At 62.1% G+C, this 99,891-nt stretch carries 95 protein-coding genes, 1 other RNA gene and 1 pseudogene; 37 read left to right on the top strand and 60 right to left on the bottom strand.

Annotation, left to right across the window (positions count from 1 at the left end; translation table 11 throughout):
- Positions 1-103: 103 nt before the first annotated feature.
- Positions 104-1,015, top strand: a complete 912-nt coding sequence (gene ppk2, locus AC07Y9_RS24435; RefSeq protein WP_173679745.1) for a polyphosphate kinase 2 — start codon at positions 104-106, stop codon at positions 1,013-1,015.
- A gap of 65 nt (positions 1,016-1,080) precedes the next feature.
- Here the strand turns inward: ppk2 and AC07Y9_RS24430 are convergent, their stop codons facing one another.
- Positions 1,081-2,424: a sensor histidine kinase gene (locus AC07Y9_RS24430; RefSeq protein WP_102678566.1), complete on the bottom strand. Its 1,344-nt coding sequence runs from the start codon at positions 2,422-2,424 to the stop codon at positions 1,081-1,083.
- Positions 2,421-3,131, bottom strand: coding sequence for a response regulator (locus AC07Y9_RS24425; RefSeq protein WP_009045463.1), 711 nt, complete (start codon positions 3,129-3,131; stop codon positions 2,421-2,423). The genes AC07Y9_RS24430 and AC07Y9_RS24425 overlap by 4 nt, the downstream gene beginning before the upstream one ends.
- 168 nt (positions 3,132-3,299) lie before the next feature.
- On the opposite strand from AC07Y9_RS24425, the gene AC07Y9_RS24420 reads away from it, so the two are divergent.
- The 10 genes and pseudogenes from AC07Y9_RS24420 to AC07Y9_RS24375 all read left to right on the top strand — a co-directional run bounded on the left by AC07Y9_RS24420 (position 3,300) and on the right by AC07Y9_RS24375 (position 11,241).
- Positions 3,300-4,088 carry an MlaA family lipoprotein gene (locus tag AC07Y9_RS24420; protein WP_102678567.1) on the top strand — a complete coding sequence of 263 codons (789 nt, stop codon included), beginning with the start codon at positions 3,300-3,302 and terminating at the stop codon, positions 4,086-4,088.
- Positions 4,075-4,350 (top strand): hypothetical protein, encoded by a 276-nt coding sequence (locus tag AC07Y9_RS24415; protein ID WP_085532271.1) that lies wholly within the window; start codon positions 4,075-4,077, stop codon positions 4,348-4,350. Before AC07Y9_RS24420 ends, AC07Y9_RS24415 begins: the two co-directional genes overlap by 14 nt.
- 206 nt (positions 4,351-4,556) lie before the next feature.
- Positions 4,557-4,733 (top strand): hypothetical protein, encoded by a 177-nt coding sequence (locus AC07Y9_RS24410; protein ID WP_164486677.1) that lies wholly within the window; start codon positions 4,557-4,559, stop codon positions 4,731-4,733.
- 204 nt (positions 4,734-4,937) lie between these two features.
- A pseudogene (locus tag AC07Y9_RS24405) lies at positions 4,938-5,436 on the top strand (PAAR domain-containing protein).
- Positions 5,437-5,439: 3 nt separating this feature from the next.
- Entirely contained in the window at positions 5,440-6,174 is a 735-nt protein-coding gene (locus AC07Y9_RS24400) for an alpha/beta hydrolase (protein ID WP_007929476.1), read from the top strand.
- On the top strand, positions 6,171-6,701 hold the full coding sequence (locus AC07Y9_RS24395) for a hypothetical protein (protein WP_256580849.1): 531 nt from the start codon (positions 6,171-6,173) through the stop codon (positions 6,699-6,701). The genes AC07Y9_RS24400 and AC07Y9_RS24395 overlap by 4 nt, the downstream gene beginning before the upstream one ends.
- Positions 6,702-6,838: 137 nt before the next feature.
- Positions 6,839-8,788 carry an alkaline phosphatase D family protein gene (locus AC07Y9_RS24390; RefSeq protein ID WP_102678569.1) on the top strand — a complete coding sequence of 650 codons (1,950 nt, stop codon included), beginning with the start codon at positions 6,839-6,841 and terminating at the stop codon, positions 8,786-8,788.
- A 102-nt stretch (positions 8,789-8,890) separates the two neighbouring features.
- A complete protein-coding gene (locus AC07Y9_RS24385) occupies positions 8,891-9,481 on the top strand; it encodes a DedA family protein (protein ID WP_102678570.1) in 591 nt (196 codons plus the stop codon).
- Between the two features lie 122 nt (positions 9,482-9,603).
- Entirely contained in the window at positions 9,604-10,854 is a 1,251-nt protein-coding gene (locus AC07Y9_RS24380) for a 2-aminoadipate transaminase (protein ID WP_102678571.1), read from the top strand.
- 147 nt (positions 10,855-11,001) lie between these two features.
- Positions 11,002-11,241, top strand: coding sequence for a hypothetical protein (locus AC07Y9_RS24375; RefSeq protein WP_053262524.1), 240 nt, complete (start codon positions 11,002-11,004; stop codon positions 11,239-11,241).
- 9 nt (positions 11,242-11,250) lie between these two features.
- Here AC07Y9_RS24375 and AC07Y9_RS24370 read toward each other — a convergent pair whose 3' ends face one another.
- On the bottom strand, positions 11,251-12,072 hold the full coding sequence (locus tag AC07Y9_RS24370) for an amidohydrolase family protein (RefSeq protein ID WP_102678572.1): 822 nt from the start codon (positions 12,070-12,072) through the stop codon (positions 11,251-11,253).
- Positions 12,073-12,145: 73 nt separating this feature from the next.
- On the opposite strand from AC07Y9_RS24370, the gene AC07Y9_RS24365 reads away from it, so the two are divergent.
- Together AC07Y9_RS24365 and AC07Y9_RS24360 are read left to right on the top strand one after the other, a co-directional pair.
- Positions 12,146-12,502: a hypothetical protein gene (locus AC07Y9_RS24365; RefSeq protein WP_146021745.1), complete on the top strand. Its 357-nt coding sequence runs from the start codon at positions 12,146-12,148 to the stop codon at positions 12,500-12,502.
- A complete protein-coding gene (locus AC07Y9_RS24360) occupies positions 12,486-13,760 on the top strand; it encodes a glycoside hydrolase family 68 protein (protein ID WP_102678573.1) in 1,275 nt (424 codons plus the stop codon). Before AC07Y9_RS24365 ends, AC07Y9_RS24360 begins: the two co-directional genes overlap by 17 nt.
- A gap of 227 nt (positions 13,761-13,987) precedes the next feature.
- Here the strand turns inward: AC07Y9_RS24360 and AC07Y9_RS24355 are convergent, their stop codons facing one another.
- The 13 genes from AC07Y9_RS24355 to AC07Y9_RS24295 form a co-directional block, all read right to left on the bottom strand.
- On the bottom strand, positions 13,988-15,082 hold the full coding sequence (locus AC07Y9_RS24355) for a polyamine ABC transporter substrate-binding protein (RefSeq protein ID WP_101338997.1): 1,095 nt from the start codon (positions 15,080-15,082) through the stop codon (positions 13,988-13,990).
- A 105-nt stretch (positions 15,083-15,187) separates the two neighbouring features.
- Entirely contained in the window at positions 15,188-16,003 is an 816-nt protein-coding gene (locus AC07Y9_RS24350; RefSeq protein WP_102678574.1) for a carbon-nitrogen hydrolase family protein, read from the bottom strand.
- A gap of 162 nt (positions 16,004-16,165) precedes the next feature.
- Positions 16,166-16,549, bottom strand: a complete 384-nt coding sequence (locus tag AC07Y9_RS24345; RefSeq protein ID WP_102678575.1) for a hypothetical protein — start codon at positions 16,547-16,549, stop codon at positions 16,166-16,168.
- On the bottom strand, positions 16,546-18,060 hold the full coding sequence (locus tag AC07Y9_RS24340) for a flavin-containing monooxygenase (RefSeq protein ID WP_102678576.1): 1,515 nt from the start codon (positions 18,058-18,060) through the stop codon (positions 16,546-16,548). Before AC07Y9_RS24340 ends, AC07Y9_RS24345 begins: the two co-directional genes overlap by 4 nt.
- Positions 18,061-18,172: 112 nt before the next feature.
- Positions 18,173-18,670, bottom strand: coding sequence for an HIT family protein (locus AC07Y9_RS24335; protein WP_007929455.1), 498 nt, complete (start codon positions 18,668-18,670; stop codon positions 18,173-18,175).
- A gap of 48 nt (positions 18,671-18,718) precedes the next feature.
- Positions 18,719-19,675 carry a fatty acid desaturase family protein gene (locus AC07Y9_RS24330; RefSeq protein WP_053262531.1) on the bottom strand — a complete coding sequence of 319 codons (957 nt, stop codon included), beginning with the start codon at positions 19,673-19,675 and terminating at the stop codon, positions 18,719-18,721.
- 26 nt (positions 19,676-19,701) lie between these two features.
- On the bottom strand, positions 19,702-20,733 hold the full coding sequence (locus AC07Y9_RS24325) for a ferredoxin--NADP reductase (protein ID WP_053262532.1): 1,032 nt from the start codon (positions 20,731-20,733) through the stop codon (positions 19,702-19,704).
- Entirely contained in the window at positions 20,730-22,034 is a 1,305-nt protein-coding gene (locus AC07Y9_RS24320; protein ID WP_102678577.1) for a fatty acid desaturase, read from the bottom strand. The genes AC07Y9_RS24325 and AC07Y9_RS24320 overlap by 4 nt, the downstream gene beginning before the upstream one ends.
- A gap of 79 nt (positions 22,035-22,113) precedes the next feature.
- A complete protein-coding gene (locus AC07Y9_RS24315) occupies positions 22,114-23,250 on the bottom strand; it encodes an acyl-CoA dehydrogenase family protein (RefSeq protein ID WP_102678578.1) in 1,137 nt (378 codons plus the stop codon).
- 28 nt (positions 23,251-23,278) lie between these two features.
- Positions 23,279-25,891 carry an aminotransferase class III-fold pyridoxal phosphate-dependent enzyme gene (locus AC07Y9_RS24310; RefSeq protein ID WP_102678579.1) on the bottom strand — a complete coding sequence of 871 codons (2,613 nt, stop codon included), beginning with the start codon at positions 25,889-25,891 and terminating at the stop codon, positions 23,279-23,281.
- Complete coding sequence (locus tag AC07Y9_RS24305) at positions 25,884-26,162, bottom strand: acyl carrier protein (protein ID WP_102678580.1); 279 nt, start codon at positions 26,160-26,162, stop codon at positions 25,884-25,886. Before AC07Y9_RS24305 ends, AC07Y9_RS24310 begins: the two co-directional genes overlap by 8 nt.
- 806 nt (positions 26,163-26,968) lie before the next feature.
- Positions 26,969-27,838, bottom strand: coding sequence for a LuxR C-terminal-related transcriptional regulator (locus tag AC07Y9_RS24300; protein WP_038576055.1), 870 nt, complete (start codon positions 27,836-27,838; stop codon positions 26,969-26,971).
- The gene (locus AC07Y9_RS24295; RefSeq protein WP_102678581.1) at positions 27,835-29,676 is read right to left on the bottom strand and encodes a fatty acyl-AMP ligase; all 1,842 of its coding nucleotides are present in this window, start codon (positions 29,674-29,676) and stop codon (positions 27,835-27,837) included. Before AC07Y9_RS24295 ends, AC07Y9_RS24300 begins: the two co-directional genes overlap by 4 nt.
- Positions 29,677-30,024: 348 nt before the next feature.
- Here AC07Y9_RS24295 and AC07Y9_RS24290 point away from each other — a divergent pair, with 348 nt between their 5' ends.
- The 3 genes from AC07Y9_RS24290 to AC07Y9_RS24280 all read left to right on the top strand — a co-directional run bounded on the left by AC07Y9_RS24290 (position 30,025) and on the right by AC07Y9_RS24280 (position 33,590).
- A complete protein-coding gene (locus tag AC07Y9_RS24290; RefSeq protein WP_102678582.1) occupies positions 30,025-31,494 on the top strand; it encodes an amidase in 1,470 nt (489 codons plus the stop codon).
- A gap of 14 nt (positions 31,495-31,508) precedes the next feature.
- Positions 31,509-32,651 carry a fatty acid desaturase family protein gene (locus tag AC07Y9_RS24285; protein ID WP_102678583.1) on the top strand — a complete coding sequence of 381 codons (1,143 nt, stop codon included), beginning with the start codon at positions 31,509-31,511 and terminating at the stop codon, positions 32,649-32,651.
- A gap of 234 nt (positions 32,652-32,885) precedes the next feature.
- Positions 32,886-33,590: a hypothetical protein gene (locus AC07Y9_RS24280; RefSeq protein ID WP_102678584.1), complete on the top strand. Its 705-nt coding sequence runs from the start codon at positions 32,886-32,888 to the stop codon at positions 33,588-33,590.
- Positions 33,591-33,688: 98 nt separating this feature from the next.
- Here AC07Y9_RS24280 and glyA read toward each other — a convergent pair whose 3' ends face one another.
- Entirely contained in the window at positions 33,689-35,044 is a 1,356-nt protein-coding gene (gene glyA, locus AC07Y9_RS24275; protein ID WP_102678585.1) for a serine hydroxymethyltransferase, read from the bottom strand.
- Between the two features lie 494 nt (positions 35,045-35,538).
- On the opposite strand from glyA, the gene AC07Y9_RS24270 reads away from it, so the two are divergent.
- Both AC07Y9_RS24270 and AC07Y9_RS24265 read left to right on the top strand, forming a co-directional pair.
- Positions 35,539-36,141, top strand: a complete 603-nt coding sequence (locus AC07Y9_RS24270) for a helix-turn-helix transcriptional regulator (RefSeq protein ID WP_053262542.1) — start codon at positions 35,539-35,541, stop codon at positions 36,139-36,141.
- Positions 36,128-37,009 carry a queuosine precursor transporter gene (locus AC07Y9_RS24265; protein WP_102678586.1) on the top strand — a complete coding sequence of 294 codons (882 nt, stop codon included), beginning with the start codon at positions 36,128-36,130 and terminating at the stop codon, positions 37,007-37,009. Before AC07Y9_RS24270 ends, AC07Y9_RS24265 begins: the two co-directional genes overlap by 14 nt.
- 92 nt (positions 37,010-37,101) lie before the next feature.
- Here the strand turns inward: AC07Y9_RS24265 and queC are convergent, their stop codons facing one another.
- The 9 genes from queC to hmpA all read right to left on the bottom strand — a co-directional run bounded on the left by queC (position 37,102) and on the right by hmpA (position 46,073).
- Positions 37,102-37,800 (bottom strand): 7-cyano-7-deazaguanine synthase QueC, encoded by a 699-nt coding sequence (gene queC / locus AC07Y9_RS24260; protein ID WP_007929707.1) that lies wholly within the window; start codon positions 37,798-37,800, stop codon positions 37,102-37,104.
- Between the two features lie 118 nt (positions 37,801-37,918).
- Positions 37,919-38,806: a heme o synthase gene (gene cyoE / locus AC07Y9_RS24255; RefSeq protein WP_025806166.1), complete on the bottom strand. Its 888-nt coding sequence runs from the start codon at positions 38,804-38,806 to the stop codon at positions 37,919-37,921.
- An 11-nt stretch (positions 38,807-38,817) separates the two neighbouring features.
- Positions 38,818-39,153: a cytochrome o ubiquinol oxidase subunit IV gene (gene cyoD, locus AC07Y9_RS24250; protein WP_007929704.1), complete on the bottom strand. Its 336-nt coding sequence runs from the start codon at positions 39,151-39,153 to the stop codon at positions 38,818-38,820.
- Positions 39,153-39,779 carry a cytochrome o ubiquinol oxidase subunit III gene (locus tag AC07Y9_RS24245; RefSeq protein ID WP_007929702.1) on the bottom strand — a complete coding sequence of 209 codons (627 nt, stop codon included), beginning with the start codon at positions 39,777-39,779 and terminating at the stop codon, positions 39,153-39,155. The genes cyoD and AC07Y9_RS24245 overlap by 1 nt, the downstream gene beginning before the upstream one ends.
- 3 nt (positions 39,780-39,782) lie before the next feature.
- Positions 39,783-41,801, bottom strand: a complete 2,019-nt coding sequence (cyoB, locus tag AC07Y9_RS24240) for a cytochrome o ubiquinol oxidase subunit I (protein WP_007929700.1) — start codon at positions 41,799-41,801, stop codon at positions 39,783-39,785.
- 3 nt (positions 41,802-41,804) lie between these two features.
- Positions 41,805-42,746, bottom strand: a complete 942-nt coding sequence (gene cyoA / locus AC07Y9_RS24235; protein WP_007929698.1) for a ubiquinol oxidase subunit II — start codon at positions 42,744-42,746, stop codon at positions 41,805-41,807.
- A gap of 794 nt (positions 42,747-43,540) precedes the next feature.
- Entirely contained in the window at positions 43,541-44,050 is a 510-nt protein-coding gene (locus tag AC07Y9_RS24230; protein ID WP_007929696.1) for a disulfide bond formation protein B, read from the bottom strand.
- 24 nt (positions 44,051-44,074) lie between these two features.
- The gene (locus tag AC07Y9_RS24225; protein ID WP_102678587.1) at positions 44,075-44,614 is read right to left on the bottom strand and encodes an ester cyclase; all 540 of its coding nucleotides are present in this window, start codon (positions 44,612-44,614) and stop codon (positions 44,075-44,077) included.
- 277 nt (positions 44,615-44,891) lie between these two features.
- Positions 44,892-46,073: an NO-inducible flavohemoprotein gene (gene hmpA / locus AC07Y9_RS24220; protein WP_102678588.1), complete on the bottom strand. Its 1,182-nt coding sequence runs from the start codon at positions 46,071-46,073 to the stop codon at positions 44,892-44,894.
- A 156-nt stretch (positions 46,074-46,229) separates the two neighbouring features.
- On the opposite strand from hmpA, the gene norR reads away from it, so the two are divergent.
- The 5 genes from norR to AC07Y9_RS24195 all read left to right on the top strand — a co-directional run bounded on the left by norR (position 46,230) and on the right by AC07Y9_RS24195 (position 50,833).
- A complete protein-coding gene (norR, locus tag AC07Y9_RS24215) occupies positions 46,230-47,783 on the top strand; it encodes a nitric oxide reductase transcriptional regulator NorR (RefSeq protein WP_102678589.1) in 1,554 nt (517 codons plus the stop codon).
- 273 nt (positions 47,784-48,056) lie between these two features.
- Positions 48,057-48,959, top strand: a complete 903-nt coding sequence (locus tag AC07Y9_RS24210) for a chemotaxis protein CheV (RefSeq protein ID WP_009045497.1) — start codon at positions 48,057-48,059, stop codon at positions 48,957-48,959.
- A gap of 3 nt (positions 48,960-48,962) precedes the next feature.
- Complete coding sequence (locus AC07Y9_RS24205) at positions 48,963-49,454, top strand: GNAT family N-acetyltransferase (protein WP_102678590.1); 492 nt, start codon at positions 48,963-48,965, stop codon at positions 49,452-49,454.
- Positions 49,455-49,658: 204 nt separating this feature from the next.
- Complete coding sequence (locus AC07Y9_RS24200) at positions 49,659-49,991, top strand: hypothetical protein (RefSeq protein ID WP_102678591.1); 333 nt, start codon at positions 49,659-49,661, stop codon at positions 49,989-49,991.
- Positions 49,992-50,083: 92 nt separating this feature from the next.
- The gene (locus AC07Y9_RS24195; protein WP_102678592.1) at positions 50,084-50,833 is read left to right on the top strand and encodes a YkgJ family cysteine cluster protein; all 750 of its coding nucleotides are present in this window, start codon (positions 50,084-50,086) and stop codon (positions 50,831-50,833) included.
- 246 nt (positions 50,834-51,079) lie between these two features.
- Here the strand turns inward: AC07Y9_RS24195 and AC07Y9_RS24190 are convergent, their stop codons facing one another.
- Positions 51,080-51,322 (bottom strand): hypothetical protein, encoded by a 243-nt coding sequence (locus AC07Y9_RS24190; protein ID WP_007922116.1) that lies wholly within the window; start codon positions 51,320-51,322, stop codon positions 51,080-51,082.
- A gap of 239 nt (positions 51,323-51,561) precedes the next feature.
- Between AC07Y9_RS24190 and AC07Y9_RS24185 the strand changes: the two genes are divergently transcribed.
- The 7 genes from AC07Y9_RS24185 (at position 51,562) to AC07Y9_RS24155 (ending at position 61,573) form a co-directional block, all read left to right on the top strand.
- Positions 51,562-52,731, top strand: a complete 1,170-nt coding sequence (locus AC07Y9_RS24185) for an efflux RND transporter periplasmic adaptor subunit (RefSeq protein ID WP_102678593.1) — start codon at positions 51,562-51,564, stop codon at positions 52,729-52,731.
- Positions 52,728-55,823, top strand: a complete 3,096-nt coding sequence (locus AC07Y9_RS24180; protein ID WP_102678594.1) for a multidrug efflux RND transporter permease subunit — start codon at positions 52,728-52,730, stop codon at positions 55,821-55,823. Before AC07Y9_RS24185 ends, AC07Y9_RS24180 begins: the two co-directional genes overlap by 4 nt.
- Before the next feature lie 9 nt (positions 55,824-55,832).
- Positions 55,833-56,510: a heavy metal response regulator transcription factor gene (locus AC07Y9_RS24175; RefSeq protein WP_007922121.1), complete on the top strand. Its 678-nt coding sequence runs from the start codon at positions 55,833-55,835 to the stop codon at positions 56,508-56,510.
- Positions 56,500-57,864 carry a heavy metal sensor histidine kinase gene (locus tag AC07Y9_RS24170; RefSeq protein WP_102678595.1) on the top strand — a complete coding sequence of 455 codons (1,365 nt, stop codon included), beginning with the start codon at positions 56,500-56,502 and terminating at the stop codon, positions 57,862-57,864. Before AC07Y9_RS24175 ends, AC07Y9_RS24170 begins: the two co-directional genes overlap by 11 nt.
- Positions 57,865-58,199: 335 nt before the next feature.
- On the top strand, positions 58,200-58,424 hold the full coding sequence (locus AC07Y9_RS24165) for a hypothetical protein (RefSeq protein WP_102678596.1): 225 nt from the start codon (positions 58,200-58,202) through the stop codon (positions 58,422-58,424).
- Between the two features lie 230 nt (positions 58,425-58,654).
- On the top strand, positions 58,655-59,935 hold the full coding sequence (locus AC07Y9_RS24160) for an OprD family porin (RefSeq protein WP_102678602.1): 1,281 nt from the start codon (positions 58,655-58,657) through the stop codon (positions 59,933-59,935).
- A gap of 150 nt (positions 59,936-60,085) precedes the next feature.
- Complete coding sequence (locus tag AC07Y9_RS24155; RefSeq protein ID WP_102678597.1) at positions 60,086-61,573, top strand: sensor domain-containing diguanylate cyclase; 1,488 nt, start codon at positions 60,086-60,088, stop codon at positions 61,571-61,573.
- 126 nt (positions 61,574-61,699) lie between these two features.
- Here the strand turns inward: AC07Y9_RS24155 and lpxC are convergent, their stop codons facing one another.
- The 18 genes from lpxC to rsmI all read right to left on the bottom strand — a co-directional run bounded on the left by lpxC (position 61,700) and on the right by rsmI (position 81,074).
- Entirely contained in the window at positions 61,700-62,611 is a 912-nt protein-coding gene (gene lpxC, locus AC07Y9_RS24150; protein ID WP_009045509.1) for a UDP-3-O-acyl-N-acetylglucosamine deacetylase, read from the bottom strand.
- Between the two features lie 112 nt (positions 62,612-62,723).
- Entirely contained in the window at positions 62,724-63,914 is a 1,191-nt protein-coding gene (gene ftsZ / locus AC07Y9_RS24145) for a cell division protein FtsZ (RefSeq protein WP_007922129.1), read from the bottom strand.
- A gap of 65 nt (positions 63,915-63,979) precedes the next feature.
- The gene (ftsA, locus tag AC07Y9_RS24140; RefSeq protein WP_007922131.1) at positions 63,980-65,239 is read right to left on the bottom strand and encodes a cell division protein FtsA; all 1,260 of its coding nucleotides are present in this window, start codon (positions 65,237-65,239) and stop codon (positions 63,980-63,982) included.
- Positions 65,240-65,253: 14 nt separating this feature from the next.
- Positions 65,254-66,120 (bottom strand): cell division protein FtsQ/DivIB, encoded by an 867-nt coding sequence (locus AC07Y9_RS24135; protein ID WP_007922133.1) that lies wholly within the window; start codon positions 66,118-66,120, stop codon positions 65,254-65,256.
- Positions 66,121-66,124: 4 nt separating this feature from the next.
- Positions 66,125-67,093 (bottom strand): D-alanine--D-alanine ligase, encoded by a 969-nt coding sequence (locus AC07Y9_RS24130; protein WP_102678598.1) that lies wholly within the window; start codon positions 67,091-67,093, stop codon positions 66,125-66,127.
- A complete protein-coding gene (gene murC, locus AC07Y9_RS24125; protein ID WP_007922136.1) occupies positions 67,090-68,547 on the bottom strand; it encodes a UDP-N-acetylmuramate--L-alanine ligase in 1,458 nt (485 codons plus the stop codon). Before murC ends, AC07Y9_RS24130 begins: the two co-directional genes overlap by 4 nt.
- Entirely contained in the window at positions 68,540-69,610 is a 1,071-nt protein-coding gene (gene murG, locus AC07Y9_RS24120; RefSeq protein WP_009050717.1) for an undecaprenyldiphospho-muramoylpentapeptide beta-N-acetylglucosaminyltransferase, read from the bottom strand. The genes murC and murG overlap by 8 nt, the downstream gene beginning before the upstream one ends.
- A complete protein-coding gene (gene ftsW, locus AC07Y9_RS24115) occupies positions 69,600-70,817 on the bottom strand; it encodes a putative lipid II flippase FtsW (RefSeq protein ID WP_007928477.1) in 1,218 nt (405 codons plus the stop codon). The genes murG and ftsW overlap by 11 nt, the downstream gene beginning before the upstream one ends.
- Entirely contained in the window at positions 70,814-72,160 is a 1,347-nt protein-coding gene (gene murD, locus AC07Y9_RS24110) for a UDP-N-acetylmuramoyl-L-alanine--D-glutamate ligase (RefSeq protein ID WP_007928476.1), read from the bottom strand. Before murD ends, ftsW begins: the two co-directional genes overlap by 4 nt.
- 5 nt (positions 72,161-72,165) lie before the next feature.
- Positions 72,166-73,248, bottom strand: coding sequence for a phospho-N-acetylmuramoyl-pentapeptide-transferase (gene mraY, locus AC07Y9_RS24105; RefSeq protein ID WP_007928475.1), 1,083 nt, complete (start codon positions 73,246-73,248; stop codon positions 72,166-72,168).
- On the bottom strand, positions 73,248-74,615 hold the full coding sequence (locus AC07Y9_RS24100) for a UDP-N-acetylmuramoyl-tripeptide--D-alanyl-D-alanine ligase (RefSeq protein ID WP_062824697.1): 1,368 nt from the start codon (positions 74,613-74,615) through the stop codon (positions 73,248-73,250). Before AC07Y9_RS24100 ends, mraY begins: the two co-directional genes overlap by 1 nt.
- Positions 74,608-76,071 carry a UDP-N-acetylmuramoyl-L-alanyl-D-glutamate--2,6-diaminopimelate ligase gene (locus tag AC07Y9_RS24095; protein WP_102678599.1) on the bottom strand — a complete coding sequence of 488 codons (1,464 nt, stop codon included), beginning with the start codon at positions 76,069-76,071 and terminating at the stop codon, positions 74,608-74,610. Before AC07Y9_RS24095 ends, AC07Y9_RS24100 begins: the two co-directional genes overlap by 8 nt.
- Positions 76,071-77,795 (bottom strand): peptidoglycan D,D-transpeptidase FtsI family protein, encoded by a 1,725-nt coding sequence (locus tag AC07Y9_RS24090; RefSeq protein ID WP_164523783.1) that lies wholly within the window; start codon positions 77,793-77,795, stop codon positions 76,071-76,073. The genes AC07Y9_RS24095 and AC07Y9_RS24090 overlap by 1 nt, the downstream gene beginning before the upstream one ends.
- A complete protein-coding gene (ftsL, locus tag AC07Y9_RS24085) occupies positions 77,795-78,088 on the bottom strand; it encodes a cell division protein FtsL (RefSeq protein ID WP_009050721.1) in 294 nt (97 codons plus the stop codon). Before ftsL ends, AC07Y9_RS24090 begins: the two co-directional genes overlap by 1 nt.
- Positions 78,085-79,032 carry a 16S rRNA (cytosine(1402)-N(4))-methyltransferase RsmH gene (rsmH, locus tag AC07Y9_RS24080; protein WP_053262562.1) on the bottom strand — a complete coding sequence of 316 codons (948 nt, stop codon included), beginning with the start codon at positions 79,030-79,032 and terminating at the stop codon, positions 78,085-78,087. Before rsmH ends, ftsL begins: the two co-directional genes overlap by 4 nt.
- Positions 79,029-79,484 carry a division/cell wall cluster transcriptional repressor MraZ gene (gene mraZ, locus AC07Y9_RS24075; RefSeq protein ID WP_003205355.1) on the bottom strand — a complete coding sequence of 152 codons (456 nt, stop codon included), beginning with the start codon at positions 79,482-79,484 and terminating at the stop codon, positions 79,029-79,031. Before mraZ ends, rsmH begins: the two co-directional genes overlap by 4 nt.
- 308 nt (positions 79,485-79,792) lie before the next feature.
- Positions 79,793-80,146, bottom strand: an RNA gene (gene rnpB / locus AC07Y9_RS24070) — RNase P RNA component class A.
- Between the two features lie 73 nt (positions 80,147-80,219).
- Positions 80,220-81,074 (bottom strand): 16S rRNA (cytidine(1402)-2'-O)-methyltransferase, encoded by an 855-nt coding sequence (rsmI, locus tag AC07Y9_RS24065; protein ID WP_172963003.1) that lies wholly within the window; start codon positions 81,072-81,074, stop codon positions 80,220-80,222.
- Between the two features lie 237 nt (positions 81,075-81,311).
- On the opposite strand from rsmI, the gene AC07Y9_RS24060 reads away from it, so the two are divergent.
- From AC07Y9_RS24060 to AC07Y9_RS24045, 4 genes are all read left to right on the top strand, one after another.
- Positions 81,312-83,123 (top strand): penicillin-binding protein activator, encoded by a 1,812-nt coding sequence (locus AC07Y9_RS24060; protein ID WP_102678600.1) that lies wholly within the window; start codon positions 81,312-81,314, stop codon positions 83,121-83,123.
- Complete coding sequence (locus AC07Y9_RS24055; RefSeq protein WP_007928464.1) at positions 83,123-83,494, top strand: YraN family protein; 372 nt, start codon at positions 83,123-83,125, stop codon at positions 83,492-83,494. Before AC07Y9_RS24060 ends, AC07Y9_RS24055 begins: the two co-directional genes overlap by 1 nt.
- A gap of 107 nt (positions 83,495-83,601) precedes the next feature.
- Positions 83,602-84,195, top strand: coding sequence for a phosphoheptose isomerase (locus AC07Y9_RS24050; RefSeq protein WP_007928463.1), 594 nt, complete (start codon positions 83,602-83,604; stop codon positions 84,193-84,195).
- Positions 84,192-84,770 carry a BON domain-containing protein gene (locus AC07Y9_RS24045; protein WP_007928462.1) on the top strand — a complete coding sequence of 193 codons (579 nt, stop codon included), beginning with the start codon at positions 84,192-84,194 and terminating at the stop codon, positions 84,768-84,770. Before AC07Y9_RS24050 ends, AC07Y9_RS24045 begins: the two co-directional genes overlap by 4 nt.
- Positions 84,771-84,826: 56 nt before the next feature.
- Here AC07Y9_RS24045 and AC07Y9_RS24040 read toward each other — a convergent pair whose 3' ends face one another.
- The 7 genes from AC07Y9_RS24040 to rplM all read right to left on the bottom strand — a co-directional run bounded on the left by AC07Y9_RS24040 (position 84,827) and on the right by rplM (position 89,707).
- A complete protein-coding gene (locus AC07Y9_RS24040) occupies positions 84,827-85,243 on the bottom strand; it encodes a ClpXP protease specificity-enhancing factor (protein ID WP_007928461.1) in 417 nt (138 codons plus the stop codon).
- A gap of 16 nt (positions 85,244-85,259) precedes the next feature.
- Positions 85,260-85,877: a glutathione S-transferase N-terminal domain-containing protein gene (locus AC07Y9_RS24035; protein WP_007928460.1), complete on the bottom strand. Its 618-nt coding sequence runs from the start codon at positions 85,875-85,877 to the stop codon at positions 85,260-85,262.
- 151 nt (positions 85,878-86,028) lie between these two features.
- Positions 86,029-86,811, bottom strand: a complete 783-nt coding sequence (locus AC07Y9_RS24030) for a cytochrome c1 (protein WP_007928459.1) — start codon at positions 86,809-86,811, stop codon at positions 86,029-86,031.
- Positions 86,811-88,022 (bottom strand): cytochrome b, encoded by a 1,212-nt coding sequence (locus tag AC07Y9_RS24025; RefSeq protein ID WP_007928456.1) that lies wholly within the window; start codon positions 88,020-88,022, stop codon positions 86,811-86,813. Before AC07Y9_RS24025 ends, AC07Y9_RS24030 begins: the two co-directional genes overlap by 1 nt.
- Entirely contained in the window at positions 88,022-88,615 is a 594-nt protein-coding gene (petA, locus tag AC07Y9_RS24020; protein ID WP_007928454.1) for a ubiquinol-cytochrome c reductase iron-sulfur subunit, read from the bottom strand. Before petA ends, AC07Y9_RS24025 begins: the two co-directional genes overlap by 1 nt.
- Before the next feature lie 256 nt (positions 88,616-88,871).
- Entirely contained in the window at positions 88,872-89,264 is a 393-nt protein-coding gene (gene rpsI, locus AC07Y9_RS24015) for a 30S ribosomal protein S9 (protein WP_003228056.1), read from the bottom strand.
- 14 nt (positions 89,265-89,278) lie between these two features.
- Positions 89,279-89,707 (bottom strand): 50S ribosomal protein L13, encoded by a 429-nt coding sequence (rplM, locus tag AC07Y9_RS24010; protein WP_007928449.1) that lies wholly within the window; start codon positions 89,705-89,707, stop codon positions 89,279-89,281.
- Positions 89,708-89,953: 246 nt separating this feature from the next.
- On the opposite strand from rplM, the gene AC07Y9_RS24005 reads away from it, so the two are divergent.
- Positions 89,954-90,991 (top strand): NADP(H)-dependent aldo-keto reductase, encoded by a 1,038-nt coding sequence (locus tag AC07Y9_RS24005; protein ID WP_062824692.1) that lies wholly within the window; start codon positions 89,954-89,956, stop codon positions 90,989-90,991.
- A 54-nt stretch (positions 90,992-91,045) separates the two neighbouring features.
- Here the strand turns inward: AC07Y9_RS24005 and AC07Y9_RS24000 are convergent, their stop codons facing one another.
- Positions 91,046-92,182 carry an acyl-CoA dehydrogenase family protein gene (locus tag AC07Y9_RS24000; RefSeq protein ID WP_016703546.1) on the bottom strand — a complete coding sequence of 379 codons (1,137 nt, stop codon included), beginning with the start codon at positions 92,180-92,182 and terminating at the stop codon, positions 91,046-91,048.
- 244 nt (positions 92,183-92,426) lie between these two features.
- On the opposite strand from AC07Y9_RS24000, the gene AC07Y9_RS23995 reads away from it, so the two are divergent.
- Positions 92,427-93,326: a GlxA family transcriptional regulator gene (locus AC07Y9_RS23995; protein ID WP_172963002.1), complete on the top strand. Its 900-nt coding sequence runs from the start codon at positions 92,427-92,429 to the stop codon at positions 93,324-93,326.
- Positions 93,327-93,373: 47 nt separating this feature from the next.
- On the opposite strand, the gene zapE is transcribed toward AC07Y9_RS23995, so the two are convergent.
- The 3 genes from zapE to AC07Y9_RS23980 form a co-directional block, all read right to left on the bottom strand.
- Positions 93,374-94,468 (bottom strand): cell division protein ZapE, encoded by a 1,095-nt coding sequence (zapE, locus tag AC07Y9_RS23990; protein WP_007928431.1) that lies wholly within the window; start codon positions 94,466-94,468, stop codon positions 93,374-93,376.
- A gap of 87 nt (positions 94,469-94,555) precedes the next feature.
- The gene (locus AC07Y9_RS23985) at positions 94,556-95,911 is read right to left on the bottom strand and encodes a tryptophan--tRNA ligase (protein ID WP_102678601.1); all 1,356 of its coding nucleotides are present in this window, start codon (positions 95,909-95,911) and stop codon (positions 94,556-94,558) included.
- A gap of 24 nt (positions 95,912-95,935) precedes the next feature.
- Positions 95,936-96,565 carry an alpha/beta hydrolase gene (locus AC07Y9_RS23980; RefSeq protein WP_037035259.1) on the bottom strand — a complete coding sequence of 210 codons (630 nt, stop codon included), beginning with the start codon at positions 96,563-96,565 and terminating at the stop codon, positions 95,936-95,938.
- Between the two features lie 144 nt (positions 96,566-96,709).
- Here AC07Y9_RS23980 and AC07Y9_RS23975 point away from each other — a divergent pair, with 144 nt between their 5' ends.
- The gene (locus AC07Y9_RS23975) at positions 96,710-97,144 is read left to right on the top strand and encodes a Z-ring associated ZapG family protein (RefSeq protein ID WP_007928428.1); all 435 of its coding nucleotides are present in this window, start codon (positions 96,710-96,712) and stop codon (positions 97,142-97,144) included.
- A gap of 183 nt (positions 97,145-97,327) precedes the next feature.
- Here AC07Y9_RS23975 and AC07Y9_RS23970 read toward each other — a convergent pair whose 3' ends face one another.
- The 4 genes from AC07Y9_RS23970 to AC07Y9_RS23955 all read right to left on the bottom strand — a co-directional run bounded on the left by AC07Y9_RS23970 (position 97,328) and on the right by AC07Y9_RS23955 (position 99,830).
- The gene (locus AC07Y9_RS23970) at positions 97,328-98,059 is read right to left on the bottom strand and encodes a YiaD family glycine zipper/OmpA-like lipoprotein (protein ID WP_009045527.1); all 732 of its coding nucleotides are present in this window, start codon (positions 98,057-98,059) and stop codon (positions 97,328-97,330) included.
- A 114-nt stretch (positions 98,060-98,173) separates the two neighbouring features.
- On the bottom strand, positions 98,174-98,818 hold the full coding sequence (locus tag AC07Y9_RS23965; protein ID WP_009045528.1) for an MBL fold metallo-hydrolase: 645 nt from the start codon (positions 98,816-98,818) through the stop codon (positions 98,174-98,176).
- Between the two features lie 117 nt (positions 98,819-98,935).
- Entirely contained in the window at positions 98,936-99,436 is a 501-nt protein-coding gene (locus AC07Y9_RS23960) for a methylated-DNA--[protein]-cysteine S-methyltransferase (protein WP_009045529.1), read from the bottom strand.
- Between the two features lie 148 nt (positions 99,437-99,584).
- Positions 99,585-99,830 carry a hypothetical protein gene (locus tag AC07Y9_RS23955; RefSeq protein WP_172963001.1) on the bottom strand — a complete coding sequence of 82 codons (246 nt, stop codon included), beginning with the start codon at positions 99,828-99,830 and terminating at the stop codon, positions 99,585-99,587.
- Positions 99,831-99,891 lie beyond the last annotated feature (61 nt).

Raw genomic sequence — 99,891 nt, 5'->3', positions numbered from 1 at the left:
CAGCAAAAGCGCCCCACGCAAGCCCGCCACCCCACGCCCGCGCCGGCCACGCGCTACCACCAAACCTGCCGCGGCCAAAACCGCCGAGGCGGAAATCAGCGCCATCAGCCAGCAGCCGGTCGCCCTGCAGGTGGCCAGCGCGCCCCATGGCAGTAATGAAGACAGTTCCACCGCCAAGCTGCCGGCCAGTTACCCGTACCGCAGCCGCATGCGCCGCGCCGAATATGAAAAGGCCAAGCAGGAATTGCAGATCGAACTGCTCAAGGTACAAAGCTGGGTCAAGGAAACCGGGCAGCGCGTCGTGGTGCTGTTCGAAGGGCGTGATGCCGCGGGCAAGGGCGGTACCATCAAGCGCTTCATGGAGCACCTGAACCCGCGGGGCGCGCGGATCGTCGCCCTGGAAAAGCCCAGCGAGCAGGAACAGGGCCAGTGGTATTTCCAACGCTATATCCAGCACCTGCCCACCGCCGGGGAAATGGTGTTCTTCGACCGCTCCTGGTACAACCGCGCCGGGGTCGAGCGGGTCATGGACTTCTGCTCGCCCCTGCAATACCTGGAGTTCATGCGTCAGACGCCCGAGCTGGAGCGCATGCTGTGCAACAGCGGCATCCTGCTGTTCAAGTACTGGTTCTCGGTCAATCGCGACGAGCAACTGCGCCGCTTCATTTCGCGCCGCGACGACCCGCTCAAGCACTGGAAACTCTCGCCCATCGACATCAAGTCGCTGGACAAGTGGGACGAATACACCGCCGCCAAGCAGGCGATGTTCTTCCACACCGACACCGCCGATGCGCCCTGGACGGTGATCAAGTCGGACGACAAGAAGCGCGCGCGGATCAACTGCATCCGCCACTTCCTGCATTCCCTCGACTATCCGGGCAAGAACCTGCGCGTGGCCCATCAACCCGACCCGGTGCTGGTGGGCCGGGCGTCGCGGGTGATGGAGGAAGACGAGCGGGTGTACAACCAAGCGGCCGCGGAGCCGGTGCGCAATCCGCAGGCGACACTCGCCTAAGCAGCCAGCCTTGAAGCAGCCCCCGCTCCAGGATCGCTGAAAGATCCTGAAGCGGGGCCAGCCAGCTAGATACCCTGCACCGGCAACAACACACAGGCCTGCAGCCCGCCACCGTCACGGTTGCGCAAGCGCAGCTCGCCGCCGTGCTCCAGCACGATCGCCCGCGCCGCGGAAAGCCCCAGGCCGACGCCGCCGGTGTTGCGGTTGCGTGAGCTTTCCATGCGGAAGAACGGTTCGAACACCTGTTCCTGCCACTCGACGGGAATCCCCGGCCCGCGATCCAGCACACAGACCTTCACCTGCTCGGCATCCGCCAGCACTTCAATCGCCGGTTCGCTGCCGTATTTGATGGCGTTTTCCAACAGGTTGCTCATGACCCGCTTGAGTCCCAGCGGGCGGCCGAAATACACCAGGCGCGGCGGGCCGCTGAACGCGATGTCGATGGACTGGTCGCGGTAATCGTCGACCAGGGTTTGCAGCAGTTCCGCCAGATCGAAGGACGTCGCCTCCTCCAGCCGCGCATCGTCACGGAAGAAGTCCAGGGCCGAGTTGATCATCGCCTGCATCTCGTCGACGTCATGGAACAGCCGGCGCTGCTGCTCGGGGTCCTCGATGAACTCGCCGCGCAGGCGCATGCGCGTCAGGGGGGTACGCAGATCATGGGAGATCGCCGCGAGCATCTGCGTGCGGTCCTTGATGAAGTGCTGCAACTGGGCCTGCATGGCGTTGAACGCGAGGATCGCCTGGCGAATCTCGTGGGGCCCGACCGGCTCGATGGGCGGCGCGCGAAAGTCCACGCCAAAGCGCCGCGCGCCCAGGGCGAACTGCTGCAAGGGCTTGGCCAGGCGGCGGGTGGCGATCAAGGCGACCAGGACAGTGGACAACAACACCAGCCCGATCACGATCAGGTTACGCGGCCCCTCATCCAGCCCCCAGTTGCGCGAGACCGAGGAGAACATCAGCCAGGAGCCGTCGCTCATCTGGATCAACAACGCATAAGGTCCGCCCGGCTCCGGCCAGTCGCTGGGCTGGTAGGCTTCAATGTGCCCTGCCCCCGGCCTGAGCAGTTGCTTGAGTTTCGTCGAACCCTCGCGGTACTCCGGCTCATCGACTACCGGTACCTCGATATCCCGTCGCGTAGGGTGCCAGGTCACGCTCAGGCCGTGGTCGCTGACCGACTCGGCCAGGCGCGCGCGTTGCGTCGGCTGCGAGGCATCGATCAGATTGCTGATGGACGCGATCTTTTCCACCAGGCCGGATTCGCTCAACGGCGGCTTGGCCCAGACCCCGGCCAACTGCACGAACAGCGCATTGAACGCCAGCGCGGTGAGCATCGCCATCAGGGTGGTCAGGGCGATCCAGCGGGCGATGGTGTCGCGCGGGCCGCCCGGTCTGTGTCTTGCTCTCATTGGCGGGTCACGCTGGGGGTGAACAGATAGCCGCCATTGCGCACCGTGCGAATCATCGCCGGGCGCTTGGTGTCGAACTCCAGCTTGCGCCGCAGGCGACTGACCTGCACATCGATGCTGCGGTCGAAGGCGTCATGGGCCTGCCCGCGCGCCAGGTCGAGCAACTGCTCGCGGGTGAGGATGCGTTGCGGATGCTCGACGAACACCAGCAGCAGGTCGAACTCCCCCGCCGACAGCGGGATCATCACCTGGTCCGGCGAGCGCAGTTCGCGGCGGGTCAGGTCCAGTTGCCAGTCGGCGAACCGGATCAACGGGCGCGGCACCTCCCCGGTCACCGGCCGACTCTCCCCGGCCCGGCGCAGCACCGCGCGCACCCGGGCCAGCAACTCGCGGGCATCGAAGGGTTTGCTCAGGTAATCGTCGGCGCCCATTTCCAAGCCCACCACGCGGTCGCTCAATTCGCCCATGGCGGTCAGCATGATCACCGGCACGGCGTGCTGCTGGCGCAGGCGCTGGCACAGGGTCAGGCCATTTTCCCCCGGCAGCATCAGGTCGAGAATGATCAGGTCCGGCACCTGCCGCTCCAGCGCCGCCCACAGCGAAGCGCCCTCGGTGGCGACTTCCACCGAGTAACCGTGTTGCACAAAAAATTTCTTCAGCAGCGCGAGGACCTCAAGGTCGTCGTCCACGATCAACAGACTGCTCACCAGTGTGTATCACTCAAGCTCGGAATGAGCTGTCATTCAAAACCATTGGACGCGGCCCGTCATATATTTCAACGCGGTAACAAACCGACAACCACGCAATAAAGCAGACATCTTTAAGCAAAACGCCCATGCCAGCATCGGCCTCCCTGTTCCCAAGGTCCGCCGCCCATGCGCTCATTCCTGTGTTCCGCCCGCCTGCCTCGTCATACCGCCCTGCTGCTGTCCCTGTCCTACCTGGCGGGCTGTACCAGCCCGGGCCCCACCACCCAAACCGACTGCGCGAAGGTCGACTATCCGATCTATGACCCCGCCGAGCCAGTTAACCGTGGCGTGTTCGCCTTCAACAAAGCCGTCGACGACTACGCACTGGCACCGGTCGCCCGCGGTTACCGCCACCTGCCCGACTTCATGCAACAGGGTGTGCACAACTTCGCGAGCAACTTCGGCGAGCCCAAGGTATTCATCAACGACCTGTTGCAGGGCAACCCGCAGCGCTCGGTCAACAGCCTGGGGCGCTTTGCGGTCAACACCACGGTCGGCGTGCTCGGCCTGTTCAACGTCTCGGACCCGCTCGGCATCCCACGCCACACCGCCGACTTCGGCCAGACCTTCGGCGTGTGGGGCATCGGCAACGGTCCCATCGTCGAACTGCCGCTGTTGGGCACCAACAACAGCCGCGACTCCGTGGGCAAGATCCTCAACTTCGTGGTCTCCCCCTTCGGCGACAACAGCGACACCGTACAGACCCTGGGCACCGTCGCCATGGTCGGCGGCGTAATGGACGGTCGCGCCGCCCTGCTGCCGCTGACCGATAGCCTGAAAACCATGCCCGACTACTACAGCGCCCTGCGCGACGTGAACGCCGAACACCGCGCCGCTTTCGTGCAGGAAGGCAAGCAAGGCGCTACCAGCCCCACGAAAAACCGTTGTGAAGGAGCGACTCATGATGACTTCTGAAACCGACGCCCTGGTCCTGCTGCAACGCGTGGCCAAACACGGCGACGCCTCCCTGCAATGCCGCGAAGTCAGCCTGCGCCTGTCAGACGACCAGCAGCACCTGACCCTCAGCCGCTACAGCGAGCACTACAGCCCCGAAGGCCTGGAATGGGTCGAACGCCAGCACCGCATCAGCGTCACCGAGTTGATCCGTTGGGTGATCAAGCAGGGGGAGCCGCAGGTGTTGGTACAGAGTAGAGAGTCGCAAAGAGCTTCGGCTTAAAACCGAGGCAAGCGCCTGCCCTGGACGCTAAGGCCAAAGAGCCTGATTGGAGAGCCGCGTCTGAGTGTTCGATCAAGAATTGTCGGCCACTCAAACCAGATAATTCCTATAAAAATAATGATAACTCTGACTTGGTTTGTTTTTTTAAAGCGCAGTGTCATGGTTCGGCAGTCACTAATCCTGGTGACTTACAAAGAGAAATAAACATGGCACTAAAAGCAGGCGCAACCGCTGAGATCAGCGAAAAATGCCCACAAGGTGGTATTTGGTATCCCGCCGGTAGTCCGGATAAAACCCGGTCAATCGGCATTGGCAACACGATGCCACCAACTCCTAATGGTGAATCCCACTGGGTACTTAAGACTCCGACCGGCGATAATTAAAAACAGGTAGTTTCACCATGTCTTGTGTGCAGCCCTCCCTCGGTTTCCGGCGGAGGGCTTTTTGCACCTCGGTAGAAAAATACGTATGCCTGTACATCAACAAAAACCGAGTCATCTGCTGGAAGTTCAGATTTGAAGAACCTGCTCGGCTACTGCATCATGCGCGCCCCAAATGGATGACTCGCAACACTTCAAGGACCGATCATGAGTGGCAAACCCGCTGCCCGCGTCAGCGACCCAACCGCCTGCCCGCTTCCCGGCCACGGCACCAACCCTATCGTCACGGGTTCGCCCAATGTCATTTTCGACGGCTTGGCCGCCGCTCGAAAGAGTGACCAATCAGCTTGCGGCAGCCCGATAACCGGGGCGGTTTCCAGCACTGTATTCATCAATGGCTTGAATGCCGCCACGCTGGACAGCACCGGCGGGCACGGCAACATCATCATCGGGGGGCTCCGGCACCGTCATCATTGGCGACACCGTGGTCAACGCCCCCTTCACCGGGCTCTTGCCCATGCCGGTGAACTTCACTGACCGTTTGAAGCTGGTGAACGATGTAACGGGCGAACCGATGCCCAATCATGCTTACGTGATCCAACGGGCCGATGGGCGCCTTGAGCATGGGGTTTCGGATGCCGCTGGTTTCACCCATGAAATCAGCTCGCATGTTGCAGAAAGCATCAAGTTGTTTTTGGAAGAGTGACGCATGGAAGCCAACACCATTACCTCGGCGAACGGTAAACCCGTTAAGTTGAAAGCTGAGCACACGCTTACAGATAAAAAAGACAAGAGTGACAAAGTCATTCCTATCGAAAGCACCAAGGCCATTGTGTTTTTTGTCGGGGGTGCAGGGGACAAGGAAAGTTATTATTTTTCTGGCCCTTATGAAAATATAAAATACGCACAAGAGCCCTTAGATAAGCGAGCCAATACCTTACAAAAACAAGGAAAATACAGATCCGCATGGCTTGGGTACAACCAGATTAGAGGAAAGAAAGATATCCAGAAAAATGTCCTGAATATTATCCCTTATAAATCGTGCCCTATTTACATTATTGGCCATAGCTTGGGAGGCTGGAACAGCGGGCATTTGACTAAAACCATGGCTGACTGGGGGTACACCATAACAACACTGGTGACTCTCGACCCCGTCGGAGAAGGTACGCTGGTGTGGCTTGGCTCTGACATTGCCGGATCTGCGCCTACACCGGTTGCGGAGAAGTGGATCAACATCAGAGCCACACCATCCAAACCTGACGATTCAGACAAAGTCGCGGACTTTGGTGAAAGATGGATAATGAATAGCGGGCCTGATTTGAATCTAAACATGGATATTAATCATGCAAATGCATTTGGTATGTTCATGCGGCCAATTGTGGGCTCACAATCCGCCTGCGATATCATCTTTGAATCCATTACCAACAAGCTGGCAAAAACATGAAAAGACTATGGCTGCTTCTACTGGCTATCGCCTGTTCCTCCTGCGCAAAAGATCATGAGAAACCGCCAGCAGACTTGAGTTTCATTTCTGTCGAACGCAAAGCGGATCTTTCGCTGTACATCATCCGCTACGAATCAAACATCAACCTTCTGGATCTCTACGGAAGAGGTATGGGAGAAGGTATTGCCTCAGCTCAATTTATTTGTGCATTAGACGGTGACTATGACTTTTCTGTTGAGCATGAAATTGCGCGTTCTGCCTATGGCAGGATTCAGGCTGATGCGACACAAACGAATCAACCAACCTCAATCTTTTTCACTGAAGCCTTTTTGAGTGAAACCCTCGACAAAGGACAATCCCGTCGCAACCTCTCTGTCGAAGAATTGAACGCTCTGTTAGCCAACAAACAGACGATTCCGTGCAAAACACTCATCACCGCCTACGGCTACAAGGCCTACTACTCCAACACCCTGCAATTACCTGTTGCCGATCTGCTTCGAGAAATCAATAAACCCGAGACCCCGTAGCGCTCTACGAGCACCGCGCAGTTCTTACCCCCTCCCTGCGTGACTCTCCCAAGCAACCTGAGCACTGGCTGACAAATCTTCGACATCAGCTGCGGTACTATCGGCGCTTCCGTCTGCCGTATGAGCTTTGAATTCGCGTGTCTCGAACGTCCCCCTCGACCGCTGCTAGCAACAACTTGCCCTGCGTCCTCGCCGGCCCTCTGCTGCGCCGCCTGGAACCCACGCGGCTGGTGCTATGGCTGGTGGGCTCGCGTGCGCTGGAGCTGACGTTGCGTTTGCAGGCCGGCAGCGAGGCGCAAATCCGCGACTACCCGCTCACCGCCGAGCAGTGCCAGGTGATCCCGGTAGGCCAACACGCTTTTATCCACCTGATCGATCTGCCGCTGGACAATCCCCTGCCTTGCGATGTGCCCATCGACTACGACCTGCTGATCGCCAACGCCGACGGCTCCAGTTCGGGGATCGCCGAGTGGGCGCCGCATTTGCTGTATGGGCAAAAGCAGCAGCCGGATTTTGTGCTGCACAGCCGCATCCAGCAATTGGTCCACGGCTCCTGCCGCAAACCCCATCACTCGGCGGACGAGGGTTTGCTTTGCGTCGATCGCCTGCTGGCGGAAACAGCCGATCCGCAGCAACGCCCTGCCCTGCTGCTGATGACCGGCGACCAGGTGTACGCCGACGACGTGGCCGGACCGATGCTGCGGGCGATTCATGCGCTGATCGAGCGCCTGGGCTTGTTCGGCGAACATCTGGAGGGCGCGGTGGTCAGCGACAGCGCCGCGCTTTACCGGCATCGCGCCAGCTATTACAAACGCGCCGAATTGCTGCCGGCGCTGAAAAGCAACGAGACCCTGCGAGAGCGTTTCTTCGGCGGGGTGAAGAAGCCGATCTTCACCAGCAGCAGCGCCGACAATCACCTGGTGACCTTCGCCGAAGTCATGGCCATGTACCTGCTGGTCTGGTCGCCGCTGCCCTGGCGCCTGATCGATCCACGACCGCCGCAGCTGGATGCCAAGGAGCAGCAGCGCTACCAGCGCGAACAACTGCGGATCGAGGCTTTCGCCAAGGGCCTGGGCGGCGTGGCGCGGGTGTTCGCCCACCTGCCGAGCCTGATGATCTTCGACGACCACGACATCACCGATGACTGGAACCTCAGCGCCCAGTGGGAAGAAACCGCCTACGGCCACCCGTTTTCCAAACGCATCATCGGCAATGCGCTGATCGCCTACATGCTGTGCCAGGGCTGGGGCAACAACCCGGATGCCTTCGCCACACCGCTGCAACACACCCGCGCCCTGAGCGCCGAGGCCCAGGGCGATGCGCGCTACCTGGACAGCGCCACCCAGGACACCCTGATCGACGAGCTGCTGCGTTTCCAGCAATGGCAATACACGCTGCCCACCACCCCGGCGCTGGTGGTGCTGGACACCCGCACCCGGCGCTGGCGCAGCGAGTTCAACCTGGCGCAGCCCTCGGGCCTGCTCGACTGGGAAGCCCTGAGCGAGCTGCAACATGAACTGCTGGATCACCCCTCGGCAATCATCGTTTCACCGGCGCCGGTGTTCGGCGTCAAGCTGATCGAGACGGTGCAGAAGGTCTTCAGCTGGTGCGGCCACCCGCTGCTGGTGGACGCGGAAAACTGGATGGCCCACCGCGGCGCGGCCCAGGTGATCCTGAATATTTTCCGCCACTCGCGCACCCCGGGTAACTACGTGATCCTCTCCGGCGACGTGCATTACTCCTTCGTCTACGAAGTGCTGATCCGCCACCGCAAGGGCGGCCCGAAGATCTGGCAGATCACCAGCAGCGGCATCAAGAACGAGTTTCCACCGACCCTGCTGGAATGGTTCGACCGCCTCAACCGCTGGCTGTATTCGCCACGCTCGCCGTTGAACTGGTTCACCCGCCGCCGGCTGATGCGAGTGGTGCCCTACAGCCCCGAACATCGCGAGGCCGGCGAACGGCTGTGGAACTCGGCGGGCATTGGCCAGGTGTTCTTCAACGACAAAGGCCAACCCCGGGAGATCTACCAGCACAACGCCAATGGCGCACCGAAAACCCGGATGCTGGCGCCAGAGGAAGACTAAACCCCGCCGAGCGATTCGCAACAATGGATTCGCTCGGACACGCTATGGTTCAGCCGGTTGATCGCACCACCCCATTAGCTCTTCAAAGGCTCCCGGATTCCCATGCTCGAACACCTCGACCTGCATGCCCTGCTCGCGACCTACGGTTACTGGGTGATCGTCCTCGGCTGCCTGCTCGAAGGCGAAACCGTGCTGATCCTGGGCGGCATGGCGGCGCATCAGCAAGTGCTGGACCTGTGGGTGGTGATTGCCGTGGCGACGGTCAGCGGGATGTTCGGCGACCAGTTGCTGTTCTGGAGCGGGCGGCATTTCGGCGGGCGTTTGTTGCCGCGCCTGAAGGGCCAGCAGGCCACCATCGAGCGGGTGACCGGGCTGATCCGGCGTTACCCCTCGACCTCGGTGCTGGCGGTGCGTTTCATGTATGGCATGCGCTGGGTCGGCCCGGTGGTGATCGGCGCCAGCGGGCTGTCGCCGCTGCGTTTCACCCTGCTGAATATGCTCGGCGCGCTGCTCTGGGCCACGCTGTTCGTCTGCGGCGGCTACTGGGCCGGCGATGCGCTGGAGCATCTGTTCGGTGATTTGAAGCCTTATCGCCTGCCGATTGTCCTCGGTGTCGTGGTGCTGGTGGTGCTGGTCGCCCTGCTGCGTCAGCGCCGGGCCAGGGCCAGGAACGCCGCGCCGCTTAACGACTGATCCCGCCCCAATCCAACATCCGGAATTTTCATACTGACCCCCGCACTTTATTTCGTTTGCGGCCCCACCCCGCTCTTGGCTTAGATAGCCCGCATGTTCCAGGCAGACAGAGCCCTTAGCCCATGAGCAGCGAAAGCATCAGCCAGTCGATTTCCATCGTTCACCCCATCCGCCTGAGCCACGGCAAGAATGCCGAGGTGTGGGACGAGAATGGCAAGCGCTACATCGATTTCGTCGGTGGGATCGGCGTACTCAATCTGGGGCATTGTCATCCGCGGGTGGTGGCGGCGATCCAGCAGCAGGCCACCCGGCTGACCCACTACGCATTCAACGCGGCGCCCCACGGGCCCTATGTGGAGTTCATGGAGCGGCTGGCGCGCTTCGTGCCCTTGAGTTACCCGGTCAGCGGCATGCTCACCAACAGCGGCGCGGAGGCGGCGGAGAATGCCTTGAAGATCGTCCGTGGTGCCACCGGGCGTACGGCGGTGGTCGCCTTCGACGGCGGTTTCCATGGCCGCACCCTGGCCACCCTCAACCTCAATGGCAAGGTCGCGCCCTACAAGCAGAAGATCGGCGTGCTGCCCGGCCCGGTGTATCACCTGCCCTACCCGAGCGCGGACAACGGCGTGACCTGCGAGGAGGCGCTGAAGGCCATGGACCGGCTGTTCAGCGTGGAGATCGATGTCGCCGAAGTGGCCTGTTTCATCGTCGAACCGGTGCAGGGCGAGGCCGGTTTCCTGGCCCTGGACGTCGAGTTCGCCCGTGCCTTGCGACGCTTCTGCGATGAACAGGGCATCCTGCTGATCGCCGATGAAATCCAGTCCGGTTTCGGCCGTACCGGCCAGCGCTTCGCCTTCACCCGGCTTGGGATCGAACCGGACCTGGTCCTGCTGGGCAAAAGCATCGGCGGCGGTGTGCCCCTGGGCGCGGTGCTTGGGCGCAAGGCGCTGCTGGACAACCTGCCCAAGGGCGGCCTGGGCGGCACCTATTCCGGCAACCCCATCGCCTGCGCGGCGGCCCTGGCGACCCTGGACGAGATGAGCGATCACAATCTGCAAACCTGGGGCGAACGCCAGGAGCAGGCCGTCGTCAGCCGCTACCAGCGCTGGCAGGCCGAACACCTGACGCCTTATCTAGGGCGCCTGACCGGGGTCGGCGCCATGCGCGGCATCGAGCTGGTCAAGGCCGACGGCTCGCCGGCCCCGGAGCAACTGAGCGCACTGCTCAGCGCGGCGCGGGACGCCGGCCTGCTGTTGATGCCCAGCGGCAAGTCGCGGCACATCATCCGCCTGCTGGCGCCGCTGACCATTGAGCCGCAGGTGCTGGAAGAAGGGCTGGATATTCTCGAGGGCTGCCTGGCGCGGTTGGCATGACACCACGCGTTTGCACAAAAGCCGCTCGCCATGGACACTGGCGCGCCTCATGCCATCGACAAGGAAGTGCAACATGACATGCCCCAGCTACAGAGAGCGGCCCACGGCCGCCAGCCCAGGAATCTTCGGCCGCGGCGAGCAAGACTCATGAAGCAGTACATCCCCTTTCTACTGCTATACCTGCTGCTGATGCCGCTGTACTACTGGATGAAGCCTTACCCGCTGAGGAAATGGACAGGCTTGGCCATGGGTCTGGCCGGGCTGCTGTGGATACTGTTCTTGCCCCCCATATTGGGCGATATCGATACCGGGCTGGCCGCCGTGGCGCTGGTGACCATGGGCAGCTCGCTGTTTTTCAGCCGACGCCGCTACCAGGACCACGCCTGAGGCGCTGCGTTACAAGCCGAACACCCGCCGCGCATTGCCCTGCAGGAACTTGTCCCGCACCGGCTCCGGCAGCTCCAGGGCCTGGACCTGCTGCATGCATTTGGCGAACGGCAACTGCGGGAAATTACTGCCGAACAACACCTTGTCCTGCCCGTAGGTGCGCATGAAATGCAGCAGCTGCGGCGGGTAATAGGCCGGCAAGTAGGCCGAGGTGTCGATGTAGATATTGTCGTGCTTCCAGGCCAGGCCGATCATCTCGTCGGTCCAGGGGTGGCCGATGTGCCCGGCGACGATTCGCAGTTCCGGGAAGTCCAGCGCCACCTCATCCAGATAAGGCACCGGCCGCCCGGTTTCCGAAGGCATCAGCGGGCCGGTGTGGCCGACCTGGGTGCAGAAGGGAATGCCCAGCTCCACGCACTTGGCGTACAGCGGGTAGTACAGGCGGTGGTTGGGCGGCAGTTTCCACAGCCAGGGCACGATGCGCAGGGCCTTGCAGCCCAGCTCGCCCACCGCCCGCTGCAGCTCGGCCAGCGCCGCCATCGGCCGGCTCAGGTCCACCGTGGCCACGCCGACGAAACGCTCGGGATAGGCGCGGGTGAATGCAGCAATTTCATCGTTGCTGAACACCCAGCGCTCCGGCCGGCACCAGGCCGCCAGCATCAGCTTCTCGACCCCGGCCTGGTCCATCAGCTCGACGGTCTGCTCGATGCTCAGCGGCTGGTCCAGCCAATGCGCCGAACCGGATTTCTCGAACAGCCGCGCCACTTCCGGCAACAACTGCCGCGCCCGGCCGTTGGCCGGTTGCGCCCATGCGTCGATTGCACCCTTCATAGATCTATCCCCTCCGCTGACGGTGATCCAGGCGACGAAGGGCTCAGGCTACGTCCGCGCCACGGCAGCGACAATGTTCGCAGCGCTCGGCGGCGTTGACCGATCCGCCCAGGTTCGGCGCCCACCCTTTACCTGGTTCCGTCTCCCTCCTTTCCCCTTCCCTGCCCCTCGGACCGACCAGCGGTTCCAAGCGCGCATTTTGCTGGCATCGTCGCTGATCAGGCCGAAAAACAAACTTCTGGAAACACAACAAGCTGAAACGTATCAGCTCCAGCAAAAACGGCAATTATGCATAAATGCAAATTTACCCTTGACCCGAAAAATCGCCTCGCTTAAGGTGAAATTGCTGTATGCACATACAGTATTTTTTAATGAGCATTTATGTGAATCCATTCACGGACGAGGTATTACCTATGAAAAGCAACACTGAAAAATTCGACAAAACACCCCATCAACCCAGCCTCTGGACTCGCGCCGATGCGCTGAAAGTCCATGCGGACGATCCCACCACGACCCAGCCACTGGTCAGTGCGGATTTCCCGGTATTGAGCAACGAGGTGTTCATCTGGGACACCATGCCGCTGCGCGACCTGGACGGAAACATAACCTCCGTCGACGGCTGGTCGGTGATCTTCACCCTGACCGCGGATCGTCATCCGAACGACCCGCAGTACATCGACGAAAACGGCAACTACGACATCACCCGCGACTGGAACGACCGCCATGGTCGGGCAAAGATGTACTACTGGTTTTCCCGTACCGGCAAGGACTGGGAACTGGGTGGCCGGGTGATGGCCGAAGGGGTTTCGCCCACAGTTCGCGAATGGGCCGGCACGCCGATCCTGTTGAACGAACAGGGTGAAGTGGACCTGTACTACACCGCCGTCACGCCGGGCGCGACCATCGTCAAGGTGCGTGGCCGGGTGGTGACCACCGAGCATGGCGTCAGCATGGTCGGTTTCGAGAAGGTCAAGCCGCTGTTCGAGGCCGACGGCAAGATGTACCAGACCGAAGCGCAGAACCCCTTCTGGGGCTTCCGCGATCCATGGCCGTTCCGCGACCCCAACGACGGCAAGCTGTACATGCTGTTCGAAGGCAACGTGGCCGGCGAGCGCGGCTCGCACAAAGTGGGCGAAGCAGAAATCGGCGACGTGCCGCCAGGTTATGAAGACGTCGGCAACTCCCGTTTCCAGACCGCCTGTGTCGGTATCGCCGTGGCCCGTGACGAAGACGGCGACGACTGGGAAATGCTGCCGCCGCTGCTGACCGCGGTCGGCGTCAACGACCAGACCGAACGCCCGCACTTCGTGTTCCAGGACGGCAAGTACTACCTGTTCACCATCAGCCACACCTTCACCTATGCCGACGGCGTGACCGGGCCGGACGGGGTGTACGGTTTTGTCGCCGATTCGCTGTTCGGTCCCTACGTGCCGTTGAACGGTTCCGGCCTGGTGTTGGGCAACCCGTCCTCCCAGCCGTTCCAGACCTACTCGCACTGTGTGATGCCCAACGGCCTGGTGACCTCCTTTATCGACAGCGTACCGACCGACGAAAGCGGCACGCAGATTCGTATCGGCGGTACCGAAGCACCGACGGTCGGGATCAGGATCAAAGGGCAACAGACCTTTGTGGTGGCCGAGTACGACTACGGTTACATCCCGCCGATGCTCGATGTAACGCTCAAGTAATAGCGACACCGGGCGTTCAGGCAGCGGGTTCGAGTTCGATGAAGAACCCGTTGTGGATATGAATCGAGATATCCCGCCTGGCTCACTGCGACTTTGCTCAGGAGCTTCATTGAACAATGCGTAGTACCGACCCTTCAGAACTGGCTACACGGATGTAGCCAGTTCTGCTCCTTCCTTGCGTGACGCCCCTTTCCCCTTGGCCAGCATGGCTGTCCACTCCCCCCGGCTCAGCTCCCGGTCTTGACCTTGCTCCAGACCCGAGTACGCACCCGTTCCATTTTCAACGGCAGCGGTTCCAGCGGGAACAGCGTGGCCATCACTTCCCTGGACGGATAGACACCCGGGTTGTCGCGGATTTTCTGCTCCACCAGCGCCGTGGCATCGCGGTTGGCGTTGGGGTAGCCCAGGTAGTCGGAAGACTGGGCAATCACTGATGGACGCAACAGGTAGTCGATGAACTTCAGGCCGTCCTGTGGGTGCGGCGCGTCCTTGAGCAACACCAGGTTCTCCACCCAGACCGGCCCGCCTTCGCGCGGAATGCTGTAGACCAGATGACGGCCGTTGTCAGCCTTCTGCGAGGCGACCTGGGCATCGAACACCCCGCCGCTCCAGCCCACCACCACACAGACGTTGCCGTTGGCCAGGTCGGAGATAAACTTCGACGAATCGAAGTAGCGGATATGCGGCCGGACCTTGAGCAGCAAGGCCTCGGCCTTCTTGTAATCCTCGGGGTTCTGGCTGTTGTAGGGCAGGCCCAGGTAATGCAGGGCGATGGGGATGATTTCGTTCGGTGCATCGAGCATGGCCACCCCGCACTGGCTGAGCCTGGCCAGGTTCTCTTCCTTGAAGATCAGGTCCCAGGAGTCCACCGGCGCCTGGTCGCCGAGTAGCGCCTTGACCTTGTCGACGTCATAGCCGATGCCCGTGGTGCCCCACAGGTAGGGTGCGGCGAAGCGGTTGCCAGGGTCGTTGCTCTGCACCTTGGCCAGCATCTCGGGGTCCAGGTGCGACCAGTTGCCGAGCTGGCTGCGGTCCAGTTCCTGGAGCACCCCGGCCTTGATCAGGTTCGGCAGCAGATCGCTGCTGGCCACCACCACGTCATAGCCACTGCGCCCGGCCATCAGCTTGCTTTGCATCACGTCGCTGTTGTCGAAGGTGTCCTGCAGCACGCTGATGCCGGTTTCCTTGTGGAACTGTCCGGGCGTGTCCGGGGCGATGTAGTCGTACCAATTGTAGAAATGCACGCTCGGTTCGGCGGCCTGGGCCGTAGCGAAACCGAACAGTGCGGCCAGGGCCAGGGGCAAACAGCGGATAGCTTTCATCTGAGGACTCCGAGCGTTGGCACCCGCCCAAGGGACGTGCGCCTCGCCTGCTGATTATGGATTGTTATGGCAGGGCCGAAAGCGGCGGAAAAACAGCGATGGGGTTTAAGGGATCAACAGCTCGCGACGGCCATCGGCGTGCTCGACGTATTCGCCGGATAGTTGCAGGCGCCGGTCGTGCAGGTAGTCGTAATCGCGGCGAGCGGCCTTGAGTTGCCCGAGGTCGAGCTGCACCACCTGCCGGCACTCGTCGCGGCCGGCCTCGAACAGCAGTCGGCCGAAGGGATCGACCAGCGCGCTGCCACCGGCGAACACCAGGCCGCCGGTGCCGCTGCCGACCCGGTTCACCATCACCGCGAAGGCCTGGTTCTCCTGGGCACGGGCCATGATCGCGGTGCGGTGCACCGGGCCGTAGGGGTCCATGTTGCCGTTGCTCACCAGAATCAGCTCGGCGCCCAGTTGGCCGAGGGCGCGCGCGCTTTCCGGCAGTTCGATGTCGTAGCAGATCAGCAGGCCGACCCGCACGCCCCGCCAGAGCACGGTGGCGTAACGATCACCGGGCTGGAACAGACCGCGCTCGTCGGGCCACAGGTGAGTCTTGCGATAACTCGTCGCCACCCCTTCGGGGGTCACCAGCAGCGAGGTGTTGTAGTAATGGCCGGCGGCTTTTTCGGCGATGCCGACCACCACCGCGACCCCCTTGGCGCGCACCGCCCGCAATACGGCCTGGATACTCGGCCCGTCCAATGGCCCGGCGACCTCGGCCAGTTGCTGCTGGTTGGCGAAACCGCTGATCTGGGTTTCCGGGAAGACCAGCAGGTCGATGTCGTCATCACAGTCGGCAATGCCCTGCAGGACCCGCTCGAGGTTGTAGGCCGTGTCGCCGTCACGACCGGCCAGTTGCATCAGTTCAATCTTCATCGTGGATCCTTTGAAGTGTCGGCAGGTCTCCGGACGCCACATGGGTGTCACCCGCCAGGGCTGGTGGCGAGTATGGAGGGGATGCAGCCGCGCGGTAATCACTGCAAAGGAGTACCCCGCCAGGGTTAGCTGGCGGGACAAGGCAACAGAAGACTGGCGGGGTCAGGCGTTACCCAGCGACTGGCGGGAAGCCCGCGCAGCCTTCAGCGCGCGCCAGGTCCAGAGCGCGCCGCACAGGTCCGGCAAGGCCAGCAGCAACAGCACCGGCGACACCAGCCCGGCGGCGACGAAGGCGGCAAAAAACACCGGCACCGACAGGCGGATCGACACGGTCAGGGCCATCAACTCGCGCCGCTCGGTGTAGCCGGCCCAGACGTAATAGACGCCCAGGTACAAGGCCAACTGGCCCATCACCCGGATCCACACCTCATCGGTCAGGGCGAAGCCGAACAACGGCAACAACAGGTTCGGCGCCAGCACCAACGCGGCGCCCAGCAACAACATGTACAGGCCGAACACAAACACGCTCTTGCCCGGATGGCTCATGGTTTCACTCCTTGGGGGGGCGATGTGAGGCGATAGGCCTCGGCATCGAAATAACGGGTCTGCTGGCGGAACTGCCAGCTGAACCCTGGCCACAGGGCGACGTTGCGCCCGCTGTCGGGGTCCATGTACCAGCTCTGGCAACGGCCGACGCTCCATACCGCGCCGCGCAGCCGGTGGCGCAGGCCCTGGTTGAAGCGCGCCTGGGCCTGCGGATCGACATCGACGCTGGTCACGCCCAGGCGTTGCAGGGTGTCCAGGGCACCGAGGATGTAGGCGATCTGCGACTCGATCATGTAGACGATGGAGTTGTGCCCCAGGCCGGTGTTGGGCCCCATCAACAGGAACAGATTGGGAAAGCCGCTGACCGTGGCGCCCTTGTAGGCTTCGCTGCCCTGCTGCCAGGTGTTGACTATGTCCACCCCGCCACGCCCGAGGATCATCCCCGCCGGGAACGGCGTGCGCGCCTTGAAGCCGGTGCCGAAGATCAGCGCATCCAGGGCATGGCGCTGGCCGTCGACGGTGATCAGCGCGTCCTCGGTGACTTCACGGATACCGCTGGTGACCAGCCGGGTGTTGGCCTGGGCCAGGGCCGGAAAATAATCGTTGGACAGCAGGATGCGCTTGCAGCCGATGGCGTAGTCCGGGGTCAGGCGCCGGCGCAGTTCCGGGTCCTTGACCTGGCGCCGCAACAGGTTGAGCGCCAGCCATTTGTGCAAGGCCATCAGCCGCGGGTTGAACACGAAACCCAATACCCGGGTTTCATGGGCGGTGTAGATCAACCCGCGCAACAGCCGCTGCACCGCGGGAAAACGCCGCAGCAGGCGCTGGGCGGTCGTGGAAAAGGCCCGGTCCGGCTTGGGGATGATCCACGGCGGCGTGCGCTGGAACACCGCCAGGCTGGCCACCCGCGGCTGGATCTGCGGCACGAACTGGATCGCCGAGGCGCCGGTGCCGATCACCCCCACCCGCTTGCCGGCCAGGACATAGTCATGGTCCCAATGCTGGGAATGAAAGACCCGGCCCTTGAAGCGCTCAAGCCCCGGCAGTCGGGGATAATCCGGGGTCGACAAGGCCCCGGTGCCGGCCACCACCACCTGGGCAAAACGCACGCCGCCACGGGCATCCGTCACCTGCCACAGGGCGCGCTCTTCCAGCCAGCGCAGGCCGGTGACCGCGGTGTTGAAGCAACAGTGTTGCAGCACCTGATACTTGTCGGCGCAGTGCCGCAGGTAGTCGCGGATCTCCGGCTGCGGCGAAAAGCGTCGCGACCAGTCGGGGTTGGGCTCGAAGGAAAACGAATAGAGGTGGGAAGGAATATCGCAGGCACAGCCGGGGTATTGATTGACCCACCAGGTGCCGCCGACGCCGGCTTCCTGTTCGAGGATCAGGAAGTCCTGTTCGCCGCGCTGGCGCAGGTTGATCGCCATGCCGATGCCGGAGAAGCCGGCGCCGATGATCACGACCCGATAGACCCGCGCGGGGTCGGCCTGCTCCTGAAGTAGCGCACTCATGTTCCTGACTCCTGGCTGCACAAACGCCGGGCGAGACCGCCCGCAGCGCATGCACGGCTGTTCATTCCGAAGTTCCGTGGATCGAGGGTGGGCCGCTCACCGGCCCTGGCGGTTAGGTTGACGCTGCGTGCAGCCTGCTGGTCCGGTGCGCCAGGTTCTCCAGCGCCTGCGGGTCGAGTTCGGCGGCGATCACCAGGGCCTGGCGACGCAGGGTCTGCAGGGGCGTGCGGCGGCCGAATATGCCGGTGAAGTGCATGAACATGCGCAGGCCGAAACCCAGCCCATCGCCCCTTTGCCGCGGCACCAGGTGCAGGTGGGCGTGGGGAATGTGCTGGTTGGTGGCCTTGCCGTCGTTGACGATCAGGTGCGTGCCTTCCACCCCGAAGCCGGCGCGCCGCTGGGCGGCGAGCAGGGTATCGAACACCTGGTACAGGTGCTGGCGGATGACCGTGGGCAGTTGCTCGAGCTTTTCCACATGGGCCAGCGGGATCAGCAGCAAGTGCCCCTGCCCCAGCGGATGCACATCCATGAAGGCCATGCAGTGGGTGTCGCGATAGACCAGGGCACTGGGCAATTCGCCGGCCGCGATCTGGCAGAAAATACAGGTCATCCGTGAATCCTCGGTGAGTGGCGCTCCTTCGGGCGCTGTAAATGTAGCTCACGCCGCTCGCCGAGGTTCGGCGCAAGTTGTTACCGGACGTCGCGCGAACATCCGCGCCAGCAGCCAGCGGTCGCGCAGGTAGGGCTTGTTGTCCAGCAGCGCCGCCAGCCGCGGCAGGTTGACGAAGGGCACGCCGGGGTAGATGTGATGCTCGACGTGGTAGTTGATATTGGCCCACAACAGGCCGATCAGCCGGTCGCTGACGGTCACGGTGTTCTTCGCCAGGTCCAGGCGCTCCGGGTCGCCAACCGCCAGGGTGGCCATGGGGAAGTGCTCGTAGCCCCGGGAAATCGGGTTGATCACCAGCGCCAGCAACAGCAGCGGCACGATGAAAATCAGCACGAATTGCAGCATCAGCCCCTGGCTGTAGCACCAGGCGCCGATCGCCGCCATCGACAGCAGATTGAACGCCAGCTCGCGCAGCACCCGGTTGCGCACCGCCTTGCCGTAGCGCACCAGGGAAAAGTAGATGAAGCGCGGCACGAACACGGCGATGCGCAGGAACATCCACTTCACCCCGCCGGTGTAGTTCCAGTCGTCGGGGTCCTTGTCCGGGTCGCCCAGGTAGCGGTGATGGTATTTGTGGCACTCGGTGAAGGAGGAAAACGGGAACACGATGAACCAGGCCATGAAGCGCCCGACCCACAGGTTCAGCGCCGCCGAACGAAAGCCGCTGGCATGCCCGCAATCGTGCTGCAGCACGGTGAAGGCATGCAGCTGGTTGCCCAGCACCAGCACCGCCAGCGCCAGGCCCCAGGGGTTGTCGCCGAGCAGGATGTACAGCGCCGCCGCGCACCAGACCAGCACATGCAGTACCGACCAGAGCACGAACTTCAGCGGCTGCGGCTGCATCAGTGCCTGCAACTGAGCCTGGCGCTCGCGGTCGACCCGCAGTTCGGCGCGCTTGGCCAGCCGCAGTTCGTCCTCGGCGGCGTGGTGGGTTGAATGATTCATGAATTGACCTTCCTCTGTCTGTATCGCTAATCGACTTGCAGGCGCACGTCGTCCGTCAATGGATAGCCCACGCACAACAGTGCCTGGCCCCGGTTCAGTTCGTCCGCCGACAGCCCATGGTCCTCGCGCATGCGTACCTGCCCCGCCAGCCGGGTGCAGACGCAGGCCGTGCAGAAACCGCTGCGGCAGGAAAACGGTGGCTGCACGCCGCTGGCCAGGGCCGCGTCGAGCAGGGTCTGGCCCGGGGCGACCGTGAAACTGAACGCCTGGCCCTGCATCAGCAGCTCCACGCGTTTTTCCGTGTCGCCGCTGGCCACTGGCGCCTTGGCCGGGGTGAAACGCTCCTGGTGCACGCTTTCCGGGGCGATGCCCAGGGCCTCCAGGGCGGCGGTCACCTCGTCCATCATGCCGCTGGGGCCGCAGCTGTAGTATTCGCGGGCTTGCGGGCCGGGCAGCGCGCCGAGAATGTCGATCACCCGCTGCCGGGTCAGGCGTCCTTCGTGGGCCCCCGGGGTGTCCGGCCGCGACAGCACATGCACCAGTTGCAAGCGCTCGCCGAAGGTCTGGCGCAGCTGGTCGAGCTTGTCGCGAAAGATCACCGACTGCTGATTGCGGTTGCCGTAGATCAGCGACACCTGGGCGTCCGGCTCGAAGTGCAGCGCCGACTTGAGGATCGAGAAGATCGGCGTGATCCCGCTGCCCGCCGCCAGCAGCACCAGGTGCCGCCCCCGGCCCGGCTGCGGGGCGAAGGTGAAGCGGCCGTGGGTGCCGAGGGTCTGCACCGCGTCGCCGGCGCTCAGCTCCTGCACCAGGCGGTTGGAAACCTTGCCGCCGGCCACGCGCTTGACGGTGATTGACAGGGTCTTGTCCAGCCCCGGCGTGCTGCTGATGGAATAGGCGCGGCAGCCCTTGGCGCCGTCGACGTCGACCTCCAGGGTCAGGTACTGCCCGGCGCTGTAGCGGACTTTGCGCAGCAGCGGCTGCTTGAGGTGAATGGTCACCGCATCGTCGGTTTCCCGTTCGATGGCGGCGACTTTCAAAGTCAGGGGACGGTTCATGGCTGGCCCAGGGCGCTGTGCGCGGGGGTGGGTTCGTCGGCGTTGCGCGGTGTGGCGAGGCGCCGTTGATGGGCATGTTCATGGGCCGCGATGGGCGCCGGCAGCACCCGGAATTGCAGCAGGCGGACTTTCTCTGCGTGGTCCAGCGGCTGCCACCAGTCGAGCTTGTCCGCCAACGCATCGAAGCGGCGCAGCATCAGCAGCACGAACAGGCCGAATACGCTGAGGTCGCGAAACACCATGGAACCCGCGGCCGCCAGTTCCGGCTTGAGCCGCTCGAACAGCGCCGGGCTCTCCGACCAGTGGCCGACGGACCAGTGATGGTGGCAGGCGTGGTAACCCTCGTTGAGGATATTCACCGGCGTTTCCAGCAGGGTCACGGTGTTGTACATCCAGTCCTTGGGGTCTTGCTGGCCGCCGTAGAAGGCGTGCTGGCTCCAGTGGATGACGCCCATCAGGAAGTTGCTCGCGCACCAGGGCACCAGCATGTAGAGCACGGCGATCGGCAGGCTGTAGCACGCCAGCGCGACGAACAACCCGACATGCACCAGGTTGCCCATGACCATGGCCCGGGCCTGGCTGCGCTTGTGTTTGCTCTTGAAGTACAGCCAGGGCGAAACCATGAACTGCTGGTACATCACCTCGCGCACCATGTACACGGCGAAATCCCAGGCGCTGGCATGGTCGTAGCGCGCGGTGGCGTAGACATCCAGCGGCCCGGCGTTTTCCCGGTGATGCTGTTGCAGGTGCGCCGCCGCATGGGGGATCAGGCCCATGGGAATGGCGAAGAACATGTACAGGAAGGAATTGCCGACCCAGCGATCGAGCAGGCTCGAACGCTTGAAGATACCGCCGGGAACATGGCCTTCCTGATGCATGGCGCTGAAGGAGCGGACAAAGCCGCGAATGTTCGGCCCATAGACGAAGGCGTAGAACAGCAGCACCAGCAGCCAGGAGATTTCCTTGAGCCACAGCTGGGCAATGAACACCGGCCCGGCGGTCAAGCCCAGGCTGATGGCGGCGGCCAGGATCGGCTCGTCCCTCGGGTCCTTGAGCAAGCGGTCGGCCAGGGGTTGCAACAAGCGGTGATAGCTCGTCACCAGCCAGTTGCCCAGGGCCTTCATTCCCGGCAGCCACGACAACGACCGGCGCCCGGCCTGCAAGGTGCACGACAGGGCCAGAATCACAGCGATGGCCGCGGTGTTGAACACCAGCAGCAGAATGAACAGCGGAACAGCCAGGCAGTGAAACCCGCGACCGACATTGGCCGGGCGCGGCGGATAGAGAAAATCGCTACTCATGCTTCTACTCCATTAGGCATGTTGCCGAGGCCGGAGCGACGCCAGGGGCGCCGAAGCTCCGACTGCGGTAGCAGGCGAATCAGGCGCTGTAGGACTCGCGCAGGAACTGCGCCAGCAACGGCGTGGCGGCGCTGCGGGAGATCGGATGGAAGCCGATCGCCCGGGAGGCCGCCAGCAGATAGGCCACTTCGTCGGAGGCGATGAACGCCATGCCACCCAACAGCTCGACGCTGAGGTTGGTCGCCCGCTCGATCGCCGCCTGCACCAGGAAGCGCGTGCACAGCGCCTTGTGGTAGGTGTTCATCGGCGCATCCTGTTGCGCCTGCAATTCGCCGGCGGTGCCGAGCAGTGCCTGATGGGCGCCCTCCAGCTCGATGCACAGCAGGGCCAGTTGCGCGGGGTCGGCGAAGGGCTTTCTCAGCAACCGGTCGACCAGCGCCGAGGCCACGCCCAGGTAGCTGCCGCCGACCATCAGCTGGAACCAGCTCAGGCCGTTGAGCGAGGTTTCCATGGCGGTGGCGGCCACTTCTTCGCTGTCGGCGCCGTCGGCCAGCAGCATGCGCTCGCTGGGCACGAACACGCCGTTGAACACCAGTTCGTTGCTGTCGGTGGCGCGCAGCACCGTGGCGTTCCAGAAGGGTTCGCGGGTGACCGTGCTGCCATCGGCAAAGACCACGGCAAAGCCCTGGCTGACGCTGCCGTCGTCCTGTTCACAGGCGACGCCGACCACGATCACGTCCATGTGGTGGCTCATGGTGCAGGGCTTCTTGCTGCCGTCGAGGACGAAACCGCCCTCCACCGGCCGCGCCTTGACGCTGCGGTTGAAGATCTCCGAGCCCGGCTTGCCCTCGGCGAAGGCCGAGGCGATCAGCAGCTGGTCCTGGGTGATGCCCCACAGCAGCTCTTCCGCCGCCGGGATCAGCCCGCCCAGTTGCACGATGGTGGCGATGGTGTGGTGGTGCATGGTCATCATCACCGCCAGGGACGGGCACAGCGAACCGATGGCGCGCAGGATCTCCACGGTTTCCTCCGGCGAGGCGCCGAGGCCGCCGTAGGTCTCGGGGATAATCAGGCCGGCGGCGCGGTAGTCGCGAAACAGCCCGCAGAGCACGGCCGGATCGGCTTGCTCCAGGGCCATCAGGCCGCGCTCCCGGAGGGCGGCGAGCAGGCCCGGCAGGTACTTCTCGGTGGCGTTGCGGGCGTTGTGCATCGACATGGTGTGGACTCCTTTCTCGTTGTCAGGGTTAACCGGCTTTTTCGATCAACTGCTCCACCGCGGGGGCGAAACCGAAGGCTCGGGCCAGGTCGAAGATCGCTTCGGCATCCTCCAGTGGAGGACGCTTGCCGATGCTGTAGTCGCGCCGCAGGCCGGCCATGGTCAGGACCATGGTTTCGGCCAGGCAGCTGAAGGTCACGCCCGTGGGCAGACCGGTGAGGTTCTGTTGGCCGAAACGCTGGCTGCGGTCGGGCAGATGGATCAGGCCGCCTTCGATCACCGTGACGTCCGGGCGCAGCGCCAGGGTGACGTGGCCGATGTCCGGTGGCTGCGCGCAGTCGCAGATGATCGCGTTCTGATGCAGCACCAGCGGATCGATAAAGGCCGAGCCATTGGAGGTCGCCGAGAGCACGGCTTCCAGGCGCGGCAGCCAGTGGCCCAGGTCCGCGGTGATCACCAGCGGCGGCTGCACCTGCGGCTTGCCCTGGGCCAGGGCGTCGACGCTGTCGAACAGCGTGCGCAATTGCTCCTCGTCGCCGAGGTCGCGATCCAGCAGTTGCTCGACGCTGGCCAGGCTCGGCAGGAGCAGCACCAGGGTCTTGGCGATACCGCTGCTGTGGCCGCCCTGGATCTGCAGCAAGGCATCGCGATACAGCTCGCCGGCCACCAGCCGCAGCTCGTCCATGGCGCCCCGATTGGCCCCATTGCCGAGCAATACCAGGTGCTCGCAGAAGCGCCCCAGGCGCAGGCTGGCCAGGCGACCCACCGAACCGTAGGCACCGATCACCCCGGTCAGGCGCTTGGCCAGCGGCGCACCGCGGTTGGCGCAAGTGCTCAGCAGCGCATCGACACCGACCATGGCCGTCAGGCTATTGCCGGTGGTGGTGTGGAACCGCTCGTTGATGACATCCACGCCGGCACTGGAAATCACCGAGGTGTAGGCCCCCAGCCCAACGAAATCCACCTCCAGCTCGGCGACGCTATCCAGGTAGTTGGCCAGCAGCTTGCGCCGCTTGCCCAGGCTCAGGCGCGTCAGGTCGCGCGGTTGCAGCAGGCTGCCGATCAACCAGCCTTCGACGTAGTCGCCGGCATCGTTGTAGACCCGGCGGGCGTGATAGGACACCCCGGCGTCGAGGTCGGGCTTGGCCCATTCGGAGAAGTCGTCGAGCCAGCCCTGCATAAAGGTTTTTTCCGCCGCCGACAGCCCCAGGCCATCCACCACGCTGTCGCCATTCACGCTCTCGGCGGTGGTCGGGTGCAGCAGGAAGGCGAAGCGCCCCAGGCAACGCCCGCTGCTGCGTGGTTTGCCCGGTGCGATCCAGGGGCTCAGGGGCCCCCGTGGCCCGGCATAACCGTGGGCTTCGAGAATCAAGCGGTGTTGCTGGTTATGCACCACCAGTTCCGCCACCGCCTTGAGGCCTTCGAGCAGCAGGTCAATGTCGGCGCCCTCGATGCACAGCGGCGGCTGGATGCGCAGCACGTTGCCTTCGGTGAGGGTCGGCAGGCAGTACACGCCATGGCGGCTTTTCAGGTAGCCGCAGACGATCGGCACCAGGGCGCCGAAAGCGCTGGCCAGGGACAGCGTGTACAGGCGCTCGCCGCTCCAACGCCGGAACTTCAGGCCGAGCATCAGGCCGCGGCCGTCGAGGCTGTGGAACACTTCGGGATAGTCCTGCACCAGCCGCGACAGCCCGGCGTACAGGTAGGCGCCCTGCTGCGCCGCATGCTTGAGCTGCGCACCGTCGTTGGCGGTGAGCTGGTCGAGCACGGCCAGGCCGATGGCGGCGCTGAAGCCGTTCACGGCGAAGGTGGAGCTGTGGTGCCGGTCGAAATCGCGGCTCCAGCACTGCTCGCCGTAGATGCACGCGCCGATGGCCGCGACGCCGCCGCCCAAGGCCTTGGCCAACAGCACCACGTCCGGCGTCAGGCCGTGGGCGGTGGCGGCGAACAGCTCGCCGGTACGGCCCAGGCCGGTCTGGATCTCGTCGAGCACGAACAAAGTGCCGTATTGGCGGCAGAGGTTCTGCGCCGCCAGCAGGTAGCCTGGCGGTGGGGTGATCATGCCCGCCTCGCCCTGCACCGCCTCGACGAAAAAGGCCGCGGCGCGTCGGGTTTTCAGCAGCGCCTCGAGGGCCTCCAGGTCACCATAGGGCACATGGCTGAAACCGTCGGCGCGGATCTGGAACGGCTCGCGGTAAGTGGCCTTGCCGGTGACCCCGACCGCGCCCTGGGTCTTGCCGTGAAAACCGGTCAGGGTGCCAATCACCAGTTCGCGCTGGGTCGCGGCGCGGCACAGCTTGATCGCCGCTTCGACGGTTTCCGCGCCGCTGGTGGTGAAGGTCACCTTCGAGTGGGTGCCGGGCGCCAGCTCGATCAGGCGCCGCGCCAGTTCTTCGGCGCCGGGGTTGATCAGCGGCTGGACCAGCGAGGCCTGGCCGCTGGCGAGAAAGGTGTGGATCGCCTCGGTAATAGGCGCCGCGCCATAACCGAAGGGCACCGCGCCGAACTGGCCGACGAAATCGATCAGGGTCTGGCCGCTGGCGGTTTCGATGCGAGTGCCCTGGGCGCGCACCACGGTCTCGTTGAGGCCGACGAATTCCAGCAGTTCCTGGCGGGTGATATTGAGCAATGAATCAGCCATGACCGACCTCCCCCACTGTGCCGAACGCGCCCTGGTTGATGACGCCGTACAGGTGCTGGCTGACCTTGCTCACGGTGTCGTGCAGGTAGGCCAGCTCAGGGTCCAGGGAGATGCCGAAACGGTCCTCGAACTCGGCGGACAGGCCGACGATCAGCACCGAGTCGACGCCCATCTCGTGGAACGAGCGCTCGACGTCCAGCGACCCGGAATCGACCTCCAGCAGGCTGGCCAGGGTTTCGGTCACGGCAAAGGTTATTTCGTCTATGTGCACAGTCGCCTCCCAGCGTATTTCGCTTCCTTTGCATGGCCGTTGGCCCGCGCCAACCGCGTGGTGAAACCAGCGGATCAACGCTTGGGCAGGCGTCATGATGCAAACGCGTTTTGAGTGTGGATAACCCGACGGAGCAGGCTATTTGCTACACCCCGATGCTCGGCGTCATGCCGGTTCAGCTCAATACTCCGTAAGGAGTAGCGAGCCCTGTAGCCGCTGCCACAGGCTGCGATAGGACCGACGGTCCTCCAGCGGTCTCAAGCCCTTGCGTCCGCTTCGCGGCCGATCGCAGCCTCGCAGGCTCGGCAGCGGCTACAGGGTTTGGCGCCGACCGGTAGGTCGCGCATGGCGCAGCTTTGGCTTTTGATCTACCCGCCCCATCGGGAGGCCGAGTGGAGGTGTTCATCAGGGGGATGGCGCGCAGCGCCCCTCGACGCAGTCGAGGACATCGTATGGAGGTCGAAGCGCAGCCGACCGGAGTCGATGCCCCCTGATGGACGCCGGAGCGAGGGAACCTGAGCGCAGCGAAGGCCGTACGCAGGGGCAAGCGTTTTTTGGTTACTTTTTGCTGGGCCGGCATTCCGGCGTTTGAAAAAAAGTGACCCGCCGTAAGGGCGGAACCCTAAGCGGCCGTTACCGCAGAAATGGATATGTACACCGACCAACATCAGCAGTGAGACCACCCCCGTCATCACGGCCAATCAAGCGTCGACCGGCCGCTCCTACAGAGGCGCAGGCGACGCCGAAGCACTGACCCCCGTCAGCACTGTGTAAGGGTTACCGGATGAAAGACAGGCAGGCAGCACTCACTCGTCGCAGAACAACGCCGCGATCTGCGCCCGACTCGACGCCTGGAGTTTGGAGAAGATGTTCTGCAGATGGGTTTTCACGGTCTTGTCGCTGATGCCGAGGATCTGGCCAATCTCCCAGTTGGTCTTGCCTCGGGCCACCCAGCGCGAAATCTCCGCTTCGCGGCTGGACAGGATGGACAACAGTTGATGGTTCGGCCCCGGGTTGTGGCGCAACAGCTTGCTGCCCAGCGCCCGGTTCAGGGCGATGTGCAGGTACGGGGCGAAGACCATCATGCGCATTTTGCTTTCGTGGGCCACGGTGGCCGAGATGTTGTGAAAGAAGTAGCCGGTGAAGGTGTTGCGGTGCAATCCGGGCAGCAGGGTCCAGCCCAGGTTGCGTATCCCATGCTCGCGAAAGATCTTCGCCCACACCTGGTCCGGTGAGTTGCCCAGCCGCTCCAGGGTGGTGAACTTGGGGCGCCCGCAGTGCTCGATGGGGTCGATGCCCAGCGGCGGAATCATGCCGTCGCGACCGACGATGGCCTTGATCAGGTCATCGGAGACGCTGTCCGGATGAATCAGGTGCGAGAAGAACACCCGGTGTGCGCGGACCCTGCCGCTGGCGAACACGAAGTTCTCACAGGGCAGGATCTGCGGCAGCGCCAGCTGGGTCTGCTGCGTCAGCTCGGCGATGCTGCGCGCCGAGGTGATGGAGTTGAGCACGCTGGTCAGCTGCAGCCGTTGCTGGCTGTCGGTGGGCGGCAACGACAGCACCGACCGCGGGCGGCTGGCCAGTTCCAGCCGCGGTTCGCAGAAGGCCGGCTGGGCGAACAGCAGCGCCGCGGGCTTGGGCGCATGCACCGGGCCGATCGATAGACTGGTCATGCTTCCACGACCTGGCTGTCGACGGTGATGTCACGCAATACCCGGCCGTTGCTCTCCACCGCGACAACCGACTTGTCCAGCGGATGGGCTTCGACCGGCGCCGGGCCCTCGAGTGCCGCCAGCCAGGGAGCGAACTGCTTGCGGCACTCCTGGCGCTTGATCTTGCCGCTGGAGGTACGCGGCAACGACCCGCCGAACACCAGCAACAGCACCGGCCGCGCCAGTTGGTGCTGTTGCCACAGCCGCGCTTTCAAGTCGCTGAACAGCTGTGGCAGGTCGAGGCTGCGCAAGGCACGCCGTTCGATTTCCTGGGCGATCACCACCTGCTCGCTGTCGCCGGTCTCGATGCTGAAGGCCGCGGTGCCGTCCGGGCGAAAGCTGTCATGGGTGCGCAGCACGGTGTTCTCGATATCACCAGGGTGATGGTTGACGCCATTGACGATGATCAGGTCCTTGAGCCGCCCGGTGACGAACAGCTCGCCGTCGAGCAGGAAGCCCAGGTCGCCGGTGCGAAAGTAGCGCGACCAGCCGAGCGCCGGCGGCGCCGGGCGAAAGGCCGCGGCGGTGCTCTCCGGGCGCTGCCAGTAACCGCTGGCGACGCTGTCGCCGAGGATGCAGATCTCCCCGACCCGCCCGTCCTCCAGCGGCTGCTCGGTGTGCGGGTCGCAGATGAACGGGCCCTGCCCGGGAATGCCGCGACCGCTGCTGACCAGGGTGCGCAGGCGCAACTCGGCGTCGCTGCCCGGGCCCTCATGCAGGCGTGCCACATTGTCCTCCAGCAAGCCGGCATGGAACTGGCGGATCACCGGCTCGCGCTTGCTGCCGCCGGCGCTGACCATCAGCGTGCCTTCGGCCAGCCCGTAGCAGGGAAAGGCCGAGGTGCTGGCAAAACCGGCGCGGGCGAAACGCTCATGGAAGGCGGCAATGGTCTGCGCCCGCACATGCTCGGCGCCGTTGAACGCCACCTCCCAGCTGCTCAGGTCGAGGCCCGCCAGTTCTTCGTCCTTGATCTTGCGCAGGCACAATTCATAGGCGAAGTTCGGCCCGCCGCTGACGGTGCCGCGGTAGGTGCTGATGGCCTGCAACCAGCGCAGCGGCCGTTGCAGGAAGTGGATCGGCGCCAGCAGGGTCGAGCCGAAGCCGACGAACAAGGATTGCAGGATGCCGCCGATCAGCCCCATGTCGTGATACGGCGGCAGCCAGCTGACCAGGTGGCTGTCCTTGTGGGTCAAAAAACCGCGGCTGATGCTGCGCGAATTGTGAATCAGGTTGCCGTGGGTCACCGCCACTCCTTTGGGAATCCCGGTGGAGCCGGAGGTGTATTGCAAAAAGGCGATATCGTCCCGGGTTACCGGGACGGCCCGCCACTCGCTGGCCAGGGCCAGGTCGAGACTCGCCATGTCCAGCACCCGCGGACTCTGCGCCTGCCCCAGCCGGGCCCGGATGGTCGGGACATCCTCGCCACTGGCCAGTGCCGCCGTCGGCTGGCAGTCGTCGATGATGCCGTCCAGCCGGTCCAGGGTCTTGGTCGCCCCCGGCGGGTAGGCCGGCACCGCCACCAGCCCGGCATACAGACAGCCCATGAAGGCGATCACATAGTCCAGGCCTGGCTTGAGCAGGATCAGCACCCGGTCCCCCGCCTGGCAATGCCCCTGCAACCGGGCCGCCGCCGCTCTCGCCGCGCGGTCCAGTTCAGAGAAGGTGATCAGGGTTTCTTCGTCTCGCCCGTTGTGCAGAAAACGATAGGCCAATCGGTCCGGGATCGTATGGGCGTGAAGCTGCAGACATTCCGAAAAATTCGCATACGGAACGTCGCTATCGTGGTCGTTCGTAGTCATTATTTTGTGTCCAGGCAGCCGTACTTAGCCATCTCCCGCAAGGCCCGAAATCTGCGGCCTTGCGCATCCATTACGCTTGATCATCCTCTGGGAGCGCGCAGTCGAAGTTAATACTCCGAACGGCGTATACCCGCAATTTCCGCCCCCGGCGCATATTCGCCTCACAGCTTGATGTATGCATGGCTTTTTGCCATGTCACTTGCAGTCATCAGCTTTTTTCAAGGATGTGAAGCCGATATATCCAGGCCCGTGCAAGCCGGGCCTGTGGAACCGGCCATGCCATCAAACCCAGGCCGGAGCGGGAGCGCCCCGGTATCGCCAGCAGCGTGCGCAGCACGGGAGAACAGGATGTCTTTTAGCGAATACGCCACCTTCGATGCGGTCGGCCTGGCCGATCTGGTCAAAACCGGGCAGGTACGCCCCTCCGAACTGCTGGAGGAAGCCATACGCCGCATCGAAGCCTTCAACCCGGCGGTCAACGCCGTGGTCTACAAAGCCTACGACAAGGCCCGGGCGCAGGCCGCCGCACAGGACAAGGCGCCGCCGACCGGCGCGCTGCACGGTGTGCCGTTCCTGCTCAAGGACATCCTCGGCGACTGCCAGGACCTGCCTTCGACCCTCGCCTCGCGCATGCTGCAAGCGCGGGTCATGCCCCAGGACTGCGAGCTGGTGAAGCGCTTTCGCCAGGCCGGACTGGTGTTCGTCGGCAAGACCAACGCCCCGGAGTTCGGCATTCTGCCCACCACCGAAGGCGCCTTCCATGGCCCGGCGCGCAACCCGTGGAACCTGGAATATTCCACCGGCGGCTCCAGTGGCGGCGCGGCCGCCGCAGTGGCCACCGGCATGGTCCCGGCGGCCCATGGCAACGACGGCGGCGGCTCGATCCGCATTCCCGCGTCCTGCTGCGGCCTGGTCGGCCTCAAGCCGACCCGGGCGCGCAACTCCCTGGCCCCGGACTTCGGCGAGCTGCTCAGCGGCCTGCTGGACGAACATGTGCTGACCCGCAGCGTGCGCGACAGCGCCGCCCTGCTCGATGCCACCCATGGCGTGGTGCCGGGCGACCCGTATCGCGCGCCGCCGATGCAGGGGCGCTTTCTCGACCAGCTCGGTCGCGAACCGGGACGCCTGCGCATCGCCTATTCCAGCACCGACTCGGCCGGGCGGCCGCTGCACCCCGACTGCATCGCGGCGGTGGAAAGCACCGCGCGCCTGCTCGAATCCCTCGGCCACCATGTGGAAGAAGCCGCGCCGCAACTGGACCTGCAAAGCTTCGCCGAAGCCTTCAGCGCCCTGTGGTTCTCCGGTATCGCCTTCGCCGTGGAACTGATGAGCCTGCAACTGGGACGCGGCCCGCGGCCCGGCGAGCTGGAAAACCTGACCCAGGCCGTGCATCAACGCGGCCTTGGCGTCAGCGCGGTGGAGTACCAGATGTCCGAGCTGGTGTTGCAGCAGGTGGGTCGGGAAATGGCGCGTTTCCACCAGACCTACGACTGCTGGCTGACCCCGACCCTGGCCCGGCCGCCGCTGCGCAATGGCGTGGTGGATATCCATTCCAGCGACCTGGAAAGCACCTACGGCCCGCTGATCGACTACAGCCCGTTCACCGCCATCCATAACGCCTCGGGGCAACCGGCGATTTCCTTGCCGTTGCACTGGAACGCCGAGGGCCTACCGATCGGCCTGATGCTCAGCGCCGCCTTTGGCGAGGAAGGCCTGTTGTTCCGCCTGGCCGGCCAGTTGGAACAGGCACGCCCGTGGAAGGACCGGCGGCCACAGTTGTTCATGCAGCACAGCCCCGACGAAGCGGTTATCGGCTAAGGAGAGCACCGAGCATGCGCACGCTGGACACCTCGACCGCCTCTGCTTGTTGCCGCGCCGGCGCAGGCCAGGAGCCGCACCAGCCGGGGGCCATCCCCTGGCCCACCGACGGCCTGGACCGCGAGCAACTGGCGCGTTATGGCAAGGAGCTGATTCGCCAGACCCTGCCCTTCACCGTGGAAAACCGCCACCTGAGCTGGTGGCATTTTTACTCGACGCTTTTGGTGATCGGGCTGTTCGGCGCGGCCGTGGCCCTGCCGCTGTGGTGGCCGCTGCGCCTGGGCTGCAGTGTGCTGCTGGGCTTGTCCCTGGTGCGCATGTTCGTGCTGTACCACGACTACATGCACGGTGCGATCCTCAAGGGCTCGCGTTTTGCCGAGGTGTTTTTCAAGACCTTCGGTCTGCTGCTGATGGCCCCGCCGACGCTGTGGAAGCAGTCCCACGATTACCACCACGGCCACAGCTGCCAGTATGTCGGCGCGGAGAAAAACCGCCTGCCGCTGCTCTCTACTCACACTGACCTGGGCACCTTTCCCCTGCTGTCCACCGAGGAATATGCCCGCGCCGGGCGCCTCAAGCGCTTGCGCTACCGCGTCGCCCGGCACCCGCTGATGATCCTGCTGGCGTCATTCAGTATCTTTATTTTCAGCATCTGCCTGGTCTCGCTGATCACCCAGCCGCGGCATCGACTGTGGTCGCTGCTGGCCCTGGCGCTGAACCTGGCGAGCGCCGTCGCCCTGGCGCTGCTGGCGCCGGACATCCTGCTGTACGGGGTGCTGGTCCCCAGCCTGTCCGGCTCGGCGCTGGGCGCCTACATGTTCTATTGCCAGCACAACTTCCCCGGCGTGCGTTACCCCGAGCGCGCCGACTGGGACTACGCGGCCACCGCGGTGTTCTCCTCCAGCTACATGCGCACCGGCCCACTGATGGCCTGGTTCACCGCCAATATCGGCTACCACCATGTGCACCACGCCAACTCGGGCATCCCCTTCTACCGCCTGCCGCAAGCCATGGCGGCGATCCCGGCGCTGCAATCGCCGATCACCACCTCACTGCACCCGCGGGATATCTACCGCTGCCTGCGGCTCAAGCTATGGGACCCGGCGCGCCAGCGCATGGTCTCGTTCGCCGAGTTTCACCAGCAAGCGCAACGCTGAAGGAAATGCGACAGGAACGGCTGTCGTGCGACGCCAAGCGTTGCCCGGTGAACGCTCGCCAGGGATGATCGGCGCCGGAATTTTCCCGTCGATCGCGGGTCAGTAGAGCCACGCCTTTTCGCACCGGTCCGTTGGTCCGTGACAATGGGGCCTCGGTCCCATAAATTAGGCGCCCTGAAAAGGCCCGGTGCTTTTCTAGCCTCATTTCCAGTTAAACGAAGTAGTGAAATATCAATGTCCGATTCCAATACAGAAGAATCCGTAAACGCCTTGTCGTCCAAAGCGGAATACGAAAACGCCATCAATCTTTCACAGCATGTCTCCCAGGCCAAGACCATCAGCGAGATGGTCCTCGACGCTTTCCAGTCCACCAAGGAAAGCGACCAGATCCGCGAATTGCGCGCCGAGATCCGCCAGGCTCACGACCGCTTCGACGACGACCGCGCCTATGAACTCATGGGCCAACTCAAACAGCTCAAGGACGCCGAGGCCGCCGACAGCGCCGCCCTGGAAGACCTGAGCAGCAAATTCCCGATCAGCCGCATCCTGTCCAGCTACAAGGACGACCCGAGCTTCCAGGAGCTGGTCTACGGCCTGGCGCTGAAGGTGCTGAACCAGACCCACCAGGCTATCAGCAACCCGGGTGGCGGCAAGAGCAAGGCCTCGCGGGCCAAGAAGGAAATGGAAGTGTTCGCCATCAGCAAGGACGGCATCAGCGTCACCCTGCCGATCCGCCCGCGCTCCAAGGCCAACGTCGACCGTGAAGCCTTCGAGTTCCTCGGTTTCGCCTTTGTCGGCGAAGGCGACGAAGCGGAACTGGAAAGCGAAGTGTTCTTCGACAAGGACGGCAACGAACAGCCGGCCACGCGCAAGAACATCGTCACCGCGATCCAGCAGCAGACCGCGTTCGAAGGCTACAGCGCTCTACAACAGCAATAACCCGTACCCGCGAGCTTGCTCGCACAGACGGCGGATAGGGCAACAGTGCAGTGCGCCCTTCGCCGGCTGGCTCCTACGAATCAAAGGCCGGGGCCCCCTCAGTTGCCCCGGTAATCGGCGATGGGATACATCGCGCACAAAGCCTCGGTCTGAAGACGGAACTGTTCCTGCAGCTCAGGCTCCAGGCGGTACTTCTGCTCGCTGAGGGGCGTCACCTTGTCCAGTATCCGGCAGACCAGTTCGACGACTTCACGACAGCCCTGGGGATCGATGTAGCGTTGGGCGATGGAGCCCGTGCCGATACACAAGCCATTGGCGACGAATGAGGATCGGGTTTCCCCCAGTGCGCGGTTTTTACTCACGATGATGCCGCATCGCTCCAGTGCCGAGGCGGCAATCGAACCGCTAACCCCACCACGCAGCCTGAGCAGAATCGTGTGGTTCTCCGTCCCCCCGCCCACGACTTCGTAGTCCTGTGCCATGAATGCGCTGGCCATTGCATCGGCCGTGCTGCGAATCCGTCCCATGTAGGCGTCGAACTCCGGGGTCATCGCGTAGCCCAGCGCAGCCGCCTTGGCGGCGATCATGTTGACCGCCGGCGAGCCCTGCATCCCGGGGAATACCGCTTGCTCAAGGACACGACTGAAGCTCGCCCTCAGGCCGGGAACCTTGGTGTCGGCATCCCGGCCGGAAAGGATGAGGCCGCCACGAGGCCCCGCGAGCTGCTTGTGGGTACACGCGGTGGTGACATGCGCCACGTCGATCGGGCTTGGATGTCGACCCGTTGCGACCAGCCCGGCGATATAAGAGATATCCGCCAGCAGGATGGCCCCGGCCTCGTCGGCAATAGCGCGAAAGCGTTGGAAGTCCACGACCCGGGAATAGGCCGTCGCACCGCAGATAATGATGCGCGGACGATGGGCGAGCGCCAGATGGCGTACTTCTGCGTAATCGATCACGCCCTGCGATGTGGTGCCGTAGCGGATCGCCTTGTAGTGAGTGCCTGTGAATGCGACAGGGCTGCCGTGGGTCAGGTGCCCGCCATGATCGAGGGCCATGCCGAGAATGGTGTCCCCGGGCTCGAGCAGGGCAGCAAGCACCTGGTAGTTGGCGTTGGAGGCGGAATGCGACTGTACGCTGGCATATTGCGCCCCGAACAGCTCCCGCGCCCTGCGAATCGCCAGGGATTCGACCAGATCGACGTTCTCGCAGCCGACATGATGGCGCTTGCCTGGTATGCCCTCGGCGGTGACGTTGACCAGTGCCGAGGCAGACGCCGCGAGGATTCGAGGGTTGGCCGCGCAGGAAGATGAAACCAGGGACAGTGTGCGGTGTTGACGCCTGACTTCAGCGTCCAGGATCCCAGCCAGTTCGGCGTCTTCTGCCCGCAGATCCGCCAAACCTCGTCGCAGCAGGTCGGCCTGGTTCCTCAGTGGTGCTGTATAAGCTGCCATCGTTCGGTATTCCTTCCTTGTCGTTTGCGTGCCACGAACGACAGCACGCTTCCTGATTTAACGTTCGCGAGCCGCTAATTAATCAAAGAATTAAACATTTTCCAAACAAAATGCTTCTTTTCCGAGAATCAGGAGGGGACAGCAGATTTGCGTTGCCGCTGAATGTTCGTCAATCGAGGCCAGGGCACCGGACGTTTCGGGGCTTTATTGTCATGACTGGGACATGCAACACTTGCCGCCGCGGCGCCTCCGGTCCGGACCCTCCCGACAATTCCGAGCGCGCCCCATACCGACAGCGAAATATCCCAGGATGGATGCAGGCTGGCTAAAGGAGTGCTAGCGAGTTGGTACAGGCCACGAAAGAACCCGACAAGCTCTAGCCGCATCAATCCGACTGTTCTCACCTTTGGCGTCGAGCAGTTGAATGTCATGCACGGCACGCATTCCATGAAAGACCCTATGCGTGGCGACTATAAGGAAATGGTGAGCATTTGATGCACAGAAGAGAAAGAACAGAGTATTTGAAGAGCAACATCAAATACCTGATAAAAAGTCGCGGCGAGACGCAACTGTCTTTGTGCAATGCCAGCGGCCTGACCCGAACGACCATCTACAACATCCTGGAAGGCAAGGTCAGCAACGTACAGCAATCCACCATTCGCAAAATCTCCGATTTCTTCGGTGTCTCCTACGAAGAAATAGAAACCGTCGATTTTGAAGAGAAGGAGATCATCGACAGCAGTATTTCCCCACAAGGAAACATGAACCCGGCGGCGGTTCCGATCCTCAAGGAAAGCCTGCTGATGATCAACATGGACAAACGGATTGGCGAACTGGCCATACTTCACCCACTGACCTATTACTTCGGCGCATCCTACAACTTGATAGCGGTGCTGCTCGAGAATGAGATCAAGGGCATGTACGAGGCCGGTGACCTGTTGATCATTCAAAAGGGCACATCGACCGACGACAAGGAAAAACTGGTTTACGACAGGCAGACAAAAAAGCTGTTCATCATCAATGAGCCATGCTCCGACTCAGATCGAGTATTTGTGGTGGGTGACATCATCGAGGAGCGATTCAATGGCAGCTTATGAAGGCGAACTCGAGAACAGCAAATACAAACTTCTGGGCTTTGAAAACAACAAGAACCTGGCCGTGATCATGATCATCGCCACAGGCAAAGTCATAAAGATCAAATTAAGCGAAGTGCTTAACAGCGAAATAATGGAAAACCTGAACAAAATGGAAGTTAAAAATATTTACAAGAAGTTCTACTCCCAAGGAGGAGCACTTACCGCATACGACCTGAATGACCGCCACGAAAGCTCATGGATGATTTATATCATCCTGAATCTACTGCTCTTTACATTTTATATATTCACCAGCATTGCCGCCACCAAGCCCATTTATCTTGAATCACTTGGCATCATTATCACTCCGGGCACCTTTCTTTACCCTCTGACATTCCTGATCGTTGACCTGTTGAACGAGAACTTTGGCCTCAGGTTGGCAAGAAGAGCGATCTTCTTTGCCTTTGCCAGCAACGCCATGATTATCGTCCTTCTGTATGGCTCGACCTTTCTTCCCGGCCTGCCGGGCTGGAAGCTCGACACCCCGTACAATGACGTCATCATTCATGTGTCATCCGTGCTGGTGGCGTCTTCGGTCTCGTTCCTGGTTTCGGAAAACATAAACTCTTACTTGCTGTGCAAGATAAAAGAGCTGACCAACTCCAGATTCCTGTTCCTGCGGATATTCTTGAGCACGCTGTTCGCGGTCATTATTGACAGCTTCGTGTTTTGCTACATTGCCTTTTACGGCTCGATGGAGAACAACGACATCCTGAACATGATTTATGTGCAGATCGCGATCAAGGTATGTTTTGCCTTCTTCAACATCTTGCCTGCCTATGGCGCAAGATCACTGTTCAAAAGATATATAACGGACAGCCAGGCAAAATAGTACAAGTACGCTTTAGCTCAAATTGATGGATTCAACACTCATCCAGCAGGCAGATGCAGTGTTGAACTCCATTGAGACGGTCGATCAAGCCTTCATTGCAGGTTCATCTTGCTTCTCAAGCTGTTCATGACTTCTGCCTTGTTCCCCAGATATTCATTCAGCCCTCTGCTGCGAAGATTGCATGCATCGCAATTGGCACAGCCGCTGCCGATAACGCCGTTGTAGCAGGTCAGGGTCTGCTCGCGAACCAGGCTCAACTGATGGTGATGATCCGCCAGCGCCCAAGTCTCCGACTTGTTCAACCACATCAGCGGAGTCTCAAGGCGCAGGCGGTATTCCATGCCCAACTCGACGGCCTTGTTCAAGGCCTTTACAAACTCGTCGCGGCAATCGGGATAGCCGGAGAAGTCCGTTTCACACACCCCGGTAATGACCGTTTCAGCCTTTACCTGGTAGGCATAGATAGAGGCCAGGGTTAAAAACAGAATATTTCTTCCTGGCACGAAAGTGCTGGGCAGGCTTTCGCCCGAACTGTTCACCGTGGGAACCGGGATATTGTCCCGAGTGAGACTGCTGATCGCCAATTCATTGAGTAGCGAAGCATCCAGCACTTTGTGGACTGTTGCCCCCAATTGCTTCGCGAGTTGCTGCGCCACTTCTATTTCCGCGCGGTGGCGCTGACCGTAATCAAAGGTAATGCAGTGCACTTCATCATAGAGCGGCAATGCGTGGATCAGACAGGTCGTCGAGTCCTGCCCGCCACTAAATACGACAACAGCTTTTTTCTTCATCATTCTGCTTCCTGCATGAATAGAGTCATTTGAATATTTAAACAGCCCACTGACTGACACTCAATAAAAAAGCCCCGCGCTTCTCTCGAAGGCGGGGCTTTTTCATAGCGTTTGCAGCTTATGGCGCGTAGGTCAGCAGCAGCTCGCTCGGTACCTTGAAATCCAGGGACATCATCACGCTCAGCGCGGTGATGGTGAAGATCGAGAACACGAACAGCTTGCGCGCCCAGACGGTGTCGTCCACCGCCTTGTAGCCGGTCCAGGCCATGTACAGCCAGTACATGCCCATCGCGGCCGCGACGGCCAGGTAGCTCATGCCGGCATACCCGCTGAAGGTCAGCATCAGGGTCGCCACCAGGAACGCCAGGATGTAGAGCAGGATGTGCTTCTTGGCCACCAGGATGCCGCGCTTCACTGGCAGCACCGGAATCGATGCGGCCAGGTAATCGTTGAAGCGGAAGATCGCGATGGCATAGGAATGCGGCATCTGCCACAGGCTGAACATCACCAGCAGGGTCAGCGCGGCCATGTCGAAGCTGTTGCTCACGGCCACGTAGCCGATCACCGGCGGCATCGCCCCCGACAGGCTGCCCACCAGCGTGCCGTGCACCGACTTGCGCTTGAGGTACAGGCTGTAGAAGCCGACATAGATGACGAAGCCGATCACGGCGAACAGCGCCGCCAGCGGATTGGCCACCTTGTACAACAACGCAACGCCAGCGACACCCAGAATGGTCGCGTAGACCAGTGCCACTTTCAGGGAGATCAGGCCCTGAACCAGCACACGGTTCTTGGTGCGTTCCATCTTCAGGTCGATGTCACGGTCGATGCAGTTGTTGAACACGCAACCGGAAGCGACCACCAGGGACGTGCCGATCATCGCGGCCAGGAAGATGGCCAGATCGACATGTCCCTTGGAGGCCAGGAAAAAACCGCCCGCCACAGAAAGCACGTTACCGAAAATGATCCCCGGTTTGGTGATTTGGATAAAGTGCTTGAGCGACATCGGGTCTTACCTCACTTCGCCATCATGTAGGTGTGGATGCTGAACATGATCCACAACGACAGACCAACCAGCAGGACGATCACCAGGGCAGCGAAGACGAACGCGATCACGTTGTTACGCTGGGCCTCGGAGCGGTCCAGGTGCAGGAAGTACACCAGGTGAACCAGGACCTGGATCACCGCGAAGGCGAGCACGATCATCAGGGTGATGGACTTCGGCAGGGTCGGGTACATCACCAGGCCGAACGGGATGATCGTCAGGATCACCGACAGGATGAAGCCGATGGCGTACGACTTTACGCTGCCGTGGCCCGCATCATGGCTGTCATGGGAGTGTGCATTAGCCATTACATAGTCCCCATCAGGTAAACAACGGTGAAGACGCAGATCCAGACCACGTCCAGGAAGTGCCAGAACAGGCTCAGGCAGCTCAGGCGGGTCTTGTTGGTTGCGGTCAGGCCGTGCTTGTTGACCTGATACATCATGATCGCCATCCAGATCAGGCCGGCGGTCACGTGCAGACCGTGGGTGCCGACCAGGGTGAAGAACCCGGACAGGAAGCCGCTGCGGCTAGGGCCGTAGCCTTCGGAGATCAGCAGGTGGAACTCGTTGATCTCCATGCCGATGAAGCCCAGGCCGAACAGGAAGGTCAGGGCCAGCCAGCCCAGGACCTGCTTCTTGTTGCCCCGGAAGAACGCCAGCATGGCGAAGCCGTAGGTGATCGAACTGAACAGCAGCAAGGCGGTTTCGCCGAGCACGTAAGGCAGTTCGAAGATGTCGTGGCCCGACGGGCCACCCGCTACGTTGTTTACCAGTACCGCGTACACCGCGAAGATCGACGCAAACAGAATGCAGTCGGTCATCAGGTAGAGCCAGAAACCGTATACGGTCATCTCGCCCGAGTCGTGGTGATGGTCATCGTGCCCATGGTCATCGACATGGGTGTGTCCAGCATTGGTCACTAAGTTCGACATGGTTTAAGCCTGTTCCAACGAGGTTTCTACACGGTTGGCCGGAATCTTCTTCTCGGCTACCAGGCGAGCGTGCTGCTCGGCTTCGATGCGTTCGATCACGTCGACCGGCACCATGTAGCCTTGATCATCGCGAGCCGCGTGGATCACGAAATAGATCACGGTACCGGCCAGGCTAGCGATCGCCAGCCACCAGATGTGCCAGATCATCGCGAAACCGAAGACGGTCAACAGAGCACCCATCACCAGGCCGGTGGCGGTGTTGTTCGGCATGTGGATCGGTTCGTAGCGAGCAGGCTTCTGGTACGCGGTACCGTTTTCCTTGGCTTCGGTGAACGGGTCGATGCCATTGGCCTTCGGCAGTACGGCGAAGTTGTAGAACGGCGGTGGCGACGAAGTCGACCATTCCAGGGTGTGGGCATTCCACGGGTCGCCGGAAACGGTCTGGTTCTGCTTGCGATCACGCACGCTGACGTACAGCTGGATCAGCTGGCAGGCGATACCGATGGCGATCATCACCGCACCGAACATGGCGACGTACAGGTACGGCACCCACTCAGGGTTGGTCGTGGCGTTCAGACGACGGGTCATGCCCATGAAGCCCAGTGCATAGAGCGGCATGAACGCGACGAAGAAGCCCGAGATCCAGAACCAGAATGCAGCCTTGCCCCAGCCTTCGTGCAGCTTGAAGCCGAACGCTTTCGGGAAGTAGAAGCTGAAACCGGCGATGTAGCCGAACACGGCACCACCGATGATCACGTTGTGGAAGTGCGCGATCACGAACAGGCTGTTGTGCAGGACGAAGTCGGCACCCGGGATGGCCAGCAGTACGCCGGTCATGCCGCCGATGGCGAAGGTCACCATGAAGCCCAGGGTCCACAGGACCTGGCTGGTGATACGCAGACGGCCGTGGTAGATGGTGAACAGCCAGTTGAACAGCTTCACCCCCGTCGGGATGGAAATCAGCATGGTCGCCAGGCCGAAGAAGGCGTTGACGCTGGCCCCCGAACCCATGGTGAAGAAGTGGTGCAGCCAGACCATGAAGCCCAGTACCGAGATCGCGCCGGAAGCGTAGATCATCGAGTGGTGGCCGAACAGGCGCTTGCCCGAGAAGGTCGAGATGACTTCGGAGAAGATACCGAACGCCGGCAGGATCAGGATGTACACCTCAGGGTGACCCCAAGCCCAGAACAGGTTCACGTACATCATTGGATTGCCACCAAGTTCATTGGTGAAAATGTGGAAATCCATGTAACGGTCGAGGGTCAGCAGTGCCAGGGTAGCGGTCAGGATCGGGAACGAAGCCACGATCAGCACGTTGGCCCAGGTGCAGGTCCAGGTGAAGATCGGCATGTCCATCATCTTCATGCCAGGGGTACGCATTTTCAGCACGGTGGCCAGGAAGTTGACCCCCGTCAGCGTCGTCCCTAGCCCTGATAGCTGTAGTGCCCAGATGTAGTAGTCGACACCCACGCCCGGACTGTATTGCAGGCCCGACAGCGGCGGATAGGCAACCCAGCCGGTCTTGGCGAATTCGCCGACGCCCAGGGACAGGTTGATCAGCACGACGCCGGAAACCAGCAGCCAGAAGCTCAGGGAGTTGAGGAACGGATAGGCAACGTCACGCGCGCCGATCTGCAGCGGCACTGCAAGGTTCATCAGGCCGGTGAAGAAAGGCATCGCCATGAAGATGATCATGATCACACCGTGGGCGGTGAAGATCTGGTCATAGTGTTCAGGAGGCAGGTAGCCCGGCGAACCCTCGGTGGCCATGGCCAGCTGGGTACGCATCATGATCGCGTCGGCGAAGCCGCGCAGGAGCATGACCATGGCGACGATGATGTACATCACGCCGATTTTCTTGTGGTCGACCGAAGTCAGCCATTCGGTCCACAGGTAGGACCATTTCTTGAAGTACGTGATACCCGCGACAAGCGCCAGACCACCGAGGATGATCATGGCAACGGTCACCATGACAATCGGCTCGTGGAACGGTATCGCGTCCAGACTTAATTTACCAAACATCGTTTACTCCTCTGCCCCAGCAGCTGAATGCGAGCTCATGTCAGTCCCTTCCACAGCGGCCACTTCTTTCTTCTCGTGCTTGACCGGTGCGCCTGGTTTCATGCCTTCATACTTGTCGACAATTTTCTGAAACAGGTCCGGCGTGTACGAGGAGTACAGCGCGACAGGGTTGTTCTGGCTTGGCTTGGCAAGGGCTTCGTATTCAGCTTGATCAAGCTGTTTAGGTGCGGCCTTGACTTCGGCTACCCAGGCGTCGAAATCTTCCTGGCTCGTCGAGATCGCTTTGAATTTCATGCCGGTGAAGCCAGCGCCACTGTAGTTAGCGGAGATGCCTTCCATTTCAGCTTTCTGGTTGGCGATCAGGTGCAGCTTGGTCTGCATGCCTGCCATCGCATAGATCTGGCCGCCCAGGGCAGGGATGAAGAACGAGTTCATCACGGCGTCGGAGGTGATCTTGAAGTTCAGCGGAGTGTGCTCCGGGAACCGGATCTGGTTAACAGTGGCGATACCCTGGTCCGGGTAGATGAACAGCCACTTCCAGTCCAGCGCGACCACTTCGATGTTGATCGGCTTGACGTCGGATTCCAGCGGACGATACGGGTCCAGCGCGTGGGTGGACTTGTAGGTCACATAACCCAGGGCAATGATGATGAGGATCGGGACCAGCCACACCGCGATTTCGATCTTGGTGGAGTGCGACCACTTGGGCGCGTAGGTCGCGTTGGTGTTGGACGCGCGGTATTTCCAGGCGAACGCGAAGGTCATCACGATCACCGGAATCACGACCAGCAGCATCAGCAGGGTAGCGGTGATGATCAGGTTTCGCTCATCCAGACCGACCTGTCCCTTCGGGTCGAGCAAGGTCCACTTGCAGCCTCCCAGCATTAACATCATGCCAAGCAGCGGCAAAAAGCCTAGTAATCGGGGGTACCTGTTTTTACTCATCTCACGACCTCTAAAGCAGCTTGCGCCATGCAGTTGGGTTTTGATCGCCAACACTTCACCGTGCCAAGGGTTGGCATTTTTTCTTCGATTGAATAAGGGCCTGCCCGACGCGTTACGCGTTGTTTGACAAATCCTGGGCCAGCAGTGAGTTCTTATTCGAATTCGTGGTCAAAGGCCTTGTTACAGACCAATTCCATTTGGTGCGGATATTTGGAAGGTGCCGACACCTGGGGTCGCATGGAGCGTCCAACGCCCCTCGACCGCCGCCGTATGCTCAGGGGTGAGCAGCGCCGGAAATTCAGTGCGGGCGATTGTAGATATGTAGCGTTTTATAAACCATGTCTTATCCCGAAATAATTTTTATCGGCTCGCGCAACAATGCGTGGTGATTATTGCAACGGGTCGCGATCATATCGAGATTCATTCGCAATAAAAAGCCCCAGAAACGCCTTCCAGCCAAGTCGAAAAAGGCGCCTTTCACCCGTACAAAATCCACCGATGGCATCGCGCTACCCCTTGTAAAACGAGGGCTGAACCGATTTATTTAGATAGCAGGCTATGCTTGCCTGGCCGTTCACCGCGCCGACACGAACTGACAGACTTTTTTCGCTCCTGGCGCAAGAAAAATCGTCTCGACGTCATCCTCTGAAACACAGCTGCGACACCGCCATGTGACAACATGTCGCACTTTTATCGCGCATCCGATTGCCCCATATCACGCCCCCTTCACACATTGTCCTACACGCAAAAAAGCCCCGGCCCCGAACATCGGGACCGGGGCTTTTTGCGCCGGGTCAGGCGCTCTTGCGACGGTTACGAATGATGCCCAGCGGCACCAGCACCAGGGTCAGCACAAAGGCCACCAGCGCCCACTGCGCCAGGGACAGGCCCAGCACCGGCGGGTACGGCGTGGAGCAGAAGCCATCGACCTGGAACCCCAGCGGGAAGACGGTCGCCAGCGGCAGGCTGTCGACGATCGGCTGCAACACATCGATGCCGCAGCTGACCGCGGGATGGGCCTGGGTGTAGACGTGATGCCCCGCCACCGCCGCCCCGAACAGCGCGCTGATCACTACCAGTGCTTCCAGCACGGTGAGGCTGCGACGGCTGCGCATGGCCGCGCCGATGAAGGCGAAAATCGCGATCAGCAGAAACGCGTAGCGCTGCAGGATGCACAACGGGCAAGGCGCCTCGCCCAGCACCACCTGCATGTACAGCGCGCCGCCGATCAGCGCCAGGCAGATCACCCCCAGCAACACCAGAAAACGTCGCTCGCGCCCCAAACGCAGTGTGTCGTCAGTCATCCTCAATTCCTTTCTGTCTGTGGCTCAACCCGACGGCAGCGTTTGCAACTGCTGCATCAGGCTGAGGTTGTCTTCGATATGCCAATTGGCCGTGATCCGGCCATCGGCGATCTGATAGATGTCGGTTGCCCGGAAGTCTACACGCTGACCATGACCTTTGAGTGCATTGAAGGTCCCGCTGAAGTGCCCGCGAAAATGCAGGTGCAGCACCACCCGATCCCCGGCCACAATCATCTGCTCGATGTCTGCGCTCAGGTCCGGCACCGCCGTGCGAAAGAACCGCGACGCCAGTAGCGGCCCCGTCGGCCCCTGGACCCGCCCTTCCGGCGGCGTCATATCGACGAAATTCTCCGCCAGCGCGGCCCTGGCCAGGCTTTCATCGCCGCTGTTCCAGAAACTGCCGTAGCGCCGCGCGGCCAGCTCCATGGCTTCACGCTGGGCCTTGGGCAGGCTCTGATCGACGATCAGGGTCTGCGGTTGGAGCAAGGCCGGCTCGGCGAAAACCAGGGGACTGGCGAGCAGGGTCGCGGCCAGGGTGATGCGGGAAATGGCTGAGAGTTGCATGGGATGATCCTGATCAGTGCGAACGAACGCCTATCATCAGCATCGGGGAATTAACGATAAACAGGTTAAGAACGGATTAACCTTTAAAGGATTTTTACGAGTGCGCCCCTGTAACCGCTGGTGCAGCCTGCGATCGGTTGCGCAGCGACTGTCAAGCCTGAGTTCGCGGTTTGCCTGAGTACTCGGGGGAAAGCATTGCGAGCGCTGCGCGCTCGATCGCAGGCTGCGCCAGCGGCTACAAAGAGGCCAGCCTCCGGGCGGAGGCTGGCCGGTGGGGTTACTCCAGCGCCGCGGCCGGGCCGAAGAACTCGTAGCGGCTTTGTTTTTCCGGTACGCCCAGGGCCTTGAGGTGGCGCTTGATCGCCGCCATGAAGGCTTTCGGGCCGAGGAAGTAGGCGTCCAGGTCACGCTCCTGCGGCAACCATTCGGCCAGTTGTTCCTGGCTCAGCAGGCCGACCTTGTCCGCCGCCGGGCTGACGCCGTCGTCTTCGGCGTAGCAGTAGAAGCGCTTGAGTTGTGGATGACGCGCGGCCAGGCCGTCGACCCAATCGCGGAACGCATGCACCCCGCCGTTGCGCGCGCAGTGGATAAAGTGCACCGGACGCTCGGTGGCCAGCGCGGCTTCGAGCATCGGCAGGGTCGGGGTGATGCCGACGCCACCACTGATCAGCACCAGCGGCTTGTCGCTGTCCGCCAGGGTGAATTCGCCCGCTGGCGGGAACAGCTGGATGCTGGCGCCGATCTGCGTTTGGTCGTGCAGGTAGTTGGAGGCGCGGCCACCGGCCTCGCGCTTGACGCTGATGCGATATTGGCCGGCGTCGGACAGCGCCGACAGCGAGTAGTTGCGGCGGATTTCCTCACCCTCGAGGAACAGCTGCATGCCGATGTACTGACCCGGCTCGGCGGCGAGAATCGGGCCGTTATCCACAGGCTCGAAATAGAACGAGGTGATTTCCGCGCTCTCCTGCTCGCGGCGGACCAGCTTGAACTCCCGCGCACCACGCCAGCCACCCGGGGCCTGGGCCTTCTGGTCGTAGATCGCGCCTTCGGCACCGATCAGGATGTCCGCCAGCTGGTTATAGGCCGCGCCCCAGGCGCTCATCACCGCCGGCGTGGCGATCTCTTCGCCCAGCACTTCGGAGATGGCGCGCAGCAGGCAACTGCCGACGATCGGGTAATGCTCCGGCAGGATCTGCAAGGCCACGTGCTTGTTGATGATCTTCGCCACCAGATCGCCCAATTGGTCGAGCTGGTCGATGTGCCGGGCGTACATCAATACGCCATTGGCCAGGGCCCGTGGCTGGTCGCCGCTGGCCTGGTGCGCCTGGTTGAACAGCGGGCGCACTTGCGGATACTCGGAGAGCATCATCCGGTAGAAGTGGGTGATCAGGGCTTCGCCACCGCTTTCCAGCAACGGAACGGTGGATTTGATGATGGCACGATCTTCGACGCTAAGCATAAGTACAACTCCTGAGCTTTCTGACTACTTGCAGGTTGCCCTTTACCAATCAGTTTTCGTGCCAACAATAAAAACCATATAAATCAATTGCTTGAAATAATTGTAGTCATATCGACAAGGCCGCATTTATAGTCATTAAGACCATACGGAGTCATTATGACCGCAAAATCCCTGCTCACCGCCTTGTTGCCCCTGGTCTCCGACCTGTCCCGCGAACTGCCCGAAGGCGAGCGCTACCGCCGCCTGCTGGAAGCCATGCGCGCCCTGCTGCCCTGCGACGCCGCCGCGCTGTTGCGCCTGGATGGCGAATGGCTGGTGCCGCTGGCGGTGGACGGCTTGAGCACCGACACCCTGGGCCGGCGCTTCAAGGTCAGCGAACACCCGCGTTTCGCCGCCCTGCTCAGCCACCCCGGCCCTACCCGCTTCGCCAGCGACAGCGAGTTGCCGGACCCTTACGACGGCCTGGTGGATGGCCTGCACGAACACCTGGAAGTCCACGACTGCATGGGCTGCCCGCTGTTTATCGACGAGCGCCCCTGGGGCCTGCTGACCCTGGATGCCCTCGACCCGCAAAGCTTCGAACCCATCGAACTGGATGCCCTGCAGGCGTTCGCCAGCCTGGCGGCGGCGACCGTCAACGCCGCCGAGCGCATCGAGCGCCTGGCCCTGCGCGCCGAAGACGAACACCAGCGCGCCGAGGTCTATCGCCAGGCCAGCGGCCAGAACCGCGAGATGATCGGCCAGAGCAAAGCCCACAAACGCCTGCTGGAGGAAATCGGCCTGGTCGGCGGCAGCGACCTGACGGTGCTGATCACCGGTGAAACCGGGGTCGGCAAGGAACTGGTGGCCCAGGCCATCCACGCCGCCTCGCCCCGTGCCGACAAACCGATCATCAGCCTCAACTGCGCCGCCCTGCCCGATACCCTGGTGGAAAGCGAACTGTTCGGCCATGTGCGGGGCGCCTTTACCGGCGCCACCAACGACCGCCGCGGCAAATTCGAGCTGGCCAATGGCGGCACGCTGTTTCTCGATGAGGTGGGCGAGTTGTCGCTGACCGTCCAGGCCAAGCTGCTGCGCGTGCTGCAAAGCGGCCAGCTGCAACGCCTGGGGTCGGACCAGGAACATCAGGTCGACGTGCGGCTGATCGCCGCCACCAACCGCGACCTGGCCGAAGAAGTGCGCAGCGGCCGCTATCGCGCGGACTTCTATCACCGCCTCAGCGTCTACCCGCTGCTGGTGCCGGCCCTGCGCGACCGCGGCCGCGATGTGCTGCTGCTCAGCGGCTACTTCCTCGAACAGAATCGCTCGCGCATGGGCCTGGGCAGCCTGCGCCTGACCAGCGATGCCCAGGCGGCGCTGCTGGCCTACGCCTGGCCGGGCAACGTGCGTGAGCTGGAACACCTGATCGGCCGCAGCGCCCTCAAGGCCCTGGGCAATTGCCGCGAACGACCGAAGATCCTCAGCCTGAGCGCCGCCGACCTGGACCTGCCGAACGCCTCGGCGCCGCTCACGCCCCAGCCCCCGGCTGCGACGGCCATGGCCGACCTTCCCGGCACCGGCGATCTACGGCAGGCCACCGAAAACTACCAGCGCCAACTGATCAGTGCCTGCCTTGAGCGCCACCAGCACAACTGGGCCAGCGCCGCCCGCGAGCTGGGCCTGGACCGCGCCAACCTGGGGCGCATGGCCAAGAGGCTAGGCTTGAAGTGACTCACCTGTAGCCGCCGAAGGCTGCGATCGGCTTGAGCGGCATTGCCACGAAACGGCCATGAACCCGCTACATGAGGGGTGACCGAAACGACGCAGTGGCTGATCTTGCGAGGACTGCGTCCTCGATCGCAGCCTTCGGCAGCGGCTACGGATTGCGCGGGTCGCGGATATTGGGATTAAGCCTAAAGCCAGCCCTTTGCGCGTCGATAACCCGTTATCGCTAGCTGTTCGCGGCCCATGGCGCGAACCACCTTTTTTCCACAGAAGGTTTTTATGTCTTCCAACAAAGCCCGCGCAGACTCTCTTTCGCTTCTGCTGTTCACCTTGCGCAGCGGCAAGCTGATGGCGATCAACCTGCTCAAAGTCAGTGAAATCATTCCCTGCCCACCGCTGACCAAACTGCCGGAATCGCACCCGCACGTGAAAGGCATCGCCACCCTGCGCGGCAATTCGCTGTCGGTCATCGACCTGAGCCGGGCCATCGGCGAACGGCCGCTGGAAGACCCGGAGGGCGGCTGCCTGATCGTCACCGACGTCAGCCGTTCCAAGCAGGGCCTGCATGTGCAGGCGGTGAGCAAGATCGTGCATTGCCTGACCACCGATATCCGCCCGCCGCCCTATGGCTCCGGCGGGGTCAAGTCCTACATCACCGGGGTCACCCAGGTCGACGGCACCCTAGTGCAGGTGCTGGACATCGAGAAAGTCATCCATGGCATCGCCCCGGCGCAGATCGAAACCGCGCCGACCGAGCTGAGCATGCAAGACGCCGAACTGCTGGGGAATGCGCGGATCCTGGTGGTCGACGACAGCCAGGTGGCCCTGCAGCAGTCGGTGCATACCCTGCGTAACCTCGGCCTGCAATGCCACACCGCGCGCAGCGCCAAGGAGGCCATCGACTGCCTGCTGGACCTGCAAGGCACCGCCCAGGAGATCAACCTGATCGTCTCGGACATCGAGATGTCGGAGATGGACGGTTACGCCCTGACCCGCACCCTGCGCGAGACCCCGGACTTCGCCCACCTCTACGTCTTGCTGCATACCTCCCTGGACAGCGCCATGAACGCGGAAAAGGCCCGCCTGGCCGGCGCCAACGCGGTGCTGACCAAGTTCTCCTCGCCGGACCTGACCCGCTGCCTGATCGAAGCGGCCCGTCACGTCGCCGCCCAGAGCGCCTGAGCCATGGCCGACGACTACTGCCTGCTGATGCGCCGCGACCTGACCGGGCAACCGGCTCCCGCCAGTTGGCCGGCCGCCTTCAGCCTCGACAGCTATCGGCCGGAGCTGGCCGCAGCGGTGCATGGCCTGATGCACCTCGGCTACCAGGACGGCGGCGGGAGCGTGCCGGAGCTGGACAGCTGGCGCCAGCGTTTCGAAAGCGACGCCGAATACGACCCGCAACTGTGCCTGGTGGCCCAGGACGGTGAAGGCGTCGTCGGGGTGATCCAGTGCTGGACCAGCGCCTATATCAAGGACCTGGTGGTGCATCCGCGGGCCCGTGGCCAGGGCCTGGGACGGGCCTTGCTGCTGCAGGCCTTCGAGGTCTTCCGCCAGCGCCGCGAAGCCTTTGTCGACCTGCGGGTGCTGGAAGACAACCAGCGAGCCCGCGGGCTGTACGACAGCGTCGGCATGGTCGCGATCCGCCGTGAGCAGGTTCCCCACACGCCGCTGTAACCTGTAGCCGCTGCCGCAGCACCTGCTGCAATCCCTGTAGCCGCTGCCGCAGGCTGCGATAAGGTCCGCAGGACCTTCAGCGACTTCAAGATCGCCGCGGCCGTTCCGGCCGATCGCAGTCTGCGGCAGCGGCTACAGATCTTTCATCACTCGCGCCTCAGGCATACTCCCTGCGCATACCCGTGAACGAAGGAACGCCCCGCCATGAAGGCCCTGTCCCTGATCTTCACCTGCCTCACCCTCCTCGCCAGCCAGGCCCAGGCCTCCAGCCCGGACGCCTGGGCGACCCTCGACAAGCAGGTGCGGGCCAGTTGCACCAAGGCCAGCCAGTTGAAGAATGTCAAAGTGCTGGGCAACGCCGCGCAGTTCGACGACCGGGTCGGCTACAGCGCGTTGCTGCTCCAGGGCCAGTACCCGCAAAAACACATGAAGGGCCAGATTGGCGTGGAACTGTGCCTGTACGACAAACAGCGCAAGAGCGCCCATGTCACCGAATGGGATTCGATCCGTCCCGCCCTCGAGGCCAAGGGCCGGTGACTGGCGCATAACTTGCTTCGAGAGCGCTATTTAGAGGGCGATGTGAGTCATTCCGTCGCCGCTTCCGCCTTTCGACTATGGCTGCCGGCTCAATGAATACTCGTTTTTCCTGCGTAGGCTGCGGCAAGTGCTGCAACGATCATCACGTTCCCCTGACCCTCGGCGAAGCCCGCCAGTGGGCGCTGGATGGCGGCCAGGTGATCGTGCTGGTGGAAGGCTTCCTGAGCAATGGCCTGGGGCTGCCGGCCCAGCAGCGTGAGCACGCCGAACGGCGTTCCTGCGTGGTGCCCAGCGGCAATGCCCAGGCCCACGTGGCGATCACCTTCGCCGCCTACAACGTCGGCCCCTGCCGGAATCTTGACGAAGACCAGCTGTGCCGGATCTATGAACGCCGGCCGCTGGTGTGCCGCATCTACCCGATGGAAATCAATCCGCACATCCCGCTCAACCCGGCGGTCAAGGATTGCCCGCCCGAATCCTGGGAAAAAGGCCCGCAGCTGATTGTCGGCGGTGAGCTGGTGGACCAGGAACTGGCCGAACTGATCCAGCGCTCGCGCCAGGCCGACCGCGACGATATCCACAGCAAACAAGCCATCTGCCAACTGCTGGGCATTCACACCACCGCCCTCAAGGGCGATGGCTTTACCGCCTACCTGCCGGACATGGCCGCCCTGGCCGAAGCCATCGAGCGGGTCCAGGCGCAACCGCTGGCGGCGCCGGCCGGCGAGTGGCTGTTCCATGTATCCGGTGAAGACATTGCCGGGCAAGTGCAGGAGGCCGGCGCCCAGGTGGTGACCGAGGCGCCGCTCACCTACGCCTTCATTTCCTTGCGGGCAGCATGAAGCCCTGCCGCTGACCCGCAGAGTCTCCGGTGTCCGTCAAATCGTTGCGAGCGTGCCGCTCGTACGCAGCCTGCGGCAGCGGCTACACGGATTGGGATATCGCGGCATTCGCGGAACTTGTAGCCGCTGCCGCAGGCTGCGATAAGGCCGAAGGCCTTCGGCGACCTCAAGATCTTGCGCTCCCTTCGGACGCGATCAACCGAACGCGGCCCGAACCTGCGGCAGGGCTACACAAAAACTTCGGACTCAGCGCTTGCCCATCGAGCGGCGGGTGCCGGGTGGCGCCGCGCCTGGGGTCTTGGTGTGGCCGTTGGTGGCGCCGTTCTTGTACCAGGGTTGCTGGGCATTCTTGGCCTGGGCGAACTCGGACGGCTTGAACGGAAACTTGAACGGCGCGATCGCCGGCTTGCCTTCGCCAGGCGCGCTGGCGTCATCGACCTGGTCGGCGCTGGGCGCGTCGGACACAGGCGGTTGTGCTGGGGTAGTCATGGAAGCTCCGGGTGAAAAGCAAAGGCCGGGCCCGGGGAAGCGGGCCGCGAAGGCCGGCAGTATACCCGCGTTGCGGATCGTTGAGCGGCCGCGACCGTCATCGGCCAAAGGTCATCGGTCGGCCTTTGCTGACAGCGCTGTCAGGCAGGTGTCACGTTGCTGACCGGGTCGGCCGGCTATAAAGGGGCCATCGATTCTGGCCATCTTCCCGTCCCCCTTGCCCCCCGGCGCTGGCGTCCATGCGTAATCGAAAAACAACCCTAGTGCTCGCAGGCGTGCTCGCCGTTCTCGCCGCCGCTGGCCTGTGGTACCTGCTCAAGCCGCCCAGCACCAAGCTGGCGGCGCCGACTGCGGTGCCGGTGCGGGTGATCAGCGTCGCCCAGCAGGATGTACCGCGGCATGTCAGTGGCATCGGCTCGGTGCTGTCGCTGCACAACGTGGTGATCCGGCCCCAGGTGGACGGCATCCTCACCCGGCTGCTGGTCAAGGAAGGCCAGTTGGTCAAGGCCGGCGACCTGCTGGCGACCATCGACGACCGCTCGATCCGCGCCAGCCTCGATCAGGCCCGGGCGCAACTGGCGGAAAACCAGGCGCAACTGCAAGTGGCCCAGGTCAACCTCAAGCGCTACAAGCTGCTGTCGGTGGATGATGGCGTGTCCAAGCAGACCTACGACCAGCAGCAGGCGCTGGTCAACCAGCTCAAGGCCAGCGTCCAGGGCAACCAGGCCGCCATCGATGCGGCGCAGGTGCAGCTGTCCTATACCCAGATCCGCTCGCCGGTGTCCGGCCGCGTCGGCATCCGCACCGTCGACGAAGGCAATTTCCTGCGCACCAGCGATACCCAGGGCCTGTTCTCGGTGACCCAGATCGACCCGATCGCGGTCGAGTTTTCCTTGCCGCAACAGATGCTGCCGACCCTACAGGGGCTGCTGGTCGCCGAGCACCCGGCCTCGGTGGACGCCTACCTGGGCGCCGATACCGACTCCGACACGGGCGAGCGCCTGGGCGAAGGCCACCTGAGCCTGATCGACAACCAGATCGACACCAACACCGGGACCATCCGCGCCAAGGCCGAATTCAGCAACCCCGGGCAAAAGCTCTGGCCCGGCCAACTGGTGACCATCAAGATCCAGACCGCCGTGGAAAAAGCCGCCCTGGTGGTACCGCCCGGCGTGGTGCAACGCGGCCTGGACAAACACTTCGTGTATCGGGTCAAGGACGACAAGGTGGAAATCGTCCCGGTGCAGATGGTCTATCAGGACAGCGGCCAGAACATCATCAAGGGCGTGCAGGCCGGCGACCTGCTGGTCAGTGACGGCCAGTCGCGGCTCAAGGCCGGCTCACATATCGAAGTGCTCAGCGAACCGCCGCAACAGATCCAGGCGGCGAACTCGGAGCCACAGCCATGAAGGGCCACGGCTCGATCTCCGCCTGGTGCGTCGACCATCCGGTCGCCACCCTGCTGCTGACCTTCGCCCTGGTGCTGCTGGGCGCCATCGCCTTTCCCCGGCTGCCCATAGCGCCGCTGCCGGAGGCCGAATTCCCGACCATCCAGGTCACCGCGCAGCTGCCCGGCGCCAGCCCGGAAACCATGGCTTCCTCGGTGGCCACGCCGCTGGAGGTGCAGTTCAGCGCCATCCCCGGCATGACCCAGATGACCTCCAGCAGCGCCCTGGGCTCGACCAACCTGACCCTGCAATTCACCCTCGACAAGAGCATCGACACCGCCGCCCAGGAAGTGCAGGCGGCGATCAACACCGCCTCGGGCAAGCTGCCCAACGACATGCCGAGCCTGCCCACCTGGCGCAAGGTCAACCCGGCGGACAGCCCGGTGCTGATCCTCAGCATCAGTTCCACGCAGATGCCCGGCACTGAACTGAGCGACTACGTGGAAACCCTGCTGGCCCGGCAGATCAGCCAGATCGACGGTGTCGGCCTGATCAATATCACCGGCCAGCAACGCCCGGCGATCCGCGTCCAGGCCTCGCCCGACCGGCTGGCGGCCATCGGCCTGACCCTGGCCGATATCCGCGTCGCCCTGCAGCAGGCCAGCCTCAACCTGGCCAAGGGCGCGCTGTATGGCGAGTCGAGCATCTCGACCCTGTCGACCAACGACCAGCTGTTCCATCCCGAGGACTACGGCCAGTTGATCGTCTCCTACAAGAACGGCGCACCGGTGCAGCTCAAGGACGTCGCCCGGGTCATCAGCGGCCCGGAAAACGCCTACGTGCAGGCCTGGTCCAACGACCAGCCGGGGCTCAACCTGGTGATCTTCCGCCAGCCGGGGGCCAACATCGTCGACACCGTGGACCGCATCCAGGGCGAGTTGCCGCGCCTGGAGGCCATGCTGCCGGCCTCGGTGGACGTGACCGTGCTCTCGGACCGCACCAAGACCATCCGCGCGTCCTTGCATGAAGTGGAAATCACCCTGCTGATCGCGGTGCTGCTGGTGGTGGCGGTGATGGCGCTGTTCCTGCGCCAGCTCTCGGCGACGCTGATCGTCTCCAGTGTGCTCGGGGTGTCGCTGGTGGCCAGTTTCGCGCTGATGTATGTGATGGGCTTCAGCCTGAACAACCTGACCCTGGTGGCGATCGTGATCTCGGTGGGCTTCGTGGTCGACGACGCGATTGTCGTGGTGGAGAACATCCATCGCCATCTGGAGGCCGGCGACGGCATGCGCGAGGCGGCGATCAAGGGCGCCGGCGAAATCGGCTTCACCGTGGTGTCCATCAGCTTCTCGCTGATCGCCGCGTTCATTCCCCTGCTGTTCATGGGTGGCGTGGTCGGGCGGCTGTTCAAGGAGTTCGCCCTGACCGCCACCTCGACCATCCTGATTTCGGTGGCGGTGTCGCTGACCCTGGCGCCAACCCTGGCGGCGCTGTTCATGCGCGCGCCGACTGATCATCCCCACGATCGCCCGGGCTTCGGCGAACGCCTGCTGGCACTCTACGAGCGTGGGCTGCGCCGAGCCCTGGCCCATCAACGGCTGATGCTCGGCCTGTTCGGCCTGACCCTGGGCCTGGCCATCGCCGGCTATGTGTTCATTCCCAAGGGTTTCTTCCCGGTCCAGGACACCGGCTTCGTGCTCGGCACCAGCGAAGCGGCGGCCGACATCTCCTACCCGGACATGGTGGCAAAGCACCTGGCCCTGGCGAAGATCCTCGGCGCCGACCCGGCGGTGGAAACCTTCTCCCACTCAGTGGGCGTCACCGGCAACAACCAGACCATCGCCAACGGCCGCTTCTGGATCGCTCTCAAGGACCGCGGCCAGCGGGACGTCTCCGCCAGCCAGTTCATCGACCGCATTCGCCCGCAGCTGGCCAAGGTCCCGGGCATCGTCCTGTACCTGCGGGCCGGCCAGGACATCAACCTCAGCTCCGGGCCGAGCCGCAGCCAGTACCAGTACGTGCTCAAGAGCAACGACGGGCCGACGCTGAATACCTGGACCCAGCGCCTGACGGAAAAACTGCGGGCCAACCCGGCCTTTCGCGACCTGTCCAACGACCTGCAACTGGGCGGCAGCATCACCCATATCAGCATCGACCGCAGCGCCGCGGCGCGTTTCGGCCTGACCGCCACCGACGTCGACGAAGCGCTCTACGACGCCTTCGGCCAGCGCCAGGTCAACGAGTTCCAGACCGAGACCAACCAGTACAACGTGATCCTCGAACTGGACGCCCGGCAGCGCGGCAAGGCCGAGAGCCTGAATTACTTCTACCTGCGCTCGCCCCTGAGCGGCGAGATGGTGCCGCTGTCGGCGCTGGCCAAGGTCGATCCGCCCACCGTCGGCCCGTTGTCCATCGCCCACGACGGCATGTTCCCGGCCGCCAACCTGTCGTTCAACCTGGCGCCGGGCGTGGCCCTGGGCGACGCGGTGATCATGCTCGAGCAGGCGAAAAACCAGATCGGCATGCCCGCCTCCATCGCCGGCAATTTCCAGGGCGCGGCCCAGGCCTTCCAGAGTTCCCTGGCCAGCCAGCCGTGGCTGATCCTCGCGGCGCTGGTGGCGGTGTACATCATTCTCGGCGTGCTCTACGAGAGCTTCGTCCACCCGCTGACGATCATTTCCACCCTGCCCTCGGCCGGCCTTGGCGCGCTGATCATGCTCTGGCTGCTGGGCCAGGATTTCTCGATCATGGCCCTGATCGGCCTGGTGCTGCTGATCGGCATCGTCAAGAAAAACGGCATCCTGATGATCGACTTCGCCCTCGAAGCCCAGCGCAAGGGTGGGCTGTCGCCGCAGGAGGCGATCTACCAGGCCTGTATCACCCGTTTCCGGCCGATCATCATGACCACCCTCGCCGCTTTGCTCGGCGCCTTGCCGCTGATGCTCGGCTATGGCGCCGGCGCCGAGCTGCGCCAGCCGCTGGGGATCGCCGTGGTCGGTGGCCTGCTGGTGAGCCAGGCGCTGACGCTGTTCACCACTCCGGTCATATACTTGTGGCTCGAGCGGCTATTCCATCGGCCCACACCAGCGCCAGCGCTGGCGAGCACATCCTGAGGCGGGGTCATGCGCGTTCTGATTATCGAAGACGAAGAGAAAACCGCGGACTATCTGCACCGCGGCCTGACCGAACAAGGCTACACCGTGGACCTCGCGCGCGACGGCGTCGAGGGCCTGCACCTGGCGCTGGAAGGCGACTACGCGGTGATCGTACTCGACGTGATGCTGCCCGGCCTCGACGGCTTCGGCGTGCTGCGGGCGCTGCGCGCGCGCAAGCAGACACCGGTGATCATGCTCACCGCCCGCGAGCGCGTCGAAGACCGCATCAAGGGCCTGCGCGATGGCGCCGACGATTACCTGGGCAAGCCCTTTTCCTTCCTCGAACTGGTGGCACGCCTGCAGGCCCTGACCCGCCGCAGCGGCGGCCACGAACCGGTGCAGATCAGCATCGCCGACCTGTGGATCGACCTGATCAGCCGCAAGGCCAGCCGCGCCGGCACGCGCCTGGACCTGACCGCCAAGGAGTTCTCGCTGCTCAGTGTGCTCGCCCGGCGCCAGGGCGAGATCCTGTCGAAAACCGCGATCGCCGAGATGGTCTGGGACATCAACTTCGACAGCGACGCCAACGTCGTCGAAGTGGCGATCAAGCGCCTGCGGGCCAAGCTCGACGGGCCGTTCGAACAGAAACTGCTGCACACCATCCGCGGCATGGGGTATGTGCTGGAGAACCGCGGTGCCTCGTAATTCGATTGCCCTGCGCCTGAGCGGGCTGTTCACCCTGGTCGCCCTGCTGGTGTTCCTGCTGATCGGCGGCGCGCTCTATCAACAGGTGGACAAGGGCCTGGGCCTGCTGCCCGAGGCCGAGCTGGACGCGCGCTACAGCGTGCTGGAGTCGGCTCTGACGCGCTTCGGCAACCCGGAGCACTGGGCCAAGATCAACAACAAGCTCAAGCTGCTCAGCGAAGAAGACAAGCGCATCCGTTTCTGGGTGGTCAGCGGCGATCCCGCCTACGAATACGGCAACCCCGACCCGCAGATCCGCCGCTTCGCCCAAGGCCCGCTGGGCATGCGCGACCTGAGCCTGCCCGGGCATCCCTATCCGCTGAAAGTGCTGGTCAGCCAGCTGCCGGCCAAGGAGCTGCGCCCGCCGCTGCGCTTTCTGATCGCCATCGACACCGAGACCTTCTACGAGACCCAGCACCAGCTGCTGATTGCCCTGATCAGCCTGGCCATCATCGGCGTGCTGCTGGCCTCGGCGCTGGGTTACTGGGTGGCGCGCATCGGCCTCAAGCCCTTGATCGGGCTGTCCGAAGAGGCCCAGCGCCTGGCCCCGCCGAGGCTTTCCGGACGCCTGCAACTGTCGTCGCTGCCGCCGGAGCTGACGCAGTTCGCCAACTCGTTCAACTCGACCCTGGAGCGGGTGGAACAAGCCTATTCGCGCCTGGAATCCTTCAATGCCGACGTCGCCCACGAACTGCGCTCGCCCCTGACCAACCTGATCGGCCAGACCCAGGTGGCGCTGACCCGCGGGCGTTCCGCCGAGCATTATTTCGAGGTGCTGCAATCCAATCTCGAAGAGCTGGAACGGCTGCGCTCGATCATCAACGACATGCTGTTCCTGGCCAGCGCCGACCAGGGCAGCAAGGCCACCAAGCTCACCAGCACCTCCCTGGCCAGTGAAGTGGCGACCACCCTGGACTACCTGGACTTCATCCTCGAAGACGCCCAGGTCAAGGTCGAGGTCCGCGGCGATGCCCAGGTGCAGATCGAGATCGCCCACCTGCGCCGGGCGCTGATCAACCTGCTGAGCAATGCCGTGCAGCACACCGAGCCCGGGCAGGTGATCCGGGTGCAGATCGATGTGCAGGAACACCAGGTGAGCATCGGCGTGAGCAATCCCGGTCAGGCCATCGCCCGCGAGCATCTGCCCCGGCTGTTCGAGCGCTTCTACCGGGTCGACGCCTCCCGCAGCAACAGCGGCGCCAACCACGGCCTGGGGCTGGCGATCGTCAAGGCCATCGCCCTGATGCACGGCGGCGACGTGTTCGTGCGCAGCGATGACGGCATGAACACCTTCGGCCTCTACCTGCCGATCTGAGCGCTCCCTCTCCTCTGTAGGAGCAGCCGGTCGACGCTCGATTGCTCGCGATGGCGGCATGTCAGATACATCGCATTACCTCTATCGCCGACAAGCCTGGCGCCTACAGAAGCAGGCTCGCCACGGACCTGTAGGAGCGAAGCTTGCTCGCGATGGCGGTGCATCAGGCACAGCGCGTTGCCCCATCGCCGGCAAGCCTGGCGCCTACAGAAGCGGTGTCAACTATTGCTTTTGGCGTAACAGTGCTTATCCTGTTCGGCGCTTTTTCCAGCCGTCTTGAAGTTATATTTTTGTCGCACCTAATTTGAACTTGCTCTGCAAGAAGGTCTTCAGAAATGTCCAACAGTATGGGTATTGCCAGCGCATTTGTTTTGTCCTCCCTGTTCTTGGCCCCTATGGCCATGGCCGAAGAATCGCAGACTTTCGCCGCGCATAACGCCGCACGCGCCGCTGCCTTCCAGGACGCCCAGGAAGCGCTGGCTACCAAGCAACAGAACGGCAAGCAGCCGCAGGAGACCACGGCGGAACAACGCCAGCCGGACGTTCAGAAGGACAGCTGACACCTGCTACCGACTCGTTTCCCTCGACAACTTCTCTGCTCTAACCCTGGAGTAAGTTGTCTTAAAGCCGCTGATAACAGCGGCTTTTTTTTGCCATGTAAAACTGCCTGTTTCATTCGTTTCACCCAGAACAAGAAACACCCGAATCGACAATAACAACTGTCATCATTCATCCAAGGAGCTTTTTACCGGTGAAGGTCACTTCAACTCTCAGCCCGTTGTTCATTGCAATGGCTGCAACTATCGCCCCCTGTGTCCAGGCCGCCGACGAGGCCAGCCCCGAAGGTTTCGTCGAAGGCGCAAGCCTCAAGCTCAACGCCCGCAACTACTACATGAATCGCAACCGCCACCAGCAGGCTCCCGACAATATCGAATGGGGCCAGGGTTTCCTGGGGATCTTCGAGTCGGGTTATACCCAGGGTACTGTCGGTTTCGGCATCGATGCCAACGCCATGCTCGGCTTGAAACTCGATGGCGGTGGCGGCACCGACAGCTCGAGCATCCTGCCGGTCAGCGATGGCAGCGGCAAAGCGCCGACGTCGTTTTCCACTGCTGGCGCCACCCTGAAAATCCGCGCCTTCGACACCGAGCTCAAGGCCGGCGATCTGTTCCTCAACAATCCGGTGATCGCCGGTGGCCAGAGTCGCATGCTGCCGCAGACCTTCCGCGGGGTCAGCCTGGCCAACCACAGCTTCGACGGCTGGCTGCTCGAAGGCGGCCAGGCCAGCTTCACCAAGCCCTATAACCAGAGCGGCCGCCGACGTATCGACACGGCCTACGGCAAACTGGCGAATGGCGACGAAAGCCGCCACCTGAACTGGGCCGGCGTGGCCTGGAGCGGCGTGCCCGGGCTGACCAGCAGCCTGTACGCCGCCGAACTCAAGGACATCTGGAACCAGTACTACTACGACCTCGACTACAGCTATGCGCTGAACGAGCTGGTGACCCTGAACCCGGGCTTACACTTCTATCACACCCAAGACACCGGCGACGCGCTGCTGGGCGACATCGACAACAACACCTACAGCCTGCATTTCACCCTGGGCGTCGGTCACCATAGCCTCACCGCCGCTTACCAGCGGGTGAATGGCAACACCCCGTTCGACTACATCAACCAGGGTGACAGCATCTACCTGGACAACTCCCAGCAGTATTCGGATTTCAACGGCCCCAACGAGCGTTCGTGGAAACTCAAGTACGCCTACGACTTCGCCGGCCTCGGCCTGCCGGGCCTGACTTCGGCGCTCTCCTACTCGCGCGGCGAGCTGGACCTGACCAAGGTCGACCCGCACAGCCGTGGCTACGCCAACTGGTACAGCGCCGGCGGCGAGCACGCCAGGCACTGGGAACGCGACCTTGACCTCAAGTACGTGGTGCAGGGTGGCCAGGCCAAGGATCTGGCGGTCCGCCTGCAGTGGGCCACCAACCGTGGCGGCAACGGTTATGGCGCGCTGGACAATGACACCGACGAATACCGGGTGATCGTCGATTACCCATTCAGTGTGTTCTAAGCGCGAATAAGCAAAAGGCCAGCATCATTTTGCTGGCCTTTTTTTTGTCTGCGATTTATACATGCGCCCGCAGGCGCGATCGGTCTCTGCAACTCTGCTTGCTTCATCCGGAAACACCCCTGAAACGTACACACCGCAGAAGTCAGAACCATGAGTGTGAGTAGTGCGACACCCCGCAACACGACCACTTTGACCCGGTCGGAAAGGATGCTGATTCTTGGAAGCTCACTGATGGTCATCTCCATCCTGAGCATCGTGACCTTCTTGCTGATTCGCGAACGCGGCAGCGCCGAAATGGCCGCCACCCGCGCGGCCTCCAACATCGTGCAATTGATCGACGCCGACGTGCTGCGCAATGTCGAGCTGTACGACGTATCCCTGCGTGGCCTGATCAGCGCCTCGCAACGCGACGACCTGAAACAGGTATCGCCGACCATTCGCCATATGGCGCTGTTCGACCGGGCCACCGCGGCCCCCTACAAGGGCAACATCCTGCTGCTCGACTCGCGCGGCGACGTGCTCGCCGACTCCGCCTCGGTCGAACCGCGCCAGGGCAACTTTTCCGACCGGGAGTATTTCCAGTCCCATGTGAATAACCCTGATCCGGGCATGCTGATCAGCCGACCGTTCCGCGCCCGCCCGCCCGAGCTGGATTGGCGCATCAGTTTCAGCCGGCGGGTGTCCGGCGAGCGCGGGGAGTTCCTCGGCGTGGCCGAAGCAGCCATGCGCCTGGACTACTTCAGCCAATTGTTCAAAAGCCTGAATGTCGGCCGCGACAGCTCGGTCAACCTGATCAGTCGCGACGGTATCCTGCTGGCCCAGGAACCACCGCGAGCGGACAACCTGATCGGCCAGGACTTCAGCCAACGGCCCAATTTCATCCGCATCCTGCGCGAGGGGAACGGCAGCTTCAAAGGCATGTCCAGCACCCAGCAGCCGCGCCTGTATACCTTCTCCCAGGTCGGAGACCTGCCGCTGATCGTGATCGTGGCGCTTTCCAGCAATGAAGTCTTCGCCTCCTGGCAGCGCACCGCGCTGGTGGTCGGCGGCGCCACCGATGCGCTGTGCCTGGGCCTGCTGTGGCTGACCTGGCTGCTTTGCCGGGAATTGCGCCGCCGCCAGAGCGCCGAGCAGGAACTCGCGCAACTGGCCGCCACTGACGCTCTCACCGGCTTGGACAACCGCCGCAGCCTGGACCAGACCCTGGCCCGCGAATGGGGACGCGCACAACGCTCCCACAGCGCCCTGTCGCTGCTGATGTTGGACGTGGATCACTTCAAGGCCTTCAACGACCGCTACGGCCACCCGCTTGGCGATGAAGCCCTGCGCATCGTGGCCCGGGTGATCAGTGACAATATCCGTCGCCCCGGCGACCTGGCCGCACGCTACGGCGGCGAAGAGTTCGCCGTGGTCCTGCCGGAGACCGATAACGAAGGCGCCCGGCGTATCGCCGAGCATATCCGCCTGGCGATCGAGCGCCTGCCGCCGATCCGGGACGGCGCCTCGCCGATCACCATCAGCATCGGCCTCAGCACTTGGGCAGGCACGCCGAAGTCCAGCCTGGAAGCACTGTGCTCGATGGCCGACAAGGCGCTGTACCAGGCCAAGGCCGAAGGGCGAAACCGGGTGGTAGGTTAAAGCCTCATCGCGGGCAAGCCTCGCTCCTACGGGTTCCGTGACCTCATCAGCCGTGCAGCAATCTGCAGGCATAAAAAAAGGCCACCCGAAGGCAGCCTTTAAAAACTAAAGGAAAGAGAGTGTTACTTACACGGCCGCAACCGGACGCATGTAAGAGATCGGTGCAGTGCTGGCATCTTCGAAGGTCACGACTTCCCAAGCGTCTTTCTGCTCAATGAGCTTGCGCAGAAGCTGGTTGTTCAGTGCATGGCCCGACTTGAAGCCTTTGAACTCACCTATCAGGCTGTTGCCCAGCAGGTAGAGGTCACCAATTGCGTCGAGGATCTTGTGCTTCACGAATTCGTCTTCGTAGCGAAGGCCGTCCTCGTTCAGTACACCATCCGCGTCGACCACGATGGCGTTTTCCACGCTGCCGCCGAGTGCGAGGTTGTGCTTGCGCAGGTACTCGATATCACTCATGAAACCAAAGGTACGGGCGCGGCTGACTTCCTTCACGAACGAAGTGCTGGAAAAGTCCACGCTTGCACTCTGGGTGCGGTCACGGAAAACCGGGTGATCGAAATCGATCTCAAAGCTCACTTTAAAACCGTCGAAAGGCACGAAAGTGGCGCGCTTGTCGCCGTCTTCCACTGTCACCTCGCGAAGGATGCGGATGAACTTCTTGGCTGCGTCCTGTTCTTCCAGGCCGGCAGATTGAATCAGGAATACGAAGGGTCCAGCGCTGCCATCCATGATCGGGACTTCGGACGCGGAGAGCTCGACGTAGGCGTTATCGATGCCCAGGCCAGCCATGGCCGAGAGCAAGTGCTCCACCGTGTCCACTTTGGTGTCACCGTTGACCAGGGTGGTCGACATAGTGGTTTCACCAACGTTTTCCGCGCGAGCAGGAATCTGCACCACAGGGTCCAGGTCGGCACGACAAAACACAATGCCGGTGTCGACAGGCGCAGGCTTGAGGGTCAGGTAAACCTTCTCCCCGGAGTGCAGGCCTACACCTGTGGCACGGATAATATTCTTCAGGGTGCGTTGTTTAATCATGGCTTGGGCCGCTTCAGCGCAAATTGCGAACTGGTATCAACAAAGGCTGGCGATAATAGCAGACCAGACCTTTGCTGAACACCAATCACCCTAATACCCCTGATACATTCCATCAATCGGCCTGGCGACGCAGGAAAGCCGGGATGTCCAGGTAGTCCAGATCATCTTGCGGATTCAGCTTCGCCGCAGTCGCAGCACTGGCCTGAGCTTGGTTGCGCATGACGGTCGGACGGTCCAGATCACGGTAGTTGACCGACGGCAGTTCCTGACGGGCAGGTGCTGGCGCCTGTGCAGCGGCCATGGAGGTTTGCACGGTATTGTCGATGACCTTCACAGGCTTCTCGATTTTCGCGCCCAGACCTGTGGCAACCACAGTCACGTGCAGCTCGTCGCGCATGTCCGGATCGATAACGGTACCGACCTTGACCATCGCGTGCTCGGAAGCGAAGGCTTCGATGATGCTACCCACGTCGGAGTACTCACCCAGGGACAGGTCGGGACCGGCGGTGATGTTCACCAGGATGCCGCGCGCGCCTTGCAGGTTCACGTCTTCCAGCAGCGGGTTGCGGATCGCCGCTTCGGTCGCCTCACGTGCACGGTTAGGACCGCTGGCGCAGCCAGTGCCCATCATCGCCATGCCCATTTCGCTCATCACGGTGCGTACGTCGGCAAAGTCGACGTTGATCATGCCCGGACGCTTGATGATGTCGGAGATACCGCGAACGGCACCGGCCAGGACGTCGTCGGCCTTGGCGAAAGCCGACAGCAGGCTGGCGTCTTTGCCGAGGATGGTCAGCAGCTTTTCGTTGGGAATGGTGATCAACGAATCGACGCTTTCGCTCAGCGCGCGGATGCCTTCATCGGCGATCTGCATGCGCTTGCGGCCTTCGAACGGGAACGGACGGGTCACCACCGCAACGGTGAGGATACCCATTTCCTTGGCCACTTCGGCGATGATCGGCGCAGCACCGGTACCGGTACCACCGCCCATGCCGGTCGTGATGAACACCATGTTGGTGCCCGCCAGCACTTCAGCGATACGCTCGCGGTCTTCCAGGGCGGCTTGACGGCCGACTTCAGGATTGGCGCCAGCACCCAGGCCCTTGGTCACGCCGGTACCCAGTTGCAGGATGGTCCGCGCGCCGATGTTTTTCAGCGCTTGAGCATCAGTGTTGGCGCAGATGAATTCGACGCCTTCGATGTTGCTCTTGACCATGTGATTGACGGCGTTGCCGCCGCCACCGCCGACACCGATAACCTTGATTACCGGACTTGCGGGGACGTTGTCTACGAGTTCGAACATTTTCCCTCTCCTTTCATTTCTCTAGTTTTTTCGCCTACTGCTTACAACGGTGTTGCGGTAAATCTTCAGAAATTGCCCTGCACCCAGCTCTTGATGCGATCGAGCAAGGCGGCCTTGGGTTCGTCGCTGCTGTAGCTGTCCCGGCTACCGATGCCGGAGAACGAGATACCGTCGGACTGCTTCTGCAGCCCGTACAACAGCAAGCCCACGCCGGTGGAGTAGATCGGGTTGCGCACCACGTCGGACAGACCTTTGACGGTGTGCGGCACGCCCAGGCGGACCGGCATGTGGAAAATCTCTTCGGCCAGTTCGACCGCGCCTTCCATTTTCGAAGTACCGCCGGTCAGCACGATGCCGGCCGGGATCAGGTCTTCGTAGCCGCTGCGACGCAGTTCGGCCTGGATCAGGGTGAACAGCTCGTCGTAACGCGGCTCGACCACTTCGGCCAGGGCCTGGCGGGACAGCTCGCGCGGCGGACGGTCGCCGACGCTTGGCACCTTGATGGTTTCGCCGGCACCGGCCAGCTTGGCCAGGGCGCAGGCATAACGAATCTTGATTTCTTCGGCATACTGGGTCGGCGTACGCAGCGCCATGGCGATGTCGTTGGTCACCTGGTCGCCGGCAATCGGGATAACCGCGGTATGGCGGATCGCGCCTTCGGTGAAGATCGCGATGTCGGTGGTGCCGCCACCGATATCCACCAGGCACACGCCCAGCTCTTTCTCGTCGTCGGTCAGCACCGAATACGCCGAGGCCAGCTGTTCGAGAATGATGTCGTCGATTTCCAGGCCGCAGCGACGCACGCACTTTTCGATGTTCTGGGCGGCATTCACCGCGCAGGTCACCACGTGCACCTTGGCTTCCAGGCGTACGCCGGACATGCCCAGGGGCTCGCGCACGCCTTCCTGGTTATCGATCACGTAATCCTGCGGCAGGGTGTGCAGCACCCGCTGGTCGGCCGGAATCGCCACGGCCTGCGCCGCGTCGAGTACCCGCTCCAGGTCCGCCGAGCTCACTTCGCGATCACGAATCGCCACGATGCCGTGGGAGTTCAGGCTGCGAATGTGATTGCCCGCCACGCCGACGAACGCCGAGTGGATACGGCAGCCGGCCATCAGTTGCGCTTCTTCTACCGCGCGCTGGATCGATTGAACGGTGGACTCGATATTCACCACCACGCCCTTCTTCAGGCCGCGCGATGGATGGGTGCCGATACCGACGATTTCCAGCGTGCCATCGGCCGCGACCTCGCCTACCAGCGCCACCACCTTGGAGGTGCCGATATCCAGACCGACGATCATTTTGCCGCTTTGCACGTTTGCCATGGTCCTGCCTCTTCTTAATTCTTCGCGACGGCGGGTTGGGCCGTCGTGGGCGCTACAGGTTCCCGCCAGCCGACGGCCAGGCCGTTGGCATAACGCAGATCGATGCGCGCGATGTTCGTAATCTGTTCTTTCAGCGTTTTTTCATAAATGGCAATGAAGCGGCGCATCTTCTCCACCAGGTGATCGCGTCCGAGCAACAGTTCGATACCAGGACCGGCGCTGCCGGCCCCCGTGGTCAGGAACCAGCTGCCGCGCTCGCGCAACTCCAGACGGGCAATGGAGAAGCCCATCGGGCGAAGCATCTGGCTCAACACCTGGTACTGCTGCATCACCTGCTGCTGGGCCCGCTGCGGGCCGAACAACTGTGGCAAGTGCTCGTAGTTCGCCAGCTCACGCGGGGTGAAGGCCTGGCCCTGGTTGTTCAACAGCGCCTCGTCGCCCCAACGGGCCACCGGCAACTGCTCTTCCAGGCGAATCACCACCTGGTCCGGCCACACACGCCTTACCTCGGCATGAGCGATCCATGGCATCTGTTCCAGCTCGGTACGCATGCTCGCCAGGTCGATGGTGAAGAAGCTCGCCGCGACGTAGGGCGCGATCCGCTGCTGCACCGCCTGCTGGCTGATGTAACTCAGGTCGCCCTGCACCGCGACCTTGGTGATCGGCCGGTCGGCATAGGGCAACAGGCGCTGCGCGCCCTCGTAAGTGCCGAAGCCCAGCGCGACCAGCAGCACCGGCCACATCAGGCTTTTCAGCACGCCAAAGTTGGCTTTCGGCAGGCGCGCCGACATCGGCTCCTTGGCCACCATCCGGCTGGCACCACGCGGCACCGGCTTGCGGCCGGGAGCGGGTTGCTGATGACGTAGCTGGGCGCCTTGCATGGCCTTAACCTCGCGGCTCTGCGTTACTGACGACACTCTCCGCCAGGATGGCCAGAACCAGCTGCTGGAAATCCAGACCGGCGGCACGGGCCGCCATCGGAACCAGGCTGTGATCGGTCATGCCGGGAGCGGTGTTCACTTCCAGGAACCAGAACTGGCCATCGGCGTCCTGCATCACGTCGGCACGCGCCCAACCGGCGATACCGAGCGCCCCGCAGGCTTTCGCCGTCAGGTCCATGAGCTCCTGCTCTTTGTCGCTGTCGAGGCCACACGGAATCCGGTACTGGGTATCGGAAGCCAGGTACTTGGCGTCGTAGTCGTAAAACGTGTGGGGCGTGCCCAGGGCGATCGGTGGCAATACCTGGCCGCGCAGCGTGGCGATGGTGAACTCCGGACCTTGAATCCATTGTTCAACCAAGACTTGCGAGTCGTAGGTGCTGGCCGCTTTCCATGCGTCGATCAGTTCGGACGCGGATGTCACTTTGGCCATACCAATACTGGAACCTTCATGCGCCGGTTTGACGATCAAAGGCATGCCCAGTTCCGTAGCCGCAGAAATACAATCGGCCTCGGAGCCAAGTACGGCGTGGCGTGGCGTCGGAATACCGAGGCTGTGCCAGACCTGCTTGGTACGCAGTTTGTCCATCGCCAGCGCCGAAGCCAGGATGCCGCTGCCGGTGTAGGGAATGCCCATGCATTCCAGCAGGCCCTGCATGCTGCCGTCTTCGCCGCCACGACCGTGGAGGATGATGAAGGCACGGTCGATCTTCTCGTTCAGCAGGCGCTGCAGGAAGTCGTCACCGACGTCGATGCCGAAAGCGTCCACACCGGCGCTCAGCAAGGCTTCGAGCACGGCGTTACCGGACTTCAGCGAGACTTCGCGCTCGGCGCTCTTGCCGCCGAACAGCACGGCGACGCGACCGAAATCCTTCGGCGCGAGGGTCGAAAACAGAGAGGCGTAGGCGGCGGTCATTTCGACTTCCCCTGACCGGCAGGCACGGCGCCCGCGAACAACGGACTGCCCAGCAGCTTCGGCGCAAGACCGCCGATATCACCGGCGCCCTGGCACAGCAGGATGTCGCCGGCGCGCAGCAGCGGCTTGACCAGCGGCGCAAGGTCGACCCCACGCTCGATGTAGATCGGGTCCAGCTGACCGCGCTGACGGATGCTGTGGCACAACTGACGGCTGTCCGCCCCCGGGATCGGCTCTTCGCCCGCTGGATAGACTTCCATCAACAGCAGGACGTTGGCGTCCGCCAATACCTGGACAAAATCGTCGTACAGGTCGCGGGTGCGGCTGAAACGGTGCGGCTGGTAGACCATCACCAGGCGACGCTCAGGCCAGCCACCGCGCACGGCCTTGATCACCGCCGCGACTTCGGTCGGGTGGTGGCCGTAGTCGTCCACCAGCATCACGTTGCCGCCGTCCACCGGCAGTTCGCCGTAGACCTGGAAGCGACGTCCCACGCCCTGGAAGCCCGACAGGCCCTGGACGATGGCTTCATCGCTGATGCCTTCGTCGGTGGCGATGCAAATGGTCGCCAGGGCGTTCAGCACGTTGTGGTTGCCCGGCATGTTCACCGAGACATCCAGCGGCTCGCGATCGGGACGCAGCACGGTGAAGAAGGTCTGCATCCCCTGCTGGCGTACATTGATCGCGCGCACGTCGGCGCCTTCGTTGAAACCGTAGGTGACGGTCGGACGCTTGACCTGTGGCAGGATCTCGCGCACCACCGGGTCGTCCAGGCACAGCACGGCCAGGCCATAGAACGGCAGGTTGTGCAGGAATTCGACGAAGGTTTTCTTCAGCTTGTTGAAGTCACCGTCGTAGGTCGCCATGTGGTCGGCGTCGATGTTGGTCACCACGGCCACCAACGGCTGCAGGTGCAGGAAGCTGGCGTCGCTTTCATCGGCTTCGGCGATCAGGTAGCGGCTGGTGCCCAGCTGTGCATTGGTGCCAGCTGCATTCAGCCGGCCACCGATGACGAAGGTCGGGTCCAGGCCACCGGCGGCGAACACCGAGGCCAGCAGGCTGGTGGTGGTGGTCTTGCCGTGGGTACCGGCAACGGCGACGCCGTGGCGGTAGCGCATCAGCTCGGCGAGCATTTCCGCGCGCGGCACTACCGGGATACGGCGTTCCAGGGCGGTGGCCACTTCCGGGTTGGAGGTGTTCACGGCGCTGGACACCACCAGTACATCGGCGTTGGCGGCGTTCTCGGCACGGTGGCCGATAAAAATCTGCGCACCAAAGGACTCGAGGCGCTCGGTGACCGGCGACGCCTTGAGGTCGGAGCCGGAAACCTGGTAGCCCAGGTTCAGCAGTACTTCGGCGATCCCGCACATGCCCACGCCGCCGATACCGACGAAATGGATGCGACGGATACGGCGCATTTCCGGTTGTGGCATGGCTTTCTGATTCTCAACCATGGGCCACCTCCAGGCAGATATCGACCACGCTACGGGTGGCATCGGGTTTGGCCAGGCGACGTGCGGCGTCGGCCATGCTGTTGAGTCGTTCCGGTTGCATCAAAACCTCTGTCAGGCGAGCGGCAAGGTCCGCTGCGCCAGTCGTTCTTTGCGGCATCAGGAAGGCAGCGCCTTCACGAGCCAAATAATCGGCATTGCGGGTCTGGTGATCGTCGATGGCGTGAGGCAAAGGCACGAGCATCGAAGGCAGACCGGCGGCAGCCAGTTCACTGACGGTCAACGCGCCTGCGCGACAGACCACCAGGTCAGCCCAGCCGTAGGCTTGGGCCATGTCTTTGATGAACGGCTGCACCTGCGCCTCGACGCCGGCGGCGCGATAGCGCTCTGCAGTCACTTCATCGTGGTTTTTGCCGGCCTGATGAAACACTTCCGGACGCAGCTCGGGGGAGACCAGCGCCAGGGCTTCAGGCAGCAACTTGTTCAACGGCTCTGCTCCCAGGCTTCCACCCAGGATCAGCAAACGCGCCTTGCGTCCGGCCAAAGCCTCGCGCGGTGTATCGAGGAACAGCTCGGTGCGCACCGGGTTGCCGGTGGTACGCCGGCTGCTGGAGGCACCAAAGGTGTCCGGGAAAGCTTCGCAGACTCGGGCCGACAACGGCACCAGCAGCCGATTGGCGGTACCGGCGACCGCGTTCTGTTCATGAACGATCACTGGCACGCCGGACAGTTTTGCCGCGACGCCACCAGGGCCGGTCACATAACCGCCAAAGCCCAGCACGCAGACCGGCTTGAGCTGACGAATGATCCGGCGCGCCTGCAGCACTGCCTTGAGCAGCACGAATGGCGCCTTGAGCAGCGACAGCTTGCTCTTGCCCCGCAGGCCGCTGACGTTGATCAGGTGCAGCTGCAGGCCGGCATTCGGCACCAGCTCGTTTTCGATGCCGCGCGGGGTGCCGAGCCAGTGCACGGTATAACCGCGCGCCTGGAATTCGCGGGCACAGGCCAGCGCCGGGAACACGTGACCGCCGGTGCCACCGGCCATGATCAGCACGTTAGCGCCCATGGCTTGGCTCCTCGGCGAAGTCGCTCTCGCTGAACTCCATTTCTTCGCTGCCCAGGTGGGTCCGACTCTCCCACTCGATGCGCAGCAACAGGCCAAGACAGGCGCAACAGATCACCAACGAACTGCCGCCATAACTTAGGAACGGCAAGGTCAGACCTTTGGTCGGCAACAGGCCGACGTTCACCCCGATGTTGATCAGGAACTGGCCGATCCACAGGAACGACAAGCCATAAGCGACATAGGCGGCAAAGAACTGCTTGGCTTTCTCGGCCCACAGGCCGATGTACATGCCACGGATACAGACGAAGACGAACAACGCCACCGTGCACAGGGAACCCACGGCACCCAGCTCTTCGGCCAGGACCGAGAACACGAAGTCGGTGTGGGCTTCCGGCAGGTAGAACTGCTTCTGCACGCTGTTGCCCAGGCCAACGCCCAGCCATTCGCCGCGACCGAAAGCGATCAAGGCCTGGGACAACTGGTAGCCCGCACCGAACTGGTCGGCCCAGGGGTCGGCAAAGTTGGTCAGGCGCGCCATTCGATAGGGCTGCATCTGAATCAGCAGGACCACCGCCGCGACCGCCAGGACCACCATCAAGGAGAAACGGAACAGCCCGACCCCGCCGAGGAACAGCATCGCCGCCGCGGCCCCCATCATCACCACGGTGGCGCCGAAGTCCGGCTCCATCAGCAGCAGGCCAGCCATCGGCAACAGCACGATGAATGGCTTGAAGAAGCCCATCCAGCTTTCGCGCACTTCTTTCTGACGACGCACCAGGTAACCGGCGAGGTAGATCACCACGAACACCTTGGCGATCTCGGAAGGCTGGACGTTGAAGAAACTGAAGCCGATCCAGCGCATCGAACCGTTCACCTCGCGGCCGATTCCCGGGATGATCACCATCACCAGCAAACCGAAGGCACCGAGCAGCATCATCCAGCCCAGGCGTTGCCAGGTGGCGATCGGAATCATCATGGTGACGATGCAGGCACCCAGGCCCAGCACCACGTAGATCAGGTGGCGAATCATGTAATACAGGGCGCTGCCCGATTGCACCGCCGCCACTTCGGTGGAGGCCGAGGCGATCATGATCAGCCCGAGGCCGAGCAGCGTCAGGCAGCCGGCGAGCATCGGGAAGTCGAGGTCGACGCCGCGCCCGGTGATGATCGGCGATGGATAAGGCTTGATGATGTCTCTCAGGTTCATGCCAGATCCTCCACGGCGCGGACGAACTGGTGACCACGGTCTTCGTAGTTCTTGAACATGTCGAAACTGGCGCAGGCAGGCGACAGCAGCACCACGTCGCCGGACTGGGCGGCGGCACGGCATTGCGCCACGGCGTCGACCAGGGAGCCGACACGAATCAGCGGCACGGCATCGCCGATGGCCTCGCCGATCTTGTCGGAATCGCGGCCCATCAAGATCACGGCACGGCAGTTGGCCGCCACCGGATCGCGCAGGTCCTTGAACTCGGCACCCTTGCCGTCGCCACCGGCGATCAGCACGATCTTGCCTTCGATATCCGCGCCCAGGCCTTCGATGGCTGCCAGTGCGGCACCCACGTTGGTGGCCTTGGAGTCGTTGTAATAACCCACGCCATCCAGGTCGCGAACCCACTGGCAGCGGTGCTCGAGGCCGGCGAAGGTGCGCAGGGCCGAGAGCATGGCATCGAACGGCAGGCCGACCGCATGTCCCAGAGCCAGCGCCGCCAGGGCGTTGGACTGGTTATGGGCGCCACGGATCTTCAGCTCGCGCACCGGCATCAGGTTCTGGAATTCGAAGGCCAGGTATTTCTCGCCATTCTCTTCACGCAGGCCGAACGCCTTGAAATCGGGTTTGCTCAGGCCGAAGGTCCAGCACGGCAGGCCTTCGCCGATCAATGGCCGGGTCAGGGCATCCTGGCGGTTGAACACCACTTGCCGGGCGCCACGGAAGATCCGGTGCTTGGCCAGGTGATACGCCGGCAGGCCGCTGTAGCGGTCCATATGGTCTTCGCTGATGTTCAGCACGGTGGCCACTTCGGCACCCAACTGGTCGGTGGTTTCCAGCTGGAAGCTGGACAGTTCCATGACATACAGCTCGACATCGTCGCTGAGCAGGTCCAGGGCCGGCGTGCCCAGGTTGCCGCCCACGGCGACACGCTTGCCCGCCGCCGCAGCCATTTCCCCCACCAGGGTGGTCACGGTGCTTTTCGCGTTGGAACCGCTGATGGCGACGATCGGCGCCTTCGCGTTACGCGCGAACAGCTCGATATCGCCGGAGAGTTTCACCCCACGGGCGGCGGCGGCTTGCAGGGCCGGGGTCGCCAGGGCCAGGCCAGGGCTCACGTAGAGCTCGTCGGCGCGGCACAGGAAGTCGACGTCCAGCTCGCCACAACGCACTTCCACATGCGGATAGTCACGGCGCAGCGTGGCCAGTTCCGGTGGATTTTCCCGCGTATCGGCGACGGCAAACGATACGCCCCGGTTCGCCAGGAAGCGAACCAGGGACATGCCGCTCTTGCCGAGGCCGACAACGATGCGGAAGTGGTCAGAAGCGATCAGAGACACTCGTTCTACCTCAGCTTCAGGGTGGCAAGGCCGATCAGCACGAGAATCACGGTGATGATCCAGAAACGGACGATCACACGCGGCTCGGGCCAGCCCTTGAGTTCAAAGTGGTGGTGAATCGGCGCCATACGAAATACACGACGACCGGTCAATTTGAAGGAAGCAACTTGAATGACCACCGACAGGGTTTCCATCACGAACACGCCGCCCATGATGAACAGAACGATTTCCTGGCGAACGATCACCGCAATGGTGCCCAGGGCCGCGCCCAGCGCCAGCGCGCCGACGTCGCCCATGAAGACTTGTGCCGGGTAAGTGTTGAACCACAAGAAACCGAGCCCGGCGCCGATCAGCGCGCCGCAGAACACGATCAGTTCACCCGCGCCCGGAACGTAAGGAATCAGCAGGTACTCAGCGAATTTCACGTTACCCGACAGGTAGCAGAAGATGCCCAGGGCGCCGCCTACCATCACGGTCGGCATGATCGCCAGGCCGTCGAGGCCATCAGTCAGGTTGACCGCGTTACTGGAGCCGACGATCACGAAATAGGTCAGGACCACGAAGCCGATACCCAGCGGAATGCTGACGTCCTTGAGCATGGGGATCAGCAAGGTGGTTTCGACCGGGGTTTGCGCGGTGACGTACAGGAAGATCGCCGCGCCCAGGCCAAATACCGACTGCCAGAAGTACTTCCAGCGGCTCGGCAGGCCACGGGAGTTCTTCTCGATCACCTTGCGATAGTCATCGACCCAGCCAATGGCGCCGAACAGCAGGGTGACCAGCAACACCACCCACACATAACGGTTGCTCAGGTCGGCCCACAGCAGGGTGCTGATACCGATGGCCGAAAGAATCAACGCGCCGCCCATGGTCGGAGTGCCCGACTTGGAGAGGTGCGATTGCGGACCGTCATTACGCACGGCCTGGCCGATCTGACGGGTCTGCAGAGTGCGGATCATCCACGGCCCCAGCCACAAGGACAGCACCAGTGCAGTCAGTACCCCGAGAATCCCGCGCAGGGTCAGGTACTGAAAGACCGCGAAGCCTTTGTAGAACTGTTGCAGGTACTCCGCTAGCAGCAGCAGCATCAATGTTTCTCCGTGCTGGAACCACACAAAGCCGCGACGATGTTTTCCATCACCGCGCTGCGCGATCCCTTGATCAAAATAGTGGTGTTTGTATCTTGCTCGGCGCCCAGGGCTGCAATCAGCTCGGCCTGGCTGGCGAAGTGTCGGGCGTGCTCACCGAAGGCGGCGACCGCGTGAGCCATCATCGGGCCCACGGCATAGAGCGCCGACACCTTGCCGGCGGCATAAGCACCCACTTCGCGGTGCCCCTGCTCCGCCCAATCGCCCAACTCGCCGATATCTCCGAGCACCAGGACGGTGCGACCGGAAAAGCCGGCGAGTATATCAACGGCCGCGCACATTGACGTGGGGTTCGCGTTATAGGTGTCGTCGATTACCCGCATACCGTTTTTCGCCAGCTGGGCGACAGTGCGGCCCTTGACCGGCTGCACCGCGTTGAGCCCGGTGGCGATGCCGAACAACGACACGCCCAGGGCATGCGCGGCAGCGGCAGCGGCCAGGGCATTGGCAACGTTATGGGTACCCAGCAGGTTCAACTGGACACGCTCGGAACCGTTGCCCGCGTGCAGGGTGAAGTTCGGGCAGCCACGGGCATCGCGCTGGATATCCGAGGCGTAAAAGTCGGCGGCATTGTTGGTCAGGGCAAAACTCAGCACCTGACGGCCAGCGGCGCGGGCTTTCCAGATCGGGAAGGCCTTGTCGTCGAGGTTGAGCACAGCGGTACCGGAAGCATCCAGCCCTTCAAGGATCTCGCCCTTGGCCTCGACGATTTTCTCCGGCCCGCCAAACTCGCCCACATGAGCGGTACCGGCATTATTGATGATGGCGACCTGCGGCTTGGTCATCGCCACGGTGTAGGCAATTTCGCCGATGCGCGAAGCCCCCAGCTCGATCACGGCCGCGGTGTGCTCCGGGGCCAGTTCCAGCAGGGTCAAGGGCGCGCCCAGGTCGTTGTTCAGATTGCCGCGTGTGGCAAGCACCGGCCCGCGCGTGCGCAGGATGCTCGCAAGCATTTCCTTGACTGTGGTCTTGCCGCTGGAGCCGGTAATCGCCGCTACCGGCTTGGTGAAAGCCGCGCGATTCAACGCCCCCAGTTGGCCGAGCGCCTGCCGGGTATCGCTGACCAGCAGCTGCGGCAGCGTGCTGTCTGGCACTTCGCGTTCGACCAGGGCACCGACGGCGCCTTTGGCGGCGACTTCATTCAGGTAGTCGTGCCCGTCGAAACGCGGGCCGGCCAGGGCAATAAAGAGTTGGCCCGGCTTGATCGCCCGGCTGTCGATGCTCACGCCATCGAAGCTGCAATCGCCAGCCAGCAGGCGCCCGGCCAGCGGTCCGCTCAGTTCACTGAGTTTCAGGGCCTTAAGCATGGGCCACCTCCCACGCGGTCAGCGCTCGATCGGCTTCCACCAGGTCGGAGAAGTCGAGACGCACGCCATTGATTTCCTGATAGTCCTCATGACCTTTACCGGCCAGGACAATCACGTCGTCCGCCGAAGCGCCGGCGACCAACTGGGCGATGGCCAGGCCGCGACCGGAAACGAACTCGACCTTGTCCACTGCGCTGAAGCCGGCACGAATGTCGTCGAAAATCTGCGCCGGATCTTCCGTGCGCGGGTTGTCGTCGGTGACCAGCACGCCGTCGGCCAGGCGCTCAACCACTTCCGCCATCAGCGGACGCTTGCCGCGATCGCGATCGCCGCCGCAGCCGAACAGGCACAGCAAACGGCCCTTGGCATGGGGACGCAGGGCCAGCAATACCTTTTCCAGGGCATCCGGGGTGTGGGCGTAATCGACCACCACCAGCGGTTGCGAACCACCGCCCAGGCGCTGCATGCGACCGGCCGGGCCTTCCAGTTTCGGCAGTACGTGAAGGATTTCGTCGAGGGCGTAATCCAGGCCGAGCAAGGCGCCGACAGCGGCCAGCACGTTGCTCAGATTGAAACGACCGAGCAAGGTGCTACGCAGATGATGTTCGCCCTGCGGAGTCACCAGGGTCGCACGCACGCCTTCGTCGTCGAATTGCGCTTCGCGGCAGTACAGATAGGCCCGCGGATCCTCGAGACTGTAGGTAATCAACCGCGAATCCTGTTCGTCACTGGCCAGCAGCCGACCGAAGTCATCGTCGAGGTTGATGACACGGCACCCCAGATCGGTCCAGCCGAACAGCTTGGCCTTGGTGGAGCCGTAGGCTTCCATGGTGCCGTGATAATCCAGATGATCGCGAGACAGATTGGTCAGCACCGCCACGTCGAAGGCCAGAGCACTGACTCGCCCCTGGTCCAGACCATGGGACGACACTTCCATCGCCACGGCCTTGGCGCCGGCCTTTTTCAGGTCGGCCAGGGTGGCCTGCACGGCAATCGGGTTCGGCGTGGTATGCATGCCGCTTTGCAGCGCGCCATAAAAACCGCTGCCGAGGGTGCCGACAATGCCGCAGTGCTGGCCCAGCAGATCGAGTGCCTGCGCCACCAACTGGGTCACGCTGGTCTTGCCGTTGGTACCGGTCACGCCAATCAGGTTGAGGTTGCGGCTCGGGTCGCCATAAAAACGCCCGGCGATATCCGACAACTGCGCCGCCAGGCCTTTGACCGGAATCAGCGGCACGTCGGTAATCGGCAGGACAGTCGCGCCTTCGACTTCATAAGCCACCGCAGCTGCACCGCGCTGCAAGGCGTCGGCGATGTGCGCACGACCATCGAACTTGCCGCCAGGAACCGCAAGAAACAGATCGCCGGCGCGCACATTGCGGCTGTCCAGGGTCAGTTCGCGAATCAGCAGATCACGACCAGCGTGGGCGAAAATCTTGTTCAGGCTAAGAGACATCAGCCGCGCCCTCCTTTAGCTGGTGCCGCATTGGCTTGTTGGGTAGGTGGCAGGTTGTCCGGCGAGATATTCATCAGACGCAGGGTGCCGGACATCACTTTGCTGAACACCGGCGCCGATACCAGACCACCGAAGTAACCGGCCTTGCTCGGCTCGTCGATCACCACGACGATGGCGTAGCGCGGATCGCTCATCGGGCCGAAACCAGCGAACAGCGAGCGGTAGGAGTTCTCGGCATAACCCTTGGTACCGACCGAAGTCTTACGCGCAGTACCACTCTTGCCGGCCACGTGATAAGCCGGCACCTGGGCACGGAACACACCGCGCGGCGCCTCGATCACCTGCTGCAACATGCCTTGCATGGTCTTGGCGACCTTTTCCGGAATCACCTGGGTGGTTTCCGGAGTCCTGTCGGTTTTGATCAGAGTCAGCGGAGCGATGCGACCGTTATTGGCCAGGGCCGAGAAGGCGTGAACCAGCTGGATCGCGGTCACCGAAATGCCGTAGCCGTACGACAGCGTGGCGGTCTCGGCCTTGCGCCACTCGCGGTAATTCGGCAGGTTGCCAACTCGCTCACCCGGGAAGCCGAGACCGGTGTCCTGGCCAAGACCGATTTTCTGGGCCAAGCGGAAGATGGCTTCGCCACCGATATCGAAGGCGATCTTGCTCATGCCGACGTTACTGGAATTGATCAGAATCCCGGTCAGGTCGAGTACCGCACCTTCAGTCTTGGATACGTCACGAATGGTGTATTTACCGATCTGCAGCGTGCCTGGATACACCTCGACGGTGTCACTCGGTTTCCAGCGCCCGGTTTCCAGCGCCGCGCTCATGGAGATGGCCTTCATGGTCGAACCCGGCTCGAACACGTCGATCATGGCGCGGTTACGCATCATCGCCGGTTGCAGGTTGCGACGGTTGTTCGGGTTGTAGGTCGGCTGGTTGACCATGGCCAGGATCTCGCCGGTCTTCACGTCCATGATGACCAGGCTGCCGGCCTTGGCGCCGTTCTCGACGATGGCATTGCGCAGCTCGCGGTTGGCCAGGTATTGCAGGCGCAGGTCAATCGACAACGCCAAGGGCTTGCCGGCCTTGGCGTTTTTGGTGACCTGGACATCCTTGATCAGTCTGCCGCGCCGGTCCTTGATGACCTGGCGCTTGCCCGGAACTCCGGCGAGCCACTCGTCATAAGCCAGTTCGACCCCTTCGCGGCCGCGATCGTCGATGTCGGTAAAGCCGACCATGTGCGCGGTCACTTCGCCGGCCGGGTAGAAGCGCCGGAACTCTTCGATGCCATACACCCCCGGCACCTTGAGATCGAGAACTTGCTGGCCCTGCTCGGGCGTCAGGCCGCGCACCAGGTAGATGAATTCTTTATTGGCTTGCGCTTCAAGGCGCTCGGCCAGCGCCTTGGGGTCTTGCCCCAAGGCAGCAGCCAATGCTGGCCACTTGTCCTTGGCCAGCTGCATTTCCTTGGCGTTGGCCCACAGAGTGGTCACTGGCGTACTGACCGCCAGCGGCTCGCCGTTACGGTCGGTGATCAAGCCACGGTGAGCCGGGATCGGAATATGCCGAACGCTGCGCGCATCGCCCTGCCCCTTGAGGAAGTCGCGATCGACGACCTGCAGGTCGATGATGCGCCAGGCGATCGCCGCCACCATGATGCCGAGCAAGCCCAGCACCAGGCGGAACCGCCAGGGGAAGAGTGCGCCTTCAAGCTTCATCATGGCGCCACCATCTGGACTTCTGCCGCGCCGGGAATGCGCATTTTCAGTTGCTCGGTGGCCAGCACTTCGATCCGGCTATGGGCGGTCCAGGTGCTTTGCTCGAGAATCAGCCGGCCCCACTCCGCTTGTGCCTTGTCACGCACACTCAACTCGCCGTACAGCGTGTTGAGCAGTTGGCGATTCCAGTGGGCGCTATAGGACACCGCAATCGCGGACACCAGGACGCCGATGAACAGCAGAAGCATGAAAAAGCTTCCGCCTGGAAGTGGCTTGGCGAAAAGCTTGCTCACCGCAGCTTCTCCGCAACGCGCATGACAGCACTACGGGAACGCGGGTTGGCCTTGAGCTCGGCATCGGAGGCCGTCTGCGCTTTGCCATGGACTTTGATTTTCGGCTCGAAAGCCACGTGGCGTACCGGCAGGTTGCGAGGCAGGTTGTCCGCCTCGCCCTTCACCAGCTTGCGCATGAACAATTTGACGATGCGGTCTTCCAGCGAGTGGAAACTGATGACCACCAGACGGCCGCCGACCTCCAGGCATTCCAGCGCGGCTTCGAGGCCGGCTTCCAGATCGCCCAGTTCGTTGTTGACATGAATGCGCAACCCCTGGAACGCACGGGTTGCCGGGTTCTTGCCCTTTTCCCAGGCCGGGTTGGCGACTTTCAAGACTTCCGCCAGGTCGGCGGTGCGTTCGAACGGCTTGATGTCGCGGCGCTCAGCCACGGCGCGGGCCATACGACCGGAGAAACGCTCTTCGCCGTATTCCTTGAATACACGGGCGATTTCTTCCACCGGCGCGGTGTTGACGAACTCCGCCGCGCTGATGCCGCGGGACGGGTCCATGCGCATATCCAAGGGACCATCATTGAGAAAACTGAAGCCGCGCTCAGGATCGTCGAGCTGCGGCGAAGACACACCCAGGTCGAGCAGCACGCCGCTGACCTTGCCATCCAGGCCGCGCTCGGCCACCTCCGAGCCCAGTTCGGCAAAGCTGCGCTGCACAACGACAAAGCGGCCGTCTTCGGCCGCTAGCGCTTGCCCGGTGGCAATCGCTTGAGGATCTTTGTCGAATCCGAGCAGCCGGCCATCCGGCCCGAGTTTGCTGAGGATCAGACGACTATGACCACCGCGACCGAAGGTGCCATCCAGATAGCAGCCATCAGGACGTACGGCGAGAGCCTCGACGGCTTCGTCAAGCAGTACGGTGATGTGGTTAAAGCCGCTATCAATAGTCACAGGATCAAATCACGCAGTTCATCAGGCATGGCGCCCGGTTGTTGAATAGCTGCCAGGTCCGCTGCGGAAACAGCATTCCAGGCATCCTCGTCCCACAGTTGGAACTTGTTCAGTTGGCCTACCAACATTGCGCGCTTATCCAACTTGGCATATTCGCGCAGACGCGGCGGAACCAGAAAACGACCACTGCCATCGAGTTCGAGGTCGACGGCATTACCAATCAGCAAACGCTGCAAGCGACGGTTTTCTTCACGTAGCGAAGGCAGCGCGCGCAGCTTGGTTTCAATAATTTCCCACTCGTCGAGGGGGTAGACACACAAACACGGATCAACGGCATCAATAGTGACGATAAGTTGCCCGGAACTACGCGAAACGAGCTCGTCACGGTACCGGCTCGGCATGGCGAGACGGCCCTTTGCGTCGAGACTGATAGCGTTAGCTCCGCGAAACACGTCAGCGTTTCTCCAAATTTTAGCGTTTTACGCCCAAAAAACCCACTTCATGCCACTTTCCGCCACTTGCGCACACTATAGGAATGCGCCCACCACACCGTCAAGGCACGGAGCGACGGAAAAGCCTTATAGAACGGAGATTTAGGAGACTAAAAGGAGGGGTAACGGGAATTTGGCGAAGGATTCGGTGCAATAACTTCAATCAGCTCAAGAAGCTGTATCGCGAAGTTAAAGTAATTTGTTAAGAGTAAGATCTTTTCGGTATTACAAAAGCGCTTCTGCTATTGATTCAAGCAGGGAGGGAAAAGGTGGAGAGTCGATCTGTAAGCCGGGTTCTGTCGAGGACAGTCATTCCTCTACGATGGCCATCACTGGACATCTTTAGCAACCTACCCGGTTCCAGCGCGGGCCACGCCTTGGAACCCTATTTGGTCTTGCTCCGAGTGGGGTTTACCTAGCCACGAACTGTTGCCAGACGTGCGGTGCGCTCTTACCGCACCTTTTCACCCTTACCGGCACCGAAGTGCTTAGGCGGTTATTTTCTGTGGCACTTTCCGTAGGCTCGCGCCTCCCAGGCATTACCTGGCACTCCGCCCTATGGAGCCCGGACTTTCCTCCCCCCTCTAATTTTCATAGAGGGCAGCGACTGTCCAATCGACTCTCCGCCGCGCAGGTTAACGGCAGAGCGGCGGAAGAACAAGTGATAAAAGCCTTTTGCCATTCCGCCGATCGCGCTTACTCGCCTTTCTGTTTATCCAGCGCCACTTGATAGAGCACATTCTTGCGCACGCCGGTAATTTCCGCCGCCAATGCCGCGGCACGCTTGAGTGGCATCTCGTTGAGCAGCAGGTCGAGAACCCGCATCGCCTCACTGCTCACAGCCTCGTCGCTCTCCGGCGCCGACCATCCCGCTACCAGTACAACGCATTCGCCGCGCTGCTGATTGCTGTCTGCCTCGACGAAAGCCCGCAACTCCGAAAGCGGCAGCCCCTTGAGGGTTTCAAAGGTCTTGGTCAGCTCCCGGGCCAGCAATGCCTGGCGCTCGCCACCGAACACCGACTCCATATCCTGCAAGCACTCGAGAATACGGTGTGGCGCCTCATAGAAAATCAGTGTGCGCGGCTCTTCCTTTAATAGCTCAAGACGCCCGCGCCGCCCTACCGCCTTGGCCGGCAGAAAGCCCTCGAAGATAAAACGATCGGAAGGCAGCCCCGCCGCCGACAAGGCCGCAATCAGAGCGCAAGCCCCAGGAACAGGAACGACATTGATACCGGCCGCACGCGCCTGACGCACCAGGTGGTAACCCGGATCGGAGATCAACGGCGTGCCCGCATCGGAAATCAGCGCAACGCTGTCTCCCGCCAACAGACGCGTGAGAAAACGGCTGCCTTCATCCCGTTCGTTATGTTCATGGCAGGCGGCCAGCGGCGTGGAAATCCCGAAGTGCTGCATCAAGCGTTGCGAGTGGCGCGTGTCTTCGGCGGCAATCAGCGCCACCTCACGCAAGATCTTCAAGGCCCGGGCACTGATGTCGTCCAGGTTGCCGATGGGCGTCGCCACCACATAAAGCGAGCCAGCAGCGGAATTCAAAGGACCTGGAGCAGTCAAAGCGCACACCTCTTGATCGGTAAAAGTGCCATTGTAGCGCGTAGAAGCCTTCGGAATGCGTGTCGCAGGCACCTCAAGCCTGCGACAGCGTCTGCCGTTCTAAAGCACTGCAACATTTGCTCGACCTAAAATAGACGGTTTATTGCCAGTAACATCGCGCCCCGGCCAGTGCTTGGGTACAATTCCACGCTAATTTGATCGAGTATCAGGAACACTTACATGATCGCTTGCCTGCGGCTGTTCTCTGCCTTATGCCTTGCCGCCCTCCTGGCAGCTTGCGCCAGCTCGCCCTCCTCCAGCCTTGGCGAACTTCCACGGACCCCGGATGCCAGCATCGAGCAACTGCTCGAACAGGCCGCCAACAGCAAAACGCCCGACAAGGCAGCCCTGCTGCGCTTGAGCGCTGCCGACCTGGCCTATCGCCAGGGCAACGCCGGCCAGGCCGCGCAAATCCTGCAACAAGTGCCGATGGAGCAACTCAAACCCGGCCAGCAGGTTTTCGCCAGCACCCTGGCCGCCGAACTGGCCATGACTCGCAACCAGCCAAAGGCCGCCCTGACTGCCCTGAGCCACCCGAGCCTGCAACGCCTGAGCGAACTGCCGGAAGAGCAGCAAATCCGCACCGGCACTGTCCACGCTCGCGCACTAGAGGCTGACGGCCAGGCCCTCGCTGCGGCACGGGAGCGCATTTTCATTGCGCCACTGCTCAAGGACGACGCCGCGAGCAAGAACCACGAAGCCATCTGGGCATTGATTGCCAGCCTGCCGACCGATCAACTGCAAGCCGTCGGCAACGATGACCTGGGCGGCTGGATGAGCCTGGCGCTGGCAGTGAAGACCGCCGGCACCCTGGAACAACAGCAGGCCGCCATCGACAACTGGCGCGCACAGAACCCCAAGCATCCGGCGGCCATTCAGCTGCCGCTGCCGCTGACCAAACTCAAGGAGCTGGCCAGCCAGCCGCTGTCCAAGATCGCCCTGCTGTTGCCGCAGGACGGCCCGCTGGCCGCGGTCTCCAAGGCCCTGCGCGACGGCTTCATGGCCGCGCACTATCAAGCCCAGCAAGCCGGTCAAAAACCACCCAGCATCGAGTTCTACGACAGCTCGCGCCTGACTTCGCTGGATGACTTCTATCGCAAGGCCCAGGCAGATGGCGTGCAACTGGTCGTCGGCCCGCTGGAAAAACCGCTGGTCAAACAGCTCGCCGCGCGCCCGCAACTGCCTATCACCACCCTGGCGCTGAACTACAGCGAAGGCGAGCAAGGCCCCGCGCAACTGTTCCAGTTCGGCCTGGCCGCCGAAGATGAGGCTCGCGAAGTCTCCCGCCGCGCCCGCGCCGACGGGCTGCACCGCGCTGCGGTCCTGGTGCCACGCGGCGAATGGGGTGATCGTGTGCTCAAGGCTTTCCGTCAGGACTGGGAAAGTAACGGCGGTAGCGTGGTCGGTATCGAACGCGTCGATCAGCCGGTAGCCCTGGCCCAGCAGATTGCCGACCTGTTCCAACTGCGCCAGAGCGAAGCCCGCGCCAAGAGCCTGCAGAACGCCGCTGGCACTCAAGTGGCCGCACAACCTTCGCGTCGCCAGGACATCGAGTTCATTTTCCTGGCATCCACTCCGCAACAGGCACAACAGATCAAGCCGACCCTGAACTTCCAGTACGCCGGCGATGTACCTGTCTACGCTACCTCTCACGTCTTCAGCGCCAGCGGCGACCAGAACCAGTACAACGACATGAACGGCATACGCTTCTGCGAGACGCCTTGGCTGCTGGATGCCAATGACCCGCTGCGCCGACAGGTCGCCGCGCAATGGCCACAAGCCGGTGGCAGCCTGGGTCGACTGTATGCGATGGGCGCCGACGCCTACCGCCTGGCACCACGCCTGGGGCAACTCAAGGCCCTGCCGGACAGCCGCATCGAAGGCCTGTCGGGCAGCCTGGCCATGAGCCCGAGCCAGCGTGTTCAACGCCAGCTGCCATGGGCCGAGTTCGTCAGCGGCCAGATCACTCGCCTGCCTGACACCCAGCGCTAATGCCACAACGATCACGCCAGCAAAGCGGTCAGGATGCCGAAGCCCAAGCGCTCCGGCATCTTGAACAACAAGGGCTGCGCCTGCTGGCGCAGAACTGGTTGTGCAAACGCGGCGAGCTTGATCTGGTCATGCTTGACGGCGATACAGTAGTATTCGTCGAAGTCCGCTACAGACAACACACGCAATGGGGTGGCGCACTAGGCAGCATCGACGCACGCAAGCGTCAGAAACTGATACTCGCCGCACAGTTTTTCCTGCAGCGCGAGTCGCGCTGGTCCAACCACCCTTGCCGTTTCGATGTGGTCGCCATAGACAGCGCCCCAGGTACGACCACTCATTTGAACTGGCTACGGAATGCCTTTGAAAGCTGATCGACGCTCTCGGGCCGAGCCGGACATTTTCACTCAACATTTTTGCTCTTTGCTTTGCGGGCAGCACATTCATGTGCCAGAAAGCCGCGCCACTTAAGGTCACACAGATGGACATGCAATCCCGAATTCGCCAGCTTTTTCAGGCCAGTATCGACACCAAGCAGCAGGCGATGGACGTACTTGCACCGCACATCGAGCAAGCCAGCCAGGTCATGGTCAACGCCCTGCTCAACGAAGGAAAAATGCTTTCCTGCGGCAATGGTGGCTCGGCCGGCGATGCCCAGCACTTCTCCTCCGAACTGCTCAACCGTTTCGAGCGCGAGCGCCCGAGCCTGCCAGCCATTGCGCTGACCACAGACAGCTCGACGATTACCTCGATCGCCAACGACTACAGCTACAACGAAGTCTTTTCCAAGCAGATTCGTGCCTTGGGCCAGCCTGGCGATGTCCTGCTGGCGATCTCCACCAGCGGCAACTCGGCGAATATTATTCAAGCGATCCAGGCCGCACATGATCGCGAAATGATTGTCGTAGCATTGACCGGTCGCGATGGCGGCGGCATGGCGTCCCTGCTATTGCCGGAAGATGTCGAGATTCGCGTACCGGCCAATGTCACTGCACGTATCCAGGAAGTCCACCTGCTGGCGATCCACTGCCTCTGCGACTTGATCGACAGCCAACTGTTCGGGAGTGAAGAATGACCCCTAATCGCCTTGGCCTACTGGCCCTGACCCTAGCCTTGAGCATCAGCGGTTGCAGCTCGGTGATTACTGCCACCCGCGAAAGCCCGATCGAAGATGACCGCGGCACCCGCACCTTCGGCAGCAAGATCGATGACTCACTGATCCAGACCAAAGTCGAAGTGAACGTCGCCAAGGCCAGTCCGGACCTGGACCACAATTCTCACATCGTGGTGACCAGCTTCAACGGCATCGTCCTGCTGGCTGGCCAGACCCCGCGCGCCGACCTCAAGACACTCGCCGAGCAGGCCGCCAGCGCCGTGCAACGGGTGAAGAAAGTCCACAACGAACTGCAGGTTCTACCGCCCTCTTCCCTGCTGGCCCGGCAGAACGATGCCTGGCTGACCACCAAGATCAAGACCCAGATGCTGACCGATGCCAGCATTCCAGGCTCACGCATCAAGGTCGTGACGGAAAACGGCATCGTCTACCTGCTGGGCCTGCTGACCCAACAGGAAGCCACCCAGGCGACCAACCTGGTACAGGGCGTTTCCGGCGTGCAGAAAATCGTCAAACTGTTCGAATACATCGACTGATGCAGGCGAAAGGTACGGGCACAAAAAAAGGCGATCCGAATGGATCGCCTTTTTTATTACTTCACGACCTTCAGACTCGGTCGACCGCTTGGACGCGGCGGCTCGTTATCCGGTGGTGGAATATCATCATCCGGCTCGATTTCATCGTCCTCGTCATCCACGGGCGACTCCAGATCGAACACCATGCCCTGACCATTCTCCCGAGCGTAAATGCCCAGGATCGCCGGCACAGGGACGTACAAGCTATGCGGGACGCCACCGAAGCGCCCCTCGAAAGTCACCACCTCGTTATCCATGTGCAAATGACGCACGGCACTCGGAGAAATATTCAGGACGATCTGTCCGTCACTGGCGAAACCCTGAGGCACCTGCACCGCCGGGTATTCGGAATTGACCAGCATATGCGGGGTGCAATCGTTGTCCACAATCCACTCGTAGAGCGCGCGGACCAGATAAGGTCGACTGGAGTTCATAGCGGCTCCTTAAGCCTTAGCGCATGTCGCGTTCGACGCCAGACAGACTTGCCTGGAACGTCTCACGGGCGAACTGGCGCTCCATATAATCAAGCAACGGCTTGGCTTGCCGTGGCAATTCAATACCCAGAATCGGTAATCTCCAGAGTATTGGTAATAGGCAGCAATCCACCAGACTTTGTTCCTCACTGAGGAAAAACGGCTTCTCCGCGAACAGCGGCGAAACGCCGGTCAGGCTCTCGCGCAGCTCTTTGCGAGCCTGAGCCCGAGCGGCTTCCTTGGTCCGGGAATCCAGGATCAGATCCACCAGCCCACACCAGTCACGCTGGATCCGATGAATCAGCAGACGGCTGTTGGCACGCGCCACTGGGTAAACCGGCAGTAGTGGCGGGTGCGGGTAACGCTCATCCAGATATTCCATCACCACGGTCGACTCCCACAACGCCAGGTCACGATCGACCAGGGTGGGCAGACTGCCGTAAGGGTTCACTTCGATCAGCTTCGGCGGCTGACGCCCCGCCTCCACACTGATGATCTCGGCGCTGACACCCTTCTCTGCGAGCACGATACGTACCCGGTGGGAATAGTGGTCGGCGGGGTCGGAGTAACAGGCCAACCGATTGGTCACGCCCATGGCGGTCCTCCTCGCTTGTTGAAATTATCGGAAGCAGAAAAACGAGCGCGCCCAGAGGGCGCCTCCCGTAACGCCTGGATGATCCAGACTCGTTACACCTTCAGAGACGCCCTTGGGCGCGCACGATTAACAGCAATGAATTACAGCTTTATCAATGAACGTCTTTCCAGTATTCGCGCTTGAGCAGATAGGCGAACACGAAGAAGAAGGCCAGATACAGTAACACATAGGTGCCGATACGTTGATGCTCCAGCTTGACCGGGTTGGCCGAGTAAGCCAGGAAGGTCACCAGGTTCTTGACCTTCTCGTCGAACTGCTCTTCGTTGAGCGTGCCGGTTTTCGGCAGCACGGTCAGCTGGTCGCAGGCCTCATGGGTCAAAGCGGTACCAGTCAGCGGATCGTATTGCTTCTTGCCGTCTTCGACGATCTGCACCTGTTTGCAGCCAACAACCTGGCGCCCCTGCAGGCCGACCAGGACGTTAGGCATACCCACGTTCGGGAAGACCTTATTGTTCACGCCCCATGGACGCGCAGGGTCTTCGTAGAAGGAGCGCAGGTAGCCATAGAGCCAGTCGGTACCACGCACACGAGCCACCAGGGTCAGGTCGGGCGGAGCCGCACCGAACCAGGTCTTGGCGTCAGCCGGCTGCATGCCGATGCTCATGTGATCGCCGATTTTCGCACCGGTGAACACCAGCTTGCTCATCATCAGATCGTGAGGAATCCCCAGATCGTCGGCAACGCGCTCATAGCGTTGGAACTTGGCGCTGTGGCAGCCCATGCAGTAGTTGGCGAATGTCCGTGCGCCATCCTGCATGGCGGCCTTGTCGGAGACGTCGATGTCGACTTTTTCCAGCTCGGGACCACCGTGTTCGGCCGCGAAGGACAGTACAGGCATAGCAGCAAGAATCAGTACAGCAAATAGCTTTTTCATCAGCCAGTCACCCTTTCCGGAACCGGTTTGGTCTTCTCGAGCCTGGTATAGAACGGCATCAGAATGAAGTAGGCGAAGTACAGGAAGGTACATACCTGCGACAGCAGCGTGCGACCCGGCGTCGGTGCCAGAACGCCGAGGATCCCCAGGATCACGAACGAGATGCAGAACACCACCAGCCAGATCTTGCTCAGCCAACCCTTGTAGCGCATGGATTTGACCGGGCTGCGATCGAGCCATGGCAGCACGAACAACACGGCGATCGCCGCGCCCATCGCAATCACGCCCAGCAGCTTGTCCGGAACCGCGCGCAGAATCGCGTAGAACGGGGTGAAGTACCAAACCGGGGCAATATGCTCAGGCGTCTTGAACGGGTTGGCCTGTTCGAAGTTCGGCTTCTCGAGGAAATAACCACCCATTTCCGGGAAGAAGAACACGATCGAGCAGAAGATGAACAGGAACACCACCACGCCGACGATGTCTTTCACGGTGTAGTACGGGTGGAAAGCGATGCCATCCAGCGGTACGCCGTTTTCGTCTTTGTGCTTCTTGATGTCCACGCCATCCGGGTTGTTCGAACCCACTTCGTGCAGCGCCAGGATGTGCAGCACTACCAGACCGAGAATCACGATTGGCAGGGCCACTACGTGCAAGGCGAAGAAGCGGTTCAGGGTAATACCGGAAATCAGGTAGTCACCACGAATCCACTGGGTCAGGTCGTTACCGATGACCGGGATCGCACCAAACAGCGAGATGATCACCTGGGCGCCCCAATAGGACATTTGCCCCCAAGGCAGCAGGTAGCCCATGAAGGCCTCGGCCATCAGCGCCAGGTAGATCAGCATGCCGAACAGCCACACCAGCTCACGCGGCTTCTGGTAAGAACCGTAGAGCAGGCCACGGAACATGTGCAGATAGACCACGATGAAGAACGCCGAGGCGCCAGTGGAGTGCAACAGACGCAGGATCGAGCCGTACTCGACGTCGCGCATGATGTATTCGACGGAAGCGAAAGCCTCTTCCGCCGACGGGGTGTAGCTCATGGTCAGCCAGACACCGGTGACGATCTGGTTAACCAGAACCAGCAGAGCCAGGGAACCAAAGAAGTAGAAGAAGTTGAAGTTCTTCGGGGCGTAATACTTGCTGAGATGGTCTTCCCACATTTTGGTCGCGGGGAAGCGCGCATCAACCCAATCCATGAACTTGCTCATCACGCTTTCTCCGTATCGACGCCGATGACAATAAGGTCGTCCGACTCATAGGAATGCGGGGGTACTGGCAGGTTCAAAGGCGCAGGTTGCGACTTGTAGACGCGGCCAGCCAGATCGTAGTGGGAACCGTGGCAAGGGCAGAAATAGCCACCTACCCAATCCTTGCCCAGATCCGCAGGCGCCACTTCAGGGCGGAAAGTCGGCGAGCAACCCAGGTGGGTGCAGATACCGATCAGCAGCAGAATCTCTGGCTTGATCGAACGCACTTCCGGGTCGACGTAGGTTGGTTGGACAGAGTTCTTGGAGTCGGGGTCGGAAAGTTGACCCTCGATCTTTTTGAGATTCCCCAGGATTTCCTGTGTGCGGCGGACGATGAATACCGGCTGACCACGCCACTCAGCAATCATCTGCTGACCTGGGTCGATCTTGCTGATATTCACTTTCACCGGTGCCCCTGCGGCTTTCGCCTTGGCACTGGGAAACCATGACCCCACGAACGGGACCGCAGCCCCCACCGCTCCTGCAGCACCCACCACGGATGTGGCTGCTACAAGGAAGCGACGCCGGCCTGCATTCACGCCGTCATTGCTCATTCAGTCCTCTCCCATCAGCTTTGTGGCCTGTTAAATCAGGCATCTACTAAGTAAAAATCTGAACTTATAAAAATTTTGCCGAATGGTAATGAAAAGCCCCTACTCTGACAAGGTAATTACCAACTTGGCCCTGCCCCAAGCCCTGTAGTATAGGGGCTCTGCAGATGTGGCAAGTTGTCACAGCGCAAAATAATCGCCCATAAAAAAACGCCCAGCTCCGTAAGGAGACTGGGCGTTTTTTGAACGCGGAAGCGAATTAACGCTTCGAGTACTGCGGACGCTTACGCGCTTTACGCAGACCAACTTTCTTACGTTCAACTTCACGTGCGTCACGGGTTACGAAACCGGCTTTACGCAGAGCGCTGCGCAGAGTTTCGTCGTAATCCATCAGAGCGCGAGTGATGCCGTGGCGGATTGCGCCAGCTTGGCCACTCACACCACCGCCGATAACGGTGACGTAGATGTCGAACTTCTCGACGGTCTCGGTCAGTTCCAGCGGCTGACGAACTACCATGCGGGCAGTTTCGCGGCCGAAGAAGTTATCCAGGGAGCGGTTGTTGATGGAGATGTTGCCAGTGCCCGGACGCAGGAAAACGCGTGCGGTTGCAGTCTTGCGACGGCCAGTGCCGTAATTTTGAGTCGCCGACATAATGAACTATTCCGTTAAATCTTCAGTTCTTGGGGCTGCTGAGCAGTATGAGGGTGTGCAGCGCCCGCATAGACTTTCAGCTTACGGTACATGTCGCGACCCAGCGGGTTCTTAGGCAGCATGCCTTTTACCGCGGTCTCGATCACGCGCTCAGGGGCCTTGGCGATCAGCTTTTCAAAGTTGATCGACTTGATGCCGCCCGGGAAACCGGAGTGGGAGTAGTACATTTTGTCAGTGGTTTTAGCGCCAGTAACACGTACTTGCTCAGCGTTGATCACGACGATGTAGTCACCGGTGTCGACGTGAGGGGTGTACTCAGGCTTGTGCTTGCCACGCAGACGGCTCGCGATTTCGGTGGCCAGACGACCCAGGGTCTGACCAGCAGCGTCGACGACAAACCAGTCGCGCTTAACTGTTTCCGGTTTAGCAGTAAAAGTTTTCATTCTTTATAGCCTCAGGGGCCGCCCTGTAAATTAGACGGCGGATCTTACTGAATAGTGCGTACTTTGACAAGTCAAAGGCAGCCGGATACAGACGCTATCGGGGGCTCGGGTCAGCGCGTCCGTTATACGGCAAGATTCTTCGGCAGGCGGCGCATCACTTCCACTGCAGAAAGAGCTGCGGAATTATGCAGATTGCGAAAAAAAATTCAACCTGCTTTTATGATTGTTTTGCCGAAGGAGCACCCGATGGACTATCGCCAGCTAGGCCGGACCGACCTGAACGTGAGTGCAATCTGCCTGGGAACCATGACCTGGGGCGAGCAAAACAGCGAGTCCGAGGCCTTCGCCCAGATCGAACGGGCCAAGGCTGCAGGGATCAATTTCATCGACACCGCGGAGATGTACCCGGTGCCGCCAAAGGCCGAAACCTACGCCACCACCGAGCGCTACATCGGTAACTGGTTCAAGGCTCGCGGCGATCGCGCCGACTGGATCCTCGCCAGCAAGATCGCCGGCCCCGGCAACACCATCGACTACATCCGCGACAACCAGCTCAAACACAACCGCAAGCACATAGTCCAAGCCGTGGACGCCAGCCTCAAGCGCCTGCAGACCGACTGGATCGACCTCTACCAGTTGCATTGGCCAGAGCGCAGCACCAACTTCTTCGGCCAACTGGGCTACAAGCACAAGGAAGAAGACTTCACCCCGCTGGAGGAAACTCTCGAAGCCCTGGACGAGCAGGTCAAGGCCGGCAAGATCCGCCACATTGGCCTGTCCAATGAAACGCCCTGGGGCACCATGAAGTTCCTGGCCCTCGCCGAGAGCCGCGGCTGGCCACGGGCGGTATCGATCCAGAACCCCTACAACCTGCTCAACCGCAGCTTTGAAGTGGGCCTGGCGGAAATCGCCATTCGCGAACAATGTGGATTGCTGGCCTATTCGCCACTGGCGTTCGGCTTCCTCTCTGGCAAATACGAAGGCGGCGCGCGCCCGGCCAAAGGCCGCCTGAGCCTGTACAGCCGCTTCAGCCGCTACTTCAACCCGCAATCGGAAGCGGCCTGCAGCCGCTATGTCGCCCTGGCCCGCGAGCACGGCCTGGATCCGGCGCAAATGGCCCTGGCATTCGTCACCCAGCAACCGTTCGTCACTAGCAACATTATTGGTGCGACCACCCTCGAACAACTGGACAGCAATATCGCCAGTCTCGAGCTGAAGCTGTCGAATGAGGTGCTGGCCGGCATCGAGGCGATCCACAAGGACCACCCGAACCCGGCGCCGTAACCCGCTCGTAGGAGCGAGCCTGCCTGGCTCGCTCCTACGCGCAACCCAATGCCGCTACAGGGAACGCGCAATGATTTCCTTCATGATCTCGTTGGTCCCGGCATAGATCCGCTGCACCCGCGCATCCGCCCAGGCCCGGGCCACCGGGTACTCCCACATGAAGCCGTAACCGCCGTGCAACTGCACGCATTCGTCGAGCACCTTGCATTGCAGGTCCGTGCCCCAGTACTTGGCCATGGCGGCGGTCGGTACATCGAGCTTGCCTTGCAGATGCAATTCCAGGCAGCGGTCGACGAAGACCCGGCCGATCTGGATCTCGGTGGCCATTTCCGCCAGTTTGAAGCGGGTGTTCTGGAAGTCGGCGATCGATTTGCCGAAGGCCTTGCGCTCGCGGGTGTACTCCAGGGTCCACTGCAATGCCGCCTCGGCTGACGCCAGACCGCCTACCGCCACCGTCAAACGCTCCTGCGGCAACTCCTGCATCAGGTAGGCAAAGCCCATTCCGGCCTGCCCCAGCAGGTTTTCCTTGGGCACACGGACGTCCTGGAAGAAAAGTTCGGAAGTGTCCTGGGCCTTCATACCGACCTTTTCCAGGCGTTTGCCCTTGGAAAAACCGGGCGTATCCGCCTCCACCAGGAACAGGCTGGTGCCCTTGGCGCCGGCCTTCGGATCGGTCTTGGCCACGACAATCACCAGATCGGCCAGATAACCGTTGGTGATAAAGGTCTTGGAGCCGTTGATCACATAGTCGTCACCGTCCAGCACCGCAGTGGTCTTGACCCCCTGCAGGTCGGAGCCGGCGCCTGGCTCGGTCATGGCGATGGCCGTGACCATCTCGCCGGACACCAGTTTCGGCAGGTACTTGTGCTTCAGCGCCTCGCTGCCGTAATGCAGGATGTAAGGCGCGACGATATCGGAATGCAGGGAGAAGCCGATACCGGTCAGACCAAGGCGCCCTACCTCCTCGATCACTACCGCGCTATAGAGAAAGTCAGCCCCCAGTCCGCCGTACTCCTCGGGGAGATGGGAGCAGAGCATTCCCGCCTCACCGGCCTTGTTCCACAAGGCGCGGTCGATGTAGCCCTGTTTTTCCCATTGCCCATGGAATGGCACGGCCTCCTTTTCCAGGAAGGTACGTACGCTGTCACGAAAGAGTTCGTGCTCGGAGCTGAACAAGGTTCTGGGGATCATGGGGCCACCTGTCGTTATTGTTAGCCGGGATTGGCCCACAGAGCCTAAGCCCACGCGTACGACACAGGACACTGGACACATCCGACAAAAAATAAGACGATCCAGCCGTCTGGTGACCACTTTCCCCTATAAGAACAATTGAATTATGTCTAACCAAACCTCCACGCCCTTGCGGCGCGTCAGCATCCTGGCCATCGACCGGGTTTTCGCCTCCACCCTCATGCAAGCCAAGGATTTCTTCCATCTGGCCAGCCTGCGCTACGGCAAGCAGCTGGGCCAGGGCCTGACCCCGGCCTTCGAAACCCGCCTGGTCAGCCCCGATGGCAAACCGGTATGCAGCTTCAGCAACGTGATCATGCCGGTGGACGGCGGCCTGGAAGATACCGACGTGATCATCCTCCCGGCGTTCTGGGACGATTTCGAAACCCTCTGCCAACGTTATCCACAGATCCTGCCCTGGCTGCGCCAGCAACACGCCCGCGGCGCCGTGCTCTGCGGCGAGGCCACCGGGGTGTTCTGGCTGGCCGAAGCCGGGTTGCTCGACGGCAAGGAAGCCACCACTTACTGGCGTTTCTTCAATGCCTTCAGCGAACGCTTCCCCAAGGTCCAGCTCAATCAGGACAAGCACCTGACCGACGCCGACAACCTGTATTGCGCCGGCGGCACCACTTCGGCCTGCGACCTGTACATCTACCTGATCGAGCGTTTCTGCGGCGCCAACGTGGCCCAGGCCGTGGCCCGCGACATTCTCTATGAAGTGCAGCGCAGCTATTCCCCGGGGCGTATCGGCTTTGGCGGCCAGAAGCTGCACCAGGACGTGATCATCCTGCAGATCCAGCACTGGCTCGAAGAGCATTTCGCCGACAAGTTCCGCTTCGAGGACGTGGCCCGCGAACATGGCATGAGCATTCGCAATTTCATGCGCCGCTTCCAGACCGCCACCGGCGACAAACCCCTGCATTACCTGCAGCGCCTGCGCATCGAAACCGCCAAGGGCCTGCTCTCGGGGACGCGCAAGAGCATCAAGACCATCAGCTACGAGGTCGGCTATGACGATGCGAGCTTCTTCGCCCGCCTGTTCCGCCAGCACACCGAGCTGTCACCGAACCAGTACCGGCAGCAGTTTCACCAACAAGCCGCGTAAATGAAAAAGGGCCTGCAATGCAGGCCCTTCTTTTTATCCGGAAACCGTTAAGGCTTGTGCGCCCGCGAGAGGAACTCGTGGGACTGCATTTCCAGCAGACGGCTGAGGGTGCGCTGGAACTCGAAGGTCAGGCGGCCGCCGGTGTACAGATCCTTGAGCTCGACTTCAGCGGAAATGATCAGCTTGACGTTACGGTCGTAGAACTCGTCGACCATGTTGATGAAGCGACGGGCGATATCGTCGGTGGCGACGCTCATCTGCTCGACACCGCTGACCAGCACGGCGTGGAAGATCTTGCCCAGCTCGATGTAGTCATTCTGGCTGCGTGGGCCATCGCACAGTTCGCGGAAGTCGAACCAGGCCACGTCATCGCAGGTACGCAGGGCGCGGATTTCGCGGTTCTCGACGATCAGCACATCGTTTTCCACCGCCTGGGTGCATTCCGGCGTCAGCGCACGGAAGCTCTTGCGCAGGCTTTCGTGGGCCGCTTCGTCCAGCGGGAAGTGGAACAACTCGGCCTGCTCCAGGTGACGCAGACGGTAGTCGACGCCACTGTCGACGTTGACGATCTCGGTGTGCTGCTTGATCAGGGCAATGGCCGGCAGGAAACGCGCACGTTGCAGGCCGTCCTTGTACAGGCCGTCCGGCACGATGTTCGAGGTAGCCACCAGGGTCACGCCGTTCTTGAACAGCTCTTCCATCAGCGTGCCGAGGATCATCGCGTCGGTGATGTCGGAAACAAAGAATTCGTCGAAGCAGATCACCCGGGCCTCGTCGGCGAAGCGCTTGGCGATGATGGTCAGCGGGTTCTTCTCGCCGCCCAGGGTTTTCATCTCCTCGTGCACACGCTTCATGAAGCGGTGGAAGTGAGTACGGACCTTCTGCTTGAACGGCAGGGCTTCAAAGAAGGTATCGACCAGATACGTCTTGCCACGCCCTACCCCGCCCCAGAAGTACAGGCCCTTGACCGGCACCTGGTCTTTCTTGCCAAACAGCTTGCCCAGCAGGCCCGGCTTGTTGTTCGACGCGGCGATCAGATCGTCGTACAGGCGCTGCAAATGACGCACGGCGGTTTCCTGCGCGGCGTCGTGGAAGAACTCCGGGCGTTTCAGATCAGCTTGGTATCGTTCTAGGGGCGTCATAATTCGTTAGCAAGGCAACAAAAACGGGCCGTCACTGTAGCGACGGCCCTTGAGAATGGCAATCAGCCCTTGGTCGGGAGATTGCGGTTAGTCCTGCACAGGCGCCAGGGCGACGCGCAGCGCATCGATCGCCGCATCGCGGGCCGCCGTGTCGGCAAAGGCCGGGCTATCGGCCACGCACTCGCCTTCCAGCCACACGCTGAAACCCAGCGCTTCACTGCGCAGATCCAGAGCCTGGCCGGATTGCAGTTGCTTGGTCACCGCACCTGCGGTCTTGCCGTCGGCGAAGTTGCGCGACAGCAACAGTTGCTCGCCATCGGCGGCCAGCAGGCGGAAACGGAAGCTGCCGTCGTCTTCGCGGAAGCTGACGAAGCGCGCGGCCTTGGCCGCTTTCTTCTTGGTGGTCGCCGCCACTTGTACCTGATTGACGAACGAACGCAGGCCCACGGCCTCGCGCAGCTCGTTGAGGAATGGCGTGGCCACGGCGCGGGCTTTCTTGGCGCCGGCCTGGAGGATGTCTTCCAGGTCCGAAGGACGCTCGATCAACTGGTGATAACGCTCGCGCGCCTCACCCAACTGGTTGTCCAGCAGCTGGAACAGACGATTCTTCGCCTCGCCCCAACCCAGGCCCTGCAGCAGCTCGCTGCGGAATTCGTCAGCCTGGGCCGGCGTCGCGAAAGCCTGGAACAGGGTGAACAGGTGAGCGTTGTCCGGGTCCTTGGCTTCGCCAGGAGCGCGGGAGTCGGTGACGATGCGCGAGATCGCGTCCTTCATGTCCTTGGCGCTGCTGAACAACGGAATGGTGTTGTCGTAGCTCTTGGACATCTTGCGGCCATCGAGGCCCGGCAAGGTGGCGACGCTTTCCTCGATCAGCGCCTCGGGCATGGTGAAGAACTCCTTGCCCTGGCCGAACAGATGGTTGAAGCGCTGGCCGATATCACGGGCCATTTCCACGTGCTGGATCTGGTCGCGACCGACCGGCACCTTGTGGGCGTTGAACATCAGGATGTCCGCGGCCATCAGCACCGGGTAGCTGTACAGGCCCATGGTGATGCCGGCGTCCGGGTCTTCACCGGTCTCGACGTTTTTATCCACCGAAGCCTTGTAGGCGTGAGCACGGTTGAGCAGGCCCTTGGCCGCCACGCAGGTCAGCAACCAGGTCAGTTCCGGGATTTCCGGGATGTCCGACTGGCGATAGAAAGTCACGCGCTCCACATCCAGGCCACCGGCCAGCCAGGTCGCGGCGATTTCCAGGCGCGAGCGCTGGATACGCAGCGGGTCATCGCACTTGATCAGAGCGTGATAGTCGGCCAGGAAGTAGAACGAGTTGGCATTGCTGTCGCGGCTGGCGAGGATCGCCGGGCGGATGGCGCCAGCGTAGTTGCCCAGGTGCGGCGTGCCGGTGGTGGTGATGCCGGTGAGGATGCGCGTACGAGTAGTCATGGGTAATCGCTTATCAGACTGCAATCAATTCGAGAGTCGTGGCAGCACCAGATCCTTGAGATCGGTGAGCTTGCCATGAAAAAAGTGTCCGCATTCTGCCACTTTCAGCAGCTCATGGGGGCGCTCAAGCGCGTCGGACCAGTCATAGACCAGCTGCGGGTCGACCACTTCGTCGGTTTCCGGCTGGATCAGGGTCAGCGGGCAGTTCTGCGGCAGCAGGTCGCTATCGCGCAAACGCATCACGGCGGCAGCGACCATGAACAGGTGCTTGAGCGGCTCGCCGCGGGCTTCCAGGCGCCCGCCGAGGCTGGCGGCGACGAAGCCACCGAAGGAGAAGCCGAGCAGGGTCATCGGCAAGTCCGGGTGCCTGGCCCGCAGCCACTCGGCAGCCGCCTGCGCGTCGTCGACTTCACCGCTGCCCATGTCGTGGCTGCCTTCGCTGGCGCCGACGCCACGGTAGTTGAAACGCAAGGTGATCAGGCCGGCGTCACGCGCGGTACGTTGCAGGGTCGAGACCACCTTGTTGAGCATGGTGCCGCCCTGCACCGGGTTCGGATGACAGATCAGCGCCACGCCACGGGCGTCGGCGACATCCAGATACAGGGCTTCCAGTTGGCCGACCGGGCCGGCAATCACTACGGGGGTTTCACGCATAAGCAAGGAAGGAACTCCGTGACCTCGAATCGGGTCGACTCGTCTAGCAAATTGTCTGTGCCAATCTATTGCGAGTGAATCGCGGTATACAGCGCAGGTTCGAGCCGTTAACGTAAAGCAAAGCCGTTTATAGAGGAAGGACTCGTGGAACACTCGCTCCTAGTTTGGTTGTTGCCGACTCTTGCCCTGATCGCGGGTGTCGCCATTGGATTTCTGGTCGCTCGCCTGCTGCCGAATGCCGCGCCTAACCGCACGCAACGTCAGCTGGATGATATTCAGGAACGTTTTGACAGTTATCAGAACGAAGTGGTCACCCACTTCAACAGCACCGCCACCCTGGTGAAAAAACTCACTCAAAGCTATCAGGAAGTGCAGGACCACCTCGCCGAGGGCGCCAACCGCCTGGCCCTGGACGAGTTGACCCGCCAACGCCTGCTGGCCGCGCTGCACTCCGACTCGGTGCAGGCTCCACGGGAACGCCTGACGCCACCGCGCGACCAGGAACCGCCACGGGACTACGCGCCAAAGACGCCTAACGCGCCTGGCATGCTCGACGAGCATTATGGTCTGAAGAAGTAATCAGGCTTCGCGTCCAGTAAAAAGCCCCCGGACAATTCGGTTGTCCGGGGGCTTTTTTGTATCTGGTGATTTGATAGCGGCTGATCGGACCTCTTCGCGGGCAAGCCTGCGAAGAGGCCGGAAAAGGCCACACACAAAAATGCCCGATCACAGGATCGGGCATTTCTTCATTCAAACGATCAGTTACGGATACTGCTGAACCGTACCCGGCTGTTGCTGCTGACCACCATACTGCTGGCCAGGAATCGCCTTGAGGTTCACTTCCACTCGACGGTTCTGCGCACGGCCATTGACGTCGCCGTTACTGGCGATCGGGTTATCCGGGCCAGCGCCACGGGCCGACAGGTTGGCACCGCTGACACCTTGCGAGGTCAGGTAGGTCGCCACGCTCTGGGCGCGACGCTGGGACAGGTCCATGTTGTGCTGGCGGCTGCCGGTGCTGTCGGTGTAGCCGACGATTTCGATCTGGTTCTGGTTGAACTCCTTGAGGGAGTTGGCCAGGTTGTTCAGCGGCTGATAGAAGCTTGGGGCGATGTTCGCCGAATCGGTGGCGAAGGTGATGTTGCCCGGCATGATCAGTTTGATCTGATCGCCCTGGCGCTGCACTTCGACTCCGGTATTGGCCATGCTGGCACGCAGTTTCTTTTCCTGCTGGTCGGCGTAGTAGCCGTAGCCGGCGGCGGAAGCACCGACTACCGCAGCGCCGATCAGCGCGCCCTTGCCACGGTTGTTGTGGTCGATGGCGGCACCGGCCAGCGCACCGGCCAAGGCACCCAGGCCACCGTATTTTGCAGTTTTGCTCATGCCCGTGGAGCCGTCGGCCTGCCCCTGATTGTCATAGGGGTTAGGCGAAGCACAGCCGGACAACAAGGCCACAGCGGTAGCAACAACGATCAAACGACGCGAGGTGAACATGGAGAAGCTCCTACTTTTTTCATTCTGTGATGCAGCGGACGTTGGCAACAGACCTTTGCAGGCGTTTGAACACGGCCAATGACAAAAATTCCGTGAAACTTTTGACAGCAAAGCTCAGGCCCTGACAAAGGGATTCTCACGCATTTCATCGCCCAGGCGGGTGTCCGGACCATGCCCGGCCACCACAGTCGCGTCTTCGTCGAGGGTGTACAGACGCTGCTTGATCGAACGCACGATGGTGGCCTGGTCGCCCCCCCACAGATCCGTGCGCCCTACCCCGCGCTTGAACAACGTGTCGCCGGCAATCAGCAGCTTAGCCTCTGCGAACCAGAAGCTCATGGAACCTGGGGTATGTCCCGGCGTATGCAGGGCCACGCCGCAACCGCAGGCCAGTTCTTCGTCGTCCGCCAGCCAGCGATCCGGTGCCGGTACCGGCGTGTAAGGCACGCCGAACATGCTGCACTGCATCTCCAGGTTGTCCCAGAGGAACTGATCCTCCTTGTGCAGGTGCAGGGTTGCGCCGGTTTTTTCCTTCATCTGTCCGGAGGCCAGGAAGTGATCCAGGTGGGCATGGGTATGAATGATGCTCACCACCTTCAGCCCCAGCGCGTCGAGCCGCGCCATGATCAGGTCAGGATTGCCGCCCGGATCGACGACTATGGCCTTTTTTGTAACAGGATCGCCAATGATCGTGCAGTTGCACTGCAAGGGACCGACGGGGAAGGTTTCGCGAATAAGAGCGGGCTTGGCGGCTTCCATGGGATGTTCCTGAAGAAATCGATGGGCCATTCTCGCACAGCTTGCAGCCGCAGCTTTGCCGCGCAATGCAGTCAACGACAACTGCCGCCCACGCCCCGGGACGGCAATCATTCACAGTCAGAACGCCAACTGCAGGGTTTCCTCGCCTTCCAGCGCCAGCAGAAACTGCTTGGCCTGCAGGCCGCCGGCAAAACCGGTGAGGCTGCCCGAGGCGCCGATCACCCGGTGGCAAGGCGCGATGATCGAGATCGGGTTCCGGCCATTGGCCGCACCGACTGCGCGCACGGCCTTGGGACTGCCCACCTGCGCGGCAATCTGGCTGTAGCTGCGGGTTTCACCGAAAGGAATGGTCAGCAGCGCCTGCCAGACCTTGCGCTGGAACTCGGTGCCGACAAAGTCCAGTTCCAGTTCGAAGCGATCGCGGCTGCCGGCAAAGTACTCCTTGAGCTGGCGTTCGGTTTCCAGCAAGACCGGATGATCGTCGGCAGGCTGCAACGGGCCGAGACGCACCCGGTTTTCGCGTTCGTTCTCCCAGAGAATCGCGGCGAGCTTCGTGCCTCTGGCCACCAGGGTCAGTTGACCGACGGGCGAGTTGATCAATTTGAATACGCAGGACATGCTAAGCCTCCTTTATCTTCCAGGGAGATCAGGCCCGGACCTGGCCTTCATCTCGGTACGCCTGCACTGTAGATCGACATTCAAGCGCAAGAACTACGTTTCTTGCGCTTGAACTCAGTGCCGGATTTTCCTGGGGCCGCTACATCGGCTACTCATCCTCTTCGATCAGATAACAATTGTCACTGCTGCTGCGCCGGCCGTGGGGATCGACGATAAAAGCCCCGCGCCCGTTGCCGCACTCCAGCAGATGCACCGGCGACAGCTCACGCTGTTGATCGATACGCGCATTGAGCCGGACGATATAGGTGCCCAACGCAAGCGCCACGCAAAGAATCAGCAGCAGGCACAACACCAACTGGTCGGTGTAACCCGCGCAGGTCTTTTCAGAAGGCATAGGCAATAGAGCCCGATCCTGCTGCCAGCCCGCCCCCATTCCCGGTCAAGAACCCTGACAG

Source organism: Pseudomonas sp. GW456-L12 (genome assembly GCF_059424045.1).
This window is presented reverse-complemented; position numbering and strand designations above follow the sequence as displayed.

Excerpts from the sequence above, each read along its gene's own strand:
- hmpA (WP_102678588.1), bottom strand. The coding sequence starts at position 46,073 with ATGCTTAGCGTCGAAGATCGTGCCATCATCAAATCCACCGTTCCGTTG.
- AC07Y9_RS24310 (WP_102678579.1), bottom strand. The coding sequence starts at position 25,891 with ATGGCTGATTCATTGCTCAATATCACCCGCCAGGAACTGCTGGAATTC.
- petA (WP_007928454.1), bottom strand. The coding sequence starts at position 88,615 with ATGAGCAATGACGGCGTGAATGCAGGCCGGCGTCGCTTCCTTGTAGCA.
- AC07Y9_RS24410 (WP_164486677.1), top strand. The coding sequence starts at position 4,557 with ATGGCACTAAAAGCAGGCGCAACCGCTGAGATCAGCGAAAAATGCCCA.
- AC07Y9_RS24400 (WP_007929476.1), top strand. The coding sequence starts at position 5,440 with ATGGAAGCCAACACCATTACCTCGGCGAACGGTAAACCCGTTAAGTTG.
- AC07Y9_RS24160 (WP_102678602.1), top strand. The coding sequence starts at position 58,655 with ATGGCTGCAACTATCGCCCCCTGTGTCCAGGCCGCCGACGAGGCCAGC.
- AC07Y9_RS24190 (WP_007922116.1), bottom strand. The coding sequence starts at position 51,322 with ATGACTACCCCAGCACAACCGCCTGTGTCCGACGCGCCCAGCGCCGAC.
- AC07Y9_RS24055 (WP_007928464.1), top strand. The coding sequence starts at position 83,123 with ATGCCACAACGATCACGCCAGCAAAGCGGTCAGGATGCCGAAGCCCAA.
- AC07Y9_RS24270 (WP_053262542.1), top strand. The coding sequence starts at position 35,539 with ATGCACAGAAGAGAAAGAACAGAGTATTTGAAGAGCAACATCAAATAC.
- AC07Y9_RS24395 (WP_256580849.1), top strand. The coding sequence starts at position 6,171 with ATGAAAAGACTATGGCTGCTTCTACTGGCTATCGCCTGTTCCTCCTGC.
- AC07Y9_RS24340 (WP_102678576.1), bottom strand. The coding sequence starts at position 18,060 with ATGAGTGCGCTACTTCAGGAGCAGGCCGACCCCGCGCGGGTCTATCGG.
- AC07Y9_RS24025 (WP_007928456.1), bottom strand. The coding sequence starts at position 88,022 with ATGAGCAAGTTCATGGATTGGGTTGATGCGCGCTTCCCCGCGACCAAA.
- AC07Y9_RS24335 (WP_007929455.1), bottom strand. The coding sequence starts at position 18,670 with ATGACCTGTATTTTCTGCCAGATCGCGGCCGGCGAATTGCCCAGTGCC.
- AC07Y9_RS24355 (WP_101338997.1), bottom strand. The coding sequence starts at position 15,082 with ATGAAAGCTATCCGCTGTTTGCCCCTGGCCCTGGCCGCACTGTTCGGT.
- AC07Y9_RS24135 (WP_007922133.1), bottom strand. The coding sequence starts at position 66,120 with ATGCAAGGCGCCCAGCTACGTCATCAGCAACCCGCTCCCGGCCGCAAG.
- AC07Y9_RS24300 (WP_038576055.1), bottom strand. The coding sequence starts at position 27,838 with ATGACCAGTCTATCGATCGGCCCGGTGCATGCGCCCAAGCCCGCGGCG.
- rplM (WP_007928449.1), bottom strand. The coding sequence starts at position 89,707 with ATGAAAACTTTTACTGCTAAACCGGAAACAGTTAAGCGCGACTGGTTT.
- AC07Y9_RS24030 (WP_007928459.1), bottom strand. The coding sequence starts at position 86,811 with ATGAAAAAGCTATTTGCTGTACTGATTCTTGCTGCTATGCCTGTACTG.
- queC (WP_007929707.1), bottom strand. The coding sequence starts at position 37,800 with ATGAAGAAAAAAGCTGTTGTCGTATTTAGTGGCGGGCAGGACTCGACG.
- AC07Y9_RS24165 (WP_102678596.1), top strand. The coding sequence starts at position 58,200 with ATGTCCAACAGTATGGGTATTGCCAGCGCATTTGTTTTGTCCTCCCTG.
- AC07Y9_RS24380 (WP_102678571.1), top strand. The coding sequence starts at position 9,604 with ATGAGCAGCGAAAGCATCAGCCAGTCGATTTCCATCGTTCACCCCATC.
- zapE (WP_007928431.1), bottom strand. The coding sequence starts at position 94,468 with ATGACGCCCCTAGAACGATACCAAGCTGATCTGAAACGCCCGGAGTTC.
- AC07Y9_RS24420 (WP_102678567.1), top strand. The coding sequence starts at position 3,300 with ATGCGCTCATTCCTGTGTTCCGCCCGCCTGCCTCGTCATACCGCCCTG.
- cyoA (WP_007929698.1), bottom strand. The coding sequence starts at position 42,746 with ATGAGTAAAAACAGGTACCCCCGATTACTAGGCTTTTTGCCGCTGCTT.
- AC07Y9_RS24185 (WP_102678593.1), top strand. The coding sequence starts at position 51,562 with ATGCGTAATCGAAAAACAACCCTAGTGCTCGCAGGCGTGCTCGCCGTT.
- AC07Y9_RS23985 (WP_102678601.1), bottom strand. The coding sequence starts at position 95,911 with ATGACTACTCGTACGCGCATCCTCACCGGCATCACCACCACCGGCACG.
- AC07Y9_RS24315 (WP_102678578.1), bottom strand. The coding sequence starts at position 23,250 with ATGTCGATGCACAACGCCCGCAACGCCACCGAGAAGTACCTGCCGGGC.
- AC07Y9_RS24180 (WP_102678594.1), top strand. The coding sequence starts at position 52,728 with ATGAAGGGCCACGGCTCGATCTCCGCCTGGTGCGTCGACCATCCGGTC.
- AC07Y9_RS24200 (WP_102678591.1), top strand. The coding sequence starts at position 49,659 with ATGAAGGCCCTGTCCCTGATCTTCACCTGCCTCACCCTCCTCGCCAGC.
- AC07Y9_RS24360 (WP_102678573.1), top strand. The coding sequence starts at position 12,486 with ATGAAAAGCAACACTGAAAAATTCGACAAAACACCCCATCAACCCAGC.
- lpxC (WP_009045509.1), bottom strand. The coding sequence starts at position 62,611 with ATGATTAAACAACGCACCCTGAAGAATATTATCCGTGCCACAGGTGTA.
- AC07Y9_RS24100 (WP_062824697.1), bottom strand. The coding sequence starts at position 74,615 with ATGCTTAAGGCCCTGAAACTCAGTGAACTGAGCGGACCGCTGGCCGGG.
- AC07Y9_RS24415 (WP_085532271.1), top strand. The coding sequence starts at position 4,075 with ATGATGACTTCTGAAACCGACGCCCTGGTCCTGCTGCAACGCGTGGCC.
- AC07Y9_RS24090 (WP_164523783.1), bottom strand. The coding sequence starts at position 77,795 with ATGAAGCTTGAAGGCGCACTCTTCCCCTGGCGGTTCCGCCTGGTGCTG.
- AC07Y9_RS23980 (WP_037035259.1), bottom strand. The coding sequence starts at position 96,565 with ATGCGTGAAACCCCCGTAGTGATTGCCGGCCCGGTCGGCCAACTGGAA.
- AC07Y9_RS24050 (WP_007928463.1), top strand. The coding sequence starts at position 83,602 with ATGGACATGCAATCCCGAATTCGCCAGCTTTTTCAGGCCAGTATCGAC.
- AC07Y9_RS24370 (WP_102678572.1), bottom strand. The coding sequence starts at position 12,072 with ATGAAGGGTGCAATCGACGCATGGGCGCAACCGGCCAACGGCCGGGCG.
- AC07Y9_RS24385 (WP_102678570.1), top strand. The coding sequence starts at position 8,891 with ATGCTCGAACACCTCGACCTGCATGCCCTGCTCGCGACCTACGGTTAC.
- ftsA (WP_007922131.1), bottom strand. The coding sequence starts at position 65,239 with ATGGCAAACGTGCAAAGCGGCAAAATGATCGTCGGTCTGGATATCGGC.
- AC07Y9_RS23970 (WP_009045527.1), bottom strand. The coding sequence starts at position 98,059 with ATGTTCACCTCGCGTCGTTTGATCGTTGTTGCTACCGCTGTGGCCTTG.
- AC07Y9_RS24225 (WP_102678587.1), bottom strand. The coding sequence starts at position 44,614 with ATGCAACTCTCAGCCATTTCCCGCATCACCCTGGCCGCGACCCTGCTC.
- AC07Y9_RS24325 (WP_053262532.1), bottom strand. The coding sequence starts at position 20,733 with ATGAACCGTCCCCTGACTTTGAAAGTCGCCGCCATCGAACGGGAAACC.
- AC07Y9_RS24205 (WP_102678590.1), top strand. The coding sequence starts at position 48,963 with ATGGCCGACGACTACTGCCTGCTGATGCGCCGCGACCTGACCGGGCAA.
- AC07Y9_RS24040 (WP_007928461.1), bottom strand. The coding sequence starts at position 85,243 with ATGAACTCCAGTCGACCTTATCTGGTCCGCGCGCTCTACGAGTGGATT.
- AC07Y9_RS23965 (WP_009045528.1), bottom strand. The coding sequence starts at position 98,818 with ATGGAAGCCGCCAAGCCCGCTCTTATTCGCGAAACCTTCCCCGTCGGT.
- cyoE (WP_025806166.1), bottom strand. The coding sequence starts at position 38,806 with ATGTCGCTCAAGCACTTTATCCAAATCACCAAACCGGGGATCATTTTC.
- AC07Y9_RS24280 (WP_102678584.1), top strand. The coding sequence starts at position 32,886 with ATGTCCGATTCCAATACAGAAGAATCCGTAAACGCCTTGTCGTCCAAA.
- rpsI (WP_003228056.1), bottom strand. The coding sequence starts at position 89,264 with ATGTCGGCGACTCAAAATTACGGCACTGGCCGTCGCAAGACTGCAACC.
- AC07Y9_RS24265 (WP_102678586.1), top strand. The coding sequence starts at position 36,128 with ATGGCAGCTTATGAAGGCGAACTCGAGAACAGCAAATACAAACTTCTG.
- AC07Y9_RS24430 (WP_102678566.1), bottom strand. The coding sequence starts at position 2,424 with ATGAGAGCAAGACACAGACCGGGCGGCCCGCGCGACACCATCGCCCGC.
- AC07Y9_RS24035 (WP_007928460.1), bottom strand. The coding sequence starts at position 85,877 with ATGGGCGTGACCAATCGGTTGGCCTGTTACTCCGACCCCGCCGACCAC.
- AC07Y9_RS24350 (WP_102678574.1), bottom strand. The coding sequence starts at position 16,003 with ATGAAGATTGAACTGATGCAACTGGCCGGTCGTGACGGCGACACGGCC.
- AC07Y9_RS24095 (WP_102678599.1), bottom strand. The coding sequence starts at position 76,071 with ATGTCTCTTAGCCTGAACAAGATTTTCGCCCACGCTGGTCGTGATCTG.
- AC07Y9_RS24375 (WP_053262524.1), top strand. The coding sequence starts at position 11,002 with ATGAAGCAGTACATCCCCTTTCTACTGCTATACCTGCTGCTGATGCCG.
- AC07Y9_RS24155 (WP_102678597.1), top strand. The coding sequence starts at position 60,086 with ATGAGTGTGAGTAGTGCGACACCCCGCAACACGACCACTTTGACCCGG.
- AC07Y9_RS24365 (WP_146021745.1), top strand. The coding sequence starts at position 12,146 with ATGTTCGCAGCGCTCGGCGGCGTTGACCGATCCGCCCAGGTTCGGCGC.
- AC07Y9_RS24045 (WP_007928462.1), top strand. The coding sequence starts at position 84,192 with ATGACCCCTAATCGCCTTGGCCTACTGGCCCTGACCCTAGCCTTGAGC.
- AC07Y9_RS24330 (WP_053262531.1), bottom strand. The coding sequence starts at position 19,675 with ATGAATCATTCAACCCACCACGCCGCCGAGGACGAACTGCGGCTGGCC.
- glyA (WP_102678585.1), bottom strand. The coding sequence starts at position 35,044 with ATGGCAGCTTATACAGCACCACTGAGGAACCAGGCCGACCTGCTGCGA.
- AC07Y9_RS23960 (WP_009045529.1), bottom strand. The coding sequence starts at position 99,436 with ATGTCCTGCGTATTCAAATTGATCAACTCGCCCGTCGGTCAACTGACC.
- mraY (WP_007928475.1), bottom strand. The coding sequence starts at position 73,248 with ATGCTGCTGCTGCTAGCGGAGTACCTGCAACAGTTCTACAAAGGCTTC.
- AC07Y9_RS24005 (WP_062824692.1), top strand. The coding sequence starts at position 89,954 with ATGGACTATCGCCAGCTAGGCCGGACCGACCTGAACGTGAGTGCAATC.
- AC07Y9_RS23955 (WP_172963001.1), bottom strand. The coding sequence starts at position 99,830 with ATGCCTTCTGAAAAGACCTGCGCGGGTTACACCGACCAGTTGGTGTTG.
- murG (WP_009050717.1), bottom strand. The coding sequence starts at position 69,610 with ATGGGCGCTAACGTGCTGATCATGGCCGGTGGCACCGGCGGTCACGTG.
- ftsW (WP_007928477.1), bottom strand. The coding sequence starts at position 70,817 with ATGAACCTGAGAGACATCATCAAGCCTTATCCATCGCCGATCATCACC.
- AC07Y9_RS24320 (WP_102678577.1), bottom strand. The coding sequence starts at position 22,034 with ATGAGTAGCGATTTTCTCTATCCGCCGCGCCCGGCCAATGTCGGTCGC.
- AC07Y9_RS24210 (WP_009045497.1), top strand. The coding sequence starts at position 48,057 with ATGTCTTCCAACAAAGCCCGCGCAGACTCTCTTTCGCTTCTGCTGTTC.
- AC07Y9_RS24245 (WP_007929702.1), bottom strand. The coding sequence starts at position 39,779 with ATGTCGAACTTAGTGACCAATGCTGGACACACCCATGTCGATGACCAT.
- ftsZ (WP_007922129.1), bottom strand. The coding sequence starts at position 63,914 with ATGTTCGAACTCGTAGACAACGTCCCCGCAAGTCCGGTAATCAAGGTT.
- AC07Y9_RS24175 (WP_007922121.1), top strand. The coding sequence starts at position 55,833 with ATGCGCGTTCTGATTATCGAAGACGAAGAGAAAACCGCGGACTATCTG.
- AC07Y9_RS24130 (WP_102678598.1), bottom strand. The coding sequence starts at position 67,093 with ATGACCGCCGCCTACGCCTCTCTGTTTTCGACCCTCGCGCCGAAGGAT.
- murC (WP_007922136.1), bottom strand. The coding sequence starts at position 68,547 with ATGGTTGAGAATCAGAAAGCCATGCCACAACCGGAAATGCGCCGTATC.
- AC07Y9_RS24345 (WP_102678575.1), bottom strand. The coding sequence starts at position 16,549 with ATGAGCCATCCGGGCAAGAGCGTGTTTGTGTTCGGCCTGTACATGTTG.
- cyoD (WP_007929704.1), bottom strand. The coding sequence starts at position 39,153 with ATGGCTAATGCACACTCCCATGACAGCCATGATGCGGGCCACGGCAGC.
- AC07Y9_RS24000 (WP_016703546.1), bottom strand. The coding sequence starts at position 92,182 with ATGATCCCCAGAACCTTGTTCAGCTCCGAGCACGAACTCTTTCGTGAC.
- cyoB (WP_007929700.1), bottom strand. The coding sequence starts at position 41,801 with ATGTTTGGTAAATTAAGTCTGGACGCGATACCGTTCCACGAGCCGATT.
- AC07Y9_RS24230 (WP_007929696.1), bottom strand. The coding sequence starts at position 44,050 with ATGACTGACGACACACTGCGTTTGGGGCGCGAGCGACGTTTTCTGGTG.
- AC07Y9_RS24295 (WP_102678581.1), bottom strand. The coding sequence starts at position 29,676 with ATGACTACGAACGACCACGATAGCGACGTTCCGTATGCGAATTTTTCG.
- norR (WP_102678589.1), top strand. The coding sequence starts at position 46,230 with ATGACCGCAAAATCCCTGCTCACCGCCTTGTTGCCCCTGGTCTCCGAC.
- AC07Y9_RS24290 (WP_102678582.1), top strand. The coding sequence starts at position 30,025 with ATGTCTTTTAGCGAATACGCCACCTTCGATGCGGTCGGCCTGGCCGAT.
- AC07Y9_RS24060 (WP_102678600.1), top strand. The coding sequence starts at position 81,312 with ATGATCGCTTGCCTGCGGCTGTTCTCTGCCTTATGCCTTGCCGCCCTC.
- AC07Y9_RS24285 (WP_102678583.1), top strand. The coding sequence starts at position 31,509 with ATGCGCACGCTGGACACCTCGACCGCCTCTGCTTGTTGCCGCGCCGGC.
- AC07Y9_RS24195 (WP_102678592.1), top strand. The coding sequence starts at position 50,084 with ATGAATACTCGTTTTTCCTGCGTAGGCTGCGGCAAGTGCTGCAACGAT.